Origin of the sequence: Rhodococcus wratislaviensis (genome assembly GCF_041228765.1) — a bacterium.
Lineage (GTDB): Bacteria > Actinomycetota > Actinomycetes > Mycobacteriales > Mycobacteriaceae > Rhodococcus_F > Rhodococcus_F wratislaviensis.
Genome location: NZ_CP150488.1, coordinates 806868 through 922210, shown reverse-complemented (window position 1 = coordinate 922210; position 115343 = coordinate 806868). Strand labels below are relative to the sequence as shown.

General features: G+C 67.6%; 104 protein-coding genes, 3 tRNA genes and 3 pseudogenes (1 of these 110 only partly in view). 63 read left to right on the top strand and 47 right to left on the bottom strand.

Annotation, left to right across the window (positions count from 1 at the left end):
• Positions 1-2000 carry the 5' portion of an acetate--CoA ligase family protein gene (locus WKC72_RS04210; RefSeq protein ID WP_370181826.1) on the bottom strand. It extends 73 nt beyond the left edge of the window, so the window shows 2000 of its 2073 coding nt (coding positions 1-2000); it begins with the start codon at positions 1998-2000; its stop codon lies off the left edge, out of view.
• On the bottom strand, positions 1997-2830 hold the full coding sequence (locus WKC72_RS04205; protein WP_370181825.1) for an SDR family NAD(P)-dependent oxidoreductase: 834 nt from the start codon (positions 2828-2830) through the stop codon (positions 1997-1999). Before WKC72_RS04205 ends, WKC72_RS04210 begins: the two co-directional genes overlap by 4 nt.
• Positions 2831-3084: 254 nt before the next feature.
• On the opposite strand from WKC72_RS04205, the gene WKC72_RS04200 reads away from it, so the two are divergent.
• Both WKC72_RS04200 and WKC72_RS04195 read left to right on the top strand, forming a co-directional pair.
• On the top strand, positions 3085-3714 hold the full coding sequence (locus WKC72_RS04200; protein WP_370181824.1) for a TetR/AcrR family transcriptional regulator: 630 nt from the start codon (positions 3085-3087) through the stop codon (positions 3712-3714).
• Positions 3715-3747: 33 nt separating this feature from the next.
• A complete protein-coding gene (locus tag WKC72_RS04195) occupies positions 3748-4683 on the top strand; it encodes a DMT family transporter (protein ID WP_128640534.1) in 936 nt (311 codons plus the stop codon).
• Between the two features lie 7 nt (positions 4684-4690).
• Here WKC72_RS04195 and WKC72_RS04190 read toward each other — a convergent pair whose 3' ends face one another.
• From WKC72_RS04190 to leuS, 4 genes are all read right to left on the bottom strand, one after another.
• On the bottom strand, positions 4691-5149 hold the full coding sequence (locus WKC72_RS04190) for a DUF5994 family protein (RefSeq protein ID WP_037234806.1): 459 nt from the start codon (positions 5147-5149) through the stop codon (positions 4691-4693).
• Entirely contained in the window at positions 5146-5655 is a 510-nt protein-coding gene (locus WKC72_RS04185; protein WP_128640533.1) for a DUF5994 family protein, read from the bottom strand. The genes WKC72_RS04190 and WKC72_RS04185 overlap by 4 nt, the downstream gene beginning before the upstream one ends.
• Before the next feature lie 126 nt (positions 5656-5781).
• Positions 5782-6231: a DUF5990 family protein gene (locus WKC72_RS04180; RefSeq protein ID WP_174233815.1), complete on the bottom strand. Its 450-nt coding sequence runs from the start codon at positions 6229-6231 to the stop codon at positions 5782-5784.
• Between the two features lie 65 nt (positions 6232-6296).
• Positions 6297-9134: a leucine--tRNA ligase gene (gene leuS, locus WKC72_RS04175; protein WP_112300282.1), complete on the bottom strand. Its 2838-nt coding sequence runs from the start codon at positions 9132-9134 to the stop codon at positions 6297-6299.
• Positions 9135-9249: 115 nt separating this feature from the next.
• Between leuS and WKC72_RS04170 the strand changes: the two genes are divergently transcribed.
• Both WKC72_RS04170 and WKC72_RS04165 read left to right on the top strand, forming a co-directional pair.
• Entirely contained in the window at positions 9250-9651 is a 402-nt protein-coding gene (locus tag WKC72_RS04170; protein ID WP_005249154.1) for an SdpI family protein, read from the top strand.
• A 22-nt stretch (positions 9652-9673) separates the two neighbouring features.
• Complete coding sequence (locus tag WKC72_RS04165; RefSeq protein ID WP_268788696.1) at positions 9674-10645, top strand: DUF1648 domain-containing protein; 972 nt, start codon at positions 9674-9676, stop codon at positions 10643-10645.
• Between the two features lie 32 nt (positions 10646-10677).
• On the opposite strand, the gene WKC72_RS04160 is transcribed toward WKC72_RS04165, so the two are convergent.
• Entirely contained in the window at positions 10678-11355 is a 678-nt protein-coding gene (locus tag WKC72_RS04160; RefSeq protein WP_268788695.1) for a FadR/GntR family transcriptional regulator, read from the bottom strand.
• A gap of 68 nt (positions 11356-11423) precedes the next feature.
• On the opposite strand from WKC72_RS04160, the gene WKC72_RS04155 reads away from it, so the two are divergent.
• From WKC72_RS04155 to WKC72_RS04145, 3 genes and pseudogenes are all read left to right on the top strand, one after another.
• Positions 11424-12707: an MFS transporter gene (locus tag WKC72_RS04155; RefSeq protein ID WP_370181822.1), complete on the top strand. Its 1284-nt coding sequence runs from the start codon at positions 11424-11426 to the stop codon at positions 12705-12707.
• A pseudogene (locus tag WKC72_RS04150) lies at positions 12704-12957 on the top strand (bile acid:sodium symporter); the annotation flags it as partial. The gene WKC72_RS04155 and the pseudogene WKC72_RS04150, both read left to right, overlap by 4 nt.
• An 83-nt stretch (positions 12958-13040) precedes the next feature.
• Positions 13041-13823 carry a Mut7-C RNAse domain-containing protein gene (locus WKC72_RS04145; protein ID WP_370181821.1) on the top strand — a complete coding sequence of 261 codons (783 nt, stop codon included), beginning with the start codon at positions 13041-13043 and terminating at the stop codon, positions 13821-13823.
• Here the strand turns inward: WKC72_RS04145 and WKC72_RS04140 are convergent.
• From WKC72_RS04140 to WKC72_RS04130, 3 genes are all read right to left on the bottom strand, one after another.
• On the bottom strand, positions 13811-13987 hold the full coding sequence (locus WKC72_RS04140; protein WP_174484697.1) for a hypothetical protein: 177 nt from the start codon (positions 13985-13987) through the stop codon (positions 13811-13813). The two genes, WKC72_RS04145 and WKC72_RS04140, sit on opposite strands and share 13 nt — an antisense overlap.
• Before the next feature lie 84 nt (positions 13988-14071).
• Entirely contained in the window at positions 14072-14677 is a 606-nt protein-coding gene (locus WKC72_RS04135) for a YqgE/AlgH family protein (RefSeq protein WP_037234829.1), read from the bottom strand.
• 67 nt (positions 14678-14744) lie between these two features.
• Complete coding sequence (locus WKC72_RS04130) at positions 14745-15440, bottom strand: TetR/AcrR family transcriptional regulator (RefSeq protein WP_268788691.1); 696 nt, start codon at positions 15438-15440, stop codon at positions 14745-14747.
• A 145-nt stretch (positions 15441-15585) separates the two neighbouring features.
• On the opposite strand from WKC72_RS04130, the gene WKC72_RS04125 reads away from it, so the two are divergent.
• Both WKC72_RS04125 and WKC72_RS04120 read left to right on the top strand, forming a co-directional pair.
• Positions 15586-16527 carry an NAD-dependent epimerase/dehydratase family protein gene (locus WKC72_RS04125; protein ID WP_370181818.1) on the top strand — a complete coding sequence of 314 codons (942 nt, stop codon included), beginning with the start codon at positions 15586-15588 and terminating at the stop codon, positions 16525-16527.
• 10 nt (positions 16528-16537) lie between these two features.
• Positions 16538-17836, top strand: coding sequence for an MFS transporter (locus WKC72_RS04120; RefSeq protein ID WP_037234836.1), 1299 nt, complete (start codon positions 16538-16540; stop codon positions 17834-17836).
• 23 nt (positions 17837-17859) lie between these two features.
• Here the strand turns inward: WKC72_RS04120 and WKC72_RS04115 are convergent, their stop codons facing one another.
• Entirely contained in the window at positions 17860-18270 is a 411-nt protein-coding gene (locus tag WKC72_RS04115; RefSeq protein ID WP_009476716.1) for a PaaI family thioesterase, read from the bottom strand.
• Between the two features lie 161 nt (positions 18271-18431).
• Positions 18432-18680, bottom strand: a pseudogene (locus WKC72_RS04110) (hypothetical protein); the annotation flags it as partial.
• A 798-nt stretch (positions 18681-19478) separates the two neighbouring features.
• On the opposite strand from WKC72_RS04110, the gene WKC72_RS04105 reads away from it, so the two are divergent.
• Together WKC72_RS04105 and WKC72_RS04100 are read left to right on the top strand one after the other, a co-directional pair.
• Positions 19479-20636, top strand: a complete 1158-nt coding sequence (locus WKC72_RS04105; protein WP_011596741.1) for an IS30 family transposase — start codon at positions 19479-19481, stop codon at positions 20634-20636.
• 11 nt (positions 20637-20647) lie between these two features.
• Positions 20648-21658: pseudogene (locus tag WKC72_RS04100) on the top strand (DUF4185 domain-containing protein); the annotation flags it as partial.
• Between the two features lie 21 nt (positions 21659-21679).
• On the opposite strand, the gene WKC72_RS04095 reads toward WKC72_RS04100, so the two are convergent.
• The 6 genes from WKC72_RS04095 to WKC72_RS04070 form a co-directional block, all read right to left on the bottom strand.
• The gene (locus WKC72_RS04095) at positions 21680-22756 is read right to left on the bottom strand and encodes a sulfate/molybdate ABC transporter ATP-binding protein (RefSeq protein ID WP_370181817.1); all 1077 of its coding nucleotides are present in this window, start codon (positions 22754-22756) and stop codon (positions 21680-21682) included.
• Complete coding sequence (locus WKC72_RS04090) at positions 22753-23559, bottom strand: ABC transporter permease (RefSeq protein WP_370181816.1); 807 nt, start codon at positions 23557-23559, stop codon at positions 22753-22755. Before WKC72_RS04090 ends, WKC72_RS04095 begins: the two co-directional genes overlap by 4 nt.
• Complete coding sequence (gene modA, locus WKC72_RS04085) at positions 23556-24365, bottom strand: molybdate ABC transporter substrate-binding protein (RefSeq protein ID WP_370181815.1); 810 nt, start codon at positions 24363-24365, stop codon at positions 23556-23558. The genes WKC72_RS04090 and modA overlap by 4 nt, the downstream gene beginning before the upstream one ends.
• Positions 24362-24766 carry a molybdopterin-binding protein gene (locus WKC72_RS04080; RefSeq protein WP_037234851.1) on the bottom strand — a complete coding sequence of 135 codons (405 nt, stop codon included), beginning with the start codon at positions 24764-24766 and terminating at the stop codon, positions 24362-24364. Before WKC72_RS04080 ends, modA begins: the two co-directional genes overlap by 4 nt.
• Before the next feature lie 86 nt (positions 24767-24852).
• Positions 24853-28992, bottom strand: coding sequence for a molybdopterin-dependent oxidoreductase (locus WKC72_RS04075; protein ID WP_370181814.1), 4140 nt, complete (start codon positions 28990-28992; stop codon positions 24853-24855).
• A gap of 257 nt (positions 28993-29249) precedes the next feature.
• Entirely contained in the window at positions 29250-30701 is a 1452-nt protein-coding gene (locus tag WKC72_RS04070; protein WP_370181813.1) for a CCA tRNA nucleotidyltransferase, read from the bottom strand.
• A 149-nt stretch (positions 30702-30850) separates the two neighbouring features.
• On the opposite strand from WKC72_RS04070, the gene WKC72_RS04065 reads away from it, so the two are divergent.
• From WKC72_RS04065 to WKC72_RS04045, 5 genes are all read left to right on the top strand, one after another.
• Positions 30851-31426, top strand: coding sequence for an NUDIX hydrolase (locus WKC72_RS04065; protein WP_063748242.1), 576 nt, complete (start codon positions 30851-30853; stop codon positions 31424-31426).
• Positions 31427-31428: 2 nt separating this feature from the next.
• The gene (locus tag WKC72_RS04060) at positions 31429-33819 is read left to right on the top strand and encodes a DUF6049 family protein (RefSeq protein ID WP_370181812.1); all 2391 of its coding nucleotides are present in this window, start codon (positions 31429-31431) and stop codon (positions 33817-33819) included.
• Positions 33820-33932: 113 nt separating this feature from the next.
• The gene (gene murJ / locus WKC72_RS04055; RefSeq protein WP_370184254.1) at positions 33933-37808 is read left to right on the top strand and encodes a murein biosynthesis integral membrane protein MurJ; all 3876 of its coding nucleotides are present in this window, start codon (positions 33933-33935) and stop codon (positions 37806-37808) included.
• 47 nt (positions 37809-37855) lie between these two features.
• Complete coding sequence (sigM, locus tag WKC72_RS04050) at positions 37856-38437, top strand: RNA polymerase sigma factor SigM (RefSeq protein ID WP_128640523.1); 582 nt, start codon at positions 37856-37858, stop codon at positions 38435-38437.
• A 78-nt stretch (positions 38438-38515) separates the two neighbouring features.
• On the top strand, positions 38516-39265 hold the full coding sequence (locus WKC72_RS04045) for a hypothetical protein (RefSeq protein ID WP_370181811.1): 750 nt from the start codon (positions 38516-38518) through the stop codon (positions 39263-39265).
• A 3-nt stretch (positions 39266-39268) separates the two neighbouring features.
• On the opposite strand, the gene WKC72_RS04040 is transcribed toward WKC72_RS04045, so the two are convergent.
• A complete protein-coding gene (locus tag WKC72_RS04040) occupies positions 39269-39847 on the bottom strand; it encodes a TetR/AcrR family transcriptional regulator (protein ID WP_037234900.1) in 579 nt (192 codons plus the stop codon).
• An 89-nt stretch (positions 39848-39936) separates the two neighbouring features.
• On the opposite strand from WKC72_RS04040, the gene WKC72_RS04035 reads away from it, so the two are divergent.
• The 5 genes from WKC72_RS04035 to WKC72_RS04015 all read left to right on the top strand — a co-directional run bounded on the left by WKC72_RS04035 (position 39937) and on the right by WKC72_RS04015 (position 44958).
• A complete protein-coding gene (locus WKC72_RS04035; RefSeq protein WP_370181810.1) occupies positions 39937-40908 on the top strand; it encodes an NAD-dependent epimerase/dehydratase family protein in 972 nt (323 codons plus the stop codon).
• A 36-nt stretch (positions 40909-40944) separates the two neighbouring features.
• Complete coding sequence (gene nox / locus WKC72_RS04030; RefSeq protein WP_370181809.1) at positions 40945-42129, top strand: 4,4'-dithiodibutanoate disulfide reductase; 1185 nt, start codon at positions 40945-40947, stop codon at positions 42127-42129.
• A 111-nt stretch (positions 42130-42240) separates the two neighbouring features.
• A complete protein-coding gene (trxB, locus tag WKC72_RS04025; protein ID WP_007301433.1) occupies positions 42241-43224 on the top strand; it encodes a thioredoxin-disulfide reductase in 984 nt (327 codons plus the stop codon).
• A 45-nt stretch (positions 43225-43269) separates the two neighbouring features.
• The gene (trxA, locus tag WKC72_RS04020; protein WP_005249122.1) at positions 43270-43593 is read left to right on the top strand and encodes a thioredoxin; all 324 of its coding nucleotides are present in this window, start codon (positions 43270-43272) and stop codon (positions 43591-43593) included.
• A 165-nt stretch (positions 43594-43758) separates the two neighbouring features.
• A complete protein-coding gene (locus tag WKC72_RS04015; RefSeq protein ID WP_009476734.1) occupies positions 43759-44958 on the top strand; it encodes an N-acetylmuramoyl-L-alanine amidase in 1200 nt (399 codons plus the stop codon).
• An 18-nt stretch (positions 44959-44976) separates the two neighbouring features.
• Here the strand turns inward: WKC72_RS04015 and WKC72_RS04010 are convergent, their stop codons facing one another.
• The 10 genes from WKC72_RS04010 to rpmH all read right to left on the bottom strand — a co-directional run bounded on the left by WKC72_RS04010 (position 44977) and on the right by rpmH (position 53116).
• A complete protein-coding gene (locus tag WKC72_RS04010; RefSeq protein WP_005560833.1) occupies positions 44977-45675 on the bottom strand; it encodes a hypothetical protein in 699 nt (232 codons plus the stop codon).
• A 157-nt stretch (positions 45676-45832) separates the two neighbouring features.
• A complete protein-coding gene (locus WKC72_RS04005; RefSeq protein ID WP_037234914.1) occupies positions 45833-46915 on the bottom strand; it encodes a ParB/RepB/Spo0J family partition protein in 1083 nt (360 codons plus the stop codon).
• Complete coding sequence (locus tag WKC72_RS04000; RefSeq protein WP_128640519.1) at positions 46912-47925, bottom strand: ParA family protein; 1014 nt, start codon at positions 47923-47925, stop codon at positions 46912-46914. The genes WKC72_RS04005 and WKC72_RS04000 overlap by 4 nt, the downstream gene beginning before the upstream one ends.
• 68 nt (positions 47926-47993) lie before the next feature.
• Positions 47994-48677, bottom strand: a complete 684-nt coding sequence (rsmG, locus tag WKC72_RS03995; RefSeq protein ID WP_005249117.1) for a 16S rRNA (guanine(527)-N(7))-methyltransferase RsmG — start codon at positions 48675-48677, stop codon at positions 47994-47996.
• Between the two features lie 698 nt (positions 48678-49375).
• On the bottom strand, positions 49376-49777 hold the full coding sequence (locus tag WKC72_RS03990) for an SgcJ/EcaC family oxidoreductase (RefSeq protein WP_112300298.1): 402 nt from the start codon (positions 49775-49777) through the stop codon (positions 49376-49378).
• A 737-nt stretch (positions 49778-50514) separates the two neighbouring features.
• The gene (locus tag WKC72_RS03985; RefSeq protein WP_037234922.1) at positions 50515-51069 is read right to left on the bottom strand and encodes a protein jag; all 555 of its coding nucleotides are present in this window, start codon (positions 51067-51069) and stop codon (positions 50515-50517) included.
• A 19-nt stretch (positions 51070-51088) separates the two neighbouring features.
• The gene (gene yidC, locus WKC72_RS03980; RefSeq protein ID WP_370184253.1) at positions 51089-52201 is read right to left on the bottom strand and encodes a membrane protein insertase YidC; all 1113 of its coding nucleotides are present in this window, start codon (positions 52199-52201) and stop codon (positions 51089-51091) included.
• A 4-nt stretch (positions 52202-52205) separates the two neighbouring features.
• Positions 52206-52571 (bottom strand): membrane protein insertion efficiency factor YidD, encoded by a 366-nt coding sequence (gene yidD / locus WKC72_RS03975; RefSeq protein ID WP_370181806.1) that lies wholly within the window; start codon positions 52569-52571, stop codon positions 52206-52208.
• Positions 52568-52945 (bottom strand): ribonuclease P protein component, encoded by a 378-nt coding sequence (rnpA, locus tag WKC72_RS03970; RefSeq protein WP_128640516.1) that lies wholly within the window; start codon positions 52943-52945, stop codon positions 52568-52570. Before rnpA ends, yidD begins: the two co-directional genes overlap by 4 nt.
• A 27-nt stretch (positions 52946-52972) precedes the next feature.
• Positions 52973-53116 (bottom strand): 50S ribosomal protein L34, encoded by a 144-nt coding sequence (gene rpmH, locus WKC72_RS03965; protein ID WP_005263481.1) that lies wholly within the window; start codon positions 53114-53116, stop codon positions 52973-52975.
• Between the two features lie 738 nt (positions 53117-53854).
• Between rpmH and dnaA the strand changes: the two genes are divergently transcribed.
• The 21 genes from dnaA to WKC72_RS03860 all read left to right on the top strand — a co-directional run bounded on the left by dnaA (position 53855) and on the right by WKC72_RS03860 (position 77896).
• Positions 53855-55441 (top strand): chromosomal replication initiator protein DnaA, encoded by a 1587-nt coding sequence (gene dnaA / locus WKC72_RS03960; RefSeq protein WP_037234935.1) that lies wholly within the window; start codon positions 53855-53857, stop codon positions 55439-55441.
• A gap of 649 nt (positions 55442-56090) precedes the next feature.
• Positions 56091-57275: a DNA polymerase III subunit beta gene (gene dnaN, locus WKC72_RS03955; protein WP_005249107.1), complete on the top strand. Its 1185-nt coding sequence runs from the start codon at positions 56091-56093 to the stop codon at positions 57273-57275.
• Between the two features lie 62 nt (positions 57276-57337).
• On the top strand, positions 57338-58249 hold the full coding sequence (gnd, locus tag WKC72_RS03950; protein ID WP_037234936.1) for a phosphogluconate dehydrogenase (NAD(+)-dependent, decarboxylating): 912 nt from the start codon (positions 57338-57340) through the stop codon (positions 58247-58249).
• A complete protein-coding gene (recF, locus tag WKC72_RS03945) occupies positions 58250-59482 on the top strand; it encodes a DNA replication/repair protein RecF (protein ID WP_037234942.1) in 1233 nt (410 codons plus the stop codon).
• Positions 59472-60035 carry a DUF721 family protein gene (locus WKC72_RS03940; RefSeq protein ID WP_037234944.1) on the top strand — a complete coding sequence of 188 codons (564 nt, stop codon included), beginning with the start codon at positions 59472-59474 and terminating at the stop codon, positions 60033-60035. Before recF ends, WKC72_RS03940 begins: the two co-directional genes overlap by 11 nt.
• A 125-nt stretch (positions 60036-60160) precedes the next feature.
• Positions 60161-61069, top strand: coding sequence for a metal-dependent hydrolase (locus WKC72_RS03935; RefSeq protein WP_370181805.1), 909 nt, complete (start codon positions 60161-60163; stop codon positions 61067-61069).
• On the top strand, positions 61066-62184 hold the full coding sequence (locus WKC72_RS03930; RefSeq protein WP_112300302.1) for a PDR/VanB family oxidoreductase: 1119 nt from the start codon (positions 61066-61068) through the stop codon (positions 62182-62184). Before WKC72_RS03935 ends, WKC72_RS03930 begins: the two co-directional genes overlap by 4 nt.
• A 49-nt stretch (positions 62185-62233) precedes the next feature.
• A complete protein-coding gene (locus WKC72_RS03925; protein WP_370181804.1) occupies positions 62234-63172 on the top strand; it encodes an alpha/beta fold hydrolase in 939 nt (312 codons plus the stop codon).
• A 197-nt stretch (positions 63173-63369) separates the two neighbouring features.
• Positions 63370-65412, top strand: coding sequence for a DNA topoisomerase (ATP-hydrolyzing) subunit B (gyrB, locus tag WKC72_RS03920; RefSeq protein WP_037234957.1), 2043 nt, complete (start codon positions 63370-63372; stop codon positions 65410-65412).
• Between the two features lie 425 nt (positions 65413-65837).
• Positions 65838-68672 (top strand): ATP-binding protein, encoded by a 2835-nt coding sequence (locus tag WKC72_RS03915; RefSeq protein ID WP_370181803.1) that lies wholly within the window; start codon positions 65838-65840, stop codon positions 68670-68672.
• Entirely contained in the window at positions 68669-69085 is a 417-nt protein-coding gene (locus WKC72_RS03910; RefSeq protein WP_005249096.1) for a roadblock/LC7 domain-containing protein, read from the top strand. Before WKC72_RS03915 ends, WKC72_RS03910 begins: the two co-directional genes overlap by 4 nt.
• A gap of 7 nt (positions 69086-69092) precedes the next feature.
• A complete protein-coding gene (locus WKC72_RS03905) occupies positions 69093-69467 on the top strand; it encodes a DUF742 domain-containing protein (protein WP_370181801.1) in 375 nt (124 codons plus the stop codon).
• A 13-nt stretch (positions 69468-69480) separates the two neighbouring features.
• Positions 69481-70032, top strand: a complete 552-nt coding sequence (locus WKC72_RS03900) for an ATP/GTP-binding protein (protein WP_005249094.1) — start codon at positions 69481-69483, stop codon at positions 70030-70032.
• 11 nt (positions 70033-70043) lie between these two features.
• Entirely contained in the window at positions 70044-70886 is an 843-nt protein-coding gene (locus WKC72_RS03895; protein ID WP_037234962.1) for an MHYT domain-containing protein, read from the top strand.
• Positions 70887-71037: 151 nt separating this feature from the next.
• Positions 71038-73560 carry a DNA gyrase subunit A gene (gyrA, locus tag WKC72_RS03890; protein WP_005249092.1) on the top strand — a complete coding sequence of 841 codons (2523 nt, stop codon included), beginning with the start codon at positions 71038-71040 and terminating at the stop codon, positions 73558-73560.
• Positions 73560-74939 carry a DUF3566 domain-containing protein gene (locus WKC72_RS03885; RefSeq protein ID WP_037234964.1) on the top strand — a complete coding sequence of 460 codons (1380 nt, stop codon included), beginning with the start codon at positions 73560-73562 and terminating at the stop codon, positions 74937-74939. Before gyrA ends, WKC72_RS03885 begins: the two co-directional genes overlap by 1 nt.
• Positions 74940-75070: 131 nt before the next feature.
• A tRNA-Ile gene (locus WKC72_RS03880) sits at positions 75071-75144 on the top strand.
• A 120-nt stretch (positions 75145-75264) separates the two neighbouring features.
• Positions 75265-75337: transfer RNA gene (locus WKC72_RS03875), tRNA-Ala, on the top strand.
• Between the two features lie 93 nt (positions 75338-75430).
• Positions 75431-76264 (top strand): siderophore-interacting protein, encoded by an 834-nt coding sequence (locus WKC72_RS03870; protein WP_037234966.1) that lies wholly within the window; start codon positions 75431-75433, stop codon positions 76262-76264.
• A gap of 19 nt (positions 76265-76283) precedes the next feature.
• On the top strand, positions 76284-76874 hold the full coding sequence (locus WKC72_RS03865) for a chorismate mutase (RefSeq protein ID WP_037234969.1): 591 nt from the start codon (positions 76284-76286) through the stop codon (positions 76872-76874).
• 50 nt (positions 76875-76924) lie between these two features.
• Complete coding sequence (locus WKC72_RS03860) at positions 76925-77896, top strand: helix-turn-helix domain-containing protein (protein WP_370181797.1); 972 nt, start codon at positions 76925-76927, stop codon at positions 77894-77896.
• Here the strand turns inward: WKC72_RS03860 and WKC72_RS03855 are convergent.
• Positions 77886-78350 carry a hypothetical protein gene (locus tag WKC72_RS03855; RefSeq protein ID WP_370181796.1) on the bottom strand — a complete coding sequence of 155 codons (465 nt, stop codon included), beginning with the start codon at positions 78348-78350 and terminating at the stop codon, positions 77886-77888. The genes WKC72_RS03860 and WKC72_RS03855 overlap by 11 nt on opposite strands.
• 116 nt (positions 78351-78466) lie before the next feature.
• Between WKC72_RS03855 and WKC72_RS03850 the strand changes: the two genes are divergently transcribed.
• On the top strand, positions 78467-80140 hold the full coding sequence (locus tag WKC72_RS03850) for an alpha/beta hydrolase (RefSeq protein ID WP_370181795.1): 1674 nt from the start codon (positions 78467-78469) through the stop codon (positions 80138-80140).
• Here the strand turns inward: WKC72_RS03850 and WKC72_RS03845 are convergent.
• Positions 80123-80683, bottom strand: a complete 561-nt coding sequence (locus WKC72_RS03845) for a hypothetical protein (RefSeq protein WP_370181794.1) — start codon at positions 80681-80683, stop codon at positions 80123-80125. The two genes, WKC72_RS03850 and WKC72_RS03845, sit on opposite strands and share 18 nt — an antisense overlap.
• 100 nt (positions 80684-80783) lie before the next feature.
• Between WKC72_RS03845 and WKC72_RS03840 the strand changes: the two genes are divergently transcribed.
• Positions 80784-81311, top strand: a complete 528-nt coding sequence (locus tag WKC72_RS03840) for a peptidylprolyl isomerase (RefSeq protein ID WP_025431550.1) — start codon at positions 80784-80786, stop codon at positions 81309-81311.
• Positions 81312-81324: 13 nt separating this feature from the next.
• Positions 81325-82242 (top strand): rhomboid family intramembrane serine protease, encoded by a 918-nt coding sequence (locus WKC72_RS03835; RefSeq protein WP_128640509.1) that lies wholly within the window; start codon positions 81325-81327, stop codon positions 82240-82242.
• On the opposite strand, the gene WKC72_RS03830 is transcribed toward WKC72_RS03835, so the two are convergent.
• Together WKC72_RS03830 and crgA are read right to left on the bottom strand one after the other, a co-directional pair.
• Positions 82236-82694, bottom strand: coding sequence for a PH domain-containing protein (locus WKC72_RS03830; RefSeq protein WP_081792442.1), 459 nt, complete (start codon positions 82692-82694; stop codon positions 82236-82238). The genes WKC72_RS03835 and WKC72_RS03830 overlap by 7 nt on opposite strands.
• Positions 82695-82761: 67 nt before the next feature.
• On the bottom strand, positions 82762-83025 hold the full coding sequence (gene crgA / locus WKC72_RS03825; protein ID WP_005249082.1) for a cell division protein CrgA: 264 nt from the start codon (positions 83023-83025) through the stop codon (positions 82762-82764).
• 119 nt (positions 83026-83144) lie between these two features.
• Here crgA and WKC72_RS03820 point away from each other — a divergent pair, with 119 nt between their 5' ends.
• Positions 83145-83846 (top strand): DUF881 domain-containing protein, encoded by a 702-nt coding sequence (locus WKC72_RS03820; protein WP_037234988.1) that lies wholly within the window; start codon positions 83145-83147, stop codon positions 83844-83846.
• A gap of 54 nt (positions 83847-83900) precedes the next feature.
• Positions 83901-84554, top strand: a complete 654-nt coding sequence (locus WKC72_RS03815; RefSeq protein ID WP_112300312.1) for an aminodeoxychorismate/anthranilate synthase component II — start codon at positions 83901-83903, stop codon at positions 84552-84554.
• A 60-nt stretch (positions 84555-84614) separates the two neighbouring features.
• Here the strand turns inward: WKC72_RS03815 and pknB are convergent, their stop codons facing one another.
• The 7 genes from pknB to WKC72_RS03780 all read right to left on the bottom strand — a co-directional run bounded on the left by pknB (position 84615) and on the right by WKC72_RS03780 (position 94348).
• The gene (pknB, locus tag WKC72_RS03810) at positions 84615-86534 is read right to left on the bottom strand and encodes a Stk1 family PASTA domain-containing Ser/Thr kinase (RefSeq protein ID WP_037234994.1); all 1920 of its coding nucleotides are present in this window, start codon (positions 86532-86534) and stop codon (positions 84615-84617) included.
• The gene (locus WKC72_RS03805; RefSeq protein ID WP_112300314.1) at positions 86531-87919 is read right to left on the bottom strand and encodes a protein kinase; all 1389 of its coding nucleotides are present in this window, start codon (positions 87917-87919) and stop codon (positions 86531-86533) included. The genes pknB and WKC72_RS03805 overlap by 4 nt, the downstream gene beginning before the upstream one ends.
• A 2-nt stretch (positions 87920-87921) precedes the next feature.
• Positions 87922-89409, bottom strand: a complete 1488-nt coding sequence (locus tag WKC72_RS03800) for a penicillin-binding transpeptidase domain-containing protein (protein ID WP_037235000.1) — start codon at positions 89407-89409, stop codon at positions 87922-87924.
• Positions 89406-90860, bottom strand: coding sequence for an FtsW/RodA/SpoVE family cell cycle protein (locus WKC72_RS03795; protein ID WP_037235003.1), 1455 nt, complete (start codon positions 90858-90860; stop codon positions 89406-89408). The genes WKC72_RS03800 and WKC72_RS03795 overlap by 4 nt, the downstream gene beginning before the upstream one ends.
• Complete coding sequence (locus WKC72_RS03790) at positions 90860-92329, bottom strand: PP2C family serine/threonine-protein phosphatase (protein WP_370181793.1); 1470 nt, start codon at positions 92327-92329, stop codon at positions 90860-90862. The genes WKC72_RS03795 and WKC72_RS03790 overlap by 1 nt, the downstream gene beginning before the upstream one ends.
• Positions 92326-92790, bottom strand: a complete 465-nt coding sequence (locus WKC72_RS03785) for an FHA domain-containing protein (RefSeq protein WP_005249074.1) — start codon at positions 92788-92790, stop codon at positions 92326-92328. The genes WKC72_RS03790 and WKC72_RS03785 overlap by 4 nt, the downstream gene beginning before the upstream one ends.
• 256 nt (positions 92791-93046) lie before the next feature.
• Entirely contained in the window at positions 93047-94348 is a 1302-nt protein-coding gene (locus WKC72_RS03780) for a DUF3662 and FHA domain-containing protein (RefSeq protein ID WP_037235008.1), read from the bottom strand.
• 255 nt (positions 94349-94603) lie between these two features.
• Between WKC72_RS03780 and WKC72_RS03775 the strand changes: the two genes are divergently transcribed.
• The 5 genes from WKC72_RS03775 to WKC72_RS03755 all read left to right on the top strand — a co-directional run bounded on the left by WKC72_RS03775 (position 94604) and on the right by WKC72_RS03755 (position 97254).
• Positions 94604-94689 (top strand) — tRNA-Leu (locus WKC72_RS03775).
• Positions 94690-94968: 279 nt separating this feature from the next.
• Positions 94969-95364: a DUF6292 family protein gene (locus tag WKC72_RS03770; protein WP_037235010.1), complete on the top strand. Its 396-nt coding sequence runs from the start codon at positions 94969-94971 to the stop codon at positions 95362-95364.
• A 54-nt stretch (positions 95365-95418) separates the two neighbouring features.
• On the top strand, positions 95419-96072 hold the full coding sequence (locus tag WKC72_RS03765) for a hypothetical protein (protein WP_370181792.1): 654 nt from the start codon (positions 95419-95421) through the stop codon (positions 96070-96072).
• On the top strand, positions 96069-96530 hold the full coding sequence (locus WKC72_RS03760) for an RDD family protein (RefSeq protein ID WP_370181791.1): 462 nt from the start codon (positions 96069-96071) through the stop codon (positions 96528-96530). Before WKC72_RS03765 ends, WKC72_RS03760 begins: the two co-directional genes overlap by 4 nt.
• Before the next feature lie 40 nt (positions 96531-96570).
• Positions 96571-97254, top strand: coding sequence for a helix-turn-helix domain-containing protein (locus WKC72_RS03755; protein WP_370181790.1), 684 nt, complete (start codon positions 96571-96573; stop codon positions 97252-97254).
• Here WKC72_RS03755 and WKC72_RS03750 read toward each other — a convergent pair.
• Entirely contained in the window at positions 97244-97639 is a 396-nt protein-coding gene (locus WKC72_RS03750) for a VOC family protein (RefSeq protein WP_037235018.1), read from the bottom strand. The genes WKC72_RS03755 and WKC72_RS03750 overlap by 11 nt on opposite strands.
• 111 nt (positions 97640-97750) lie before the next feature.
• Here WKC72_RS03750 and WKC72_RS03745 point away from each other — a divergent pair, with 111 nt between their 5' ends.
• Positions 97751-98146 (top strand): SRPBCC family protein, encoded by a 396-nt coding sequence (locus WKC72_RS03745; protein ID WP_037235046.1) that lies wholly within the window; start codon positions 97751-97753, stop codon positions 98144-98146.
• A gap of 290 nt (positions 98147-98436) precedes the next feature.
• Here WKC72_RS03745 and WKC72_RS03740 read toward each other — a convergent pair whose 3' ends face one another.
• The 4 genes from WKC72_RS03740 to WKC72_RS03725 form a co-directional block, all read right to left on the bottom strand.
• On the bottom strand, positions 98437-99213 hold the full coding sequence (locus WKC72_RS03740) for a hypothetical protein (RefSeq protein ID WP_370181789.1): 777 nt from the start codon (positions 99211-99213) through the stop codon (positions 98437-98439).
• Positions 99210-99878 (bottom strand): hypothetical protein, encoded by a 669-nt coding sequence (locus tag WKC72_RS03735; protein WP_370181788.1) that lies wholly within the window; start codon positions 99876-99878, stop codon positions 99210-99212. The genes WKC72_RS03740 and WKC72_RS03735 overlap by 4 nt, the downstream gene beginning before the upstream one ends.
• A 71-nt stretch (positions 99879-99949) precedes the next feature.
• Positions 99950-100522 carry a hypothetical protein gene (locus WKC72_RS03730; RefSeq protein WP_370181787.1) on the bottom strand — a complete coding sequence of 191 codons (573 nt, stop codon included), beginning with the start codon at positions 100520-100522 and terminating at the stop codon, positions 99950-99952.
• 571 nt (positions 100523-101093) lie between these two features.
• Positions 101094-102116: an FAD-dependent oxidoreductase gene (locus tag WKC72_RS03725; RefSeq protein WP_370181785.1), complete on the bottom strand. Its 1023-nt coding sequence runs from the start codon at positions 102114-102116 to the stop codon at positions 101094-101096.
• Between the two features lie 54 nt (positions 102117-102170).
• Between WKC72_RS03725 and WKC72_RS03720 the strand changes: the two genes are divergently transcribed.
• From WKC72_RS03720 to WKC72_RS03700, 5 genes are all read left to right on the top strand, one after another.
• Positions 102171-102719: a TetR/AcrR family transcriptional regulator gene (locus tag WKC72_RS03720; protein WP_037240392.1), complete on the top strand. Its 549-nt coding sequence runs from the start codon at positions 102171-102173 to the stop codon at positions 102717-102719.
• A 306-nt stretch (positions 102720-103025) separates the two neighbouring features.
• On the top strand, positions 103026-107624 hold the full coding sequence (gltB, locus tag WKC72_RS03715; protein ID WP_037240391.1) for a glutamate synthase large subunit: 4599 nt from the start codon (positions 103026-103028) through the stop codon (positions 107622-107624).
• Positions 107617-109068: a glutamate synthase subunit beta gene (locus tag WKC72_RS03710; protein ID WP_037240390.1), complete on the top strand. Its 1452-nt coding sequence runs from the start codon at positions 107617-107619 to the stop codon at positions 109066-109068. Before gltB ends, WKC72_RS03710 begins: the two co-directional genes overlap by 8 nt.
• Positions 109069-109249: 181 nt before the next feature.
• A complete protein-coding gene (locus tag WKC72_RS03705) occupies positions 109250-110164 on the top strand; it encodes a cutinase family protein (protein WP_128640496.1) in 915 nt (304 codons plus the stop codon).
• A 22-nt stretch (positions 110165-110186) separates the two neighbouring features.
• On the top strand, positions 110187-110636 hold the full coding sequence (locus WKC72_RS03700) for a thioesterase family protein (protein WP_128640495.1): 450 nt from the start codon (positions 110187-110189) through the stop codon (positions 110634-110636).
• 32 nt (positions 110637-110668) lie between these two features.
• Here WKC72_RS03700 and WKC72_RS03695 read toward each other — a convergent pair whose 3' ends face one another.
• Entirely contained in the window at positions 110669-111334 is a 666-nt protein-coding gene (locus tag WKC72_RS03695) for a TetR/AcrR family transcriptional regulator (protein WP_037240389.1), read from the bottom strand.
• Positions 111335-111450: 116 nt separating this feature from the next.
• Here WKC72_RS03695 and WKC72_RS03690 point away from each other — a divergent pair, with 116 nt between their 5' ends.
• The gene (locus WKC72_RS03690; protein WP_037240388.1) at positions 111451-111894 is read left to right on the top strand and encodes a hypothetical protein; all 444 of its coding nucleotides are present in this window, start codon (positions 111451-111453) and stop codon (positions 111892-111894) included.
• Position 111895: 1 nt separating this feature from the next.
• On the top strand, positions 111896-112735 hold the full coding sequence (locus WKC72_RS03685) for an SDR family oxidoreductase (RefSeq protein ID WP_112300332.1): 840 nt from the start codon (positions 111896-111898) through the stop codon (positions 112733-112735).
• A 9-nt stretch (positions 112736-112744) separates the two neighbouring features.
• On the opposite strand, the gene WKC72_RS03680 is transcribed toward WKC72_RS03685, so the two are convergent.
• Positions 112745-113653, bottom strand: a complete 909-nt coding sequence (locus WKC72_RS03680) for an SDR family NAD(P)-dependent oxidoreductase (RefSeq protein WP_370181784.1) — start codon at positions 113651-113653, stop codon at positions 112745-112747.
• 31 nt (positions 113654-113684) lie between these two features.
• Between WKC72_RS03680 and WKC72_RS03675 the strand changes: the two genes are divergently transcribed.
• The 3 genes from WKC72_RS03675 to WKC72_RS03665 all read left to right on the top strand — a co-directional run bounded on the left by WKC72_RS03675 (position 113685) and on the right by WKC72_RS03665 (position 115244).
• Positions 113685-114182: a hypothetical protein gene (locus WKC72_RS03675; RefSeq protein ID WP_037240385.1), complete on the top strand. Its 498-nt coding sequence runs from the start codon at positions 113685-113687 to the stop codon at positions 114180-114182.
• Between the two features lie 61 nt (positions 114183-114243).
• Positions 114244-114537: a putative quinol monooxygenase gene (locus tag WKC72_RS03670; RefSeq protein ID WP_005249047.1), complete on the top strand. Its 294-nt coding sequence runs from the start codon at positions 114244-114246 to the stop codon at positions 114535-114537.
• Between the two features lie 11 nt (positions 114538-114548).
• Positions 114549-115244: a dienelactone hydrolase family protein gene (locus tag WKC72_RS03665; protein WP_370181782.1), complete on the top strand. Its 696-nt coding sequence runs from the start codon at positions 114549-114551 to the stop codon at positions 115242-115244.
• Positions 115245-115343 lie beyond the last annotated feature (99 nt).

Below are 115343 nucleotides of genomic sequence, written 5' to 3'. Positions count from 1 at the left end.
GGGTTGATCTCGAGTTCCGCGATCTCGGGGTGCGCGGCGGCCACGGCCGTGACGGCGGCGATCGCGTCCGCGGCCGCGTCGAGGTTGATCGGCGGCCTGCCGCGAACCCCTCGGAGCAGAGCGGACGCCCGCAGGTTGTCGAGCAGGCCGCGTGCGGTCTCCGCATCGACGGGCGCCAGCGCGAAGGCGACATCGGCGAGGACCTCGGTGAAGATGCCGCCGAGACCCACCATCGCGACGGGACCGAATCGCGGGTCGGTCTGGACTCCCACGATGAGTTCGACCCCCTCGCTCAGGTCCGCCATGCCCTCCACGCAGTAGGCGGGCGCGGCGAGCGAGCCGTCCATCCGCGTGAACGCGTCGGCGAGTTGCTGCGCGGTGTCCAAGCCGAGGGCCACGCCGCCGGAGTCGGACTTGTGCAGCAGCCCCATCGCCTTCAGGACCACGGGGTACCCGACGGTGTCGGCCGCCGCCACCGCCTCGGCGCAGGTCTGCACCAGTCGCGCTTCGGGGAATTCGACTCCCGCACTGCGGAAGAGTTCCCGGGATTCCCAGTACGCGTCGCTGCCGACCGGCTCGGCCGGTTCGGTCTCCGGTCCCGCACGATGCTGCGGCGCAGTGGTTTCGGCGATGACTCCGAGCGCACCGGCGGCGTCCTCCACCGCCCGGAAGACCGGGACTCCGCTGTCGGCCAGGACCCGGGCTGCTGCACTGTCGGGGTGCATCGTGTGCACGACGACCGGCTTGCCGTGGGTGCGCGCCGTCTCCGCCATCGCACGGGCGGTGTCGATCTCCGCTCGCGCGAGGTTCTCGCCGTAACTTCCGTAGCCGCCGAAGTATCCGGTGAGCAGGACGGAGTCGATGGCCGGACTCTGCAGGATCGTGTCGAGGACGGAGACGAACGAGGTGATGTCCTGTTCCCCGGCGCCGGCCAGGTCGACCGGGTTGGTCACCCCGGCGGACGGCGGCAACAGGGCGCGCAGCGCGCTGCTGATGTCGGCGGTGAACTCCGGCACCGCGAGTCCGGCTGCCTCGACGACGTCGGACGCGACGCCTGCGTGCCCACCGCCGTCCGCGATGACGCCGACCCGGCGCACCTCCGCCGGTCCGTACCCGAGGAGTGTGGCCGCGACGTCCGCGAGTTGCCGTGGACTCGACACCCGGTACACCCCGGCGGCACGGCAGGCCGCGTCGATGACCGCGCTGTCGGACGTCAGTGATCCCGTGTGCGACTGCGCCCCGCGGATGGATGCCTCGCTGCCACCGACCGTCAGCAGCAGAACCGGCTTCCCGGCCCGGGACGCCTGGGCGGCGGCCTCGACGAACGCCCGCCCGTCACCGAAGTCCTCGCAGTACACGGCGATGAGATCGGTGTCGGCGTGCTCGACGCAGGAGCGGATGAGGTCGGCGGCGCCGAGGTCGGCCTGGTTCCCGAGCGAGGCGAACCGGGAGAACCCGTGCCCGCGGGCCTCGAGGAACTGGCTGAGTTCGAGTGCCATGTTGCCGCTCTGGGAGAGCAGCGCGACCCGGCCGGCGGGAAGCGGGTTCGAGGCCAGCGTCAGCCCGGTGCTCGAATCCAGCACACCCAGGCAGTTCGGCCCGAGGAGGACGGCTCCGGCTGCCCGCACCCGCTCCACGACCCGATCCTGCACAGCCTTTCCGGCAGCGCCGAGTTCGGCGAAACCGGCGGTGACGCCGACGATCGCGGTGGCGCCTGCGGCGAGGGCGTCGTCCACGGCCTCCTCGAAACCCTGTGCCGGAACGGTGATGACGACGAGGTCGACTCGTTCGTCGAGTTCCGACAGGCTCCGGAGCGCGGGGTGTCCCAGGATGCGCTCACCGCGCCGGTTGACGAGGTGGACCGACCGGTGGCCCTTCATGCGGAGGGCCTGGACGCTGATCCAGTTGCCGTATTTCGTCTCGTCGTTGCTGGCACCGAGGACGGCGACCGACCGGGGATCGAACAGTGCCGTGAGGTCGCGGTCGGTGGTCGCGCTCATCGCTTCTCCTCGACCTTCGGAGCGGGGTGACCCGTGCCCCAGGCGTCGGCGCCGCCGTCGACCACCAGCGTGGTCCCGGTGACGTAACTGCCTGCGGGCGAGGCGAGGAACGTGACGACCCCGGAAACGTCCTCGGCCGTACCCAGACGTCCGAGCGGCACCGCGGACGTCCATTGTGCGCGGGCCTCTTCGCTGTAGTTGCCCTCCATGCCCTCCGTCGCGATGGTGCCGGGGGCGATGCAGATCGACCGGATCCCGTACCGGCTCCACTCCAGCGACAGTCCGGATGCGAGGTTCTCGAGGGCGGCTCGGGCCGAGGTGGCGTGGACCATCGACGCGATTCCGCGACGCGGGGAGAACGCCATGAAGAAGATGCATCCCGACCGCTGCGGAATCATCGCGCGAACGGCGACCTCCCGGGTGACCGCCCACGTGGCGTCGACGGCGAGGCGGTGAACGGCGCGCCATCCCTTGCTCGTGATGTCCTCGGCCGGCGCCGCGAACTGACCGCCGGCGTTGTTGACCAGGATGTCGATCCGGCCGAACGTGTCGAGGGCGCGGTCGACCAGATCGGTCACCTGCTGTTCTTCGCGAATGTCCGCGGGCACTACGAGCGCCCGGGCGCCCAGCGCCTCGATCTCGGCGGCGGTCTTCCCGAGGGGCTCGGACCGCCGGCCGCTGATGACGACGTCGGCTCCACACCTCGCCATGTCCAGGGCAATCGCGCGTCCGATCCCGGTGCCTCCACCGGTGACCAGTGCCACCCGCCCGCGATGGACGTCGGGGCGCAACACCTGCCCGGCGCCTCCACCTGGGTTCTCACATTCCATCGAGCGTTCGCCTCTCGTCGCTACCGTTCCGACCGCAGGGGTCTGACTGATGCATCAGTTATACCGTGACGCAGCCCACAGATGTCAAGGGTTTCCCGGAAACTGACTCGGCGTCCGAATGTTCGACGTGTGTACAATAGCGCTGTGAACTGCGCTTATTCGCGCGAATGCGGGACGTCGATCATTTTGAGGTGGGTCGTTCGCCGTCTGACTGATGCGTCAGTTTGAAGCGTATGATTTGATGGATCAGTCAGATGACTTTCGAAGGAGGGACCGTGACCGCTCAACTCACCGAGGACGCGCGCCGCACGGCGATACTCGATGCCGCGGCTCAGCTGATCGCCGAGCGCGGATACCACTCGGTCCGCATCTCCGACATCGCTCAGGTCGTCGGCACCAGCACCGGCGCGGTGCACTACTACTTCCCCGGCAAGAGTGACGTCCTGACAGCGGCCCTCCGCCACGCCATCGACAACGCATTCGACCGGCAGAGTCGCGAACTCAAGGCGATCGACAACGCCCACGAGCGGCTGCTCCGCCTCATCGACATGCAGTTGCCCCGCGTCGGGCCGCTGCGCGACGAGTGGTCCATCTGGCTGCAGTTCTGGGCCGAGGCCACGCTGCGTCCCGAACTCCGCCCGTTCCACAACACGTACTACGCGCGCTGGCACGAAACCGTCGTCAAGATCGTCCGGCGCGGACAACGCCAGGAGATCTTCCGCACCGACATCGACCCGGAAACCATCGCGCAGCGGCTCACCGCGCTCACCGACGGCACCGCCATCCAGGTACTCACCGGCGCCCCGAACATGACCGTCGCCGCCATGAAAGAGGTTCTCGTGCAGTTCGTTCACGACGAACTCGTCGCGCCGCGGACATGGTGAACCGACCACTGCGGACCGCTCGCGTACGGGTCCATGGGCGATAGCACCACCCGCGGTGGCAGTGCCCTCGCCTGGGGATGCGGCGCGGCCTCCGCGATCGCGTACGGCCTCACCCCGACGTTCGCCGCGATCGGCTACGCCGGTGGCGTGTCCCCGGCCGTCCTCGTCTGCCTCCGCAGCCTCGTCGGTGCCGCTCTCCTGCTACTCCTGGCCTGGTCCACGGGAAGACTGACGGGCGTGACCTGGAAGTCCGCTGTCGGGCTGTGCTTCGTCTGCGGCCCGCTGTTCGGTATCCAGCTTCTGTGTTTCTTTGCGGCAGTGCGGGTTACCGGTGCCCAGATCGCGGTCGTGATCGTCCACATCTACCCGCTGTTCGTGATGGCGCTGGTATGGGTGCTGACCCGGAACAGGATCCACCGCGGTCAGTTGGTGCTGGCCCTCGCGATGTCCGGCGGCATCGCCCTCGTCGCAGGCGCGGGCACCTCCACCGTCGCCCTGAACGGGGCCGTCCTCGCCCTCCTCAGTGCGGCCGGGTACGCCCTGTATCTGGTGGTCGGGGAACGATGGGTACACCAGGTCAGCCCCGTCGCCGCCGGCGGGCTGGCGTCACTCGGCGCCGGAATCGCCACCGGCACGATCGCCGTCGTCGACGGACAGTCGTGGACGTTCGCACCCAGCGGGTGGGGATCCATCCTGTTCCAGGGGCTCCTGCTGATGCCCATCGGTATCGGCTGCTCCTTCATCGCGGTCCGAGCGCTCGGATCGGCCTCGGTCAGCCTCCTCGGACTGCTCGAACCGGTGGTCGGGGTGCTGGCCGCACAGATACTGCTGGGCGAGCAATTGTCGCCGGTGCAGTGGGCGGGAATGGCCGTCGTCCTCATCGCGTCCGCAGCGCTGCCGTGGATGCGGGAGCGGCGTCCCCGTCACGTCGACAGGCCCCCGGCCCTGCACGGGGCCGAGACCCGATAGCGGTTGTCTACTGGTCGGTGGCGAGGCCCACTGCCCTCTGCATCGCCTCGAACGCGTTGTCGGCATCGGTGTTGGGTCCGACGATCAGGATGTCGAGCCGACGTCCGTCGGTACCGAAGACGTACATGATGTCGGGCGGCTGGTCCGGATCCGGACCGGACACCTCGACACCGTCGCGACGGTCGATGCCGCGTTGCGAGATGCTCAGCGAATTCCAGTCGAAGGCGACCCGTTCGGTCGTTCCCACTCGATCCGTCAGAGCGCTGATCAGGTCGTGCAGTTCGGTGGTCAGGTTGGTGGTTCGGGGCCACCACGCACCGTCGACACCCTCCGACACCTCGCCGCGAGCGCGCAGAAGCAGTCTCGGGGTCCGGGTGGGAGCGTCGAAAGGCTGCCCACCGTCGGCCGTCGGCCGAGAGAGACCCAGCCCCCGGCCGGAGTGCGTGATGTTTTCGTCGTGCATCATCGTCCACGTCCCTTCGCGCTCGCAGTGCAGTCGAAGCCACCCCTGATGCCCGACATCAGCAGCTCGTCGGCGGTCAAGGCAGTGTTGGGGTTGGCCGCCGTGTGCATCGTCGAGTCGGCATAGCGGGCGTCGGCCTCCGGAGGCACCACCAGAAGCGTCAGCCTCGTCCGCTTCAGACCGCTCACGTACAGGGTGTTGAGCGGCTGGTACTCGTAGCCGTCGAGATGCACCGATCGCCCCTCGACCGTGATCCGGCGCGGCGCAGGAAGCCATGCCTTGATGTCGTACACGATCCGTTCGACGACACCCACCCGAATCGCCACCAATGCAACAAGATCCGGGATCTCCGCGGCCAGGTCGCGGGACCGGGGCCACCAGGCACCGTCCACGGTGCCGGCACTGGGCGCTTCCGGCTTCAACCGCAGTCGCGGCGACTGCGCCGGTCCGCCACGAGTGTGGGCACCGTGAAGGCGACCGGGAAAGTTGCGATCCTGTTGTAGCGTCATGACGACGCTCCCGCCTCGGCCGCAAGGCAGCCGATATCTCTGTCGGCGGCGACGCGATCTTGGGCGTTCGCATGCGAAGTGCCTCCGATACCCTCACCCTACGCGCAGAGGAGGTACGGCGATCGGCTACGCCGACCACTCGACCAACGGCGGACGCACCGCAGCGCACAGCGGATTTCCCCGGGCGTCGGTGAGCCCGAGCCGCGCCGTGATGCGACCGGCAGCCGACGCCGCGTCCGCAGTCGCCGGATCCACCGCGTCCCACATCAACTTCGCCCGGCGGAACATGTCGAACCCGCCGTCGGCGTCGACCGTCCCCCACGACAGGTAGACGAACCGCGCGCCCGGACGGCCCTGCACGTACGGTCCGGTGATGTCGAGACCCGTCGGCGTCGGGGTGGTCTTGCAGTCGAGAACCCAGCGCGCGGTGGTCGCGTCTCCCGGATGCAGACCGAGCAGGTCGCCGTGTGCACCGCGGCGTTGCACCGCCACGTGAATGTTGTCGTAACCGGGAAAATTGGCCCCCGGCGGGCACGATGATCCGGGAAGGTCGGTTGCCTCGATCACGAGTTGCACCCACGTATCAAACCACCCGTGAGTACTTGTTAACCACGGGCGGTTAATAAGTACTCACGGGTGCGTCAGCGCACTATGTTGACCATCTTGCCGGGGACGACGATCACCTTGCGGGGATCCTGGCCGTCGAGGAGCGCCACGATCTTGTCGTCGGCCAGCGCGATCTTCTCGATCTCCTCGCGCGGGGCATCGGCGGCGACCGTCACGCGGCTCCGGACCTTGCCGTTGACCTGGATCGGGTACTCGACGGTGTCCTCCACCAGCCACTTCTCCTCCGCCACCGGGAAGGGTCCGTGCGCCAGGGACTTCTCGTGCCCGAGCCGCGACCACAACTCCTCCGCGAGGTGCGGGGCCAGCGGTGCCAGCATCAGCACCAGCGGCTCCACCACCGAGCGGGGTGCACCGCCGGGGTAGGCCTTGGTGAGGTGGTTGGTGTATTCGATCAGCTTGGCCGCGGCCGTGTTGTCGCGCAGGGCCGTGTAGTCCTCGCTCACACCGGCGATCGCCTTGTTCAGCGCGCGCAGCGTGTCCTCCGTCGGGGCGTCGTCGGTGACCCGCAGTGCACCGGACTCCTCGTCGACCACCACACGCCAGGCGCGCTGCAGGAAGCGCTGCGCACCGACGACGTCCTTGGTCGCCCACGGACGCGACGTGTCCAGCGGACCCATCGACATCTCGTACACACGGAGCGTGTCGGCGCCGTACTCCTCGCAGATGTCGTCCGGCGACACGGAGTTCTTGAGGCTCTTGCCCATCTTCCCGTACTCGCGGTTGACCTCGGCGCCCTGGTAGAAGAACTTGCCGTCCTTCTCCTCCACCTCGTCGGCAGGCACGTACACGCCGCGCGCATCGGTGTATGCGTACGCCTGGATGTAGCCCTGGTTGTACAGGCGGCGGTACGGCTCGCTCGAGCTGACGTAGCCGAGGTCGAACAGCACCTTGTGCCAGAACCGCGAGTACAGCAGGTGCAGCACCGCGTGCTCGACGCCGCCGACGTACAGGTCGACACCGCCGGGATCGTTGGGTCCGTGGATCTCCGGACGCGGACCCGTCCAGTACCGCTCGTTCTCCTTGTCGCAGAACACGTCCGGGTTGGTGGGGTCGATGTACCGCAGCTGGTACCACGAGCTGCCGGCCCATTGCGGCATCACGTTGGTGTCGCGGCGGTACGTCTGCAGTCCGTCACCGAGATCGAGTTCGACGTCGACCCAGTCGACGGCCTTCGCCAGCGGGGGAGAGGGCTCCGAGGACGCGTCGTCGGGATCGAACGACACGGGTGCGTAGTCCTCGACCTCCGGGAGCTCCACGGGCAGAGAAGATTCCGGCAGAGCGTGGGCGTTGCCCTCGGCGTCGTACACGATCGGGAACGGCTCGCCCCAGTACCGCTGGCGCGCGAACAGCCAGTCGCGCAGCTTGTACTGGATGGTGCCCTTGCCGGTACCGTCCGCTTCCAGGCGCTCGGTGATCGCCTTCTTGGCGTCGGCGACGCTCATCCCGTTCAGGAAATCGGAGTTCACGATGGTGCCGTCGCCGGTGTACGCGTCCTTGGTGAGGTCGCCGCCGGAGATGACCTCGACGATGTCGAGGCCGAACTCGGTCGCGAACTCGTAGTCGCGGTGGTCGTGGCCGGGGACGGCCATGATGGCGCCCGTGCCGTACCCGGTGAGGACGTAGTCGGCGATGAACACCGGCAGCTCGAGCCCGTTCACCGGGTTCACGGCGTAGGTGCCGAGGAAGACACCCGTCTTCTCCTTGTATTCCTGCCGCTCCAGATCCGACTTGGCAGCGATCGACTTCCGGTACGCCGCAACCGCTTCGACGGGAGTCGCGGCGCCACCGGTCCAGCGCGAATCCACACCCTCGGGCCATTCGCCCGCGACGATGTCGTCCACGAGTTCGTGCTCCGGCGCCAGCGTCACGTACGTCGCGCCGAACAGCGTGTCCGGACGCGTCGTGAACACCTCGATCTCATGACCGTCCGCCTGGAACTTCACCTGGGCACCGTGCGAGCGCCCGATCCAGTTGCGCTGCATGGTCTTGACCTTCTCGGGCCAGTCCAGGTACTCCAGGTCGTCCACCAGCCGGTCCGAGTACGCGGTGATGCGCATCATCCACTGCTGCAGGTGCTTACGGAACACGGGGAAGTTGCCGCGGTCGCTGCGACCGTCGGCGGTCACTTCTTCGTTCGCCAGCACCGTGCCCAGACCCGGGCACCAGTTGACCATCGAATCGGAGTGGTAGACGAGGCGGTAGGAGTCGAGGACGGCCTCCTTCTCGGACACGGACAGCGACGACCAGTCCCGTCCGTCCTCCAGCGACCGCTCACCCGACACGAACTCGGCCTCGAGCTCCGAGATACGACGGGCCTTGCCGGCAGCCTTGTCGAACCACGCGTCGTGGATCTGCAGGAAGATCCACTGCGTCCAGTGGTAGAAGTCGGTGTCGGTGGTCGCGAACGTGCGACGTTCGTCGTGGCCGAGCCCCAGGCGGCGCAGCTGCCGCTTCATGTTGCCGATGTTGGCCTCGGTGGTGGTCCGCGGGTGCGTGCCCGTCTGCACCGCGTACTGCTCGGCAGGCAGACCGAACGCGTCGTAGCCGAGGGTGTGCAGCACGTTGTGGCCCTGCATGCGGTGATAGCGGGCGAACACGTCGGTGGCGATGTAGCCGAGCGGGTGGCCCACGTGCAGACCCGTGCCCGACGGGTACGGGAACATGTCCTGCACGAACAACTTGTCCGCGGGAACGTCGCCGGCGAGGGGACCGACCGGGTTGGGCGCGTTGAACGTGCCCTCCTCGCTCCACCGGTCCTGCCAGCGCTGCTCGATCTGGCCGGCGAGCTCCGCGGTGTAGCGGTGCTGCGGGGTCGCGTCGGACGGGTTGGCGGGCTGCACGTGCTCGGTCACTGTGGTCGCTATCTACTTGGCTGACATTCTGAATTAGGGGGATACCGTCAACCAGGGTAGAGCCTCACCCCACCCGGGCTCACCTGCGCGTCCGGGTCCGCCGTATCCTGGTCTCGTGTTGATTGCCTCCGTCGTGCTGTTCGTGCTCGCCGTCGCTGTCTCCGGTGTCGCCGTTGCAGGCCTCGCCGAGCGCCTCCCGCGCAACCGGTGGGCGGGTGTCCGCACCCCCGAGACGATGCGCGACGATCAGACGTTTGCGCTGGCCAACAAGGTCGCAGGGCCCACCCTGCTCGCCGCTGCCGGGCTCCTCGTGATCGGCGGAATCGCCGGAATCCTGATCGGCGGAGTCTTCGGAATCGGTGCCGTCCTCGTCAGCGTCGTGGCTGCCGCTCTCACCGCGGCGACGGGCGGATCGCTCGGTGCCCGTGCCGCCGCGGCGGTGCCCGCTGCCGACACCGGCGGGTGCGGCAGTTCCTGCGGTGCGTGCTCGCTGAAGGGTGCCTGCCAGCCGTCCTGACCGGCTGCCGACGGCCCGTCCGGTGAAGTCCTCGCGCGTCGTCGACCCCGCAGGCGCAGTGTTCGGTCTCCTGCTTCCGGTCCTCGCCGCTCTGTTCGGGGTCGTCCTCACGAAGGTCTGGGAACCGCGACTGCCCGCGGAGATCGCAACCCACTGGACCACCACCTCGCCCGACGGCTTCGCCACCCCGATGTCCAGCGCCTGGACCTTTGCCCTGGTGACGGTCCTGTTCGGTGGCGGATGTGCCGCGATCGCCGCACTGGCCCAGGCGATGCTGATGATGCGCCGCACGATGCTCGTCGTCGGACTGTCCGTGGTCGGTCTGATCCTGACGGTGCAGGTGGTGCTGCTCTACGTCCAACTCGACGTCACCGACGCCTCGAACACCGAACTTCCGTTCTGGTCCCTTGGCCTCGGCGTCGTGATCGGCGCCGTCGTCGGCCTGCTCGGCGCCGCCCTGCTGCGCGACTACCGGCCCCGGGTGTCCGCCACCAGTCCTCCCGACCCCCGGTTGCCGCGCGCCGACGACCCGGCGACGGTCGCGGACACGGTCGGTTTCGGCACCGTCGGCTCGCTGGTGTTGCTCCTGCTCCTCGGTGTCGCGCCCGCTGTCGCGGTCTGTCTGCTCGTCGACGGGTGGTGGCCGCTCGCGGTGTTCGTTCCGGTCGGACTGCTGATCGTCAGCCTGCTCCGCTTCCGGGTGATTGTCGATCGGTCCGGCATCCGGGTGGTGAACATGGGCATGACCGCCCTGCAGTACGACGTCGACGAGATCGAGGGCGCCCGCGTCGACGTGATCAAGCCGTTCGACGACTTCGGCGGCTGGGGACTCAAGGTGAAGGGCCGGCGGAACTACGGCGTCGTGACGAGGACCGGTCCCGCCGTGATCGTCACGACGGCGTGCGGCGACCGGCTGACCGTCACCAGCGCACGGGCCGAGGACATGGCCGGGGCGCTCAACACGTTCGCCGACCGGCGGCTCCGCCACCTGTGAGTGGCCCGGGAGTGAAGGGACTCGTCAACCGCTCACGGGCGGGAGGCCTGGTGCACCGCATCGAGCACGCGGTCGAGGTAACCCAGAGCGGCACGGACTGCGGCGTCCTCGTCGCGGGCGGCGATCGCGTCGACGACGGCGCGGTGGTTGTCGGTGGTCAGCGACGGAGGATGAACGCCCTCGGTGAAGTCGTACGTGGCGCGGGTGGGTTCGAGAATCCCGGCGAACAGGTCGGACAGCACCGGATTGTGCGCGGCCTCCACGACCCCGAGATGAAACGCGAGGTCGGCGTCCGCGAACCGGGACGGCGCCTCCGTCGTTCGCTGCCGCTCGTCGAGTAGCGCGGACAGGGACCGCAGGTCGTCGTCCGTGCGGCGACCACACGCCAGCCGGACGGCTTCCGTCTCGAGCGCCCGCCGGACTTCGAAGACGTTCAGCATCTCCGCGACCGCGACCTGCCGTCCGAGCAGCCCGCCGATGTCGGTGCGGGCCCGCACGAACGTCCCGGACCCCCGCCGGATCTCGAGGATGCCCGTCGACGTCAGGGTCTTGATGGCCTCGCGCACGGTGTTGCGCCCGACCCCGAGCAACGTCATCAGCTCCGGTTCCGTCGGGATCCGCTCGCCCACCGTCCAGTCGCCCTGGGCGATCCGGCCGCGCATCCAGTCCAGGGACTGCTGATACGCGGACTCCCGCCGAACCACTGTCATGTACTCATCCTCACACCTCGTCGGCTCGCGGCTCACGACCGGCCCGCCTAAACTACGTAGGACGTCCCATGTATTCGGACAGCCCGAGGAGGCGACCCCACACGTCCACGTCAACCGCTCACGCCGACACCGTCCCGACCGTCACCGCCCGCACCACCAGCCGCCACTTCCACGGCCTGAACTATCTCCTCGTCGTGCTGCTCCTCGGCGCCAACATCCCCACGGCGCTGTACTCGCTGTACCGCCACGAGTTCGGGTTCACCCCGCTGGTCCAGACGCTGATCTTCGCCGTCTACGTCGCCGGACTGCTCCCCTCGCTGCTGTTCTTCGGCCCACTCTCCGACGCACTGGGCCGCCGTTTCGTGCTGCTGGCCGCCATCTCCTTCAGCCTGCTGGGGGCCGTGGTCCTCGCGTTCGCCGACTCGACCATCTGGCTGTTCTTCGGCCGAATCGCCCAAGGCATCGCCGTCGGTGCGTGTTCGGCCGCCGGGTCCGCCGCCCTCATCGAGCACGAACCCGCCCGGAACCTCCGCCGCGCGGGCCTCGCCGCCACCCTCACCACCGCGCTCGGCGCGTCGCTTGGCCCGCTGTTCGGCGGGGCCGTCGCGCAGTACCTGCCGCACGCCCTGGTCCTGCCGTACGTGCTGTTCGCGCTGGCGCTCCTGCCCGCGCTGATCATGGTGCTGCTGCTCCCCGCGCCCGCCGGCGGGCAGTCACGACCCACCCAGCTGTTCCAGGTCCCGCACGTCCCCGCACCCATCCGTCAGGTGTTCTGGCTGTCCTCCCTCGGTGTCGCACTGGCGTGGGGCGCCGTCGGCCTGTTCCAGTCGGTGGTCCCGACGTGGATCATCGGCCTGCTCGGCGTGAGCAACCTCGTGGTCGCCGGCGGTGCCGCCGCACTCGTCATGATCTGCTCGGTGACAGCGCAGCTCGTGGCCAACCGGCTCGGAACCGTGCTCTGCCGGACCCTGGGCATCGGCGCCGTCGGTGCAGGCATGATCGGGTTGCTCGTCGTCGACTTCGTCCCGTCCCTCGTCCTGCTGTGCGTCGTGACCGTCGTCGTCGGTGTGGGACACGGACTTTCGTTCGCCGGTGCGATGCGGGCGGTGGGCGCCGCCGCCGCGGAGCACGCCCCCGACGCCCAGGGCGGGACTCTCGCCGCGTTCTTCACCGTCGGCTATATCGGTCTCGCGGTGCCGTCCATCTGCGCGGGCATCGCCATCACCGTCCAGGGCATGCACGTGGCCATCATCGAACTCGCGATCATCGGCGCCGTCCTGTGCGGCGTCCTCGCGGTGCTCAGCGTCCGCACGACGGGTCGTGACCACGCCGCTCTACCCTCGACGCAGTGAAATTTCTCGGCCGGTTCTACCTCGACGGGTTCATCCTCGGCATCGTCGCCGTGGCGATCCTGGGGAGCATCTTCCCGGTGTCGGGGACCGGTCAGACGGTGCTCGCCTGGTTCCGTCGACGGTCCAGTCGTCGATAGCGTTCACGTCCATCGCCAAGGGCAACGTGGCCGGGGCGATCGTGAGCGCGTCGTTCTCCAATCTCATCGGTGTCTTCGTGACACCGGCGCTGGTGATCTCCATCAGATCCAGCTGATCGTCTGCGCCGCACTCGCGCAGAAGTATTCGAGGCGCAGCCGCGAGGAGTCGGCCAGTACTGTGGCATGAGGACGTGAAATGCCGATGCCCGAGCCACTTCGTCACTGCGAGTTCCGCTTCTACGAGGAGCTGAACGACTTTCTGCCGCCGGTACGGCGGAAGCACACCTTCGAGCACGAGTTCGACGGCACACCGTCGGTGAAGGACCGGATCGAGGCGCTGGGCGTACCGCACACCGAGGTGGACCTGATCCTCGTCGACGAGGTGTCGGTCGATTTCGGGCACCTGCTGCGCGGCGGCGAACGCGTCGCGGTGTACCCGATGTTCGAGCGACTCGATCTGACCGGGGTCACGAAACTGCGTCCCCAACCGTTGCGGGACCCGACGTTCGTGCTCGACGTGCATCTCGGCCGTCTCGCCCGCTACCTTCGCCTGCTCGGCTTCGACACCCGCTACCGCAACGACTTCGCCGACCAGGAACTGGTGGACATCTCCCTGTCCGAGCATCGCATCGTCCTGACCCGGGACACGGGCCTACTCAAGCGGTCGGCACTCACTCACGGCGCGTTCCTGCACGAAACGGACCCCCGCCGGCAGTTGCGGGAAGTGCTGGACCGCTTCGACCTTCGGTCGCGGATCTCGCCGTTCACGCGGTGCGCGCGATGCAACGGGCTTCTCGCGCCGGTTCCCCGTGCCGAGGGGCTCGCCGAGGCACCACCGGGCGTCGCGGGCAACGAACACCAGTTCAGTCGGTGCCGGGACTGTGCGCAGCTGTACTGGCCGGGCAGCCATCTTCCGAAGCTGCGCCGACGCCTGTCGGAGGTCGGGGTGACGCTCGAGGTGGATTCTCAGGATGCGTGACGCAGCTGCTCGGCGAACTCCGCCGAGCACACGCAGTCGCCGAATTCGTCGCAGTCGATGATCAGTGCGTGCCGGACCTCGGACAACTCGACGCACGACTCGTCCGTGCACTCTGCTCCGTAGAGCGTGTGCACGATCAATGTTCCGTGACAGGTGTCGATCACGTGTGCTGTCCTCCTCACTTCTCGTTCCCCACCTCTGTTGATACCACCCGTCCCCGACAGTGCAGGGACGTGCGCGGGGTGTGTCTAGTTGCGCTCGACGTCGATCGGGTGAGTGGCGAGCAGGGCGAGGGGGAGTGGCTGCCGACGCAGCACCTGGGCCCACACGTCGACCCGGGCGGGAGCGACCACGTCCGACGCGAGCGCCGAGATGACGATCCAGTCGTCGCGCTGGAGTTCCGAGTCGAGCTGGCCGTACGTCCAGCCCGAGTAGCCGGCGAAGATGCGGACACCCTCCACCAGCGGGGCGATGACCTCGGGGTCGGAGTCGAGATCCACCATCACCACGCGGCCGTGGACCCGGCGCAGGCCCTCGACCCCGTCGGCCTGCGCGCCGGTGCGCAGCGTCGCCAGGCACAGTGCGGCGTCACGTTTGACGGGACCGCCGACGTACAGCGCGGACGGGCGCGCGGCTAGCGGTGCCCACTGTGGCAGCACGTCGTGCACCGCGGTTTCGCTGGGACGGTTGATGACCACGCCGAGGCTGCCGGCGTCGTTGTGCTCGATCACATAGATCACGGTGCGACGGAATGCGGGTTCGACGAGATCTGTGGACGAGACCAACAGGCTGCCGGGCCGGACCACCGGTTCCGTCGACGCCGTTCGATCTTCGGGTTCTTCTGCGTGCGCCACCTGAACATCATCCCACCGAGGCGGACGCGATGTGACGGAGGACGCGACCTGCGTCCGGTTCGCCGCTTTACGCCGCCGGCAGCCCCGCCGTCTCGGCCAGGACCGCGAGGTGGTGCTCGAACAGTGCGCCCGGTGTGGTGAACGTGTCGGCGCCGTACTGCCCGAACACCTCGAAGTTGACCGCCCCGAACAGCGCCGACCAGACCAGGACGCCGCGGGCGAGCAGATGGTCGGGTGTGGTGAGTCCGAGTTCGGCGCGGATGCGGTCGAGGTCTGCGGCGAGTGCGTCGTCGATGGGCGCGGCCGCGTCCGCCTCGAGCTCGCCCTTCTGGAACGCGTTGTCGAAGATCCCGACGAGGGCGTAGATGACCCGCGTCCCCGGAGTCGTGGTCTGCTCCCCGGGCGCGTGGTAGCCGGGAACCGGGCTGCCGAACAGCAATCCGTAGCGGGCGGGCTCGCGGAGCGCCCACTCGCGCACCGCGCGGCCGAGCGCCAGGAACTGTTCCCGCGGTTCGGCTGCGGACGCCACGGCCGCTTCCGCGGCGTCGCCGAGTTCGTTGTATCCGTCGACGACGAGCAAGGTCAGCAGCTCGTCGCGGCTCTTGACGTACCGGTAGACGGCGGACGACACCACGCCGAGGTCCCGCGCGACGGCCCTCAGCGACAGGGCGGCGGCACCGACCGCGGCCAGGTGTTCGCGTCCGATCCTCGTGATGTCCTGCAACGTCTGCTCGCGTGCGCGCTCTCGTGGTGTTCCTGGCATGGGACCCAGCGTGACGATTCCAGAGAGCGGTGTCAACAAACGAGAGCTCTGCTCTTGACAATGACGACAGGGGAGAGCATGCTCGAATCAGACAGAGAGCAGTGCTCTCGAATTACCGAAATCGACTCACACAGCAGGAGCGGACATGTCGAACATCGAGATCGTCACCGGAGCAGGACCCGTCGGCTGGACAGTCGCTCAGCAGCTCGCCGAACAGGGACGACAGGTGCGGGTCCTCACGCGATCGGGCAGCGGCCCGGACCATCCCCTGATCGAGCGGCGGAAGGTCGACGTCTCCGACGCCGACGCACTGCGTGAGGCATTCGACGGAGCGGTCGCCGTCTATCACTGCATCCACGCCGCCTACAGCGCCGACGCGTGGGAGCGCGAACTCCCCGCCGCCGAGCGCGTCGTCCTCGAGGCCGCCGGACACGTCGGCGCCGTCGTCGTGTTCCCCGAGAGCCTCTACTCCTACGACACGTCGCAGCAGCCGATGACCGAGCACACGCCCCGGTCGGCCGACTCGGGCAAGCGCGGCATCCGGACCCGCTTGCTGAAGGCCCGCGCCGAGTCCCCCACCCCCACCGTGAGCGTCGTCGCGTCCGACTTCTTCGGACCGCAGGTGCGCAACGCGCACGCCGGCGAACGCATGGTGCCCGTCGTCCTCGCGGGCAAGACGATGCGCGTCCTCGGTTCCGCCGACCTGCCCCACTCGTTCACGTACGTTCCCGACTTCGCGGCCGCGATGATCGCCGCCGCCCACGACCCCACGCTGTGGAACTCGGTGCTGCACGCACCGACAGCGCCGGCCGTCACCCAGCGGCAGATGGTCGAGGCCTACGCGAAGGCCGCCGGGGTTCCCGCGCCGAAGGTGGGCACACTGCCCGGCTGGGTGATCCGCGGCGGCGGGCTCGTGCACCAGGGGAGCCGCGAACTGGCGGAGATGCTGTACCAGTTCGAGGAGCCGTTCGTGATGGACTCGTCCGAGAGCGAGGCCCGGCTCGGACTGGCCCCGACGCCGCTGGACCGCGCCGCCGAGGAGACCGTCCGGTGGTGGCAGGACAGGTCGGTCGCGGCCGCCGGATAGGGTCCTGTGAATGGCGAAACAGCTCGGCGACCGGCGCGAGGCGTGGCGCAGAACGGCGTACACCCTCCGGCGGTCGCCCGGGCTGGCCCGCCTCGCGACGGTGCGATTCGCCAGTCAGCTGGGCGACGGCATGTTCCAGACGGCACTCGGCGGCGCGATTCTGTTCAACCCGGAGCGCGCAACGGATCCCGTCACGATCGCCGCCGGTTTCGCGGTACTGCTGCTCCCGTACTCGGTGATCGGACCGTACGCGGGCGCGCTCCTCGACCGCTGGGACCGCCGCGCCGTGCTGCTGTGGGCGAATGTTCTGCGCGGACTGCTGATACTGGTGACGGCCGTCTTGCTGGAGACCGGGACCGGTGAGTCCGCGCTCCTCCTCCTCGCCCTCGCCGCCATCGGCGTGAGCCGGTTCGTTCTCGCGGGAGTCTCGGCGGCGCTGCCGCGAGTGGTGCACCGGTCCTGGCTCGTGGCCACCAATTCGGTGCTCGCCACCGCCGGCTCCGTCGTCGCCGCACTCGGAGCCGCGACGGCGGTCGCGATCATCTCCCTCGTCGGCGCCGGCGACCGCGGCTCGGGAATCGCCGTCGCGACCGCCGCCTGCGGTTCCGCGGTGGCCGCGTTCGCGGCGTCGCGCTTCCACCATCGACTGCTGGGTCCGCACGCCGACGAGAAACCTGCATACGGGGCGGTCCGCGCCGTCGCCGCCGGACTGCGGAACGGGGCGGTCGCCGTGTGGCAGTCCCCGGGCGTCACGACCGCGATGATCGGAATAGGTACGCACCGGATCGTTTTCGGGGTCAACACGCTGATCATGGTTCTGGTGCTCCGCGACACCGCCACCGTCAGCGCCCTGCCGGGCGGCCTGGCCGGGTTCGGCGTCGCCGTCGGCGCCACCGCCGGGGGCATGCTGCTTGCGGCGATCTCGACACCGTTCCTGATTCCGCGCGTCGGACGGTCCCGCACCATCGTCGGCGGTCTGATCCTCGCCCTCGTCGTGCAGTGCACGCTCGTCGCGACGCTCACGCAGGCGTCGCTGCTGTGCGGCGCGCTCCTCCTCGGATTCGCCGGGCAGTCCATCAAACTCACCGGAGACGCGGCGATGCAGATCGAGATCGAGGACGACCGCCGGGGGCAGGTGTTCGCGCTGCAGGACACGGTGTTCAACGTGGCCTTCATCGCGTCGATCGCCGCGGCCTCCCTCGTGATCGCCCCCGACGGCCGGTCACTCGGATTGGTGCTTGCGGGCGGCGCGGTCTACGGACTCGGACTGCTCGGCGTCCTGTTCAACTCCCGACGCGAATCCGTCTGAGAGCGGACCTGTCTGAGGACCGGCTACTTCGACCCCGGCATGGGCACGTTCTGCAGTCGGACCTGACCGCGAGCCACCTCCTTGCCGGTGTCGGTCGCGGTGATCACCACCGACCACAACTGCTGCACCCGGCCCTGCTGGATGGGCACCGCGACCACGTCGACCCGCCCCTCGGTGCGGGCCCGCAGGAAGTCGGTGCCGTTGTGCACGCCCACCGCGAACTCACCACGGTCGGCGACGGCGGTACTCGCGCCGATGCTCGCGGCCGATTCGACCGCCGTCGTGTAGACGCCGCCGTGCACCACGCCCCACGGTGTGTGATGGTCGGCGGACAGATCGATGTGGCCGACGACCTTCGTTCCCGACACCTCGTCGAGTTCCAGGCCGGCAGCGGCCACGAAGGCGCTCGCCGCCTCCCGCGTCAGATCGGTCATGGTGGGTTCTCCTCGAACACTCGGTCAGTTTGAAATCCCAACCCACCTTGCCCGGCTTCGGCCCTGACGTCAATGGCTTCAGCAGTGCCGATCACCGGATCGGGGCGCCACGTATGCACCGCCGCGATCACCGGTGGCTCGGCCATCGTCATCTCGACATTCCACGTCCCGTTGCCGGACGGGTCGGTGAAGTAGCGGGCCTCGCCGTCGGCGTCGTAGTCGAGCACCGACCGATCGGCCACGCCGTCTCCGTCTGAATCCCACATCGCGTCGTCGAGGAGGCCGTCGCCATCGAAATCCAAGCGCACGGCGTCGACACCTCCGGACGGCCCCAGGTCGAGATCGGCGGGTGACGTCCACGCCGTCGGGGCCTCGGCGCCGGTTCCGAACGAATACTCGAGAGAATCCATATGAAGGTAAGACGCAGCGGAATCGGATCCGGTTCCATCTGCGCCCGATCAAATTCTCCACTGCGACAGTGAGACCGCACTGTGACCGGACGTGCCGGGCTCGTGCGCGGAGGATGCCGTCGCCCGGTGTTATCTTCAACCCGAACGTGCAGGTCGGTCCACCAATCACTCCGACCACCGATCTGGAGGGGTCCCGTGGTCGAGAAGTCATGGTCTGTGGCCGGAGTGCCGCTGTGCGTCGCCGCCGTCGTGGCCGCGACGATCGGCTTCACCGCCGCCCCTGCCGCGGCCGACACCCTTCCGTGGCTGCCGGTGAACGCCTGCGGCGAGACCGGGTTCAACCCGGCCAAGGAACCTCCGAGTCCGGGCGGCGGCCCACTGCTTCCGTCCATTCCCCCGAGCGTGAGCATCCCGATCCCGTACCCCGACTTCGTGCCGGTGCCGGTCCCCGGGCCGACCGCCGATCAGACGCGGGTCGCCCAGGACCTTCCCGCCGACCCGTGCGCGGATCCGTGCCCCGACCTCACCGATCCGGTCGACGAACCGGAGGCGGAGCCCGGGTCCTCGGGTTCTGCAGGCTCTTCCGGATCCGCGGGGTCCTCGGGTTCGTCCGGCTCCAGTGCGCTGACCATCCCGAAGATCTCGATCGATCCGCGTCCCGAAACCATTCCCATCCCCGTTCCCGGCGGCCCCGGCCCCGAACCGCAGCCGGCGCCTCCCGTCGAGATCAACCCGGCCGAACGGGGTTCCTTGGGTTCGTGCGGTGATCGCAACACCACTGATCAAAGGGTGTTGCACATGGCGAAATATTCTCATCGGATGGTTCCGGAGATCTTTCAGACGTTCTGGTCGGGGATGGCGGCGGGTGAGTTCATCACGGGCGCGGCCGAGGCGGCCGGCTCGTATCGCAAACAGGGTGCTCGGTGGCTTGCGGCCTGTGGTGGGGTGCGTCCCCGGCGTGGCCGCAACCTCAAGGGCCGGTGTTTGACGTTCGCGGAGCGGGAAGAGATCGCCATCGGCATCGCCGCAGGTCACACGCTTCGTGAGATCGCGAAAGCCTTGAACCGGAGTCCGTCGACGATCTCACGCGAGATCGCCCGCAATTGTGAGCCGTCCGGGCGGTACCGAGCCAGATCGGCTCACGCAGCCGCCTACCATCGGGCCTCGCGGCCCAAGCCGTCCAAGCTCGCCATCAATCCGTCGCTGCGCGAGACGGTCGAGAAATCCCTGACCGAGCGCCACTCACCCGAGCAGATCGCGGGCCGCCTCCGACTCGATTTCCCCGACGATCCACAGATGCGGGTGAGCACCGAGACCATCTACCAATCGCTCTACCAACCCTCCCGCGGCGGACTCGAACACACCCTCACTCGATCGTTGCGGACCGGACGTGGGCTGCGCCGACCCAGTCGGAAGGCCGGCCAGCGCAAGAATCGGATCCCCGATATGGCCAACATCGCGGACCGCCCCAAAGACGTGAAAGACCGTGCAGTACCGGGACATTGGGAGGGTGATCTCATTGTCGGCAAACGGAATCTGAGCGCGATCGGCACACTCGTCGAACGTTCGACCGGCACCGTCATGCTCGTTCATCTGCCCGACGGATACAAGCCCGAGCAGACCGCGCCCGCGTTGACCGAACAGCTCGAGACGCTGCCCACGAGCCTGCGCCGGACCCTGACGTGGGACCAGGGTTCGGAGATGCGGGACTGGAAGAGCGTCAGCGCGGCCACCGGGATCGACATCTACTTCTGTGATCCACACGCACCCTGGCAGCGCGGGACCAACGAGAATACGAACGGCATTCTCCGTCAGTACTTCCCCAAAGGTTCGGACCTGAGTGTGCACTCGAAAGCAGACCTGGAGTGGGTCTCACGGCAACTCAATGAGCGCCCCCGGAAACGGCTAGAATTTCGCACACCCATCGAAGAGATGGAACGACTGCTGTTGCGATGACCGCCAGAATCCGCCGTTCCCTCACCGCACCCGTGGCGAAGCCGGAGGTCGGCGACGTCCGGCTGGTGTCGCAGCTGACAGGCCGCGGTTCGGAGAACCGCACGGACAAGCGCTGGCAGGTCGACGGCACCGACCTCGGCATCACCTGGGAGACGAAGCCCGGTGAGGTCGCGGTCGCGTTCGGCGACACGTTCGGCAAGGACTGGGCTCCGCCCGGCGCGTTCGGCGAGGACTGGCGGAGCAACGTTCTCGGCCACAGCACCGACACCGACCTGTCCGACGGCATGACCATCGACAGCATGGTCCAGGACAGCCGGTGCCATGCCGCCGAGATCATCGACAGCAGGCACATCAACAACTTCGAGACCACCACCATCCCCACGTCGGGGTTCGCGATCGGCGACCGTCAGTACCTCAGCTACATGTCGGTGAAGCGCTGGAGCATGGTCCCCGGCATGTGGTACACGAACTACGGCGGCATCGCCTACTCCGACGACAACGGGCAGACCTGGACCAAGGACCAGCACGCCAAGTGGGACAACATCTTCGGCGCCCGATTCCAGGTGTCCGCGATGGTGCCGCAGGGCGACTACGTGTACATGTTCGGCACCCCCAACGGGCGGATCGGCACCATCGGCCTGGCCCGGGTGCCGGTCGATCAGGTCTTGAACACCACGTCGTACCAGTACTGGTCGGACGGCACGTGGACCCCGGTGTCCCAGCACCTCGCGACCCCCGTCGTCGGCGGGGTGGCCAGCGAACTGTCCGTCCGCTACGACGCGACCGCGGACACGTGGCTGATGAGCTACCTCGAGCCCGTCGGCGGCTCGATCATCCTGCGGCAGTCGTCGAGCCCGCAGGGTGCGTGGTCGGACGGCGCGACGCTCGTCGACACGGCCGACTACCCGATGGCGTACGGCGGCTTCATGCATCCGTGGTCGACGGACAGGGATCTGTATTTCACGATCTCGGAGTGGGACAGCTACAACGTCTACCTGATGCACGCGTCCCTGCACCCGTGAGTACTTGTCAACCGCCCGCGGTTAACAAGTACGCACGGCATGGAGGGCGACCTCGGTGGCCTTGACGACGAAGAACACGTCCAGCCCCGGCACCAGATCGAGTTCCGCGACGGACGCCGCCGTCACGTCGGCGCTGAGTTCGAACCGGCCTCCGGCTTCGGCGCGCACCCGGACCGTCGGCCCGCGGACCTCGATTTCCGAGATGGACACCCGGAAGACGTTGCGCGGACTGCCTTCCGGAGAGCGGCGGTGGACTGCCACCGAATGGGGAGCGAACACCGCGACCGCCGGCGCGCCCGGCACGAAATCGGCATCGGGCAGACCGTGCAGCCGAACACCGGTCTCGGTCTCGAAGCCGTCCTGCGCCCCGAACACGGGAACGAGGTTGAGCCCGGCGATCCGCGCGGCGAACGCACTGCGGGGACGCGTCAGCACGTCACGCACCGAACCGAATTCGACGACCTGACCGCCCTCGACGACGATCACGCGGTCGGCCAGCGCCAGCGCGTCCAGGATGTCGTGGGTGACCACGACCGCTGTCCGGTTCCCTTCCCGCAGCACCCGCCTGAGCAGTACGCGCAGGGCGGGCGCTGCGGCCACGTCGAGGGCCGCCATGGGTTCGTCGAGCAGGAGGGCCTGGGGCTCCGCCGCGAGGGCCCGGGCCACCGCGACCCGCTGCGCCTGCCCCCCGGACAGCTCGTGCGGACGGCGGTCGGCGAACTGCGTCGCATCCACTGCGTCCAGCCATTTCTCGGCGATCGCCCGCGCCTCACGACGTCCCCGGCCGGCACTGCGCGGGGCGAACGCCACATTGGTGGCCACCGTCAGATGCGGGAACAACAGCGCCTGCTGCGCGAGCAACGCGATACCGCGCCGGTGCGGCGGCACTGCCACACCCCGGGTGGTGTCGGTGAGCACCCGACCGTTCAGTTCGACCCGCCCGGCATCCGGCCGCACCAGGCCCGCGACCACCGAGAGTGCCGTCGATTTGCCGGCACCGTTCGGACCGAGCACCGCCAGCACCTCGCCCTCGCCGAGGTCGAACCCCACGTCGACGCCACGCGCATCCACCCGCGCCTCGACGCTCAGGCCGGTCATACTGCGGCCCTCGACGTCCAGCCCCGCGAACCCACCACGATGAGCACCGCGACCACGACCAGCACCAGCGACAACGCCACCGCTGCATCGGCGTCGGTTTCGCGCTGCAGGTAGATCTCGAGCGGCAGAGTTCGCGTGACGCCCTGCAGACTTCCCGCGAACGTCAGCGTGGCCCCGAACTCGCCGAGCGCCCGCGCGAACGACAACACCGCCCCGGATACCAGGCCGGGCAGCACCAGCGGAAGCGTCACCCGCCGGAAGACGGTGGTGGGGCTCGCACCGAGCGTCGCGGCCGCGTGCTCGTACCGGCTGCCTGCGGTCCGGAGCGACCCTTCGAGGCTCACCACCAGGAAGGGCAGCGCGACGAACGTCTGCGCGAGCACCACGGCCGTGGTGGTGAACGCGATGTGGATACCCGCGACCTCGAGGTGCTGCCCGATCAGGCCCTTTCGGCCGAACGTGTACAGGAGGGCGATACCCCCGACCACCGGTGGAAGCACCAGCGGCAGGAGCACCAGCGACCGCAGCACGTGCAGTCCACGAAAACTGCTGCGCGACAGCACAGCCGCCATCGGGACACCCAGCAGGACGCACAGCACGGTACTGAGGGCGGCGGTGCGCAGGCTCAGTTCCAGTGCGGCGAGCGAGGATTCCGATGTGACCAGCTGAAAGAACCGCGACCAGTCGACGCTCGCCAGCATCGCGAACAGCGGCAGGACGACGAACAGTCCGCCCAGTGCCGCCGGGACGAAGATCCAGCCCGGAAGTCCGGACGGGACTCTGACGCGCGCCGCCCGGATCACGGCTGGGCGAATCCTGCCTTCGCCAGCACTGCCTGACCGTCGGGTCCCGTGACGAGGTCGACGAAGCCCCGCGCCGCGTCCGGTGCCTTCGACGCGGACAGCGTCGCAATCGGATAGGTGTTCACTGCCTGCGCGGCCTCGGGGAAGGCCACGGCTGTCACCTTGTCGCCCGCGCTCGCCGCGTCCGTGACGTACACGAGCCCGGCGTCGGCCTGTCCGGCCGTCACCTTGTTCAGCACGTCGGTGACCGACGACTCCTCGCTGACCGGGGTGAGGTCGACGCCCGACGCGGTCTCGACCTTCTGCGTCGCGGAACCGCACGGAACCTGCGGGGCGCACGTGACCACCAGCGTCCCCTCGCGGTTCAGATCCGCGAAGGAGGTGATGCCCTTGGGGTTTCCGGGTGCCGTCACGATGGTCAGCGTGTTGGTGGCGAAGTCGACGGGACTGCCCTCGACGAGCCCGGCGTCGACCACCTTCGTCATGTTGTTGGTGTCGGCGGACGCGAACACGTCGGCCGAGGCGCCCTGGTCGAGTTGTGCGGCGAGGTCGGAGGATCCCGCGAAGCTGAACTCCACGTGGGATCCGGGGTTCGCGGTCTCGTACATCTGGCCGAGTTCCGTGAACGTGCCCTTCAGCGACGCCGCGGCGAACACCGTGATGTCGGTACCCGACGCGGCCGCCGACGTCGACTCGGCCGAACCCGGGGCACTGCTGTCCTCGTTCGACCCGCAGCCGGTGAGAAGACCGAGACCGAGTGCGGCCGCAGCAGCCCCCGTCGTGGCCCTGCGCCAGGACATCTTCATGAAACTCCTCCAGGTGTTTCGACGATCACCGTGGTCGACTTGACGACGGCTACCGCGACCTTGCCGGGCTCGAGCCCGAGGTCGCGGACGGCTTCACTGCTCATCAGGGAGACGACGCGGAAAGGCCCGCATTGCATCTCGACCTGGGCCATCACCTTGTCCATCACCACCGAGGTCACGATGCCGGTGAATCGGTTGCGCGCCGAGGACTCCGATCCGAGCAGATCGGGCGACTTCGACGCGTTGGCGCGCGCGAACTCGGCGAGCGCGGGGCCGTCGACGACCTTGCGCCCCGACTCGTCCTTCTCCGCCGCGAGACTGCCGTTGTCGATCCACCGCCGGACGGTGTCGTCGCTGACGCCGAGCAGTTCTGCGGCCTGTCGTATCCGGATACCCGTCATCCGAGAATTGTCCGCGCATGCGTCATGACCGACATCCTATGTCGGCAAATACGGACCGATCAAGTGCAGTACTCCGCAGATGCGGATCAGTACACGTCCCGCACGTAGCGCTTGTCAGTCGCGAGCTGCTTCATGTACAGCTCGGCATCCTCCTCGTCCAGGCGCCCGTGGGTGCGGACGACCTCACGGACCGTCTCGTCCACGTCCTTCGCCATGCGGCTGGCGTCGCCGCAGACGTACAGGGACGCGCCCTCCTGCATCCAGCCCCACAGCTTGGCGCCGTGCTCGCGAATGCGGTCCTGCACATAGATCTTCTGCCGCTGGTCCCGGGAGAACGCCGCATCGAGGTGGGTGAGAAATCCGTCGCGGTGCATAGCTTCCATCTCCTCGCGGTAGTAGAAGTCGGTAGCCTCGTGCTGCTCACCGAAGAACATCCAGTTCTTGCCCGTGTGACCCAATTCCCGTCGTTCGTGCAGGAATCCGCGGAACGGAGCGATACCGGTGCCGGGACCGACCATGATCATCGGCGCATCGGCGACCTGCGGGGGCCGGAAGTGCGCCGACTTCTGCACGAAGATCGGCACGTCGGCCTCGTCGCAGTGATCGGCGAGGAACGTCGAACAGACCCCGGAGCGGTTCTTGCCCTCATGGTTGTAGCGCACCGCGGAGACGGTCAGCTGCACCTCACCCGGGTCCACCTTGGGACTCGACGAGATCGAATACAACCGCGGCTGCAGGCGCTTGAGGACACTCAGCCACTCGTCGGCGTCGGCGTCCACCCCGTACTCCGCCAGCACGTCCATCGACTGCCGCCCCCACAACCACTGCTGGAGCGCGATCTTGTTCTGCGGGCGCAGCAGCCGCGCCAGCTCGGTGTCCTGGGTGCGGCTCTGCACGAACCGCAGCAGCTCGGGAGTCACCTTCGTGATCTCGAGCTTCGTGCGCAACGCCTCGCGCAGCGTCATCTCCGGCAGGTCCGGCAACGTGACGGGGGTGTCCGGGATCGATCGGGTGACCTTCAGCCACTCGTCGACGACGGCGTCGCTGTTGGTCGGCCAGACACCGAGAGCGTCGCCCGCCTCGTAGGAGAACTCCGCATCGCTCACCTCGAAACCGAACTGCCGCACGTCCTTCGACGATCCCGCCGCGCTGAGCGGAATGTTCTTCGTCAACCGCGTGATCAACGGCGACTTCCGTGTGAACGTCGCCGCCTTCTTCGCCGCGGGCCTGGCCGGCGCGGGTGCGGCCACGGCGGCACCGTCGGCGGCCGCGCGCTCCCGGACCAGATTCTGGACCTGCGTCAGCCACTGACGTGCCTGCTCCTCGTAATCCGGTTCGCAATCGACACGCTCGGTGAGGCGCTTCGCCTCCAGCTGCTCCAGCCGGGCGTCGATCCGCTTGCCGTGCCCGCAGAAGTCGTCGTAGTTGGAATCGCCGAAAGCCAGTACCGCGTACCGGGTCTGCGACAGCTTCGGGGCCTCGTCGCTGCTGAGCGCCGACCAGAAGCTGCTGCCGTTGTCGGGGGCGTCGCCGTCCCCGAACGTGCTGGTGATGATCAGGAGGTCGCGGACGTCGGCGAGGCCCGCGACGTCGTAGTCGTCCATGCTCATCAGGCGGGTGCCGTGCCCGGCCGCCTCGAGTTGTTCGGCGCATTCGGCGGCGAACTCCTCGGCGTTGCCGGTCTGCGACGCCCACACCACCACCACCGGGTGCTGGACCGATTCAGTGTTCGCGGAGTTCGCGTCCGGCACCACGGCACTCTGCGGAACGTCGGACCGGGAGAACAGCCCCGCCATCAGACCGTCCAGCCACACCCGTTTGGACCCGGAGATCGGCGCGCTCCGCGGTAGGACCGGAACGCCCTGGATCTCGGTGGACTGCAGCCCCGACAGCAGGCCGGCGAGGTACATGCGTTCGTGTTCGTCGAAGGTGGGCGAAGCCGAGTCGTCCAGGCCCAGGATGCGACTCATCTCGGCGGCGGGCGAACTATGCGCGAGGGTGAGCGCTCCGCCGGTCTCCGGGACCTCCGGCGCCGACACCGGGGCCACCCGGGTCAGGGAGACGGCGCACGCCTTGAACTCCGGCTGGAAGGACGTGGGATCGACGGCGTCGTTGGTGACGGCGTTGATGCTGAGGTACTCACCGAACGAGTCGTTCCAGTGGAACGGGGCGAAACACCCTCCGGCGAGGACGCGGTCGCTCACGACGGCGGGAAGCACCGCGCGGCCGCGCCGGGACGCCACCTCCACCTTGTCGCCGTCGGCGATCGAAAGTTTCTGCGCATCAGCCGGATTGATCTCGACGAACGGGCCGGAGTTCAGCTTGTTGAGCTTGGCCACCTTGCCGGTCTTCGTCATCGTGTGCCACTGGTGCTGCAGGCGACCGGTGTTGAGGACGAAGGGATAGTCGTCGTCGGGCATCTCCGCGGGCAGCATGTGCGGGCGCGGGAAGAATGCGGCCTTGCCGCTGGCGGTGGCGAACGCGAGCCGGGGGAGTGAACCGTCGGGAGCCGACAGCAGGTTCTGGCTCACACCGTCGTTGAGGTAGCGGAGGGGATTGCGATCGGTGCGGTTGCCGGGCGGGCTCGGCCACTGCACCGGCGTCTCCCGCAGCCGGTCGTAGGAAATGCCGCGAAGGTCGTAGCCGGTCTTGGGATTCCAGGTGCGCTTGATCTCCTCGAACACGTCCTCCGAGGAGTCGTAGGTGAACGCGTCCGCATACCCCATCTCGCAGGCGACACGGGCGATGATCTGCCAGTCGGGCAGCGCCTGGCCGACCGGATCGACGGCCTGCTGCAACAGGGTGAGGTTGCGCTCGGAGTTGATCATCACCGAATCCGACTCCGCCCACAGCGCCCCCGGCAGCAGGATGTCGGCGTAACCGTTGGTCTCGGTATCGAGGAAGACGTCCTGCGTGATCACCAGCTCGGCGGCCTCGAGGCCCTCGATCACGGTCCGCCGGTTCGCCACGGTGGCAACGGGATTGGTGCAGATGATCCAGCAGGCCTTGATGTCACCCGCGACCATCCGCTCGAACATGTCGACGGTCCCGGTGCCGACCTCCGTGCGGATGCTGCCCTCCGGCAGTTCCCACAGATCCTCGATGAATGCCCGGTCGTCGGCGGCGAGTACCGACCGCTGCCCCGGCAGGCCGGGACCCATGTACCCCATCTCGCGGCCACCCATCGCATTGGGCTGGCCGGTGAGGGAGAACGGGCCGCTGCCCGGACGGCAGATCGCACCGGTGGCCAGGTGCAGGTTGCAGATCGCGTTGGTGTTCCACGTGCCGTGGGTGCTCTGGTTGAGGCCCATCGTCCAGCAGCTCATCCAGTTCCCGGCCTCACCGATCCACTGGGCGGCCTGACGGATGTCGGATTCGGGGATGCCGGTGATGTCCGCGACCTTCTCGGGGGTGTACTCCTCGAGGAATTCCGGCATCACCTCCCAGCCCTCGGTGAACTCGGCGATGAACTCGGGGTCGGTGTGCCCGTTCTGCACGAGGAGGTGCAGCAGGCCGTTGAGCAGCGCGAGGTCGGTGCCGGGCGTGATCTGCATGAACAGGTTCGACTTGTCGGCGGTCGCGTTGCGGCGCGGGTCGACCACGATCAGCTTGGCCCCGGCCTTGACGCGGTCCATCATCCGGAGGAACAGGATCGGGTGACAGTCCGCCATGTTGGCGCCGATCACGAAGAACACGTCGGCCTTGTCGAAGTCCTGATACGAGCCGGGCGGGCCGTCCGCGCCCAGCGACTGCTTGTAGCCGGTGCCCGCACTGGCCATGCACAGCCGCGAGTTCGACTCGATCTGGTTGGTGCCGACAAAGCCCTTCGCGAGCTTGGTGATGAGGTATTGCGCCTCGATGGACATCTGACCGGAGACGTAGAAGGACAGGGCGTCCGGTCCGTGCTCGTCGAGTTGTTCCTTCAGCCGGCGGGCGGTCTCGCTGATGGCGGCGCCCACGTCGATCGAGGTGGGCGCCTCCCCCCGCTCGTCGCGGACGTACCCGGATTCCATTCGGCCACCGGCCACCAGCATCTCGGCGCTCGTCGCACCCTTGGTGCACAGCCGCCCGAAGTTGGTGGGATGGTCCTTGTCGCCGGACGCCTTGAGCACGCGGCGCGCACCGGTCTCGGGATCGACCCCGACCTCGAGCACCATGCCGCAGCCGACACCGCAGTACGAGCAGGCGGTCTTCACTGTGGAAGTCCCGGCTTTCTGCTGCTGCATCGACTAGCTCCTCACCTGCACGGTCGCAGCCTGTCCACCCGGCTCACGACCTGTATCAATGCTGCCGTGAACCGTGTTTCGTCGGGATTAACCCCCGTGAGCGTTCGGTGACGTCTCTCGCACCCGGCCCCGGGCACGGTGGTGATGTCGGCAGGCAGAAACGACCAGATCGTGTGACCGTCGTCACTTCAGGTGAGTGGCCGCCCGAAAGCGGAGTAAGCAGATGACGACGTCGACCCGCGCGGATCGACGATCGATCAGCCCTGCTGCGTGGCCCACCACGACAGCAGTTCGGCCTCGGCGTCGTCACGACTGAGGGGACCGCGATCGAGCCGGAGCTCCTTGAGGTACTTCCACGCCCTCCCGACGTCGGGGCCCGCGGGAATGCCGAGCAGCTCCATGATCGCGTTACCGTCGAGGTCGGGGCGCACCCGTGCGAGGTCTTCCTGCTCGGCGAGCCGAGCGATCCGCTCCTCGATGTCGTCGTACGTCGCCTGCAGGGCGGCCGCCCGCCGCTTGTTGCGGGTGGTGCAATCGGCGCGGACCAATTTGTGCAGCCGCGGCAGCAGGGGCCCGGCATCCGTCACGTACCGGCGCACGGCGGAATCGGTCCACTGACCCTTGCCGTAGCCGTGGAACCGCAGGTGGAGGAACACCAGCTGCGAGACGTCGTCGACCATCTGCTTCGAATACTTCAGAGCCCGCATCCGCTTGCGGACCATCTTCGCGCCGACCACCTCGTGGTGGTGGAAGCTCACGCCGCCGCCCGGCTCGTTGCGCTTCGTGTCCGGTTTACCGATGTCGTGCAGCAGCGCCGCCCACCGCAGCACCAGGTCGGGGTCGCCGTCCTCGAGGTCGACCGCCTGCTTCAGCACGGTCAGCGAGTGCCAGTACACGTCCTTGTGCTGGTGGTGCTCGTCGATCTCGAGCTTCATCTGCGGCACCTCGGGCAGGACGAAGTCGGCGAGACCCGTCTCGCACATCACGTTCATGCCGTCGATGGGGAACTCGCCGAGAATCAGCTTGTCGAGTTCGGCCCGCACACGTTCGGCCGTGATCCGCTCGATCTGCGGTGCCATGTCGACAATGGCTTGATGCACACGCTCGTGCAGGATGAATCCCAGCTGGGACACGAACCGCGCGGCCCGCAACATGCGCAGCGGATCGTCGTTGAAGGAGTTCTCCGGCGCCGACGGCGTGTCCAGCACCCCGGCCAGCAGCGCGTCCATGCCGCTCAGCGGGTCGACGAACTCCTGCGAGCCGTCCGCACCGATGCGCACGGCCATCGCGTTGACCGTGAAATCGCGCCGCACCAGGTCGTCCTCGAGCTTCGTCCCGAACTGGACGACGGGATTGCGCGACACCCGGTCGTAGGTGTCGGCCCGATACGTCGTGATCTCGATCTGCTGGCCCGCCTTGGCGGCACTGATCGTCCCGAACTCGATGCCCGTGTCCCACTGGTTGTCGGCCCAGCCGGACAGCAGTTTCTGCACCTGCTCCGGGTGGGCGTCGGTGGTGAAGTCGAGGTCGGTGCCGAGGCGGCCCAGGATCGCGTCCCGGACACTGCCCCCCACCAGGTACAACTCGTGACCGGCGGCAGCGAACCTCTCACCGAGCGGCGTCAGGACTTCGGACAGCTCGCGCAGCGTCACGGCGGCGCCGGCAAGCAGTCGCGTACGGCGCTCGTCGTCGAGAGAAGGGGCAGTCACGTCCAGGAAGCTTACCGAGGTGCGCAAATAGCGGGATACGCATACACGCTGTCACCTCCCCGTTCGGTTCACCACAGGTGTGTCACGAAGCGTCTCGGTTCGGGTGCGGCGTTCCGGTGGAGACGGCAAAGCCAACTACTATCGATGGGGTGTCTGCTGCCGAACGTGCGAACAGGAGTCGCCGCAACTCGCGGCGGCGCGGCGCCGTCGGCAAACCCGCGAAACCCCACATGAGGACGGTTCGCGAAACCTCGGCGGGCGGACTGGTCGTCAACGGTCTCGGCGGACCGCGGGAGAATCTGTACGCCGCGCTGATCGGACGCACCGACCGCCGCGGGCGGCTGCTGTGGTCGCTGCCCAAGGGACACATCGAGCAGGGTGAGACCGCCGAACAGACCGCGATGCGTGAGGTCGAGGAAGAGACCGGCATCCAGGGCACCGTCCTCGCGTCGCTCGGCAGCATCGACTACTGGTTCGTCACCGAAGGCCGGCGGGTCCACAAGACCGTCCACCACTATCTGCTGAGATTCCTCGGTGGGGAACTGTCGGACGAAGACGTGGAAGTCACCGAGGTAGCGTGGGTGCCGCTCGCCGAGCTGGGATCACGCCTGGCCTACGCAGACGAACGGAAACTCGCAGAAATCGCCGGTGACTTGATCTCCAAGATGACTACCACCCCGACCGCGCCCGACCTGAAGCTCCAGAAGGGGCCAGACGCCGGATGAGGATGGCTTTGCGTCGGGTCGGTGCCGTGACGTTGACCGCACTCGCGGTCGTTCTCGCTCCCACCAGCACCGTGGTGGCGGCGGCCCAGGACCCGGTGCCCCCCGAGAGCGCCGGGACACAGACGGTCGACGAGGACCCCGAGTTTCTCGAACTGCACATCGACAACGTCACCCCGTCCACGGTCACCACCACCAGCGACCCCTTCGTCACCGTCACAGGCTCGGTGAAGAACATCGGCGACCGCACGGTCCGCGACGTCAGCGTGCGCTTGCAGCGCGCTCCCGCCGTCGCGAGCAGCGAAGGCCTCCGCACGTCCCTCACCCTCGATCAGTCCCGGTACGACACGGTCGGCATGTTCGACACGGTCGCGAGCCGCCTCGACGAAGGGCAGAGCAAGCAGTTCACGCTGTCGCTGCCATTGCGGTCCGACACCGACATCTCCCTCGACATCACCGAACCCGGCGTGTATCCGCTGATGGTGAACGTGAACGGCACCCCCGAGTACGGCGGGGCCGCGCGCCTCGACGACGCCCGTTTCCTGCTCCCCGTGTTCGGGGTCCCCGGCAGTCCGGCCGTGCCCCCGGACATCTCCAGTCCTGTCGCCGTCACCATGCTGTGGCCGCTCGCCGACCGGCCCCGGCTCGCGGCGGGGGTGCCCGGCTCCGTCACCGAACCGGTCCGTCTCGTCGACGACGACCTCGCGACCTCGCTCGCGGACGGCGGCCGGCTCGACGAACTGCTGGGCGCTGCGGAGTTCGCCACCCGGGAGAGCGTCGACCGCGACCACACGCTCCGCGACAGTCTGTGCCTGGCCGTCGACCCGGACCTGCTGATCACCGTCGAAAACATGACCCGCGGATATCTGGTGGTGGACGACCCGTCCGATCCCACCGGTTCCGCGCACGAGGGCGCCGGTAAGGATGCCGCGTCGGCGTGGCTCGACCGCGCCCGGTCGCTGGCCGCGTCCATGTGCACCACATCGGTGCCGTTCGCGCAGGCCGACCTGTCCGCGATCACCGAGGTCGCGAACCCGGACCTCACCGCGACCGCCGTCGAAGCCCCCGCGGACATCGTCGACAACGTTCTGGGTGTCACGTCGCTGCGCAATTTCGTGTGGAGCGACGCCGGCGTGCTCGACGACGCGACGGCGCAGATGCTCCGCGGAGACGAGGCGACCACCACGCTCGTGGCCGCGAATTCCATCGACACGACCACACCCCGCGACAGCGCCCACGTCATCGAGGCGACACCGCCGCCCGCTCCCGTTCCCGCGAACGGGGAGACGACCCCGGCGGCCACCGAGACGCCCACGGCCACCGGAAGCGTCGACGCGCTGCTGTTCGATCCGTCCGTCGGCACGGCACTCGCCGCCATGGGGACGACACCGCAAACTCCCTCCTACACCCCCGAACGCGCGCGGTACGACCTCTCGGACGATTCCCAGACCGCACGACTGCAGGACGCACTCGGTGCGGTGTCGTGGTCTGCCCTCGAACCCGGGGCCGCACGGGCCGCAGGCACGCCCCGATCGCTGATGGTGGTGCCGCCGCAGCTGTGGACGGCCGGCGCCGAGGACGCGAAGACGCTGCTGTCCACGGTGTCCTCGCTGATGCGCTCGGGGCTGGCGACGCCCAGACCGCTGTCCGCGATGCTGGGCCGTCAGCCCGGATCACCGGAGCTCGCGAGCTTGGAGTACCCGGATCAGGCCGCCGAGGACGGCGTCCCCGCCCATATCCGCGACGCCGCCGCCACGCAGACGCCGCGGATCGAGGCACTGAACGCTGCTCTGGTCGACGACCCGCAGGCCCCGCTCACCCCGGAGCGATTCACGGCACCGCTGCGCGAGGACCTCCTGCGCTCCATGAGCCTCGCGCATCGCCGCGACGACGAACGGCGGTCCGCGGAAGAGGCGTCCGACGTGCGCGCCGACGAGGTGGCCGAAACCATGGACGACCTGTTCGGGGCCGTCACCGTCGTGTCGCCGGGCGGCGTCTACACGCTGGCGTCGGAACAGAGCCCGTTGCTGCTGGTGGCCAGGAACGACCTGCCGGTCGGAATCACCGTCCGTCTCCAGGTGGATGCGCCTACGGGGATGACCATCACCGACATCGGCCCCACCACGCTGCCTCCGCGCGGCAGTCGCACCCTCACCGTTCCCACCGAGGCCAACGACTCCCGCAAGCTCGTCGTCAAATTCTCTCTGACCACCGCCGATGGACAGCAACTGGGAGAGCCGACCAGCGTGACGGTACGGTCCAACGCGTACGGGCAGGCGTTGGCGATACTGACAGCATGCGCGGGTGCTCTGCTGCTGTTCCTCGCCGGCCGCCGGCTGTGGCATCGATTCCGCGGCCAGCCGGATCCAGCTGACGAAGGGTACGAACGTTCATGACCGGGAACTTGCCCAGTAGGGGCCAGAGGCTTCCCGATCGCTCCCATCCCCGGGTCGCACCGTGGGAACGGGACCACTGGGCTCGGGAGATCCGGCCGGACGAGGCGCCGACGGTGCAGTTCGCGGCCATCCGCGTCGACCCCCCGCCGCCTCCGGTCCGGGACTCCGGGCCCTCGACGGCGCCGCAGAAGCAGAGCAACTCCCGACTGCTGGCGTCCACCGGTTCGATCGCGGTGGCGACGCTCGTCAGCCGCATCACCGGATTCGCCAAGCAGCTCCTCGTCCTGACGCTGCTGGGTGGGTCGGTGGCCAGCTCGTTCACCGTCGCCAGCCAGATCCCGAACATGATCTCCGAGCTCGTGCTGGGAGCGGTGCTCACCGCGATCGTGGTGCCCGTCCTGGTGCGCGCCGAACGCGAGGACCCGGACCAGGGTGCCGCGTTCGTGCGACGCCTGTTCACCGCCACGTGCGTGCTGCTCGGCACGGCGGCGCTGCTGGCGACCGCCGCGGCACCCGTGCTCACCACGCATGTGTTCCTGTCGGCCGACGGCAAGGTGAACACCTCTCTCACCACAGCTCTGTCCTATCTCCTCCTGCCCGCGATCCTGTTCTACGGACTGTCGGCGCTGCTCACGGCCATTCTCAACACCCGGCAGGTGTTCAAACCCGGTGCCTGGGCGCCGGTGCTGAACAACGTCGTGATGCTCACCGTGCTGGTGATCTACTACGCGACACCGGGGGAGATCACCCTCGACCCGGTGCGGATGAGCGACCCGAAACTGCTGGTCCTCGGTGTGGGCGTCACGCTCGGTGTCGTGGTGCAGGCGATGAGCCTGGTGCCTGCGATCCGGCGCGAGGGCATCTCGCTGAAACCGCTGTGGGGCCTCGACGACCGGCTCAAGCAGTTCGGCGGCATGGCCGTCGCGATCGTCCTGTACGTGCTGATCAGCCAGGCGGGCATGATCGTCGCCACCCGCATCTCCTCACACGCGGACGCGTCGGGTCCCGCGATCTACAACAACGCGTGGCTCCTGCTGCAGCTGCCGTACGGCGTGCTCGGTGTGACGGTGCTGACGGCGATCATGCCGCGACTCAGCCGCAACGCCGCCGCCGACGACACCCCCGCCGTGGTCGACGACCTGTCCGTCGCCACCCGGCTGACGATGATCTCCCTCATCCCGATCATCACGTTCCTCACCTTCGCCGGCCCCGAGATCGGCCAGGCGCTCTACGGGTACGGCAATTTCGGGACCGGTGACGCCGAACGCCTCGGCCAGGCCGTCAGCTGGTCTGCCTTCACGCTCATTCCCTATTCCCTGGTGCTGATCCAGCTCCGTGTGTTCTACGCCCGCGAGCAGGCGTGGACCCCCACGTGGATCGTCCTGGGCATCACCGCGGTGAAGATCGCGCTGTCGGCGCTCACCCCGATGATCGCCTCCAGCGACGACCAGGTGGTCATCCTGCTCGGCGTGGCCAACGGCCTCGGCTACATCACCGGCGCGCTCGTCGGGGGCTGGCTGCTGCACCGCAGTCTCGGCAACCTTCAGATGGCGAACGTCGGCAAGACCGTGTGGGTGGTGGTGCTCGCGTCGATGGCGGGTGCGCTCGTCATGCTCGGCGCCGACCGCCTCCTCGGGCTCGACCGTCTCACCAGTCTGTTCGGCGGTCCGGGCTCGATGGTCCGGGTCATGATCAGCGGCGTCCTCATGCTCGTCGTCACCTTCGTGATCCTCTGGTTCGCGAAGGTCCCCGAAATCGTGTCCATCACCGTCGCCGTCGCCCGCAAGGTTCGCGCCCTGCGCGGTCGCGGCGCCGCACCGGAACCGGAGGCCGACCCGCTCGCAGAGGCCGAAACAGAACTGATTCCCGTGGTCCGCGCCACACCGCACGACTTCGGGGCACAGCCGCGTGGTATCGAACGACCCGGTGGACTCCCGTACCCTGGACACGAGCGGGTCGGATCGCCGCCCGGTACTGGTCGGAGTTGGGCATTCGAGAATGAAGGAGTGAGGGTGAGCGACGACGACGTGGCCGGCAGCAAGAGAGCCGGAGGTTCTACGGTGCAAGCGTCCGAACGCGATTCGGCCGCCGCCCCCAACGGCATCGACGCCCCGACCACCCGGATCTCGTCCGAGTCGGCCTCCACCGACTCCGCGACGCCCGACAAGCAAGCCGGCGCCGACGCACCGCAGAAGAAGGACGCAGGCACGTCCGCGGGCTCCGCAGACACTCCGAAACCGGCGCAGAGCAAGGAGACCGGCGATCGGGCGGATGCGCAGACGAAGGCTGCGCCGAAGACTCCCGCGGACGATGCAGGCGAATCGCGCGGAGACACACGTCACATCGGCGCGGCACCCGCACGGGATCTCAGTTACGACACCGGCGTGATCCCGATCACACCGGCACCCGGACGTGAACCCGGCGCAGGCCCGCGTCGTACTCCCCGTGGCCCCAAGCTCATTCCCGGCGCGTCCGTCGCCGGCGGTCGGTACCGCCTGCTGACACCGCACGGCGGTTCGCGGGGACTGCAGTTCTGGCAGGCACTGGACGTCAAGCTCGACCGCGAGGTGGCGCTGACGTTCGTGGACGCCGAACAGCGCTCCACCTCGGCCGGTCCCGAAGGCCCGCAAGCCATTCTGTCGCGCACCCTGCGACTGGGCCGGATCAACTCGCCCGGACTCGCCCGCGTGCTCGACGTGGTCCGCGGCAGCTCCGGCGGCATCGTCGTCGCCGAGTGGACCCCGGGCCGCTCGCTGCGGGAGATGGCCGACACCAAGCCGTCTCCGATCGGCGCCGCCAGTGCGATCCGCGCGCTCGCCGCGGCCGCCGAGACCGCGCACCGGGCCGGTGGGGCACTGTCCATCGACCACCCCGACCGCGTCCGTATCAGCATCAACGGCGATGCCGTGCTGGCGTTCCCGGCCACGCTCGCCGACTCCGACTCGAGTTCCGACGTGCGTGGACTGGGCGCCATGCTCTACGCCCTCATCACCGCGCGCTGGCCGCTGGGCGACCCGTCCGCTCCCGCGGGTGACCCGTCGGGTTCGCGTCCGGGCAGCGTCGGCGGTATGCGACTGGCCGACCGCGACTCGAGCGGGCAGCCCATCGGACCGCGGGTGATCCGCCCGGAGGTCCCGTTCGAGATCTCCGCGGTGGCCCTGCGCTCGCTCGAGCCGAACGGTGGCATCCGCACGGCGGCCACCGTGCAGCACATTCTCGATCAGGCGTCCGTCGTCAACGACAAGACCGAATTCATCCCCGCGCTGCGGCTCGGGCAGCGGGGCCCCGGCACGCCCGGCCACGCTCTCGCAGACCCGGAAGCACTGGAGGCGGAGAAGAAGAAGTCCAACCGGATGATCGCGGCGCTCGTGGGCCTCGCGGTCGTCACGATCATCGTGCTGGCGCTCCTGGGCTTCTGGCTCGCGACGTTCCTCACGGGCAGCAGTTCCGACGCGCCGCTCACCGAACAGGACTTCGGACTCACCACTTCGGCCGAGGCTCCGCCCAACCCCGAGTCGCCCGCACCCGCGCCCGCCCCGGCGGCGAACGTCGCACCGGTCGCGCCCGCGGGGGCAACGGTGTTCTCGCCGCAGGGCACACCCGACTCCGCCGCGAACGCCCGGCTGGCCGTCGACGGCAACACGTCCACCGTGTGGAGCACCGACTCGTACTTCCAGCCCTTCCCCGCGCTGAAGAACGGTGTGGGCCTGATGGTCACGCTGGACGAGCCGGCGACCCTGTCGAGCGTGTGGATCAACTCGCCGACACCGGGCACCAACGTCGAGATCCGCAGCGCGCCGTCGGAGAACCCGACCCTCGACCAGACTCAGGTGCTCGGCTCGAAGGTCCTCGGGAACGGTGTCACCGAGATCCCGGTGAAGTCGGAGGGACCCACCAAGAACGTCCTGGTGTGGATCACCGGCCTGAGCAATTCCGGTGGCAAGAACCAATCGTCCATCGCCGACATCGGTTTCAACTCCGCGACGTAGTCGGCACCCAGTGCTCGCGGACCGGCGAACTGAGCTAACATCCGCCGGTGCGAATCTTCCGGGGGGATTCCGAGGGTGAGCCCTCGGACGTCGACCTTTTGGCTGCGCACGTCGCCGGAGATCGGCACGCCTTCGAGACGCTGCTCGGACGGCACTACGACCATCTGTGGCACGTCGCCAAACGCACCAGCTACACCACCGAGGATGCGGCGGACGCCCTGCAGGAGGCGCTGCTGTCGGCGCACCGCAACGCGGGCTCGTTCCGCCGGGACGCCGCGGTCCGGAGCTGGCTGCACACGATCGTGGTCAACGCCTGCCTCGACCGCATCCGCCGGAACAAGGCCCGTCCGGCGGTGTCCCTGTCCGCCGACGAGGACGACGAACCGCGCGACGCGCGCGATTACGTCTCCGAGGTGGAGCTCAGCCTGGTGGTCGAGCGCGCACTGGCGCAACTCCCGCCGGATCAGCGGACCGCGATCGTCGCCGTCGACCTGGAGGGTCGTTCGACCAGCGAGGCGGCCACCCTGCTGGGGGTTCCGGAAGGCACCGTGAAGAGCCGCTGCGCCCGCGGCCGGAAGAAGCTGGCCGCCTCTCTCGAATATTTTCGGATGGAGGGGAACCGATCATGACTCCGGGGCGTCAAAACGTAGTAGGAGCGGGGAAGTGTCCCGACGTCCCGGACCACGATGAATCGGTGAGGAGGTGCCATGGCCGACCGTGAATCCCACCCGTCCGATGCCGCGCTGCCTGCACCGCCGTACTCCGAGGACCTGTTGGCCAATCTGCACGCCGGAGTGCTCCCGGAGTCGGTCAGCGACCGCCTGTGGCCGCTCGTCCGGAACGACCCGCAGGCCATGGCCGTCATCGACGCACTCGACCGGGTCACCGATCAGCTCGGTGCGCTCGGACGCGATCATTCCGTCTCGACCCCGATTCCCGCCGACGTCGCCGACCGCATCAACCGCGCTCTCGCCGCGGAACGGGACACACCTGCCGAGGACACCGTCGTACCGCTCGCCCGGCGACGGAAGTGGGCTGCCGCGGCCGCGGGAACGTTCGCGGCGGCGGCCGCGGTCGTGGTGGCCGTCGCGGTCGTCACGCCGGACAGTCGGGAACCCGAGACACCGGCCGTTGCCCTGCCCAGTTCCGAAACGTCGCCGACACCAGCCGTTCTCGATCTGGGCAGCGATCTCGACTCCGGACGTCTCCTCACCGTGATCGGTTCGAGGCAGCTCGGACCGCTCGCGGATCCCGCACAATTGGCGGAATGCCTGCGCGCCAACGGTATCGAGGAGTCCCGCCCGCTTCTCGGTTCCGGTGAGGTTCGCCTCGACGGAGTTCCGGGGGTGCTGCTGCTGGTGGCCGCGCCGCGTCCGCCGCAGATCACGGCCCTGGTGGTGGGCAGCGAGTGCGGCCCGGGCGGCCCGGCGACGATCGCTGTCACCGATATCGGTTGATTCTCAGGATCTTTCCTGCTCCGAACGGGCGACCGGCATGAGCAGCTCGAGGATCTTCGCACGCAGTTCCGGAGTGTCGTCCTCGACGGCGATCAAGCTCGTGAACAGTGCGGCGCCGGCTGCGAGCACCAGCACGGCCGTCGCGGTGCTCGACCCACCACCGTCCTCGGATTCCTCGCTCCCGAACAGCTGAGTGCTCGGCCCGCTGAATCCCCGCCAGAGCGCGGTGCGGAGATCGTCGTGGTCCCGGATTGCGGCCAGCAGACCCGGCGTGGCTGCTCGCACCTCCGGTCGTGAGAACAATTCGGCGCTGCCGGTCACCACCCAGCGGATCCAGCCTTCGCGATCGGTGCCCTCGAACGGTGTCAGGTCGGGTGTCGCACCGAGGATGGCGTCGAGAACCAGGTGGGCCTTCGAGGGCCACCGTCTGGTGATGGACGCCCTGCTCACCCCGGAGCGCGTCGCAATGGCGCGCATGCTCAGTTGTTCCCAGCCCGACTCCACGAGCATGGCCCGGGTGACCGCGAGGACGTCGGTGTCGATCCGCGGGTCGCGGGGGCGGCCGGTTCCAGTTGCATTCATTGGTTCGAATTGTGGGACAGAAGTGCCTTCCGCGCTATATCGTACCTATTACGAGTCCAGTGGCATCGTAATTCGAACAGGGCGGGCACATGAAGATCGCGGTCACCGGCGGCACCGGATACGTCGGCGCCCACACCACGCTGGCGCTCCTCGCTGCCGGCCACACGGTTCGACTGCTGGTGCTACCCGCCGAATCCTCCGATCACCTGCTCACCGCAGCCGGGGACGACGCCGCGGGGATCGAGCGGGTGGTCGGCGACATCCGTGACACCGCGGCAGTCGCACGCCTCCTCGACGGATGCGACGCCCTGCTTCACGCTGCCGGGGTAGTGGGCACCGACGACCGTCGCGAGCAGCTGATGTGGGAGATCAACACGCAGGCCACCGCCGCGATTCTCACCCGGGCGGCCTTCCTCGGACTCGACCCGATCATCCACGTCGCGAGTTTCAGTGCCCTGTTTCCGTCGCGCGACGCCGTCATCGGACCGGACAGTCCGACGGCGTCGGGCCGCAGCGCGTACGGCCGGACCAAAGCCGCCGCCGATCGCATCGCCCGCGCGCTCCAGGACGCGGGCGCCCCCGTGGTAATCACCTACCCGACGAGCGTCGTCGGTCCCGGGCTCGGATCCACGCAGGGCGTCACCGAACAGGGCTGGGGCGCGATCGTCAGCGGCAGGGTGGCGCCCCGGTTCGACGGCGGAATGCAGATGATCGACGTGCGCGACGTCGCGGCGGTCCACGCTGCGGCGATGCATCCAGGTCGCGGTCCCCGGCGCTACGTCTGCGGCGGCGAACTCGTCGAGTTCAACAAGCTCATCGACGTACTCGAACACTCCTCGGGCCGTCGACTCCGGCGTATCACACTGTCGGGCAGTACCTTTCGCACGATCGGCCGAATCGCCGACGTGATCGGCAAGTTCACACCCCTCAGCGCGGGGCTCAGTTACGAGGCCGCCTGGCTGCTCACCTCGGCGACGCCGACCGACGACTCGCGAACCCGCGACGAACTCGGGCTCACCTGGCGGCCTGCCCGCGCGGCGCTTGCCGCGACCTTCGCCTGAAAACCCTCACACCACCACCCTCGAAGGCAGACCACCATGACCGTTCCACCGCACCCCGGTATCTGGGAGCCCGCCCGCCTGGGTCCCCTGACGCTGCGCAACCGCATCGTGAAGGCAGCCACGTTCGAGGGCGTCATGCCGCGCGGCCGGGTCACCGACCGACTCGTCGACTTCCACGCCGAGGTCGCTCGCGGCGGCGCCGCACTGACGACCGTCGCGTACTGCGCCGTCTCACCCGGCGGACGCGTCCACGCGAACACCCTCGTGCTCGACCGCGCCCGCATCCCCGACCTGCGCCGGCTCACCGACGCCGTTCACGCCGAAGGGGGATTGGTCGCGGCGCAGATCGGTCATGCCGGTCTGGTCGCGAACACCCTGTCCAACCGCACCAAGACCCTCGCGCCGTCCACGCGCCTCAGCCCGCCCGCCATGGGTCTGGTGAAGGGTGCCACCCGGGAAGAACTCGACCAGGTCACCCGCGACTTCGAGGACTCGGCGCGCAACGCCGTCGACGCCGGATTCGACGCGATCGAGGTCCACCTCGGCCACAACTACCTCCTCAGCTCGTTCATGAGCCCCAACCTCAACAAGCGGACCGACGAGTACGGGGGCAGCCTGGAGCGGCGGGCGGCCTTCCCCCGGCGAGTGGTCGAGAGAGTGCGCCACGCCGTCGGCGACTCCATGGCCGTCACGGCCAAATTCAACATGACGGACGGTGTTCCGAAAGGGCTGTGGCTCGACGACAGTCTCCGCATCGCGCAGCTCCTCGAAGCCGACGGGCACCTCGACGCACTGCAACTCACCGGCGGCAGCTCGTTGCTCAACGGGATGTATTTCTTCCGCGGCGAGGTCCCGATGGCGGAATTCGTTGCCTCACAGCCCAAGTTGGTGGGCTGGGGCCTGAAGGTGTACGGACCGCGCATCTTTCCCACCTACCCGTTCGAGGAAGCGTTCTTCCTCCCGATGGCCCGGCAGTTCCGTGAGGCCCTGTCGATGCCCCTCATCCTGCTCGGCGGCGTCAACAGGCTCGACACCATCGAGAACGCGCTCGGCGAAGGGTTCGAGTTCGTCGCGATGGCGCGCGCCCTGCTCCGCGACCCGGACCTCGTCAACAAATTCCGCGACCTGCACGTGCCCGAGGGTCTGTGCATCCACTGCAACAAATGCATGCCCACCATCTACACGGGCACGCGCTGCGTCATCCGGGAGACTCTGCGCTGATCAGGGCGCCTGCGAGGGGAGCGACCGGTATCACCTGCAGTCGGGGAACAACACCCTTTAGTCTTGTGTTGATCCATACGACTGAGCACCCCTCACTACTGGAAGGCCCGCATGACCACTCCATCGACGGTTCATGAACTCATCATCGTTGGTTCGGGACCTGCCGGATACACCGCAGCCGTCTACGCGGCGCGCGCGGAACTCGAACCGCTGCAGTTCGAGGGGACCCAGTTCGGTGGCGCCCTCATGACCACCACCGAGGTCGAGAACTTCCCCGGATTCCGTGAGGGAATCATGGGACCCGACCTGATGGACCAGATGCGCGAGCAGGCCAAGCGCTTCGGCACCGATATCCGCACCGAGGACGTCGAGGAACTCGACCTCACCGGCCCGATCAAGAAGGTCGTCGTGAACGGCGAGACCTACCAGGCGCACGCAGTCGTGCTGGCAATGGGCGCCGCAGCCCGTTACCTGGGAATTCCGGGGGAGGAGAAGTTGCTCGGCCGCGGCGTCAGCGCCTGCGCCACCTGCGACGGATTCTTCTTCAAGGATCAGGACATCGTCGTGGTCGGCGGCGGCGACTCCGCCATGGAGGAGGCCACCTTCCTCACCCGCTTCGCCCGCAGCGTCACCGTGGTGCACCGCCGCGAGGAGTTCCGCGCGTCCCGCATCATGCTCGAGCGCGCCAAGGCGAACGCGAAGATCCGGTTCGTGACCAACGCCGCGCCCGTCGAGGTCCTGGGCGAGAACAGCGTCACCGGACTCGTGATCCGCGACACCGTCACCGGTGAGACCTCCACGCTGGACGTCACCGGCATGTTCGTCGCCATCGGTCACGACCCGCGTAGCGAACTCGTCAAGGGACAGGTCGACCTCGACGACGCCGGATACGTCATCGTCAAGACGCCGACCACCGCCACCTCCGTGGACGGAGTCTTCGCCGCAGGCGACCTGGTCGATCACATCTACCAGCAGGCGATCACCGCGGCCGGCACCGGATGTTCCGCGGCGATGGATGCCGAGCGCTGGCTGGCAGAGCGCGGCGACATCACCGCCAACACCGTCGCCGCCGCCGGCTCACCGGTCGACGCCTAGCACTCCACAAATACCCACCGACCACCTCGAGTAAGGGAAATCCCCGTGTCGAATACCGTCACCATCACCGATGATTCGTTCCAGCAGGACGTCATTTCCAGCGACAAGCCTGTCCTCGTCGACTTCTGGGCCACCTGGTGCGGCCCGTGCAAGATGATCGCCCCCGTCCTGGAGGAGATCGCCGGTGAGCACAGCGACAAGCTGACCATCGCGAAGCTCGACATCGACGCCAACCCGGGCGCTGCCCGCGACTTCCAGGTCATGTCGATCCCCACGCTGATCCTGTTCAAGGACGGCAAGCCGATCAACACGATCGTCGGCACCAAGGGCAAGGCTGCGCTGCTGAAAGAGCTCGCCGACGTTCTCTGATCGACACCCGAACACCCCGCGCGATTCCCGATTTTGTGGGAATCTCTGAGACAATCGATCGATGTGCTCCAGTCGCATCAGCTAGACCGACCGGAACACATCGATCGTTTTGTTTGTACCGAGACTCGTAAGTACTCGTTGATTCGGACTGAGAGGCCCTGAAACATGCACCGACTCCGTCACGGCGACCATGGTCCGGCCGTCGCTGAGATTCGGGGCACTCTGGCCGGTCTCGGTTTCCTGCACAACGGCGTCGCCGACACCCGGCGCGAGGGCACCAACGGTTCGCACTGGATCGCTCCCGACGCCGTGTTCGATCACCACCTGGACAGCGCCGTACGGGCCTTCCAGCAGCAGCGTGGGCTTCTCGTCGACGGAATCGTGGGTCCTGCCACGTACCGGTCCATGAAAGAGGCGTCGTACCGCCTGGGCGCGCGCACGCTGATCTACCAGCTGTCCGCACCGCTCTACGGCGACGACGTCGCCACCCTGCAGACCCGCCTGCAGGATCTCGGGTTCTACGTCGGTCGCGTCGACGGGTTCTTCGGCCCGCAGACCCACGATTCGCTGTCCTCGTTCCAGCGGGAGATCGGGATCGCCGCCGACGGCATCTGCGGTCCGGCAACCCTGCGGTCGCTCGAGTTGCTCGGCACCCGCGTCACCGGTGGGTCACCGCATGCGATGAGCGAAGAAGAAATGGTTCGTAGCTCCGGACCCCAGCTGAGCGGCAAGCGGATCGTCATCGATCCGGGCCTCGGCGGCGACACCTACGGCACCATCGTGCGGTCCGCGTACGGCACGATCTCCGAGTCCGACATCCTGTGGGACCTCGCCAGCCGCCTCGAGGGCCGCATGGCCGCGACGGGCATGGAGACGTTCCTGTCCCGCCCGCACCACGCCAATCCCACGGACATCGAACGCGCCTCCACGTCGAACGCCTTCGATGCCGACCTGATGATCTCGTTGCGCTGCGATGGAAACACCAGCCCGTCCGCCAACGGTGTCGCGAGCTTCCACTTCGGCAACTCGCACGGTTCGACGTCGATGATCGGTCAGGTTCTCACCGGATTCATTCAGCGGGAAATCGTGGCGCGCACGCCGCTGCAGGACTGCCGGACCCACGGCCGCACCTGGGACCTGCTGCGCCTGACGAACATGCCGACCGTGCAGATCGACCTCGGTTACCTCACCAACGACCTCGACGCCGCGGTGCTCTCCAACCCGCGGGCGCGCGACGCCATCGCCGAAGCGATCCTCATCTCCGTCAAGCGTCTGTACCTGCTCGGTCAGGACGATCAGCCGACCGGAACGTTCACGTTCGCCGAGTTGCTCGCCGAAGAGCTGTCTTCCTCCGAACGTTCCTGACTTCTCGTTCCCGAACGCTCAGTGCGCACCGACAGGTGTGCGCTCCCCGATGTCGACCATGCTCACCGTCGCGGTGTGGATCAGACGCTCCAAGGCAGCCTCGACGTCTTCCTTCCACCCGTGATCCCGGTTCAGCTCGAGCCGTAGGCGCGGGAACCGATGATGGGGCGCGACGATCTCGAAGCCGTTGTCCTCGAGGAAATCGGCCGGGATCATGCACTCCTCCGGGGAGCACTCGCGCGCCGCTGTGGCTGACGCCATCCCATGGGTGTCGATGGGCCCGGTTCCGTCGGTGTTGCGGATACCGAACGCCTCGAGCGCGCGAACACCGCGGCGCACCAGATCGGCCACCACGGCTTGGATCAACGTGGTTCCCAGATTCTGTTCTTCCCCGGCAGGCTCGAGCCGAAGGCTGGTGAGCAGGACGGCGTCGGCACCGACCGGAGCGGTCGGGAGAAGCTGCGCGCGCGGCACGGTCCGTGGGGGAGCGTAGAGGGCGCTGCCGACCGGCTTCCCGTCCATGACGGCAACCTGGCCGCACGAACCCCATTCGAGCATGACCATGGAGAGCCAGGCTTCCTTCTCGAACTCCTGGTCGCAGAATCCGCGCGAACTGTGGATGGCCGCGGGATCCATTTCCCAGAAGACACAGCGACGAGCGTGGGCGGAGAGCTTGTCCAAGCCGTCGAGAGTGAGCGATGTGACGTGAGTCGACACTGGCTAGCTCAGCCTCCATATGTCACTACCGCAGATCATTCGACATCCTCTGGTATTCAACGTTATTCGCCCCCGATAGTTCTGCTGGAGTCGGTCCGTCAGCGGCCACTGTCACAGTGACGGATCACCCGCGGGTACTTCTACCTCTCTCAGGCGCTCATGAATCGGCCTTCTGTGCCTCCATCATCCCAACGATCCTCTGAAGATCGTCCACCGAACCGAACTCGACCACAATCTTGCCCTTGCGCTTGCCGAGGCTGACCGTGACCCTCGTGTCGAACGAATCCGACAGCCGCTCCGCGACGTCCTGCAGGCCCGGCATCTGGATCGGCTTGCGACGCTGGGCGGGCTGCGCCGCCTGGTCGTCGCTGCGGTTGGCGAGCGTCACCGCCTCCTCCGTCGCGCGAACGGACATGCCCTCCGCGACGATGCGTGCCGCCATCACCTCTTGCGCGTCGGCTCCGGCCTCGAGCGACAGCAGGGCGCGAGCGTGACCGGCGGACAGCACACCCGCCGCGACGCGTCGTTGCACGGGAATCGGCAACTTCAGCAGTCGGATCATGTTCGTCACGACGGGACGCGAGCGGCCGATCTTCGCCGCCAGTTCCTCGTGGGTCACCTCGAACTCTTCGAGCAACTGCTGATACGCCGCCGCCTCTTCGAGAGGGTTCAGCTGGACGCGGTGGATGTTCTCCAGGAGCGCGTCGCGGAGCATGGCGTCATCGCCGGTCTCGCGGACGATCGCCGGGATCGTCTCCAGCTCGGCTTCCTGGCTGGCACGCCACCGACGCTCGCCCATGACGAGCTGGAACTTGCCGTCGTCGAGCGGCCGCACCACGATCGGCTGCATCAGCCCGAACTCGCGGATCGAGTGGACGAGCTCGGCGAGAGCGTCGTCGTCGAACACCTGACGCGGCTGCTTGGGGTTCCGCTCGATCAGGTCGGGAGCGATCTCCCGGTACACCGCTCCGGTGGGGGAGGGGAGGGGTTGAGCACCGTTCCCGGATGCGCCGTCGGCGCCGTTGCTCCCTCCGTTGTTTCCCGTGGACGCGGGAGCGGTCTTCTTCTCGGTCGCAGAGTCCGAAGAGTCGGGTGCGGGAGCGGTCAGTACGTTGCGCCGGTCCGCACCGATCACAACGTCGGCGGCGGCGTTGCCCAGCCCCGGTCCCGTCGTGGTCGGTCCCGTAGGAATGAGCGCAGCCAGTCCACGGCCAAGTCCACCCTTACGCGTCTGACTCATCGCTGCTCCTGCTTCGTGAGGTGTGCGGTGCGTGCTGCGAGTTCACGTCCCGCGTCGAGGTAACTCATGGCTCCCCGCGAACCGGGGTCGTAGTCGAGCACGGTCATCCCGTACCCGGGAGCTTCGGACACCTTGACGCTGCGGGGAATGACAGCGCGGAGCACGGCGTCACCGAAGTGGGTGCGAACCTCTTCGGCCACCTGGTCGGCCAACTTGGTGCGACCGTCGTACATCGTGAGAAGGACCGTCGACACGTGGAGGTCCGGGTTGAGGTGCGCCTGCACCAGTTCGATATTCCGCAGCAGCTGTCCCACACCCTCGAGGGCGTAGTACTCGCACTGGATCGGAATCAGCACTTCCTTGGCCGCGACCATCGCGTTCACCGTGAGCAGTCCGAGTGAGGGCGGGCAGTCGATCAGGATGAAGTCGGCATCGACCTCGCCGAGAGCCTTCTCCGAGAGCGCGCCCTTCAGCCGCCCCTCGCGGGCGACCATGGAGACCAATTCGATCTCGGCGCCGGCGAGGTCGATCGTGGCCGGAATGCAGAACAGCCGGTCGTTGTGCGGGCTCTTCTGGATTGCTTCCGCAGCGGTCACCTCACCGAGGAGAAGCTCATAGCTGGATGGCACACCGGAGTGGTGGGCGACGCCCAACGCGGTGCTGGCATTGCCCTGCGGGTCGAGGTCGATCACCAGAACGGTGAGCCCCTGTACCGCGAGGGCGGATGCAAGGTTGACCGCGCTCGTCGTCTTGCCGACGCCACCCTTCTGATTGGCGATCGTGAGGATTCGCCGTTCGGGTGGCTTCGGCAGGCTCACCGAGTGGGGGTGCAGCACCTGACTTGCGCGGTGCGCGGCCGCACCGATCGGAGTCTCCTCGACGGAGATTCCGTTGTAGGGGGCCGTGAATCCGTCGTCTCCGTTCCCGGAGCTCGTCGCCTGGTCGGATTGATGGTCGGTTTCACGTGAAGCTGTTTCACGTGAAACGGCGGATTCAGGCCCACCCGACATTGACTACTCCTTCGATTGGGAATCGCTCGTTACTCGACATACTCACTCCCTGGTCACCGTGCACATCGTCATCGACGCTGACGGCGTTTCGGTACACGTTCTGCCCGAACGACAACGGTGGGGACAGGAAGCAGGCCCACTCCGCATTCCACGATATCCAGCTTGCCAGCACCCAACCGAGTCAGGGAAGCGCGATCACGGGAAATCTCTTCGGCGGCGCTCGAACCTTTCAATGCGAGCATTCTCCCATGCTCGTGGATCAGCGGCAGCGACCACTTGGCTAATTTCTCCAGCGGTGCCACCGCGCGGGAAGTGACGACGTCGGCACCTCCCGCTTCCTTCACCACACCCGACTCCTCGGCGCGGCCCCGCACCACGAGCACGTCCAGACCGTTCGACTCGACGAACTCGGCGAGGTACACCGAGCGTCGCAGCAGCGGCTCCACCAACGTGATCCGGAGATCGGGACGGGCGATAGCGAGAGGGATACCGGGCAACCCGGCACCGCTTCCGACGTCGACGACCGACTCGCCCTCGGCGATCAACTCACCGACGACGGCACAGTTGAGGAGGTGACGTTCCCAGAGTCGCGGAACCTCTCGCGGTCCGATCAACCCCCGCTCGACACCGTCGGTCGCCAACGACTTGTAGTAGCGCTCCGCGATATCGAATCGTTCACCGAACACCTGGCGTGCCGCCGCTTGTTCGTCCCATTCGGCCGGCTCTCCACCATTCGGTTCCACGTGAAACATCCTCCCGCGAATAACGCGAAATCAACAAACACAGTTTCTTTATTATCCGCCCTCGCTCGCGACTATGTCCCTTAACTCGAACGCGCAACGCCGGAACAGTGTCGAGCCGCACCCCCTTCCGGTGGGGGAGGGGAGGGGTTGGGTCGTTCGCCGTCGCTGATGATCGACAGCGGGGAGATCCCTCCGCGGATGTTTCACGTGGAACAGGCGAACTCGTGCAGGAGCAGAACTCGAGAGTGCCGATAGACCCGGCCGGTTAAATCCTTGGCCCCGGCATGCCCGCATTGATCACGGCGCGCGCGGGGCCCACTCGGTGCGGTCGGCGCGAGTGTGGCACGCGAGACTTGTCCGAACTTCATCGCGTTTGTCGCGGGCAGTTTCACGTGGAACAACCGTCGTGGTTTCACGTGGAACAGACCGAGGTCGCTGCAACCGCGTCCGCGCATCAGCGGCAGTCTTCCCGAGCGCGCGGGCGCAAGCCTCCAGCGAATGACATCGCGTCGAACCTCCCTAAGGGGAAGCAGCCGTCCACGCCTGCCCGACGCTACCTTCTCGGCAGCTCCACTCGACTCAACCCTGATTTCTCAATCATCACAGTGACGAAACTCCCGGGTGTGGTTGGGTGGGTGAAACTACAACCTAAATTGCTTCGAAAACGCTCGAGAACGACGGTCCGGGAACTCCGAATCCGCCATGCGTCAGACAGTAGTGTCCGGGAAAGAGTGGTGCTCGTGAGCGACGAGCCACCGACCATCTTCCTTCCGCAACCCCACTGTGAGGCGGAGTCGATTCTCTGGATTGTCGGCGAGTTCCGCTTCCATTCCACAGCGGAGGAGGGCATGGGCAAACGCAACGTCTTCGCCGGCCGTCACATCCAACGACACCATCTCGAATCGGGCACCCATCGATTGCCATTCGAAGAACGGCGGCCATGTCTCGCGATACGCATCGATTCCGCGAGCACCCTCGAATGGCGGTGGCACGTCGAACATCACGATGTCATCGGAGTGGTTCGCCAGAACCCCTGCCATGTCGCCATCGTGCACGGCCTGCGCCCAGCGTTCGATCAGGTTCCGTATCGTCTGTTCGTCTTCGCTCATCGTTCACTCCATCCAGTCGACGGCACCGGTTCGGTCCCCTCGATGATGTGGACTTCGAGCGGGATCCAAACTCATCGCGTCGACGCAGCCTCGCGTGAATCGTATGTCTCAGGACATCGCGAACACTCACAGATCGTTCGGTGACTGTCGCCGGATCGGCGGCGCCGAGGGCGTAGGTGGATCCAGCACTCGCCTTCACGACTTCAGCAGTGGGCCGCGCCAAGAGTACGGGAGGATCAACTCATCGCTTCACCCACAATGCACCGACGGATTCACGTGTAAGCGGCCACTGAAAACTGAGATCTCCGCTTCCGAAGTATGGGTCCGGGACGACGAGGGCGCGATCGGACGATAGCGCCACCGCCAGGCCGAGACCCACCACTGCCACGGCAGCGTCGGGGCGAATGTCCTGAACTGCAAGCCCGCCGACCCCGAGCCAAATGGATCGTCGACGCGCACCCCGGGGAAACCAGGAGACACGCATGCGCCTGCCGACCGGATCGATGCCGAGGTGCAGATCCAGTCCTCGCGCGACTACGAATCCGGACCGGGATCGACAAACTACGGCGGCGTCGTGATCGGCCGACACTCGATCTCTCGGTGGGGGAGGGGAGGGGTTGGTGTTTCACGTGAAACGAAACGAAGTCAAAGTGACGAATCACGGCATACGGATAGACAAAAAGACGGGGCTCCCGGAGGTGAATCCGGGAGCCCCGCCTAGGTGATGCTTGTGTGGATCAGTCCTTGATGACGACCACGCGACGTGAAGGCTCGGCGCCTTCGCTCTCGCTCGAAACGCCATCGACCTTGGCGACTGCGTCGTGAACGATCTTGCGCTCGAACGGTGTCATCGGAGCGAGCTCCTCGCGTTCGCCGCTCTCGAGTACGCGGCGCGCAGCCGAGGAACCCAGCTCGGTCAGCTCGGCACGACGGCCGGCACGCCATCCGGCGATGTCGAGCATCAGGCGACTACGTTCACCCGTCGCCTGCTGCACGGCGAGGCGAGTCAGTTCCTGAAGTGCATCCAGAACCTCACCCTTGCGCCCGACCAACTTGGTGAGATCGTCTCCACCGTCGATGCTGACAACAGCACGGTCGCCCTCGACGTCCAGGTCGATATCGCCGTCGAAGTCGAGTACGTCGAGCAGCTGCTCCAGGTAGTCGCCGGCGATTTCCCCTTCCTCGATCAGGTAGTCGTCAGAATCGGAATCCACCTCGGTGTCCGGGTTCTGCGTCGGTGCAGTCACGTCTGTCTCATCTCCGTCCACTGCGATGTCAGGCTCACTAGCCATGCTCGTTCTCTTTTCTGAATCAGCGCCGCTTGCGCTTGGGGGACTTTCCGCGGTTGGACTGGGGGCGGGCACCGGGCTTCGGCTTCGACGTACCTGCGGCCGAACCGTCACCACTCACCTGATCGGAGGCGCTGTCTTCGACGACGCCCTCGACGATCTCCGGCTCGTCCGCCGAGGAAGAACCGTCCGTTGCGGGCGCGGACTTCTTCTTTTTCTTGGTGAGATCGGGACGTGCACCGGGCTTCGGAGCGTTGTCCGCCCGGCGTGCGATGGCAGCCTGCTTCTTCTCTTCCTCTTCTTGGTCGATGCGACGGAAGACGATGTGCTGCTGCCCGTAGGTCCAGATGTTGTTACTCACCCAGTACAGAAGGATCGCGATGGGGAGGAACGGACCACCGACGAGCACACCGAGCGGGAAGACCCAGAGCGCGAGCTTGTTCATGATCGCGGACTGCGGGTTGGCGGCGGCCTCGGGGCTCTGCCGCGCAACGGACGCACGCGAGTTGAAGTGGGTCGCGATGCTGGCGATGATCATCAGAGGAACCGCGACGACCGCGATATTCAGCACGGTGGGAATCGGACCGTACGCAGCGAACGCGTCGAGCTGCGCCTTCGGCATCGTGATCCAGGCCGAGATGGGTGCACCGAACAGTCGGGCACTCAGGAAGGACTGAACGTCCTCCACGCTGAAGAAGTAGTTCGGCGTGTTCGCGTTGGCCTCGACCGACATGCCGAGCTGACCGATACCCGTGCCGGTGCGGTTGAACGAGCGAAGCACGTGGAACAGGCCGATGAAGACCGGCGCCTGCGCGAGAACAGGGAGACAGCCCATGATGGGGTTGAACCCGTGCTCCTTCTGGAGCTTCTGCATCTCGACGGCCTGACGCTGGCGGTCGCCGGAATACTTCTTCTGCAGCGCCTTGATCTGCGGCTGAAGTTCCTGCATCTGACGCGTCGTACGAACCTGCTTGACGAACGGCTTGTACAGCACGGCACGCAGCGTGAACACGAGGAACACGACGGAGAGCGCCCACGTGATACCGCTGTCCGGACCCAGGAAGGGAATGGCACCGAAAACCTTGTGCCAGACCCACAGGATCCCGGACACCGGATAGTAAATGAAGTCGAGCACGGCTCTATGTACTCCTCTGTTCGTCCACGTTCGCCGGACAGCAACGTCGGCCACCCGCATGACGGTCGTGACGGGCAGGGACCGGGTCCCACCCACCAGGGTGCCAGGGGGCACACTTCGCCAACCGAACCACCGTCAAAAAAAGGCCTTTGATCACCCCGTGGGTACGCAGGGACTCCACCGCGTACTCGCTACAGGTCGGCATGAACCGGCAGGTCGGCATCCTCAGGGGCGACACATACGTCCGGTAGAGCTCGATAAAGAAGATGAGAGTGCGCGCCGGTAACGCACGGACCGACTTCCACGCGAAAGAGGCCGAGGAGGTGGCCTCGGCCGTGTCGGCGCGCGACTCGTGGAGTGCGCTTTTCATGCGGAGTTACTCACGGGCGCAAGAAGGTCCAATCGAAGGAGACCTGCACGAAGTTGCTTCTCCAGGTCCCGGCTACTTGCAGTCGCAGCTCCCGGAAGAGCACGAATCACCACATCGGTTCCCGGTGGAACCACGTCCACGAGGTCGATGCAGATATGACGAAGCCGGCGTGCGACTCGATGTCGAATCACCGCCGGCCCGACAGCCTTACTCACAACCAGTCCGAATCGCGGACCGCCGCTACTCACCAGCTCATCTGCCTGTGCACGGTCGAATGCGTGCACAACCAGGTCGCGTCTTCCCATCCGACGACCACGTCGCACAGTCAGCGAAAAATCTGAATGACGACGCAATCGGTGCGGCTCAGGCAACACCCCGAGCTCCCGAACCCAGTGTCGGGATCAGGCGGTGAGGGATTCGCGGCCCTTACGGCGACGCGCCGAAACGATTGCACGACCCGCACGGGTCCGCATACGAAGACGGAAGCCGTGAACGCGCGCGCGGCGTCGGTTGTTCGGCTGGAACGTCCGCTTGCCCTTGGCCACGGTCAACACTCCTCGAAGTTCATCGACGCCTCCCGGCGTCATGGATCTAACATTGGCGAAAACTCAGGTGTTCATCACAGGGTGGGGATGAAACGACTTCGAAACTGGACTCGAGCCAGCACGAAACCGCCACCTCACCACAGGGTGACTGTTCGAGAGTACTTACCACTCACGGTCAGGTCAAACTCGCTCACCTGCGATTCCCCCGCGAATCGGTTGACCGACACGCCGAGGATCGACAAATGCTTGCACCCCAACTTCCAATGTGCCAAACCGCTGTGAGCTTGCCGACACTGTTGCTAGCGTCTATGCATGGTCTCGCCGATGAACCCTGATCGAGTGCCCAGCTCTCGACTTCACCGTTCTCATCTGCATATTCACCACAATTCATCCACAGGGCACAGATGGTGTGCCGCTTCGGATCGCCACGAGGGTTGTTGACACCCTTCCCTTCCCGGGTCCTCGAACCCACTCATCCAGGTTTCGCATGCATAAGCGCAGGTCAGCGCGCTCGATCTGGACTCCTCGCCACGCAACGGCGTCTCGACAGGAGGCGTCTGCACTTTGTCCACATCTGTGGATAATTGTGTGGAAACACAGTTCAGATGGCATATTCGTAGGTCCGTACGGGGTCCATCCTCAGGTCGGGGAAGCTCCCAATTCCACCTCGACGACGGCACCGACACTCGACTCGGCACGGCTGGCGCCGAGTCCGCGAACACACTGGGGAGGAACCACGTGAACGACGATCCGAATGCGCTCGCACGGATCTGGATCGACGTCGTCGCAGACCTCACATCCGATTCGCCCGGCGGCGATCTGCCGCCGCTGACGAGGGGACAGAAGGCGTGGTTGGCGCTCGTCAAACCGCTGACGCTCGCACAGGGCTTCGCGCTCCTGTCCGTTCCGTCGCCCTTCGCGCAGGAGGCGATCGAGCGGGATCTCCGTGAGCCGATTCTCCACGCCCTCGGCCGGCATCTCGGTGAGCAGGTCGAAGGCCTCGGTGTGCGTATCGCGGCCCCGGTCGACGACGAACCCGAATCCGAGCCACCGAGCCGGGACCACCGGCCCGAGCCGGAACCCATCCACACTCCTCGCCACCTCGAGCCTTCCGTCACCAGTTCCGGGTCGTTCCGCAGGCGCCGCTTCGGCTCCGGTGAGGATCAGCCCTACTCCGACACGACGGACTTCGAGGAAGTCGACGACGACCGCGAGGCCCTCGCCAGCGTCCACGAATCCTGGCCGTCGTACTTCACGAAGCCGCCGTCGGGCCCTCCACCGTCGGCGACCGGGGGGAACAGCCTCAACGCGAAGTACACGTTCGACACGTTCGTGATCGGCTCGTCCAACCGGTTCGCCCACGCCGCGGCCGTCGCCATCGCCGAGGCTCCGGCGCGCGCGTACAACCCGTTGTTCGTGTGGGGTGCGTCCGGCCTCGGCAAGACGCACCTCTTGCACGCCGCCGGCCACTACGCCCAGCGACTGTTCCCGGGGATGCGGGTGAAATACGTCTCCACCGAGGAATTCACCAACGACTTCATCAACAGCCTCCGCGACGACCGCAAGGTGGCGTTCAAGCGCCGCTACCGCGAGACCGACGTGCTGCTGGTCGACGACATCCAGTTCATCGAGGGCAAGGAAGGTATCCAGGAGGAGTTCTTCCACACCTTCAACACCCTGCACAACGCGAACAAGCAGATCGTCGTCTCGTCCGACCGGCCGCCGAAGCAGTTGGCGACACTCGAGGAACGACTGCGGACCAGGTTCGAATGGGGCCTGATCACCGACGTTCAGCCACCCGAACTCGAGACCCGCATCGCGATCCTCAGCAAGAAGGCCCGAATGGACCGGCTCGAGGTGCCCGACGACGTCCTCGAGTTGATCGCCTCCCGGATCGAACGCAACATCCGGGAACTCGAGGGTGCCCTCATCCGCGTGACGGCGTTCGCGTCCCTGAACAGGCAACCCCTGGACCTCACGCTCGCCGAGGTGGTGCTACGTGACCTGATGCCGGACTCGTCGAGTCTCGAGATCAATGCGGCGACGATCATGGCGGTCACCGCGGAGTACTTCAACATGTCCATCGACGACCTCTGCGGCCCCGGCAAGGCACGTCCGCTGGCGTCCGCGCGCCAGATCTCGATGTACCTGTGCCGCGAGCTCACCGATCTGTCCCTGCCGAAGATCGGGCAGACGTTCGGCCGCGACCACACCACCGTCATGTACGCGGACAAGAAGATTCGCAAGGAGATGACGGAGCGGCGGAAGGTCTACGACCAGGTCCAGGAGCTCACTGCCCGGATCAAGCAGCGTTCCAAGAGGTAGTCGCCGACCCCTGCCTCTCCTGTGCCCCTGGTAGCTCGCCTACCGGGGGCACAGGTCGTTTCGGGGGGACCGCAGTCCCGCGGGCAACTCGAGGGGCTCCTCGAGCCGGTCCTCGAGGGTTGGCTCGAGCGGGTCCTCGAGGTACCGCTCGAGGGCCTACTCGAGGCTCGCGCGACCCCCCGCTAACACGACACGCCGGTGCAACACGCCGACGCCAGGACCTGGGATAAAGCATGCACACCTGTGGATAAGTGTGGGGATGAGGTGGAATCTCTGTGGACAGAACGTGCAGAACTTTGAACAACCTCGAGTAGTCCACATGGGTGCCGGATCGGTCCTCGAGTTTGTCCTCGAGAATTCCCCATACGACGACGCGGAAGGACCTGCGTCTACACGCCTTCGTCCACAGATTCCACAGGACCTAATAGTACTTCTCATTAATTCTTATAAAAACCTCTTTGAAAACAGGGTTGGGGACAGCGTCGGTTCACAGGCCTCGGTCGGCGACTCGAGGACGCGACGGTTCCGCTTTCAACTTCGTCCTCGAGGGCATACGGTTATGCATCGCCGCTCTGTGAAAGACTGCAGTGCTGTGGTCACGGCCCGACCGTGGCGAACAACCGTGCCTACCGAGAGGAACAACCCGGCGATGGAGCTTGGAAGCCTGAAGTTTCGTGTCTCCCGGGAAGAATTCGCCGATTCAGTGGCATGGGTCGCTCGCAGTCTGCCGTCGCGGCCTCCTGTCCCCGTTCTCGGCGGTGTTCTCCTGGACGCGACCGAGCAAGGGTTGACGGTTTCCGGATTCGACTACGAGGTATCGGCCCAGGTCCGGGTCGCAGCCGAGGTCGGTAGCGCCGGTCAGGTCCTCGTCTCCGGCAAGCTTCTCGCCGACATCACGAAGTCGCTTCCCAACAAGCCGGTCGACGTGACTCTCGAAGGCACCCGCGTGCTGATCACGTGCGGAAGCGCCAAGTTCTCCCTGCCCACCATGCCGGTCGAGGACTATCCCCAGCTTCCGCAGTTGCCGCAGCAGACCGGCTCCATTCCCGCCGACGTCTTCTCCGAAGCGATCAGTCAGGTGGCTGTCGCAGCGGGCAAGGACGACACCCTGCCGATGCTCACCGGCATCCGTGTCGAGATCGAACGCAACGCGATCGTGCTCGCCGCCACCGACCGGTTCCGTCTCGCGGTCCGTGAACTCGAGTGGTCGCCGGCGAACCCCGACACCACCGCGGCCGTCCTCATCCCCGCGAAGACGCTCTCCGAATCGGCGAAAACGCTTGCAGGAGATGCCACTTCGCCGGTCGAGCTGGCACTCGGTTCGGGTTCGGCGGTCGGAAACGACGGCCTCCTCGGCATCGTCAACGACGGTCGCCGCACCACCACCCGACTGCTGGACGCGGAGTTCCCGAAGTTCCGGCAGCTGCTGCCGTCCGAGCACACGGCACTTGCCACCGTGGAGATCGCTCCGCTCGTCGAGGCCATCAAGCGTGTGGCCCTCGTCGCCGAGCGTGGCGCGCAGGTTCGCCTGCAGTTCTCCACCGAGGGGCTTCTCCTCTCCGCGGGCGGCGACGATGCAGGTCGCGCCGAGGAAGGGTTGAACGCGGTCTTCCAGGGTGAGCCGCTCACCATCGCCTTCAACCCCGGCTACCTGATCGACGGGCTGTCTTCGCTGCACAGCGAGCAGGTGCTGTTCGGCTTCACGACCCCCAGCCGCCCCGCGGTGCTGCGTCCGGCCACCGAGGACGAGATCGAGCCCGACGATTCGGGTAACTTCGCGGCGCCGGAGAGCGCGTATACCTACCTGCTGATGCCGGTGCGTCTCCCGGGCTGACGGTTTCGCGGAAGCGAAATCAGTACTGCCGAACGAAATCTCACGAGTGGACGGAGATCACGATGCAGATCGGGTTGGTCGGGCTCGGAAAGATGGGATTCAACATGCGCGAGCGGTTGCGCGCGCACGGGCACGAGGTGGTCGGTTACGACCCACGCCCCGAGGTCACGGATGTGGCGTCGCTGGCGGAACTCGCTCAGCGACTCGAGTCTCCGCGAGTCGTGTGGGTGATGGTTCCGGCGGGAAGGATCACCCAGGACACGGTGACCGAGCTGTCGTCGGTGCTCGAGACCGGTGACCTGGTGATCGACGGCGGCAACTCGAGATACACCGACGACAAAATCCACGGCGAACTGCTGGGTTCCCACGGGATCGGCTACCTCGACTGCGGCGTGTCCGGCGGGGTGTGGGGACTCGAGAACGGCTACGGGCTGATGGTCGGCGGATCGGACGCGGACGTCGAGCGGGCGCTGCCGATCTTCGACGCCCTGCGCCCAGAGGGTGAGCGTGCGGACGGCTTCGTTCACGCCGGCCCGATCGGTGCCGGGCACTACGCGAAGATGATCCACAACGGCATCGAGTACGGACTGATGCAGGCGTACGCCGAGGGTTACGAACTGCTCGAGGCGGAAGACCTCGTCACGGACGTCCACGGAGTGCTGCGCGCATGGACCAAGGGCACGGTCGTCCGGTCGTGGCTGCTGGAGCTGCTCGTCAAGGCATTGGGTGAGGATCCCGATTTCGCCGAGATCTCCGGCTACACAGATGATTCGGGTGAGGGCCGCTGGACTGTGCTCGAGGCGATCGACCACGCCGTGCCCGCACCGGTGATCTCGGCCGCGTTGTTCGCGCGGTTCGCGTCCCGTCAGGACGATTCCCCCGCGATGAAGGCCGTCTCGGCGCTGCGCAACCAGTTCGGTGGTCACGCCGTGAAGAAGGCGGCAGGCGAGGCAGAAGCCGGTTCTGGAACGTAGGTGTTCGTTCGCGCACTCTCGCTCAGAGACTTCCGTTCCTGGGACGCCCTCGGCCTCACCCTGCGTCCGGGCTGCACCGTCTTCGTCGGACCCAACGGTCACGGCAAGACGAACGTTCTCGAGGCGCTCGGCTACCTGTCCACCCTGTCGTCTCATCGGGTCAGCTCGGACGCCCCGCTGATCCGGACGGGTACCGGTCAGGCATTCGCGGGGGCGACCGTCGTCAACACCGGCCGGGAACTGACCGTCGATCTCGAGTTGAACGAGGGCAAGTCCAACCGGGCGCGGATCAACCAGTCACCCACCCGGCGGCCGCGGGAGATTCTCGGAATTCTGCAGACGGTGCTGTTCGCGCCGGAGGATCTGTCTCTGGTCCGCGGGGATCCGGGGGATCGGCGGCGCTACCTCGACGAGCTCCTCACCTCCCGTATCCCGCGGATGGCGGCGGTGCGCGCCGATTACGACCGGGTGCTGCGGCAGCGGTCAGCGCTGCTCAAGACGGCAGGCGGCGCATTGCGACGGGTGTCGCGCGGCAGCGGCCAGACGAGCGAGGACGGCGCGAGTGCCCTTGCCACGCTGGAGGTCTGGGACGGACATCTCGCCGCACACGGCTCGCAGCTGCTCGCCGGGCGGCTTCACCTCGTCCACGATCTCGCTCCGCACCTGGCCGAGTCGTACCAATCGCTGGCGCCGGAGTCGAGGCCCGCGAGCATCCGCTACCGCTCGAGTCTGGGCTCCTCCCTGCCGCCGGAGTTCACCGAACCGGCTCGAGTGCCCGAGGCGGGCGATATCGCGTTTCTCGAGGAGCGGTTCCTCCAGGAGCTGTCCGTGATGCGCTCCAAGGAGATCGAGCGGGGTGTGTGTCTCGTCGGACCTCATCGTGACGATCTCGAACTACAGCTCGGCGACACCCCGGCGAAGGGATTCGCGAGTCACGGTGAGTCGTGGTCGTTCGCGCTGTCGTTGCGGCTGGCCGGATTTGCACTGCTGCGTTCGGACGGCAGCGATCCCGTCCTCATGCTCGACGACGTGTTCGCCGAACTCGACCGTCGTCGACGGCGGGCACTCGCCAAGGTCGCGTCGGACGCGGAACAGGTGCTGATCACGGCGGCGGTGCCGGAAGATGTTCCGGAGGAACTCGACGCCGTCCGATTCGGTGTGGAGGCCCGCGACACCGATCGAGGACGGATCTCGCACATCGTGGAAGAGACGGAGGACCGCCGTGACGGATGAGCCCGAACCCACCGCACCTGCTGCGGCCCCCGAACCGGAGGTGAAGGGAATCGATCTCGCCCGCCGCGCCCTCGAGGAGGCGCGTGCCGCGGCGAAGGCGAGCGGAAAATCCGTCGGGCAGGGCCGCCGATCCGGAACCGGTGTCCGGGCCCTGCGCGCCCGGCGTCGACGCGGATGGTCGGGTCCCGGGCCGGACGACCGCGACCCGCAGCCGTTCGGTGCGCTGACCAACGCGATCGCGAAACAACGCGGCTGGTCGCCCAAGGTGTCGGAGGGAACGGTCCTCGGTCGGTGGGTACAGGTGGTCGGTGAGGACATCGCCGCGCACGCCGAACCGACCGGGCTGCGGGACGGGATTCTCAGCGTCTCCGCGGAGTCGACGGCCTGGGCGACGCAGCTGCGGATGATGCAGTCGCAAATTCTCGCGAAGATCGCCGCGGCCGTCGGCGACGGTGTCGTGAAGTCGTTGCGGATCACCGGTCCGACCGCTCCGAGCTGGCGAAAAGGGGAACGGCACATCCGGGGGCGCGGCCCCCGGGACACCTACGGATAGGCCGGAGCGGACGTTCGGTTCCTGGTTTTGTCTATTACCCGGTGTTACAGTTACTCCAAGTTTTCGAGTGAACTGTGCCACAGGCCTTCGTCGTGGCGCAGCCGCCGGCACGAAGGAGTAATGAGATGTCCGCCCCGACTGCACCCCGGAACGCGATCCTCGAACCGGACCACATCCTGTTGCAGGCCAGGAACGTGGAGTTCGACTGGTCGAACCTCCCCATGCACTGGATCCCGGGCGACCCGTTCAGCACGCACGTCCTCAACGTCCTGCACCTACTCCTGCCCGCCGGCGAGGAATGGTTCGTCGAGACGTTCAAAGAGGCACTGCCGCTGATCGAGGACGAGCAGCTCCGCGACGACGTCGTCGGGTTCATCGGCCAGGAGGCGATGCACGCCAACGCCCACACCGGCGTGCTGGGGCACCTGAAGGAGAAGGGCCTCGACCCGACGCCCTTCACCGAGCAGATGGAATGGACGTTCTCCAAGATCCTCGGACCGCGACCGCTCACCGGTCTGCGCGAGAAGAACTACCTGATCGAGCGGCTGGCGGTCATCGCCGCCATCGAGCACATCACCGCGTTCCTCGGCGACTGGGTGCTCAACGCCGAGGGGCTCGACCGCGCCGGGATGCATCCGACGATGCTCGACCTGCTGCGCTGGCACGGCGCCGAGGAGGTGGAGCATCGCTCCGTGGCGTACGACGTCATGCGGTACTTCGACAAGCGTGAGTCCCGGCGGATCCGCACCCAGGTGATCGTCACCCCGGTCATCGTGTGGCTGTGGGTGCGCGGCACCCGATTCCTCATGCGGAACGATCCGGAGCTCGCCCAGTGGTCGGCGCACCGGCGTAAGCCGCACCTGACGGATTTCTTCGCGGCAGGCAAGCGCGGCACCCTCCCGACGGCCCGGGAACTCGGCAAGCGGATGTCGACGTACTTCACGCGTTCGTACCACCCGAGCAACGAGGGTTCGACGGCACAGGCCGTGAAGTACCTGGCGTCCTCGCCCGCGGCTCAGGCGGCCGAGCGATGAAGCTGTCGCAGGTGCGGGAGGTGCTCACCGGGCAGGGCCTGCCCCGCCACGACGCTCCCCCGGACATCAAGGGGCGACCGCGCCCCGACCGCGCCATGCGCATCACCGAGGCCGTTGCTGCCAAGTATCTCCGTGTTCTCACCGCGTACGAATACGACCCGGGCGTCGCCGGTCACAACCCGGACGTGGCGATGAAAATGGTTGTTTCCCAACGGGATGTCGTCGCGCTGGACGAGAACGTCGTGCAATTGCGGTTCGAGGCCGAGGACGGTGCGGAACTCCCTGCGTGGCAGCCGGGTTCGCACCTCGACTTCCATCTGCCGTCCGGGCTGCGACGTCAGTACTCGCTGTGCGGCGACCCGTCCGATCGCACGGGCTACAGTATCGCCGTCCGCCGGATCCCCGACGGTGGTGGTGGATCCCTCGAGATGCACGCGCTCGAACCGGGTGCTCCGGTGACGGTTCGCGGCCCCCGCAACGGGTTTCCGTTCGTCGGCGAGGGGAGTGCGCTCTTCGTCGCCGGCGGCATCGGTATCACGCCGATCCTCGCGATGGTCCGGGCGGCGCGCGATCTCGGCATGGACTGGCAGTTCGTGTACTCCGGCCGCTCACGGGAATCGATGCCGTTCCTCGACGAGATCGAAACGTTCGATCGGTCACGGGTTTTCATCCGTCCCGACGACGAGTTCGGGCTGCCGACCGCCGAAGAGTTGCTGGAGCGCGCCGCACCGGGCGGTGCCGTCTACTGCTGCGGTCCGACGCCGATGCTGGAGTCGGTACGCCGTGCATTCCCCGGAAGCCCGGCCACCGCATTGCATTTCGAACGATTCGGGGCACCGCCGGTGCTCGACGGCACCGAGTTCGAAGTGCAGCTCCTCAGCACGGGTGAGGTGCTCACCGTGCCCGCCGACGAATCCGCGCTGACCGTGATCAAGAAGACGATGCCCGGAGTGGGGTATTCGTGCCAGCAGGGATTCTGCGGCACCTGCCGGGTGAAGGTGCTGTCCGGCACCCCGGATCACCGCGAGACGCGGCTCACCGACGCCGAGCAGGAGAACGAGATGCTGATCTGCGTGTCCCGCGCCGACAGCGGCCGTCTCGTCCTCGATCTGTAGTTCCCACCGTCGATCCCATACCCGATCCCGCACGACCAGAGGACCCACCATGACTCCATCCGCATCCGGTACCGCCCGGCGGATCACCAACGGTTCCGTCCAACTCGCTGTGTTCGAGGAGGGCAACCCCGACGGCGAGACGATCGTGCTGGTGCACGGCTGGCCCGACACCCACGACCTGTGGAGCCGGGTGGTGCCGTTCCTGACGGAGCGGTTCCATGTGGTCAGTTACGACAGCCGCGGCGCAGGCCGGAGCACCGTGCCCACCAGGGTCGAGGACTACCGGCTGCCGGCCCTGGCCGGCGACCTGTTCGCGGTGATCGACGCCGTGAGCCCGGGCCGGCCCGTGCACGTCCTGGCGCACGACTGGGGATCGGTGGAGGCATGGGAGGCGGTGTGCGAACCGGGAGCCCGCGCGCGGATCGCGTCGTTCACCTCGGTCTCGGGACCCAACCTCGATCACCTCGGCAAGTGGATGCGCCGTCGCCTCTCGGACCGCAGCTTCGGGGGGCCGCTCGCGCAGGCCGTCGCGTCCGGGTACACCGTCCTGTTCCAGATTCCGGGCCTGGCGACGCTGCCGCTGCGGCTGTGGTTCTCCCGGCACTGGCCTGCGTTCCTGAAGTTCTTCGACCGCCTCGACCCCACGCTGGTGCGTCCGGCGCCGACGCTGGCGAACGACATGATGAACGGTCTCAAGCTGTACCGCGCCAACATCCGGACGAGTCTGCTGAGGCCGCGCGAGCGGTACACCGACGTCCCCGTCCAGCTGATCCTGAACAAGAACGACAAGGCGGTGCGGCCCGTCGGCTACGAGGACACCGAGAAATGGGCGCCCGACCTGCGCCGTCGAGAGGTGGATGCCGGGCACTGGTCGCCGATCTCCCACGCCGAGGACGTCGCGCAACTCGCCGCGGAATTCGTGCTGGACGTCGAGGACCGGCAGCGGGCCGAACTCTCGGACGGCCCGTCCGAAAGCGCTTCGGCGTAGGTTTTCACTCCCGAGACGCCCTGAAAATTCGTCTACGGGGCGCTCAGGGGTGTCATAGCCCGCTCCTGGGCCAGACGTACCAGTAAGATGGCCGAGGTAACTAGCGGCAAGATTCCCGATTCTCGTCTCCCGCGTGCCCGACCAGGGCGGTGGGCGCCTGCGTCGGGCATTGGACGGAGAAGGAGAGCTACCCACCCGTGGCTGCCCAGAAGTCAGACAAAAGCACCTCCAGCAAGGACTACGGCGCTTCTTCCATCACCGTCCTCGAGGGACTCGAAGCCGTTCGTAAGCGACCGGGTATGTACATCGGTTCCACCGGTGAACGCGGTCTCCACCATTTGATCTGGGAAGTCGTCGACAACTCCGTCGACGAGGCCATGGCCGGCCACGCCAGCAAGGTCGAGATCACCCTTCTCGAAGACGGTGGCGTCAAGGTCGTCGACGACGGTCGAGGCATCCCCGTCGGGATGCACGCCTCCGGTGTCCCCACCGTCGAGGTCGTCCTCACCCAGCTCCACGCCGGTGGCAAGTTCGACTCCGACTCCTACGCCGTGTCCGGCGGTCTGCACGGTGTCGGTATCTCCGTCGTCAACGCGCTGTCCACCAGGCTCGACGTCGACATCAAGCGCGACGGCTTCCAGTGGAACCAGACGTACACCGACTCGAAGCCGGGTGAACTCGTCAAGGGTGAGGCCACCAAGGAGACGGGCACCACGGTCACGTTCTGGGCCGACCCGAACATCTTCGAGACCACGGTCTACAGCTTCGAGACGGTCGCGCGCCGCCTCCAGGAGATGGCCTTCCTCAACAAGGGCCTGACCATCACCCTCACCGACGAGCGCGTCAGCGACGCCGAGGTCACCGAAGAGGTCGTCAGCCAGGTCGCCGACGCGCCGAAGACCGCCGAGGACGAGTCGGCCGAGGCGGATGCGCCTGCCGTGCACAAGGTGAAGACCCGCGTCTACCACTACCCGGGTGGCCTCGAGGACTACGTGCGGCACATCAACCGCACGAAGCAGCCGATCCACAATTCCGTCGTCGGTTTCACCGCGAAGGGCACCGGCCACGAACTCGAGATCGCGATGCAGTGGAACTCCGGCTACTCGGAGTCGGTCCACACGTTCGCGAACACCATCAACACCCACGAGGGCGGTACCCACGAAGAGGGATTCCGGTCCGCTCTGACGGCGACGGTCAACAAGTACGCGCTCGACAAGAAGCTCCTCAAGGAGAAGGACCCGAAGCTCACCGGAGACGACATCCGAGAGGGCCTCGCGGCGATCATCTCCGTGAAGGTTGGTGAACCGCAGTTCGAGGGTCAGACGAAGACGAAGCTCGGCAACACCGAGGTCCGGTCGTTCGTCCAGAAGGCGAGCAACGAGCACCTGTCGCACTGGTTCGAAGCGAATCCGGCCGACGCGAAGACCATCGTGAACAAGGCGGTGTCGTCGGCACAGGCCCGCGTCGCCGCCCGCAAGGCCCGCGAACTGGTGCGCCGCAAGAGCGCCACCGACCTCGGCGGTCTGCCTGGCAAGCTCGCCGACTGCCGATCCAACGATCCGAGCAAGTCCGAGATCTACATCGTGGAGGGCGACTCCGCAGGCGGCTCGGCCAAGTCCGGCCGCGACTCGATGTACCAGGCGATCCTGCCGCTGCGCGGAAAGATCATCAACGTCGAGAAGGCACGCATCGACCGTGTGCTGAAGAACACGGAAGTCCAGTCGATCATCACCGCGTTCGGCACGGGCATCCACGACGAGTTCGACATCGCGAAGCTGCGGTACCACAAGATCGTGCTGATGGCCGACGCCGACGTCGACGGCCAGCACATCGCAACGCTGCTGCTCACGCTGCTGTTCCGCTTCATGCGGCCGCTCGTCGAGCACGGTCACGTCTATCTGGCGCAGCCCCCGCTGTACAAGCTGAAGTGGCAGCGCAGCGACCCGGAGTTCGCGTACTCCGACCGCGAGCGCGACGTCCTGGTCAAGGCGGGCCTCGAGTCCGGCAAGAAGATCAATAAGGACGACGGCATCCAGCGTTACAAAGGTCTCGGCGAGATGAACGCCAAGGAACTGTGGGAGACCACGATGGATCCGACGGTGCGCGTCCTGCGTCTGGTGACGCTGGACGACGCGGCCGCAGCCGACGAGCTGTTCAGCGTTCTCATGGGTGAGGACGTCGAGGCCCGGCGTAGCTTCATCACCCGCAACGCCAAGGACGTCCGCTTCCTCGACGTCTAGGTATCCGGCACAAGAGATTACGGATGTCATGCAGCCACCGGCGGTCGGAAGACCCCGGTGGCTGCACCCGTCTGGGCCGGTTGCGGGACCGGGTCACGCAGAAATCCGTCCTCGACTGTGAACCGCGATTCTGTGTAGCCTGGTCCGCTGATCCACCCCGCGACGGCAACGTCTGGGATCGGTGGTGCGCATGTTACTTAGAAGTAAGGATCGGGGAATTTCTGTGGTAAGAACGTTCCCCATGGGGATGTGATGAACTCGTTACATTCGGAAATCGGTGCGTCGGGCAGCGCTGCGCACAGCGCAACTGATCGATCACTTTCCTCTGTCGACGCGTGTCGTCCGGGCCGGTACGACTGTCCCGCCGCAGACGCGGTCACGAGCACAGAGCGACAAGCTATGAGTGGTTGGAAAGGAAGCGTGGGATGAGCGACGATTCGCCGCCCCGGGCAAAGTTCTGGGATATCGAGGGCTGGGGCCTGCGGTGGAAGGTCACCGCGGTTCTCGCAGTTCCCGTCACCGTCGCCATGGTGCTCGGCGGGCTCCGTGTGCAGGGCGAGCTGAGTAACGCCGTCCACTTCACCGAGGCGGCCGACCAGATCGTCGTCGTCCCGGACATCGTGGCCCTCGAAGCCTCGATGGGTACCGTGACCAGTGGTTACGCCTCGGGCACCCTCACCAAGCAGGACCGCGAGGACGCGGAAGCCCTGATGAACGACGTGTCCGAGCAGGCCCGGAACCCCGAACTGGATCCCGCCGTCGCGAGTTCCATCAACCAGACCGTCTCGGACGGCCGCGCCCTCCTGAATCTGATGGATTCCCCGGGTGTCGCCACCGACCTGCTCGCGGAACGCCAGCGCGCGTTCGCCGCGGACTTCATCCGCGAAGTGGACGACATCGTCCGTCCCATCGAAGACAGCGAAGTCGTCGACAAGGGTTACCAGCTGACCAACGCGTGGCAGGCGCAGCGGCGTCTGTTCGAACAGGCCATGGGCCTCGTGATCGTGAAGGACGTCTACGCCGGTCCCGACGGACGGGAGAAGGCCCGCACGGGCGACATTCCCACCTCGGCCGTCGTCGCGGCCGCCGGCGCCGAATCGAGCCTCCTCGACGTCCTCGACCGGTACTACCCCAAGGGGGATGCCCGTCTCGAGACGCTGCGAAACAACATCAACGACCGCAACGCCCTCATCGACCAGGGCCTGGCGGACGCGGCGCGCGGCGGGATGCTGCCCATCCTGCAGTTGCGCTCCTCGCTCATCGCGAGCCGTGACGTCTACCAGGAGCTGACCAGCGAAGCGGCGAAGGACATCGCGTCCACCGTGCAGGTCCGCGCAGCCGAGACCCGGTCCGCGGCGCTGCGTGACACGGCGATCGTCCTCGGAACCCTGCTCGCCGCCCTCGTCCTCGCGCTCCTCGTGTCGCGGTCGCTGATCGGTCCGATCCGCCGCCTGCGGTACGGCGCGCTGAAGGCTGCTCGCCGCGACCTCCCGGAGGCGATCGAGCAGATCAAGGCCAGTGACGATCCGCGGGCACTGTCGTTCGAGCCGGTGGCCGTGCACTCCTCCGAGGAGATCGGCCAGCTCGCCCGCGCCGTGGACGACATCCACGGACAGGCACTCAAGCTCGCCGGCGAGCAGGCGCAACTGCGCCTGCAGATCAACGACATGTTCGAAACGCTCGCGCGCCGAAGCAAGTCCCTCGTCGACCAGCAGCTCGGCCTGATCGAGAATCTCGAGTTCGAGGAGAAGGACCCGAAGCGGCTCGAGAGCCTGTTCCGGCTCGACCACCTGGCCGCGCGTATGCGGCGGAACGGTGAGAACCTGCTGATTCTCGCCGGCACCCGGGTGCGTCGTTCGCAGGCAGCGCCGATCCCGCTGGGTGACGTGCTGCGTGCCGCGATCTCCGAGGTCGAGGACTACCAGCGTGTCCAGATGGGCGCGACCCCCGAAGGCGCGCTCAGCGGCACCGTCGTCACGGACGTCGTGCACCTGCTCGCCGAACTCGTCGACAACTCGCTGCGCGCTTCGCCGCCCGACACGGTGGTGACGTTCAGCTTCGCTCGCGCCGTCGACGGCGGGGTGCTCCTCGAGATCGCGGACCGCGGCATCGGTATCCCGTCCGACGACATGCGCGCCGTCAACGAACGCCTGGCGTCGGGTGGTGAGGTCGGTCCGGAGACGGCCCGCCACATGGGTCTGTTCGTCGTGAGCCGGCTCGCGAAGCGTCACGGTCTGACCGTTCGCCTGCGGTCGACGTTCGACACCGCCCGGAACCCGGGTGTGACCGTGAGCATCCACATCCCGAATGCGCTGATCGTGTCGCAGGCCGCCCGGCAGGACACGGGACCGCAGCGGAAGATCCCCGCGGCACCGGTCCGGACCGCCATCCCCGCACCCGCGGCCCCGGCACAGCGCAAGGACAACGGACAGCAGCAGCCGGCGACCCGCAACGGACTGCCGACCCGCACCCCGTCCACGCCTCCGCCCGCACCGAGCCCGGCACCTGCGGGCGCGGTGACGACGGCGTCGGGCACGAGCCTGCCCCGTCGTCAGCCCGGTGCCAGTGGCATCGCGGCCGGCGCGGGATCGCCGGCCGGTGCTCCGGCCGCGCAGTCCCAGGACACTGTCAACGTCCGGGGATCCGGGGCGATGCCGAAGCTGCCCGTGCGGCGGCCGCAGGCGGCGACCTCGGAGACCGCACCGGCGGAATCGCAGCCGCAGCACGCACCGCACGCACCCCGCAGCGAGAACCGCAGCGAGAACCGGACCGCGGAACAGCCGGCGCCCCCGTCGTCGAACGGCGACGACCAGGCACCGGTCCGGCACCGCTACCGCACCAACCCGGCGAAGACCGCGTCGTTCTTCCAGTCGCGGATCGATCCGCCACCGGCCGAGGCCACACCCCGGCCCGGCGGCACCCCGATCTTCTCCGACATGGTGTCCGACTGGCTGACCGATCCGACCGGCGCCGAAGGCGCACCCGGCGTCTGGCATTCCGCCGGCGACGCCGGATGGTCCGCCGCGGAACGGGTCAGCGAGACTCCCGTCGAGGTCGACCCGGAGATCGGACTGCCCAAGCGGCGTCCCGGCGACCGACTGGTTCCCGGCACGGTCGAAGGCGCGCACAATACGGGGACACTGCGCCGGGTGCGTGACCCTGAGACAATTCGCGCCAATCTCAGTCGTCACCAGCAGGGCGTCCGAAACGGCAGGGCCACGAGGCTCGCGGAACGTAACAGCATTGAAGGAGACCGATGAACACCGCTCATGGATCCGACGTCACGCGACCGCTCGACTGGTTGGTGTCGAACTTCGCCAGTGACGTGCCCGGTGTCTCCCACGCCGTGCTCGTGTCCGCGGACGGTCTCCTGATGGCAGCCAGCGCCCATCTCCCGATCGACCGGGCCGAGCAGCTGGCCGCGGTCACGTCGGGGCTGGCCAGCCTGTCGGCCGGTGTGTCCCGGTTGTTCGAGGGCGGCGGGGTGCTGCAGTCGGTGGTCGAGATGCAGCACGGGTACCTGCTGCTCATGAGCGTCGGCGACGGCTCGCATCTGGCGACCCTCACGGACGCCGAGTGCGACATCGGACAGGTCGGCTACGAGATGGCGATCCTGGTCGACCGCGTCGGCGCATCGGTGCAGGCCACGGCCCGCACTCCGCAGGGTCTCTGACCAGCCCATGCCCATGAACGACCACCACTCGGAGCAGCCGGGCCCGAACATCGTGCGCCCGTACTCGCTGACGTCGGGCCGGACCCGGCCTGCGGTCGAGCTCGCGCTCGAAGCACTGATTCAGGCACTGCCGCAGTCGGTGGACCGGCAGTGGGAACTCGACGACGTCAACGCGGCGATCGTCGCGTTGTGCAAGCAGTCGCCTTCGGTCGCCGAGATCGCCGCCCGGGTGGGCGTACCCCTCGGAGTGGCACGCGTCCTGGTCGCCGACCTGGTCGAGGCCGGTCATCTCCAGATCCTGGCCACCCTGAAGGAAGACTCGACCGACTCCGAACGTCGTGAACTCATCGAAAGGGTCCTCAGTGGACTTCGCGAAATCTGATCCCCGCAATCGGGTGACCTCGACCAAGATCGTGATCGCCGGCGGGTTCGGCGTCGGCAAGACCACGCTGGTGGGGGCTGTCTCCGAGATCGTCCCGCTGCGCACCGAGGCGCTCGTGACCAACGCCAGCGACGGCGTCGACAACCTGGCTGCGACACCGCAGAAGGGCACGACCACCGTCGCCATGGACTTCGGTCGCATCAGCCTGGCCGACGACCTGGTGCTGTACCTGTTCGGTACCCCCGGTCAGCACAGGTTCTGGTTCATGTGGGACGACCTGATCCGCGGTGCGATCGGCGCGATCGTCCTGATCGACACCCGCCGGTTGGACGAGAGCTTCGCGGCCGTCGACTTCTTCGAGGCCCGGCAACTGCCGTTCCTCGTCGCGATCAACGAATTCGACGACGCCCCGCGCTACCCCATCGAGGACATCCGCGCGGCCCTCGCGATCTCCGAGGACGTGCCGATCATCCCGATCGACGCGCGTGACCGGGAATCGGCGAAACGCGCCCTGGTCGCGATCACCGAATACGCACTGACCAAGCTCCACACGGCCGCGTACTGAGGATTCGAAACATGTCGGACGAGTTGCAGCACTTCTCCATGGGGACGTGGATCGTCGCCCTCGCCGCGGTCACGTCGTTCATCGGCGTGTTCGTCGGTATCGCCAGCGCCCGCAAGGCGGTGACCGCGCCGAACCCGAGGCAGCGGTACCTCTGGCTGGCCTGGGGCGCGTTGTCCATCGGCGGCATCGGCGCCTGGCTGCCGCACTACATCGCGATGGTCGGGTTCGAGGTCTACGGCAGCGTGGTGCGCTACGACGTCCTGTGGATCGCGGTCTCGTTCGTGGTGCCCGTGGCGGCCGCCGCGGTGGCGTTGCTGATCATCAGCCCGCCGCCGACGAAACACCGGCTGCCGAGCGCGTCGGTGGAGATCGGCCGCCTCGCCGGCGGTGCGGTGCTCCTCGGCGTCGGCTTCACCGGAATGGACCTCGCCATCGTCTCGTCCCTCGAGATCCAGGGTTCGGTGGACACCGACATCCTGCTGACGGCGGCGTCGGCTGTGATCGGCCTGGTCGTCGGCGCCGGAATCATGTGGTCGATCTCCGCCCTCGAGTCCCGCACGCTGCGACTCGTGGCGTCGGTGGTCGTTGCGGCCGGACTGGTGGCCATGCACTACACCGGCGTGTTCGGGCTGAGCGTCACCGTCGACCCCGCCGTGGCGCGCCCGGACGGGCTCGAGGTGTTCTCGATCCTGTTCCCCGTCTTCGTGCTGGGCATGCTCGTGGTCACGATCCCGATCACCGCCCTGCTGATGGCGCCCGACCGCGTGGCCGCCGAGCTGGAACTCGAGGCCGACATGCTCGCCGCCGAATCCCTCGCCGCCGAAACCCAGGGCAGGGAGCTCGAACTCCAGTAGATCGGACGACTCCTGCGGCACCGATTCATGAGCGCACCCGAGTCCTTCACCCTCACAGCTGACCTGCACCTATAGACTCGGGTGGTTGCGCGACGTCGTGCAGGACCGCGAGTCCGCGAGGAGACGTCAAGCCGAGTAGAAGAAGGAGCTCATGACTGACACAACGTTGCCGCCGGAGGGACCGGGGCACGACCGCATCGAGCCCGTCGACATTCAGCAGGAGATGCAGAGCAGCTACATCGATTACGCGATGAGCGTGATCGTGGGTCGTGCGCTGCCCGACGTGCGCGACGGCCTCAAGCCGGTGCACCGCCGCGTTCTGTACGCGATGTACGACAACGGTTACCGGCCCGATCGCGGTTATGTGAAGTCTGCGCGACCGGTCGCCGAGACGATGGGCAACTACCACCCCCACGGTGACGCCTCGATCTACGACACGCTCGTCCGCATGGCCCAGCCGTGGTCGCTGCGGTACCCGCTCGTCGACGGCCAGGGCAACTTCGGTTCCCGCGGCAACGACGGCGCCGCCGCCATGCGATACACCGAGTGCCGGCTCACTCCGCTGGCAATGGAAATGCTGCGTGAGATCGACCACGAGACGGTCGATTTCACGCCGAACTACGACGGTCGTACACAGGAACCGTCAGTTCTCCCCAGCCGTATCCCCAACCTGTTGATCAATGGTTCCGGCGGCATCGCCGTCGGTATGGCCACCAACATCCCGCCGCACAACCTGCGCGAGGTCGCCGAGGCCATCTACTGGGCGCTGGAGAACTGGGAAGCCGACGAGGAGTCCACCCTCACCGCGGTCATGGAACGTGTGAAGGGACCCGACTTTCCGACGCACGGCCTGATCGTCGGAGGCCAGGGCATCCACGACGCCTACACCACCGGACGCGGTTCGGTCCGCATGCGCGGTGTGGTGGAGATCGAGGAGGACGCCAAGGGGCGCACCACGATCGTCATCACCGAACTGCCGTACCAGGTGAACCCGGACAACCTGATCACGTCGATCGCCGAGCAGGTGCGCGACGCGAAGATCGCCGGCATCTCCGACATCCACGACGAGTCCTCGGACCGCGCGGGTATGCGCATCGTCGTCACCGTCAAGCGTGACGCGGTCGCGAAGGTCGTGCTCAACAACCTGTACAAGCACACCCAGCTGCAGACCAGTTTCGGCTGCAACATGCTGTCCATCGTCGACGGCGTGCCGCGCACCCTGCGTCTCGACCAGATGATCCGGCTCTACGTCGCCCACCAGGTCGAGGTCATCCGCAGGCGCACCGAGTACCTGCTCCGCAAGGCCGAGGAACGCGCTCACATCCTGCGCGGACTGGTCAAGGCCCTCGACGCCCTCGACGAGGTCATCGCGCTGATCCGGGCGTCGCAGACCGTCGACATCGCGCGGGCCGGCCTGATCGAGCTCCTCACTGTCGACGAGATCCAGGCCGACGCGATCCTCGCGATGCAGCTGCGCCGCCTCGCCGCCCTCGAGCGTCAGAAGATCATCGACGAACTCGCCGAGATCGAGCGGGAGATCGCCGACCTCAAGGACATCCTCGAGAAGCCCGAGCGTCAGCGCCGGATCGTCCGCGACGAGCTCAAGGAGATCGTCGACAAGCACGGCGACGACCGCCGCACCCGCATCATCGCGGCCGACGGCGACGTGGCCGACGAGGATCTGATCGCCCGCGAGGACGTCGTCGTCACGATCACCGAGACCGGCTACGCCAAGCGCACCAAGACCGACCTGTACCGCTCGCAGAAGCGCGGCGGCAAGGGCGTGCAGGGTGCCGGGCTGAAGCAGGACGACATCGTCTCCCACTTCTTCGTCAGCTCCACGCACGACTGGCTGCTGTTCTTCACCACGAAGGGCCGCGTGTACCGGGCCAAGGCGTACGAGCTGCCGGAGGCGAGCCGCACGGCCCGCGGCCAGCACGTGGCGAACCTGCTCGCGTTCCAGCCCGACGAGCGCATCCAGAGCGTCATCCAGATCAAGACGTACGAGGACGCGCCCTACCTGGTTCTCGCCACCCGCAACGGTCTGGTGAAGAAGTCCAAGCTCACCGACTTCGACTCGAACCGCAGCGGCGGCATCGTCGCCATCAACCTGCGCGGCGAGGACGAACTGGTCGGGGCGGTGCTCTGCTCCTCCGACGACGACCTGCTGCTCGTCTCCGCGCAGGGACAGTCGATCCGCTTCTCCGCCACCGACGAGGCGCTGCGTCCGATGGGCCGCGCCACGTCCGGTGTCCAGGGCATGCGGTTCAACGGCGACGACGAACTGCTGTCGCTGAACGTCGTGCGCGAAGGCACCTATCTGCTGGTGGCGACGTCGGGTGGCTACTCGAAGCGCACCGGCATGGAGGACTACCCGGTCCAGGGTCGCGGCGGAAAGGGTGTACTCACGATTCAATACGACAGGAAACGTGGCACCCTGGTCGGAGCGCTCATCGTGAACGACGACGACGAGCTCTACGCGATCACGTCGGGCGGTGGCGTCATCCGCACCGCCGCCAAGCAGGTCCGCAAGGCCGGTCGGCAGACCAAGGGCGTTCGTTTGATGAACCTCGGGGAAGGCGACACCCTGCTCGCGATCGCGCGCAATGCCGACGAACCCGATGAACCCGACGACAACGCCGAGAGCAGCGGCAAAGGAGCTAAGGAGTCCTAGTGAGCACTCCCAACCAGCCAGGCAGTGACCGGCAGAACCCGGGTTCCGCCAATCAGGCGAAATCCGAGCAGCAGGCCTCCCGCACTCCCGAGAACGGGTCGGCGCGACCGAACCCGCAGCCGGGTTCCGCGCCGCAGGGGCCGCAGGCGTCCGCCGGTCGTGGTCCCGCTCAGGCGGGGCCGGCTGCCCGGCCGGGCGGTGCTCCCGACGCGAGACCGGATCGGCAGGCTCCGGCCGATCCGGCCCGGTCGCCGTCGACGCCCCAGCATCAGGGTCCGCGCACGCAGACCCCGCAGGGGCGGTCCGTGCCGCCGCAGCAGGGTCACGCTCCGAATCAGCAGGCTCCCGGGCATCAGGGCCCGCCTCAGCAGGCGCCCGGCAACCGGGCTCCCGCGGGCGGTGCTCCCACCGAGTCCATCCGGGGAAATCAGGCTCCGCCGTGGCAGCGGGGAATGCAGCGTGAGCCGCAGACCAACCTGAAGCGTCCCGTGCAGGGCGGGGCCGGTGCCAAGCAGGCTCCGCGCCCGGAGGGCCAGCCGAGCGCGGCCAACGGCTCGGGTGCCGCGGCAGCGAAGGCTCCTGGAAGCCAGGACGTCCAGAAGCCGCAGACCGCTCCGACGCAGAAGACGCAGGCGCCGGGTCAGCGACCCCAGGGCGCGCAGAACTCGGGTGCTCCCACCCAGGCGGTGCCCACACAGAAGGCGCCCGCGCAGAACCCGTCGTCGCCGGCGAAGGGTCAGCCCGCACCCAAGCAGGGGTCCGATCGCACACCGTCCTCGACTGCGGCCACGGCAGCGGTCGGCGCGGTGTCCGGTGCAGCCGCGGCCGGTGCCGTGGGTCAGCGGGAGGCCGCGAAGGCGAAGGCGTCCGCGATCGACGGACCCACCCGGCACATCAACCGGGACGTGCTCCCCAAGGACATGCCGGACCTGTCCGAGGCCAAGCACCCCTTGCCCGGGGCGGCAACGGCCACGGGCCAGCAGCCGAAGATCGCCGTGGCTCCGCAGCGGGTCGAGGAGGGTGAGGCTCTCCGGGCGACGGTGCAGGTCCGCAAGATCGATCCGTGGTCGACGCTGAAGATCTCGTCCGTCATCTCGGTGTCGCTGTTCTTCGTGTGGATGGTGGCCGTCGGTCTGCTGTACGTCGTCCTGGACGGGATGGGCGTGTGGGACCGGCTGAACAACGCATTCACCGATATCGTCGCCGAGTCGAGCTCTGACGGGCTCGTGACGGCCGGGCAGGTCTTCGGATACGCCGCCGTCATCGGTCTCGCGAACATGGTGTTGTTCACCGCACTGGCGACGATCGGCGCGTTCATCTACAACCTGTGTTCCGACCTCGTCGGGGGCGTCGAAGTGACGCTCGCCGACCGGGACTGAACGCGGAAAACGACGGGGGCTGAGCTGGGAAAAGAGCGTCTCGCCGGACCGGTTTTGGTAGTTGCCGGTCCGGTGGGGTAATCTTCCGACTCGGTTCAGGGAACTGCGCGAGATGAGTTTCCAGACTTCAGGGGCCTATAGCTCAGGCGGTTAGAGCGCTTCGCTGATAACGAAGAGGTCGGAGGTTCAAGTCCTCCTAGGCCCACTCCTGGTGCCGGTGAAAGGTCATTCGCATGAAGGTCCTCCTGTTCGTGGGAGCCGGAGTGCTGGTGGCAATCGGACTGACCAAGTTGCTTCGCGGCAACGAGGTGTGGCACGAGGTAACGGGGCCTTAGCTCAGTTGGTAGAGCGCTGCCTTTGCAAGGCAGATGTCAGGAGTTCGAATCTCCTAGGCTCCACAAGTACGAATACAGAACAGTGTGCCCCGGATTCGGAAGAGTCCGGGGCACACTGCTGTGCGGGGCTGGAACGGGTGAGGTTACCCTTACTTCATGACCGCACTCGATCCCGGAGCCCGTGAACGCCTCGACCCGCGCAGCCGCGTCGCTTCCCACCACCGGACCGGCGAGGGAACCGCACGCATCGGCTACCCGATCGGAGTCCGCACGGTCACGGTCCGTGCACGCGAGTACGTCACACCCCGCATGCTGCGTCTGACGATCGGGGGCCCCGGCCTCGACGGGTTCCACACCTATCAGGCCGACGATCACGTCAAGATCGTGTTCCCCGATCCGGACGGGACCCGCCGCGTGCCGGTGGTGAACGACGCGATGATGCTCGACTGGCCGCGACCGCTCCCGACCACGCGGAAATACACCGTCCGCCGCTACGACGCCGACACCCGCGAACTCGACCTGGACTTCGTGCTGCACGACGGCGGTCTCGCATCGTCCTGGGCGACGACGGTCGCGATCGGCGACGACGTGACCATCGCCGGACCGCCCGGTGCGAAGGCATTCGCCCACAATTTCGACCACTACGTCTTCGCGGTCGATTCCACTGCGCTTCCGGCGGTCGCGCGGTGGCTCGACGAGTCCCCCGCGGACGTCTCGGCGCACGTCGTCATCGAGACCGACGACGACGTCGAGCACGGCTACCCGCTGGCCGTGCGCGAGAACCTGGACGTCACGTGGCTCGTCCGCGACGGCAGCGAGTCCGCCCTGGCGTCGACGGTGCAGTCGCTCGCGCTGCCCGACGGCCGCTCGTTCCTGTTCGCGGCAGGAGAGGCGAATGACATCAAGCCTCTGCGCGCGTGGAGCCGGGACCGGATGGATTCGCTGTTCACCGGATACTGGAAACGCGGAGTCGCGGGGCTGGACGACTGACCGGCCCTACACTCGCACCATGACCACGGTCCGGCCCGCACTCGCCCGCCGCGTGGCCGCCGCCGCGGTGATGCTCGGAATGCTGATCGCCGGCGGTGCCGCGCCCGCGAGTGCGCAGACCCGTCCACTCCAACCGATCGCCCTGGCGGTCTCCCTGCGCCTCGCGACGGCGGACGCGGTGGCGGCGGCCAAGTGGGGCACGCCGTCACCGATCGACGATCCCGCGCGCGAGGCGCAGGTCCTGGGTGCGGTCGCGGCGCAGGCCGCCGACGAGGGCCTGAGCGCGGTGCGGGTGCAGCAGATCTTCCGGGATCAGATCGAGGCCAACAAAGAGGTGCAGCGCGCTCTCTTCGGCTGGTGGAGCGTCGCACCCGGCGCTGCGCCGACCGTCCGGCCGGACCTGACGCAGGTCCGTCCGGTGATCGACCGCCAGAACACGGACATCCTGCTGCAGCTGCGCGACCAAGAGGCCGTGCTCGCCGGCCCGGATTGCGTGCCCGCTCTCGTCGACGCCGCGGTCGCGGTGGCGGCCGAACAGCGTCTCGACCCACTGCATCAGGCCACGCTGGCGCGTGCGCTCGTGTCGATCTGCGGGCCGGTCCGCGACTGACTGGCCGTTTCGACATGGTCCGACAAGATGTCGCCAACTAGACTGGGGGCATGATCTCCAAGGTCGCGACGCTCCTCCTCGATCGTGTCTCGATGTTCGAGTTCGGGGTGGTCTGTGAAGTGTTCGGAATCGAACGCACCGAACACGGGGTTCCCCCGTTCGACTTCCGCATCTGCGGGATCCGTCCCGGCGAACCGCTCGCGTCGATCACGCCGGGGCTGACGCTGTCTGCCGACTATGGGCTGGATTCCCTGCGCGACGCCGATCTCGTCGTGGTCCCGCCGCCGGGTGCGCAGTCCGACTTCCCGGTGGAGGCGCTCGACGCGGTGCGCGCCGCGGCGGATGCCGGTGCCATCGTCCTCAGCCTGTGCTCGGGTGCCTTCCTGCTCGGCGAGGCCGGACTGCTGGACGGGCGCAAATGCACCACCCACTGGGAGTACGTCGACGAACTGGCCACCCGGTTCCCGACTGCGGTCGTCGACCCCGACGTCCTGTTCGTCGACGAGGGCAACCTCGTCACCAGTGCGGGTACCGCGGCAGGCATCGACGCGTGCCTGCACGTGGTCCGCCGCGAGCTCGGTTCCACCGTCGCCAACACGATCGCCCGCAGGATGGTCGTTCCGCCGCAACGCGACGGGGGACAGCGCCAGTTCATCGAGCAGCCGGTGGTCGCGTGCACGTCGGACAGCCTCAGCGAGACGATGGCGTGGATGAGCGAAAATCTCGAGTTGCCACACACGGTCGACGAGCTCGCGACCCGCTCGTCCATGTCGACGCGCACGTTCGCCCGCAAATTCGCGGCCGAGACGGGCACCACCCCCGTCAAGTGGCTGACGACACAGCGGGTCCTCTACGCGCAGCAGCTACTCGAGGGCACCGACCTCGGTCTCGAGGCGATCTCGAGACGCAGCGGTTTCGGGTCCGGTGCCCTGCTGCGGCACCACTTCAACCGGGTGGTCGGCGTCGCGCCCGCCGACTATCGACGCCGGTTCGGCTGCAACACGGCCGAACTCACGCAATGAACGTGCCGATGGCCGGGTTCGCCTGGCAGATCGGGCTGCTTCCGAAGTTGATCGATCCGAACGCCGTCGCCACCACGTTCCCGACGCCGGTGTTCACCGTCGCGGACAGGAAGGGGTAGACGCCGCCGAGGTTCACGATCCCCGAACGTCCGCTGTCGGTGTTGACCCAGGCCACGGTGACCTGCGCGGCTGCCGGGATCGGTGGCGCGGCGGGGCGTGACTCGAAGCGGATGTCGCCGTCGGCGATGGGCGGTGACGCCTCCGGCCCGGACTGTCCGGTGAGCGCCGTCAACGACATCAGGCTGCCCTGGTTCGGACAGCCGATGGTCAGGGCCGGCCCGCCCAACGGGTGGGGTGGGTCGGCGCCGGCGGGGCCGGCCGTCAGCACAGCCGCGGCGGCGGCGATCGGAAAGGTGACGGCGGCGATGCGATGGACGATACGTCTGGCGGTCATGTCTGCTCCTCGGAACGGATCCTCGCGCTGGTGCGCATCTGCCTGCGGGATACCCCTGGTACAAGCCGTGAAACGAAGACAGGACACCAGGACGGTTGTCCACCTAGGATTCGCAGATGCCGGAGACAGCGCCTTCCGTTCCCTCCCGACTGCGGGACGGGTCCGTGCGCTACGCACGGTCGCTCCACCCCGTCGGCCTCGCGTTCGCGTTGCTGTTCTTCGTGTGGTCGATGACGCCGTCGCTGCTGCCCCGGCCGTGGTATCTGCAGGCGGTGGCGACGGGCATCAGCCTGGCCACCGGCTACGCCGTCGGCTGCTTCGTCGCCTGGGTGGTGCGTAAGTGCGGGGTCGAACCGCACTACTCACCGAAGGCCCGTCGGATCGGGTGGTGGGTTCTGCTGGGGGCCGCCGTGATCCTCGTTCCCACCTTCCTGGTGCTGGGGTCGTGGTGGCAGCAGATCGTCCGCGATCTGGTCGGCACCGATCGCGCGAACCGCACCTACTACCTGCTGATCCTCGTGATCTCGTTCGCCGTCGCGGCACTGCTGCTGGCCGCCGGGAGGGGACTCCGCAGTGCCGCACGGCGATTGACCGCCGTCGGATTGCGCTACGTACCCGCGCCGGTCGCGAAGATCGCGAGCGTCGTCGTACTGGTCGCCGTCCTCTTCTTCGTCGTCAACGGCGCCCTCTACGCGGGCCTGCTCGCCCTCGCCAACGGCAGCCTCGCCGCCGCCGACCACGACACGGCCGCCGGCGTCACCCAGCCCACCGCGCCGGAACGGTCGGGCTCACCGGACTCGGCGGAACCCTGGGATTCACTGGGCAAGGAGGGGCGCACCTTCGTCGCCGGTGGTCCGTCGGCGGAAGACATCACCGCCCTCACCGGGCGCCCGGCGCTCACACCGATCCGCGCGTACGCGGGTCGCCACTCCGCGGACACCGTCGAGGAGGTCGCGCACCACGTGGTGGCCGAACTGAAACGCACCGGCGCCTACGACCGCGCGGTCCTGGCCGTCGCCACGACGACCGGTCGCGGCTGGGTCAACCAGGACGTCGCGTCCTCGCTCGAGTACCTGAACGACGGCGACACCGCGATCGCGTCGATGCAGTACTCGTTCCTCCCCAGCCCACTCGCGTTCATCGCCGACCGGGAGACACCGATGGTGGCAGGCAGGGCGCTGTTCGAGGCCGTCTACGCCGAATGGGCTGCGTTGCCGCAGGAGTCGCGGCCGAAGCTGGTGGTGTTCGGCGAGAGCCTCGGCTCGTACGGGGGACAGGCCGCGTTCGTCGCGGGCCAGGACATGCTGGCCCGCGTCGACGGCGCACTGTGGGTGGGAACGCCCAACTTCACCGAACAGTGGACCCGGATAACCGAGAACCGCGACCCCGGGTCGTTCCAGCGGGTCCCGGTGATCGAGGACGGCGCCGGAATACGCTTCGCCGGAAATCCCGCCGACCTCGAACTCGACGGTCCGTGGGGCGACAGTCGGGTGGTCTACTGGCAGCACGCCGGCGACCCCATCACCTGGTGGTCGCTCGACCTCCTGCTGAACCGCCCCGACTGGCTACGCGAGCCCCACGGTCCGGACGTGGACCCCGGAATGCGGTGGATCCCGTTCGTGACGTTCTGGCAGGTCACCCTCGACATGGTGTTCTCGGCGGACGTTCCCCCCGGGCACGGGCACAACTACGGGGAGGACGCCGTCGACATGTGGGCCGCGATCCTGCAACCGCCCGGCTGGACGCCGGGCGACACCGAGCGAGCGCGCGCCCTACTGGCCGGGGAGTGACGGGTCAGTAGGGGTGAGGGGCTTCGTCGCCGTGGGCGGCGTGGGCTCCTGCGTGTCCGCGCTGTCGAGGTCGCGCAGGTTCGGGGGAGCGGACGCGACGCGCGGCTGCTCGCGGCGGCGGCTCTTGACGAACACCGCGCCACCGGCGACGGCGGCACCCACGAGGACGACGATCGCGACGCGACGGCCCTTCCGCGACTTCTTCTCCTCGACCGGTGCTACGGCCGAGGTCAGGGGACGAACGACATCCTGGGCGACCTTCTTCACCGGTACGGTCCGGGCGCGTTCGTAGCCCTTCTTGGCCAGCGAAGCCCCTTGACGGCCGAGGAACAGACTGAGCTGGCCGGCACCGCGGGCCGTCGCGAGTGCCGCCGCGCGTGCGTAGCGCCGCGCCTGATCGACAGCCTCGGATTCCTTGACGCGGGAAGCCGAATCCTCGACGTGGGCCAGAGCGGTCTCGACTCGTTCGGAGACCTGCTCCTGCAGGGTCTCGGCGCGTTCGGTCGGAAGCAGATTCGTGAGGGACTCCGTCGCTCGTGTCATGTCCCCACTTTGTCACAAGAACCGCGAGCACGAACCGATCCGAAGTACTCGAGTCACCGCGGCGGAACCACACGGAACCCCACAATGGCAACATGGTGGTGTGACTTCACCTCATCAGACCGCAACCGCAACGCTGCACACCAACCGCGGCGACATCAAGATCGCGCTGTTCGGCAACCACGCGCCCAAGACCGTCGAGAACTTCGTCGGCCTGGCCGACGGTTCGAAGGACTACAGCACCGCCAACGCCGGTGGCACCGACTCCGGACCGTTCTACGACGGCGCCGTCTTCCACCGCGTCATCGACGGATTCATGATCCAGGGCGGCGACCCCACGGGCACCGGCGCCGGTGGCCCGGGCTACAAGTTCGGCGACGAGTTCCACCCGGAACTGCAGTTCGACCGCGCATACATCCTGGCCATGGCGAACGCAGGCCCGGGAACCAACGGTTCGCAGTTCTTCATCACCACCGGCCCGACGCCGCACCTCAACCGTCGCCACACCATCTTCGGTGAGGTCGTCGACGAGGAGTCGAAGAAGGTCGTCGACGCCATCTCCACCACCGCCACCGATCGCGCGGACCGTCCGCTCGAGCCGGTCGTGATCAACAGCGTCACCATCGCGTAGGGAACAGCAGCACATGACCAACCCCGGCTGGGGCGGTGCCGCGAACGAGGGCACTCCGCCCCAGCCGCGGTGCGTCCGCCACCCCGATCGCCCCACTGCACTGTCGTGCAATCGGTGCGGTCGTCCCGCCTGCCCCGAATGCCTGCGCGAAGCGGCCGTCGGCTACCAGTGTGTCGACTGCGTCGCCGCCGGGCAGCGTGATGTCCGGCCGGTCCGCAACGTCGCCGGCGCCGTGACCACGCAGCGTGCGACACCGCTGGTGACGTACATCCTGATGGCCGCGAACGTCGGCATCTTCCTGATCACCGCGGCGCAATCCCGCAGCATCATGCAGAACCAGGCCGGATCGAAGCTCTTCGCGGACTGGGCTCTGTTCCCACCCGCCGTCGTGGACGGGCAGATCGTCCGCGTGCTCGGCAGCGGATTCCTCCACTTCGGCATCATTCACCTGGCCGTCAACATGTTCGCGCTGTGGGTGATCGGCCGCGACACCGAACTGGTCCTCGGGCGTGCCCGCTACGCCTGCGTGTACTTCGCGTCGCTGCTCGGCGGTTCCGCCGCGGTGATGCTGTTCCAACTCGGCGCGGTCACCGCAGGTGCGTCGGGCGCCGTCTTCGGCCTGATGGGCGCTCAGGCCGTCATCCTGCTGCGTCTGCGACGAAGCCCCGCACCGGTGATCTCGGTGATCGCTATCAACGTGATCATCAGCATCACGATCCCGGGCATCTCACTGTGGGGGCATCTCGGCGGCCTGGTCGCCGGAGCCGCGGCCACCGCAGGAATCCTCTACGGGCCCCAACTGCTGGGCGTCGGGAACAACCGGGAGAAGGCCGTCATCGTCGGCTGGGTCTGCCTCGGCGTCGTGGTGCTGGTGCCACTGGCCGTCATCGCCGTCCGCACCCTGCAGTTGCGCGTGAGCTTCGGCTACTGACCCCGGCCCACCAGACGATGCACCGCGAGGGCATCGAACACGTCCTCCGGATTGGTGCCGAGATCCCAGCGGCCGAAGATCAGGAGGCGTTCGGTGCCGTCCTCGGTGCGCACGTCGATCTCGAGCATCGGTACCCGGCGGCCCAGCCGGGGATAGCGCACGAGCCGCGCGCGGTCGATCTCCGAGCGGGCATACCCGTGGCGGCCGGTCAGCCGGTTCACCACGATCCCCCCGCCCTCCTTGTCGACGGCGAGGCGCGGGCGTTGCCGAAGCGCCGACGCGGCGGTCAGCAGCAGTCCGAGGGCGGCGACGCACACGAGGACACGGCCCGCCGGCTCGGTCGACACGGCGAGTCCCGCGACCCCCAGCGCGAGTCCGCCCGCAGCGAGCGCGATCACCGCGCCGAGGGGCGTCGACCACTCCAACGGTGCCTCGTCAGCAGACATCAGCACTCGACCTGCGGCTATCCACAGGGGTTGTCCACATTGGGGATGAATGACATGGGTGTAATTGTGACCGTCAACGCCAGCGCATCGTCATGATCAGACCGACCACCATGAAGCCGAATCCGATGAGGAAGTTGTAGGCACCGAGGTTGTTCATCCACTCGAGCTGGTCGGCGGCCAGGTAGTAGACGAGCAGCCACACCAGGCCGACCAGCATGAACCCGAGCATCACCGAGACGTACAGGGTGCTCGAGGGGCCGGCCTTCACCTTCACCGGGGTGCGGCTCGCAGGGTTGATCGTGTAATCGGTCTTCTTTCGGACCTTCGACTTCGGCATGACGTCCTCGTTCGTGCGGCTCTACGGGAATGTGGGCAGGTAGATTCGGAAATACCTGCGTGTGTACACGCTAACGTAGCCGCGATTCGCGCGGCGAGGACGAGGGGACGGAAACACCGGTGACCAGGTCGATCTTCTGGCGGATCGCGGTGCTGGTGGTGTGTCTCGTGGCCGGTCTGCTGGTGGCCACCACCCGTCAGGTGTCGCACGGCAACGAGATTCGTGCCGGCGATTCCACCCGGCTGTCCGACCTCGTGCGGAACGCGCAATCCGAGACCGACCAGGTGGCCGAGACCCGTGATCGGCTGGCGGCGCAGGTCGAGTCGCTGCAGCAGGACGCTGCGGCGTCCGACAGCGGTGTCGCGCAGGCGCTCGCCGACTCCAAGGCGCTCGCCACGGATGCCGGACTCACACCGATGACCGGTCCCGGAGTCACCGTCACGCTCACCGACGCCCCCCGCGACGCGGACGGCAAATACCCCGTCGACGCGTCGCCGGACGATCTCGTCGTCCATCAGCAGGACGTCCAGAGTGTGCTGAACGCGCTGTGGGTGGGCGGTGCCGAGGCGATCAGCATGCAGGACCAGCGAATCGTGAACACGTCGGCGCCGCGCTGCATCGGCAACACCCTGCTGCTGCACGGCCGCACCTACAGCCCGCCGTACGTGATGTCGGCGATCGGGGATCCCGCGCGGCTGGAGGCGGCGCTCGCCAACGAACCCGGAATCCGGGTGTTCAAGCAGTACGCGTCGCGGTTCGGTCTCGGCTACTCGGAGGCGGCGTCCGGCCAGTTGACCGTGCCCGGATACGCGGGGCACTGACCTGAACGGTCCCCGGCCGTGCAGAGCGGGAAGCGGGCAGAATACCCTGCTTCCATGAGGATTCTCGTCGTCGACAACTACGACAGCTTCGTGTTCAACCTGGTCCAGTACCTCGGACAGCTGGGAACCCGGGCCGTGGTCTGGCGCAACGACGATCCGAACCTCACGGGACCCGACGCCGTCGCGGCGGCAGCGGCCGAATTCGACGGCATTCTGCTGAGCCCCGGCCCCGGCACACCGCAGCGCGCCGGTGCGACGATGGACCTGGTCACGGCGTGCGCCGCCGCCAAGACACCGCTACTCGGGGTGTGTCTCGGTCATCAGGCGATCGGGGCCGCCTTCGGCGCCACCGTCGACCGGGCACCCGAACTCCTGCACGGCAAGACCAGCGTCGTCCACCACACCGGCCAGGGTGTTCTCGCGGGTCTGCCCGACCCGTTCACCGCCACCCGCTACCACTCGCTGACCGTTTTGGAAGACACCATCCCGGACGAACTCGAGGTCACCGCCCACACCGACAGCGGCATCGTCATGGCGATGCGGCACCGGGAACTCCCGATCCACGGCGTTCAGTTCCACCCGGAGTCCGTACTCACCGAGGGTGGGCACCGCATGCTCGCCAACTGGCTCACCGTCTGCGGCGAGGCCCCGAAGGAATCCCTCGTCGCCACCCTCGAGGCCGAGGTCGCGCAGGCATTGGGCGCGTAGCACCCGTGAGTGGTTGACGAGTCCAGAGACTCCTCGACCACTCACAGGCGGCGGAGCCGCCTACCGCGGGATGCCCAGCGCGCCGACACCGACCGAGACGACACCGTTCTTGGTGATCTCCGATCCCGGCGGCTGTTCCTGGCTGATGATCTTGCCGACCATCTCCGGGTCCAGGGTGGACGTCTGCGTCTGATTCAGCGAGGCCGACGACCCGCTCCAGCCGGCGCTGCGCAGCTCGGCGAGCGCCTGCGACACCGTCTTGCCCGTCAGGTCCGGCATCTCGATGTTGTTGCCGTTCGACACCCGGATCTGGATCGTGTCGCCCTTGGCGGCGGAGGAGCCGCCGACGGGGTCGGTGGAGACGACCTGACCCTTCGGCACACCGGAATCGATGTTCTGGATCTGCACCTTGAAGCCGGCACCCTCGATGTTCGCCTGCGCGACCTCGACCTTCTGGCCGGTCACGTCCGGGATGCGAATCTGCTCCGGCCCGGTGCCCAGCGTGACGGCGACCTCGGAATCGAGGGAGATGCTCGCCCCGGAGGACGGGTTCTGCTCGATCACCTTGTCGACGTCGGACACGTCGGACGGCGCGCGGGCGACGGCGGTGTCGAGCCGTAGTCCGACCGCGTTCAGCTCCTGCTGCGCTTCCTGCTGGGTGAGGCCGGCGAGCCGCGGGACCTTCACCTGTTCGGGGCCCGACGACACCTCGAGGGTGATCGTGCTGCCCTCGTCCACCTGCACCCCGCCGACGGGCCGGGTGGTGATGACGTTGCCGGTCGCCACGACGGCGTCCGGTTTCTGCTGCCGGGCGACGCGGAAACCCAGGTTCTGCAGTGTCGTCTCGGCGTCGTCCGCGGCCTGGTTCGTGACGTCCGGCATGGTCACCTGATCGGCCTTCGAGCCCGGTCCCACGGACCACAGGAACGCGCCGACGATGCCGACGACGATGAGCGCGCCCAGCGCCATCAGCGCCACCCGCATCGGGTTCTTCTTCTTGTCGGGCTCACCGCCGTCCGTCTTCGACGCGGTGGCCGGGGTGGGTGACTGCGGGCGCCGGTAGTTTCCCGCGCCGGAGTCGACGGCACCGAGGATCGTGGTGCGGTCCTCGTCGCTCATGACCATCGGCGCGCTGGGGCGCTGCCCGCCGAGCACCCGGACCAGGTCGCTGCGCATGTCCGCGGCGGTCTGGTAGCGGTTGGCGGGGTTCTTGCTCATCGCCTTGAGGATCACCGAGTCGAGCTCGCGCGGAATGTCCGGGTTGACCGCGGACGGTGTCTGCGGGTCCTCCCGCACGTGCTGATATGCGACCGCGACGGGGGAGTCACCCTTGAACGGGGGTTCGCCGGTGAGGATCTCGAACAGCACGCACCCGAGCGAGTAAACGTCGGAGCGGGCGTCGACCTGCTCACCGCGGGCCTGCTCGGGCGACAGGTACTGGGCGGTGCCGATCACGGCGGCTGTCTGCGTCATGGGGCTGGACGCGTCGGAGATCGCTCGCGCGATGCCGAAGTCCATCACCTTGACCGCGCCCGCACGGTTGATCATCACGTTGGCGGGCTTCACGTCGCGGTGCACGATGCCGTTGCGGTGGCTGAAGTCGAGCGCCGCGCACACGTCCGAGATGACTTCCATCGCGCGGCGCGGTGCCATCGGGCCCTCGCTGCGCACGATGTCCCGCAACGTGTCACCGTCGACGTACTCCATCACGATGTACGGCAGCGGTCCCGCGTCGGTCTCCGCCTCGCCGGTGTCGTAGACGGCCACGATCGCCGGATGGTTCAGCGCCGCCGCGTTCTGCGCCTCGCGGCGGAACCGCAGGTAGAACGTGGGGTCGCGGGCCAGGTCGGCGCGCAGGACCTTGATCGCGACATCACGGCTGAGCCGGACGTCACGGGCGAGGTGGACCTCGGACATGCCACCGAAGCCGAGAATCTCACCCAGCTCGTAGCGTGAGGAGAGGTTGCGCGGTGTCGTCATGGCAGTCCTTGTGGGGTCGGAGTAGCTGACTCCTCCGACGTGGTCGTCGTGGTCGTCGTCGTGGTGGTCGGGGCGGTCGTGGTGGTGGTAGTCGTCGTCGGCTCTGTCGTCGTCGTGGTGGTCGGGGCGGTCGTCGTCGTGGTCGGCGGCTCGGTGGTGGTGGTCGTATATGTCGGCGGCTCGGTGGTGGTCGTCTGTTCCTCGGTCGTCGTGGTCGTCGTCGGCCGCGGTGTCGTCGTGATCGTCCGCAGCGACGAGGTCACCGCCGGCGACGTCGGTTCCTTCGTGTCACCCCCGTCGAACAGGACGAGCGCGAGCGCGATGATCGCCGCCAGCAGGAGCAGGCCACCCGCACCCCAGGCCACGGCCTTCTGGCCGCTGGTCAGCCCGCCCTTCTTGCCGTCACCGTTCGAGTCGTCCGGCGGCACCTGCCCCGTGACCGGTCCCGCGTACGCGGTCTGGGAAGGCGGCATCATCTGGGTTGCCCCGGTCATCGGCGGGGGCAGAACCCGGGCGGCCCCGGTGCCCGACACGCCGGGCGGCGGGGGACGCCTGCCCGCCCGGACCGCCGCGACCGCGTCGGCGAACTCTCCGCCACTGGCGTAGCGGGTGCTCGGATCCTTCGCGATGGTGATGTCGATGAGTTCGCGGATGTTCGGCGGCAGGTCGCTCGGCAACGGTGCCGGCGCCTCCTGCACGTGCTTCATCGCGACCGTGATCGCGCCGTCGCCGACGAACGGACGCCGTCCCGACAGCGCCTCGTAGCCGACGATGCCGAGGGAGTACACGTCGCTCGCCGCGGTCGCGTCCTGTCCGAGCGCCTGCTCGGGGGCGATGTACTGCGCGGTGCCCATCACCATGCCGGTGCGCGTGATGGGCGAGTTCTCCACGGCCTTCGCGATGCCGAAGTCGGTGATCTTCACCTGACCGGTGGGGGTGATCAGGATGTTGCCCGGCTTCACGTCGCGGTGCACGACTCCGGCGTCGTGCGCCACCTGCAGCGCCCGGCCGGTCTGCTCGAGCATGTCCAGGGCGTGCGGCACCGCGAGACGGCCCACCCGCGCGAGGACGGCGTTGAGCGGCTCACCGTTGACGAGTTCCATCACCAGGTAGGCGGTGGAATCGCCGGTGGCGTCGCGGACCTCGCCGTAGTCGTAGATTCCGGCGATGCCGGAATGGTTCAGCTGCGCGGTGGTGCGCGCCTCGAAGCGGAAACGTTCGACGAACTCCGGGTCGGACGAGAACTCGGACTTCAGCACCTTCACCGCGACACGACGGTTGAGCCGGTTGTCCGTCGCTTCCCAGACCTGTCCCATTCCGCCCGTGGCGATGAGCCGGATCAGGCGGTATCGATTGGCGATCAGCGCGCCGTTGTTCAGTGCCACAATCAGCCCCCTTGTAGTCCGGCTGCGATGACGGCACGGCCGATAGGTGCAGCCACCGAGCCGCCGGTTGCGGCCAGTGCACGATCTCCGCCGTCCTCGACGATGACCGCGATGGCCACGGTCGGGTTCTGGGCGGGTGCGAATCCGATGTACCAGGCGTGGGGCGGGGTGTTCCGAGGGTCGGTCCCGTGCTCGGCGGTGCCCGTCTTGGACGCGATCTGGACGCCCGGGATCTTGCCTTCGCCGCTGGTGTTGTTCTCGGAACCGATCATCAGGTCGGTCAGGGTGGCCGCCACCTGGGACGACATCGCCTGGCCTTCGGACACCGGGTTGGTGGTCGCGAGGTTGGACAGGTCCGGCCCCTGCAGTTCGGACACCAGTTGCGGTTGCATCCGTACGCCACCGTTGGCGACGGTAGCCGCGATCATCGCGTTCTGCAGCGGAGTGAGCGCGACGTCACGCTGGCCGATGCTGCTCTGGCCGAGTGCGGCGTCGTCGGGGATCGACCCGATCGTGCTGTCCGCGACGGGGAACGGGACGCCGGGCATCTGCCCGCCGATGCCGAGCGCACTGGACTGGTCGCTGACGGCGTCCGTGCCGGTCTTCACACCGAGTTCGACGAACGCCGTGTTGCAGGACCGCGCGAACGCTTCACGCAGCGACGCGGTGGGTGCGCCGCCGCACGTGGAGCCGTTGTAGTTCTCGAGCGTCGTCGACGTGCCGGGAAGGGTGATCTGCGGGGCCGCGGTCAGCTGGGTGTCGGGGGTGGTTCCGGCGGCGAGCGCGGCAGCGGTGACCACCACCTTGAACGTGGAGCCGGGTGGGTACGTCTGCGACACCGCGCGGTTGATCAGCGGCTTCTCCGGGTCGGCGTTGAGGGCCTCCCACGCCTGGGTGGTCTCGGTGCCGTCGTGGCTGGCGAGCGAATTGGGGTCGTAGCTCGGGGTGCTGACCATCGTGAGGATGCGTCCGGTGCTCGGCTCGATCGCCACGACCGAACCGGTGTAGCCCTTCGCCGTCAGCTCGTCGTACGCCACCTGCTGCATGACCGGGTTGATGGTGGTCACCACGTTGCCGCCGCGCGGGTCGCGGCCGGACACGAGGTCGAAGAAGCGACGTCCGAACAGCCGGTTGTCGGAACCGTTGAGGACCGGGTCCTCGGTCCGCTCGAGACCGGTGCTGCCGTACTGCATCGAGTAGAAACCGGTGACCGGTGCGTTGGCCAACGGGCTGGACGGCGCCGCCGGGTTCGGCGGGTAGGTGCGCAGGTACTTGTAGCGGTCGTCGGTCGGGACGGACGCCGCGAGCACCTGGCCTGCCGCCGAGATCTGGCCGCGCTGACGCGAGTACTCGTCGAGCAGCACGCGCGAGTTCCGCGGATCGGCCCGCAGGTTGTCCGCCTTGATGACCTGGACGTAGGTGGCGTTGGCGAGGAGGGCGACCACCATCACCATGACGGCGATCGCGACGCGACGCAGCGGTGTGTTCATGAGCGCGGCACCATCTCGGTCGGGGCGTCGGCGATGGGTGCGGGGCCCTTCTTCTTCGGGACCGCCGGCTCACGCGCTGCGTCGGAGATCTTGATCAGGATCGCGAGGAGGAGATAGTTGGCGAGCAGCGACGACCCACCGTACGACATGAACGGCGTCGTCAGACCGGTGAGCGGGATCAGCTTGGTGACGCCGCCGACCACCACGAACACCTGCACCGCGATCGTGAACGACAGACCGGCCGCGAGGAGCTTGCCGAAGCTGTCCCGGACGGCCAGCGCGGTGCGCAGACCGCGGATGACGAGGATCAGGAACAGCATCAGGACGGCGGCGAGTCCGATGAGACCGAGCTCCTCGCCGATGGTGGCGACGATGAAGTCGGTCTTCGCGAACGGCACCTGAGCGGGTCGTCCGCTGCCGAGTCCCGTACCGGCGACACCACCGGTCGCGAGCCCGAACAGCGACTGCGAGATCTGGTAACCGGTGTTGTTGTAGTCGGCCAGCGGGTCGAGCCAGGTGCTGACCCGGACCCGGACGTGGCCGAACAGCTGGTAGGCGAAGAAGAAGCCGATTCCGAGCAGTCCGGCACCGATCAGCAGCCACCCGACGCGTTCGGTGGCGATGTAGAGCATCACCAGCACGGTGCTGAACAGCAGCAGCGACGTGCCGAGGTCCTTCTCCAGCACGAGCACACCTACCGACACCATCCACGCGACGAGGATGGGCCCGAGGTCGCGGGCGCGCGGGAGGTCGATGCCGAACACGTGCTTGCCTGCGGTCGTGAACAGGTCGCGCTTCGCGACCAGCACCGACGCGAAGAAGATGATCAGGAGGATCTTCGCGAACTCGCCGGGCTGAATGCTGAAGCCGGGGAGGCGGATCCAGATCTTCGCGCCGTTCACCTCGGAGAAGCTGGACGGCAGGATCGCCGGGATGGCGAGGAACACCAGTCCGGCGAGGCCCAGCGTGTAGCTGTAGCGGGCCAGGAGGCGGTAGTCCTTGAGCAGCACCAGCACGCCCACGAAACCGGCGATGGCCAGCGTCGTCCACAGCACCTGCTGGTTGGCGTCCGGCGACGGGACGGGCAGCCCGAAGTAGGCGGCGGACTGTGCGTCGGCGAGGTCGAGTCGGTGGATCAACACCAGTCCGAGGCCGTTGAGCAGCGCGACGATCGGCAGGATCAGCGGGTCGGCGTACGGCGCGAACCGGCGCACCGCGAGATGCGCGATCAGAAACAGCGCCGAGTAGGCGGCGGCGTACTTGGCGAGGTCCCAGGTGATGCTCTGTTCCTGGCTGGCCTCGACCAGGACCAGCGAGATCGTCGTGATCAGGATCGCGAAACCGATCAGGATCAGCTCGGTGCCCCGGCGCGTCGACTGGACGGGGGCTGGCGCGAACCCGCCGGGGGGACTGGGAAACTGCGCCCCCGGTGATGCACTTGCGACCGACATCAGCTAGCCGTCCTGCAGTTCTGACCGGGAACCTGGGTCACGGTCGGCGCCGGGGTGGCGGTCGGAGTCGGGGGTGTGGTCGGCGCCGGAACCGGCGGTACCTCGGCCGGGGGCACAGGTGCAGGCGCGGGCGGCGGCGTGGTCTCCGGGACGGGGGCCGGGGTCGGAGCCGGGGTGGTCGTCGTGGTGGTGGACGACTCCGACTCGCAGACCGGAAGCAGATCGTTCTGGGCGAGGCGCGTCATCTGGTTGCGGACGTCGTCGAGCTTGCCCGAGGGGAGCCCGGCACGCACCTGCTCGCGGGCCGACGGCTGGAGGTCGTCGACCTCGAGTATGGTGCACCCGTTCGGTGACTCGGTCGGCGACATCAACGTCAGGTCGCCGGCATCGCTGACACAGCCGACGAGATTCGCTTCCTGCAGGGAGTAACCCAGCACCGAACCGGGAACTCCGCGCAGCACGGTGACGCGTTCGCCGTCGGCGCCGACGTAGTAGTTGTTCCGGACCAGAGCCCGCCCCACGAAGGCAGCGACGGCGACCACGACGATCAGACCGAGCGCGAGCGCCGCCCACCACATGCGGTGACGCTTCTTCTTGGTCGGCGGTTCCTCGACCTGCGGGACGACCCGCTTCGGGGTGGCCCGCGGCGGACGCATCGCGGCGGCGCGCCCCGCAGCCGTGTTGGGCGGCGGTGTGTCCTCTTCGTCAACGGCGGAGGCGGCACCGGCGACGATGGGGTGGCTCTGCCCGTAGTCGAGGTCGATGACGTCCGCGACGACGACCGTCACGTTGTCCGGGCCGCCGCTGCGCAGGGCGAGTTCGATCAACCGGTCGGCGCACTCGTCCTGCGAGCCCTCACGCATCGTGTTCTCGATGGTCTCGTCGCTGACCACGTCCGACAGTCCGTCGGAGCACAGCAGGTAGCGGTCGCCTGCGCGCGCCTCGCGGACCGTCAGCGTCGGCTCGATCTCGTTGCCGGTGAGGGCGCGCATGATGAGCGACCGCTGCGGGTGGGTGTGCGCCTGCTCGGCGGTGATTCGCCCCTCGTCGACGAGGGACTGCACGAACGTGTCGTCCCGGGTGATCTGTGCGAGGGAATCGTCGCGGAGCAGGTAGGCGCGGGAGTCACCGATGTGGACCAAGCCGAGCTTGTTGCCGGAGAACAGGATTGCGGTGAGCGTGGTGCCCATGCCGTCGAGTTCGGGGTCCTCCTCGACGTGGTCGGCGATGGAGTCGTTGCCCTCCCGGGTGGCGGCCTCGAGCTTGCCGAGCAGATCTTCGCCGGGCTCGTCGTCGTCGAGATGCGCGAGGGCCGCGATCATCAACTGCGACGCGACCTCACCGGCCGCGTGACCGCCCATGCCGTCCGCGAGCGCCAGCAGGCGGGCACCGGCATACACGGAATCTTCGTTGTTGGAACGGACAAGGCCACGGTCGCTGCGGGCGGCATAGCGGAGTACGAGGGTCACGGGCGCAACTCGATTACCGTTTTGCCGACCCGTACGGGGGTACCGAGCGGCACGCGGACAGATGTGGTGACCTTGGCGCGATCCAGGTACGTGCCGTTGGTCGAGCCGAGGTCTTCGACGTACCAGTCGGCGCCTCGCGGGGAGAGCCGAGCGTGGCGGGTGGAGGCGTAGTCGTCGGTGAGAACGAGGGTGGAGTCGTCGGCCCGTCCGATGAGGACGGGCTGGGTGCCGAGAGTGATGCGCGTGCCGGCGAGGCCGCCCTGCGTCACCACCAGATACTTGGCCGTCTTGGTCTTCCCCAGCGACGGCAGCACGTTGCCGCTGCGCGAATACCGGGGCGGCACACGGACGCCGGATCCCGCGTAGATGTCGCCGCGCAACGCCCGCAGAACGGTCCACACGAAAAGCCACAGCAGAAGCAGGAAACCTGCTCGTGTGAGTTGCAGAATCAAACCTTGCACGGCAGTCCACCTCCTTCTGTGGCGGGAACGTTCGAGGTTCCAGCGTCTTTTTCTGGCAGCATCATATGGGCAACCCGCACCCTGGGATCAGGATACGGACAGCCCACAACGATACGGAGTCCCCACCGTGTTACGTCCGACACGGGCTCCGACGCGATGTCGGTCGAGTATCGAAGCCGTCTCGGTTGGGTCTCGGTGAGGCAGTTCGGGGTCGGGTATCGGCGGAACCTACTCGGAGTCCTAACTCGGTGGTGCCTCAGAGGATTCGGACCAGGATCTCCGAATGACCCGCCCGGATGATGTCTCCGTCGGCCAGCTGCCAGTCCTGCACGGGGGCACCGTTGACGGTGGTTCCGTTGGTGGAGCCGAGGTCGGACAGCATCGCGACCTGTCCGTCCCAGCGAATGTCGATGTGGCGGCGCGACACACCGGTGTCGGGCAGGCGGAACTGTGCCTCCTGGCCGCGGCCGATGATGTTGTTGCCCTCACGCAACTGGAAGTGGCGTCCGCTGCCGTCTTCGAGCTGCAGCGTCGCCGTGAACGTGTGACCGTCGGGTGCGTAGGCCTGCTGCCCGTAACCGCCCTGGTCGTAGTCGGCGTAGCCCTGCTGGTCGTATGCCTGCTGGTCGTAACCGCCCTGCTGGTAACCGCCGCGGTCGTAACCCTGGTCGTAGCCCTGCGGCTGCTGGTATCCCGCGTCGGCGTAGGAACCGTCCGGGTAACGCGCGGGAGCCGCCTGCTGGTCGTAACCGCCCTGGTAGTCCTGCTGGTAGCCGCCCTGCTGGTAGTCGTAGCCGGCGTCCGCGGGCTGCTCGTAGCCGGGAGCCTGCGCGCCCTGGTCGTAAGCCTGGCCGTACGCGGCATCCTGGGGGTAGCCGCCGCGCTGGTCGTCGGGGTACTGCTGCTGGTCGTAGCCGCCCTGCTGGTAGCCGCCGCGGTCGTAACCGTTCTGGTAGCCCTGCGGGTACCGCTGGTCCTGACCCGCATGGGCATGACCGTTGCGCGCGTACTGCGGGTCGGGATTGCGGTTGCCCGCTGGTTCGCGGCTGGGGTCGTAGCCTGAGTTCTGCGTCATGGGGCCAGCTCCTGGGTTCGACGTGACGGGTACAAACGGTGCCTGTGGTCGCGGTGCGGGACCGCGTGGCGGTTCGGGTCGCCCCGGCGTGGCCGCACCTGGGCGGCCGGCATCCGGATCCACCGAACCCCGGGTGCGGAACTGCCCGGTGTGCAGTGAAGGCGACGGTTCGAACGCGACATGAATGGGACCATACGTCTGCCAGCCCTGGTCGCGAATGAAGTCTTCGAGGTGTCGGGCGAAGGCCTTGACCGTCAAGTCTCTGTCGGCGGCAAGTTCTTCGTGGTCCGAGTTGTTGATGGCGATGACATAGCTGTTCGGCGCGAGCACGTGCCCACCGTCCAACTGCTGGATTCGGTCGGAGGCTTCCTGTTGAAGCGCGGCCTCCACCTCCTGTGGCACGACGCCGCCGCCGAAGACCCGGGCGAACGCGTCACCCACGGCTCCCTGGAGCTTCCGCTCGAAACGTTGAACTATCCCCATCGGAACCTCCTCACGGTGCCTGGCTGTCGGGTCTTCTGTCCTCGGTGCGCGGTGGCTGTGACGAGACATGTCCGTGTCGCGCCACTGCCGTGCGTGTATCCCACGGTACTGTCATTGCCTCGAGCCACGACGCGGGTCTACGCCATTGCATGATATCGGTCTTTGCCTGGACGGGTGTTTTTGTGGCCTTTTCGGGTCCTGACCTGTACGAATCGTAATTTCTGGCGACCTCGTGTTAATGTTTCCGGGTCGCTCGGGCGAGTGGCGGAATGGCAGACGCGCTGGCTTCAGGTGCCAGTGTCCTTCGGGACGTGGGGGTTCAAGTCCCCCTTCGCCCACCACCAGCGATTCTCCGGAATCGCGACATCGAGGCCACGAACTCCACGAGTTCGTGGCCTTTGTGTTTCCCCCGCAAGAGCGGGGGTGATGCATCCCCACCCCAGGGTGGCTACCGGGCGCCCCGCCTCGGCCCGACGATGGAGTAGAAGCCTCGTCGCGAACCTCCAGCCCTTCCGGACCCGAACCCGTCCTCCCGGCGGTCCGTGACGAATGACTCGAGTGTGAACCTGCCGTCCGGCTTCTTCCGCTGGGTTTCTGCGAACGTCGAGAGTGGGTTGTGTATGAGCATCAGCCAGGTCCGGGCCACCAGCTCGGCGAATGTCGGTGAGTATGTCGGTTCCGTCGCGACGACGGTGGGCGCCCTGTCGGTCGACTGGTGGTGCACCCCCGCGTTCGACGCGGTCGTGACACTGTCCAGCGAGATTCCCTACTACCGCGGACGGAAGGCCGTTCTGGCCTGGAACCGCCACTTCGGGTGGTCGCTCGGAGTCCACGGACTCACCCAGGGGAACGTGCTGGTGGTCGAGGGACTCGGATTGGGACCGGCACCGGACCCCGCGCACTGCTCGGATCGGGTCGCCGAGTTGCTCACCGAACTTGCCGACTGGGCGCCTCGTCCGGCGTCCGGACAGCCCGCCCCACGAATCGTGCACGGCCCCGGCGCACCCCGCGGGTGACCCAGATATCGGGAACCCCTGCGTCCCCGCCGTCGACCGGCTTGGATATCGAGTATGGACGGCAGGAGAGCCCCTGATCCGCTGCGTCTCGCGGCCGGCGTCGCCGCGACAGCCGGCGGTGCATTGCAGCGTGTGATCGGATTCGGCGTCGACACGGCGCGACTCCTCCCCGGAGTCGACCCGCTGCTGGTCACCCTCGAGGAACGCGGCACCCAGACACTCCGCAGCGCCGACGAACTCGCGGACCGGGTGCTGCACGCGGTGCTGCGGAGGGTCGTGCAGGTCGCTCTTCAGGAGGTGGACCTCACCGCGATCGTGCGGGATCACGTCGACCTGGACGAGGTCGCCGAGGGCATCGACATCCAGCGCATCATCGACCGGGTGGACGTGGACGCGATCGCCGCCCGGGTGAACATCCCGCTGATTCTCGATCGTGTGGATATCGACGCCGTCGCCGCCCGGGTCGACGTGGACGCGATCGTCGACCGCGTCGACGTGGATTCCGTCATCGGGCGTGTCGACCTGGTGGTGCTCGCCGACACCGTGATCGAGGGCGTCGACCTGCCGCGCATCATCCGCGAGTCGACCGACTCGATGTCGAACGAGGCGGTCCGCGGGGTGCGGACCCAGGGCATGCAGGCCGACGACGCCGTCGCCGGATTCGTGGGCAAGTTTTTCGGGCGCGGGCACGAACCGGGCGATGCATGAGCACGCCGGCGCATCGTGCAGCCGGGATCGTCACCCGGGGTCTGGCCACCGGCATCGACCTGGCGGTCGTCCTGGCCGTGATGGGCGGCATCTACGTGGGCGTGCTGTTCGTGCGGTTGCTGTTCTCACCACAGGAGTTCTCGTTCCCCGACGCCAATGCCGTGCTGTCGGTGACCATGTTCATCGTCCTGTCGGTGCTGTACCTGACGGTGTGCTGGGCGGTGAGCGGCCGCACCGTCGGCGCCGTGACGATGGGACTGCGGGTGGTCAGCCGCAACGGTGAACTGATCGGCTGGCTGCGCGCCCTTCTCCGGGCGGTGCTGTGCGTGATGTTCGGGTTCGGACTGCTCTGGGCGGCTGTCGACAGCCGGCGCCGGTCCCTTCAGGACATTCTGCTGCGGACCGCCGTCGTCTACGACTGGGAGCCGGATCTGCATGCCGGCGAGCCGGAGATCTGACGCCGCGCCGAGTGTCGTAGCAGCTGCCTAGCATGGGGTCATGTACACGGAGCGGCGGTCGGTGTTCCCCGGCGCTGTGGTGTGGCAGAAGACCGCGCCCGCGGGTGCGGCCGCCATCCTGCCCGACGGCTGCATGGACCTCATCTGGATGAACGGTGACGTCGTCGTGGCCGGCCCCGACTCGCGGCCGTATCTCACCCGCAGCCGCGAGGGCGACCGCTACGTCGGATTGCGTTGTTCCCCAGGAACTCTTCCGGATCTCCTGGGTACGCCGGCAGAGGAGCTGACCAATCTTCGGGTGCCACTCGCCGAGGTCCTGAGCGACCGCGCCACCACAAAGTTCCTCGGCAGGATCGCCGACGACGCCGACCCCGGCAGGGCACTCGAGGAGTTCGCGCGGTCTCGGCGGCTCCTCGGGCCGCCACCGGACCGCCGGATCCCCGTGATCGTCCGACTTCTGGAGCAGCAGGCGTCCGTCCGTGAGGTCGCGGACCGGATCGGTGTCGGCGAACGGCAACTGCACCGCCTGTGCCGACGGCAATTCGGTTACGGGCCGAAGATGCTGGCCCGGATCCTTCGGTTGCAGTCGGCGCTGGGGCTGGCGGGTTCGTCCATTCCCGCAGCTCAGGCGGCCGGCATGGCCGGGTTCGCCGATCAGGCCCATCTGATCCGTGAGGCGCACGAGTTGACCGGCCGCACGTTCGGTCAGCTGGTTACGGCGTGAGCGCGGCGAACAGGTCGACGGGGTTGCCGTCGGGATCGTCGACGGTGGCGTAGCGCTGCCCCCACGGTGCGTCCCACGGCTTCTTCCGACCGTTGTAGCCGTCGCCCGTGATCTCGTCGAAGAGCGTGTCGACGTCGGCGGCGGTTCCGCAATCGAAGGCGAGTGCGGTGCGATGCCCGCCTGTGGGTTCGGCCCAGTCGGGTGTGAACGAGCGGATGGTTTCGACCGTGTCCCACAGCAGGCGGATCCCACCGGGAAACTCGAATTCGACGTGCGGCGCCTGATCGGCGTCGGCGGGAATGTCGAGTCCGAGCCGCCGGTAGAACGCGAGCGACGTGGGCAGGTCGTGGACGACCAGTTCGATGGCACTGAATGTTGCGGTCATACCGAGAACGCTAACGACCTCAGACCGACCCGCATTGAAGGTTTCGGACATCGAGCACCGGAGTCCGATTTCTTCAATCATCCGGGCGCTGCGGCAGGGATGCTGGGAGTCATGACCACCGAATCAACCCATGTCAGTGTGTTCATCGCTCGGACCGCCGCCGATGTCTACTCCTACGCGAGCGACCCCGCCAACCTCCCGGCCTGGGCGGCGGGCCTGAGCACCAACATCACCCGGGACGGCGACCGCTGGCTCGCAGACTCCCCGATGGGGCAGGTCGCCGTGGCCTTCGCACCCGCCAACGACTACGGCGTCCTCGACCACGACGTCACCCTCCCCAGCGGCGACACCGTCTACAACCCCGTCCGCGTCATCCCCGACGGCGACCACAGCGAAGTCATCTTCACCATCCGGCGACGCGACGGCGTCACCGCCGAAGAATTCGCGCAGGACGCGGCAGCCGTCAACGCCGACCTGCAGCGGTTGAAGGGGTTGCTGGAGGGGTGAGGGCTGTTCGCGAGTCCGTCGCGTTTGCACACCGATTGGTCAAACGCGCATGCAATTGCGTGTGAAGCTGACCAAAATGTGTGCGGATGTGGTGACTGCGCTCAGCTACTGCCGCTCGACGTCAGGGACGGCCTCCTGCCGCACATCTGCACACCGAGTAACTAAAACTTGCGCGAATGTGAGTGGCCTTGATGTGCCCCTCCGGTTGGAACGGTATTCCGCTATTCGTACCGAAGTGCGGCAGTGAGAATAGTGGCGATAAAACCGGAAGGGTACTGGACGTGCCCCGCTCAGACCCGTTCCGGACGACCTTCGGCCACGGCTGACGCCGCCGCGGACACCCGCTCGTACGCGGCCCGGGTGTCCGGTGCCAGCCGGCTGTGATCGATGACGATCCCCATGCCCAGATGTTCGTCGTAGGGGATGGTCTCGATGCCCCACACCTGTCCGCCCAGGTACTCGCGGAGGAGGTCGACGTCCACCTGCCAGCCGGTGGCGTCCTGATTCGACACGGTGACGACGGTGCGGGCGAGCCCGGGTGCGCCGAGCGTGTCACCGATCGACTGCAACGCGGAGCGTAGGCGGTTGAACGCGTCCGCCCGGCACGGCACGACGAGGACGATGGGCGACGGAGTGGCCAGCAGCGGCGCGAGGTATGCGGCTCGCAACCGGTGACCGAGGTCGTGGACGGCACTCACCCCCCGGGCGCGGAGTGACCCTGTGACAGTGTGGAATTCACGTTCCGATGCGGTCTGATTCCCGATGCGGTTCAGGATGCGGGTCCCGGCGCTCGTGCGGGAGCAGTACCCGTCGAAGACGTCGTCGGCGACGGGGCCGGCGGCCGCGGATGCCACCAGTTGCTCGAGGCCGCTCACGGAGAGCACGGCGTCGGCGCCGCGCTCGGCGACGTCGCCGCCGGCGGGTGTTGCGTCGAGGGCCACGACCGCGCCGCCGCGAGCGGCCGCGGTGTTGGCGAGCCCGAGCGTCGTCGTGGTGGCGCCTGCTCCTCCGCATGCCCCGAGGACGAGGGTCGACACCGGAAGTGCTTGCAGTAGTGGGTCGGTCACTTGGCGTCTCCAATGGATGTGATGTACGTGCGGCCGTCGCGGTCCGCGGTGGTTACGACCTGCTCGTACTTCTTCGTCGACCGGTCCGGTCGCAGTTCCGACAGCGTCACCGCGTAGCGGCCGGGTTCGGTTTCGGTGATGGCGAGGCAGTGCTCGGTGCCCTCGGGCACGGAGTCGATGCCGCCCTGGATCGTCTCGGCGGACCCCAGCGGCGCATCGGGGGCGACCACCTCGCGGGCCTTCGCGCCGCTCCGTGCGACGTAATAGGCGTGGTCGAATGCCAGGATCGCGGTGACGCCGTCGGAGGTGCCGCCGGGACCGTTGCCGACAACCGTCGAGCCGTCGCGGGATTCGACGCACCAGCCCGAATCGGCAGCGGCGACGGGGGTTCCGCTCGCATCGCCGGACGTCGAGGCGAACACGGCGACCACACCGGCGATGACGGCGGTCACCGCAGCGGCGGCGCCGGCGACGACGAGTCTCTGATTACCGCGAACAGGTGGTGCAGGATCGGGCTCATCGTCCGCGGTCAGCCACGTCGGAGCCGGGGGTTGCTGTTCGGGTTCCGCGGCGGGAACCGTCGACCCCGGTACCGCGGCCGATGCGAAGGGCGGGAACCAGTGCGAGAAGCGGTCGAGGGGTGCCCTGTTCGGCGGTTCTGTCACAGTTGAATCCTCCACACCTCATTCCCTCGCGCGGAGCCGACCCCTGGCGGGCTCCGCGCGAGGAAATCGGATCACACGTGCAGCGTCGCCTGGCTGCGCACGTTCACGCCGCCGATCGTGGTGGCCGCCGGACCGCTGTCGGTGGACTGCAGCTGCGGCAGTTGCGGTGCGGGCAGAGACGCGATCGTCCGAACCAGTTCCCCGAAGGCCGGGTACCGGTCGGCCGCATCCGTGATCGCGGCGGCGACGGGTGTGACGTCGACGGGCGCAGACCAATTGGTCGGGTGCTCGGCGTTGGAGTCGGCCGAGAACGCGGAGACGGTGGCCGCCGTCGGCGAGGACGGGTCCACGGCGATGCCCGCGGTTCCGGTGGCGTCACCGACGCGCCAGCCGATGGTGCCGACGTAGCCCTCGGGGTTGCCGTACTGGCGTCCGTTGACGGCCACCGGCACCGCACCGACCAGCGTGTCGACGGCCGCATTGACCTCGACGACCGGCTTCGGCACCGGAAGTACGGGGGCGACGGGTGCCTGATGTGCCTTCGGCATGTCGTCGGGGTCGATCCACACGGTCGCCGGCTGGGCCGCCGGTGCCTCGACGACTCCCTCGGCGGCGGGCGCTGCCAGGTCGGGAGCAGCAGGCACGACCGTCTCGGCACCCGGCACCGCCAGCGGAGCCTGCGGGGGAGCGGGCGTCGTCGCGGCCGGAACGGCCGGGTCGGTGACGCACGGCTGGGACGTGGTGGGCGGCGTCGTCGGGACCGGTCACGCCGGGCTGCGACGTGGTGGGCGCAGCCGAGGGGTCGGTGACGCCCGGCTGCGACGTGGACGGCGGGGCGGTCGGAGCGGCGTGTGCCGTCGCGGCGCCGAGCAGTGCGGCGGCGGATACCGAAATCGCGGCTGCCAGAGCGTGCATGCGGATTCTCAAGTCTGTGACTCCTGAAGTCGAACGGGCATGGTGATCGAACGGACTGGTGCTGACGAAGCAAACGCAAGAGTGGTGCAGATCAGAGGCACCGGAAGAGGGAAGCGAGCACAGCAGAATGCGTCCACCGACCAGGTGGATGTGTTGTTTCCCCGATGAGATACGTCCGTGCTGCCGGCGCACTGCCGCAGCCGTCGTCCACCGCCCCCATGACCGCCCCCGGTTCTTTCTCGTCCCCCTACCGCGGCAAAGTACCAGACGGGCAAGCGTTCCCGCGCCCCCGCAGTCCGGTCAGGCCAGGCTCGCGGCCAGCTTCACCGACAGATCGCGCAGCGGATGGAGACGGCCGGTCATCGCGACGGAGGACATGGCTCGGGATCCACGCACCAGTCGCCGCGTCGCGGGCCGCCGTGCGCGGTCGTACCGGTGCAGCGCGGTGTGAATGTCGGTGTCGGCGGTGAGGAATCGGCCGAGCGCGACGGCGTCGACGAGGGCCTCGCAGGCGCCCCGACCGAGGTTCGGCGCCATTGCGTGGGCCGCATCACCGAGCAGGGCCGCGTTGCCCGACACGTACGACGGCAGCGGGGGCGACTCGTACAGGTCGTGGTGGAGCATCGCGTCGGGGGTGGCGGCATCCAGTACTGCCCGGACGTCGGCGTGCCAGTTCCCGAACCGCGACCGGAGGTAGTCGAGGCCGCCGGGGTGTCCGGCGTCGGTGCGGACGCACGCGAACCAGTTGACGAGATCGCCATCGCGCGGGGTGATGCCGAAAAGTGCGTCCGTGTCCCAGGTTTCGCTGACGGTGTCCCGATGTCCGGGCACCCACCCGCGCCAGGCGGTCGCGCCTACGTACCGCGGCTCGAACTTCTCGCCGAACAGTTGACGGCGGGTCGGGCTGCGCAGGCCGTCCGCGCCGATCACGACGTCGTGGTCCGTCAGCGCGTCGAGGGCGGGTGCCGGTGTGCCGAACGAGATCGTGCCGTCCGGCAGGGCCTCGGCCAGTGTGGCCAGCAGGGCGGGCCGCGACAGCAGGTAGGCGGTTCGGTTGCGGTTGTCGATGGTGCCGATCACGGATCCGTCGGGCCGCAGGAGCGAACCGCGGTGCTGGGGTGATCCCAGCGCGCGCACCCGATCACCTGCGCCGATCGCGTCCAGCGCCTCGAGGGCCTGCGGCCACATGCCGAGCGCGGTGCCCGACGTGGGCAGGGTCTCGGCACGCTCGAAGACCTCGACGTGCCAGCCGGCGCGGGACAGGTAGCGGGCGACGGCGAGTCCACCGATGCCGCCGCCGAGGACTGCTGCGGAGTGCGTCATGCTCGCCACCCTACTACGGATGTAGTGAATTTACTACCGTTGTAGTGTCGGGGCATGGCAGACAAACGGGAGCAGGTGCTCGACGCGGCCATCGCCCTGCTCGGCACGAGAGGGGTCCGGGCTCTCACGCATCGCGGCGTCGACGAACTGGTCGGAATGCCGCAAGGGTCCACGTCCAACTACTTCCGCAGCCGGGGCGCGCTGCTCGAGGGGATCGTCACACGGCTCGTCGAACGTGACCGCGAGGACTGGCAGAAGTTCGCGCACCTCCGGCCCGCCGGCACGGATGCGCTGGTCGAGGCGCTGGTGGCCTTCGTGACTTTCTCCACTGGTCCGGACCGCGTGCGCACGAGTGCCCGCTACGCGCTCTTCGTCGAGGCGTCCGTGACACCGGGCTTGGACGCGAAGATCGGGTCGGCGCGCCGAGCGCTCGTAGAATGGGGCGCGGACATGCTGGCCCTCGTGGGTTCGAGGAATCCGGCTTCCGACGCAGTGGTGATCACCGACTACCTGGACGGTGTAATCCTTCATCAACTCACCGTCCCGGATCCCGATTTCGATCCGACTGCGGGAATTACAGCGGTGCTCGGCGCTCTCACTTAACATGTACTCAGTGCAGTCGGACGAGGTCCGCCCTCGACAATGCCCAGTTCAGAGGGTAAATAGGCCAACCTAAGTTGTGTTTCGTCGGGGGTTCTGAATTATCGTTTTCGTTACACGTTGGACCCACGAAAGTCCGACCCGACCGAAAAGCCACGTCGCCCGGTGCGAGGACCACACCCAGCGTGCTGCAAAAGGGCGATAGCCGATCGGTGGTGCCGATCACGTCGTGACGGCACCTGCTTTGCAAGTTGATGGCCATCAGCGCTGCTGGTCGTCGGTGCATCTTTTGGCATACGAAGGCTAGGTATGAAGCAACTTCCAGGCCCCCAGGGGCTGTATCACCCGTCGAACGAGCACGATTCCTGTGGTGTCGCGTTCGTCGTGGACATGAAGGGCCGCCGCAGCAGGGACATCGTCGAGAAGGCGATCACCGCGCTGGTGAACCTCGAGCACCGTGGTGCCGCAGGCTCCGAACCCAACACGGGTGACGGCGCCGGCATCCTCCTCCAGGTCCCGGACAAGTTCTTCCGCGCCGTGGTCGACTTCCCGCTGCCCGCGGAAGGCACGTACGCCACCGGCATCGCGTTCCTGCCGCAGAGCAAGGCCGACGCGCAGCGCGCAGCCGACGCCGTCGAGAAGATCGTCGAGAGCGAGGGCCTGAAGGTCCTCGGCTGGCGTGAGGTCGCGACCGACGACTCGTCGCTCGGCGCCCTGGCCCGCGACGCCATGCCGACGTTCCGGCAGATCTTCATCGGCAGCGAGAACGACGCCCTCACCGGACTCGACCTCGAGCGTCGCGCCTACGTGGTCCGTAAGCGCACCGAGCACGAGCTGGGCAGCGAAGGCGCCGGCAAGGACGGCCCCGGCCGCGAGACCGTGTACTTCCCGAGCCTGTCGAGCCAGACGTTCGTCTACAAGGGCATGCTGACCACCCCGCAGCTCAAGGGTTTCTACCTGGACCTGCAGGACGAGCGCGTCGAGTCGGCCCTCGGCCTCGTGCACTCGCGCTTCTCCACCAACACGTTCCCGTCGTGGCCGCTGGCCCACCCGTTCCGGCGGGTTGCCCACAACGGTGAGATCAACACCGTCACCGGCAACGAGAACTGGATGCGTGCCCGTGAGGCGCTCATCGACAGCGACATCTTCGGCGGCCGCGAGCAGCTCGAGAAGATCTTCCCGGTCTGTACGAACGGCGCGAGCGACACCGCGCGGTTCGACGAGGTGCTCGAGATGCTGCACCTCGGTGGCCGCAGCCTGCCGCACGCCGTGCTGATGATGATCCCGGAAGCCTGGGAGCGTCACGAGAGCATGGACCCCGCACGCCGGGCGTTCTACCAGTACCACTCGTCGCTCATGGAGCCGTGGGACGGACCGGCGTCGGTGTGCTTCACCGACGGCACCGTCATCGGCGCCGTCCTGGACCGCAACGGGCTGCGTCCCTCGCGTCTCTGGGTGACCGACGACGGCCTCGTCGTCATGGCCTCCGAGGTCGGCGTCCTGCCGATCGACCCCGCCACCGTCGTGAAGAAGATCCGGCTGCAGCCCGGCCGCATGTTCCTCGTCGACACCGCCGAGGGTCGCATCATCAGCGACGACGAGATCAAGTCGGAACTGGCCGCCGAGCACCCCTACCAGGAGTGGCTCGATCAGGGTCTGACCCACATGGACGACCTGCCGGACCGCCCGTACACCTACATGTCGCACGAGCGTGTCGTTCTGCGTCAGCAGATGTTCGGGTACACCAACGAAGAGGTCAACCTCCTCGTCAAGCCGATGGCGCTCTCCGGCGCCGAGGCCCTCGGCTCCATGGGTACGGACACCCCGATCGCCGTGCTGTCCTCCCGGTCGCGGATGCTGTTCGACTACTTCTCGCAGCTGTTCGCGCAGGTCACGAACCCGCCGCTCGACGCCATCCGCGAGGAGGTCGTCACCAGCCTCGGCGGCACCATCGGCCCCGAGCACGACCTGCTGCACCCCACCGCAGAGTCCTGCCGGCAGATCTTCCTGCCGCAGCCGATCCTGCACAACGACGACCTGTCGAAGCTCATTCACGTCAACGACGACGGTGAATTCCCGAACTTCCGCAGCGTCATCGTCCGCGGTCTGTACCCGGTGGCCGAGGGCGGAGCGGGTCTGCGCAAGGCCCTCGACGACGTCCGCTACCAGGTGTCGGAGGCCATCGCCGGCGGTGCGCGCCTCGTCGTCCTGTCCGACCGCGAGTCGAACGAGACGTACGCGCCCATCCCGTCGCTGCTGCTGACGTCGGCCGTGCACCACCACCTGGTGCGGGAGAAGACCCGCACCAAGGTCGGCCTCATCGTCGAGGCCGGCGACGCCCGCGAGGTGCACCACATGGCGCTCCTCATCGGGTTCGGTGCGGCAGCGGTCAACCCGTACATGGCATTCGAGACCGTCGACGAGGCGGTGCAGAACAACGAACTGCAGGGCGTCACCCTCGACAAGGCCATCCAGAACTACATCAAGGCCGCGGGCAAGGGTGTGCTCAAGGTGATGTCCAAGATGGGCATCTCCACCCTCGCGTCCTACACCGGCGCCCAGCTGTTCCAGGTCATCGGCCTGTCGCAGGAACTGGTCGACGAATACTTCACCGGCTTGCAGTCGAGCCTCGGCGGCATCGGTCTCGACGAGATCGCCGCCGACGTCGCGGTCCGCCACTCCAACGCGTACCTGGACCGCCCCGAGGAGCGCGCGCACCGCGAGCTCGAGGTGGGCGGCGAGTACCAGTGGCGTCGTGAGGGCGAGTACCACCTGTTCAACCCGGACACCGTGTTCAAGCTGCAGCACTCCACGCGCACCGGGCAGTACGAGGTGTTCAAGGAGTACACGAAGCTGGTCGACGACCAGTCCGAGCGCCTCGCAGCGTTGCGCGGCCTCTTCGAGTTCAAGAAGGGCGTCCGCGAGCCCGTCCCGCTGGACGAGGTCGAGCCCGCCACCGAGATCGTCAAGCGCTTCTCGACGGGTGCGATGAGCTACGGCTCCATCTCCGCCGAGGCGCACGAGACCCTCGCCATCGCCATGAACCGCCTCGGCGGTCGGTCCAACTCCGGTGAGGGCGGCGAGAGCCCGGCCCGCTTCACCCCGGACGAGAACGGCGACTGGCGGCGGTCCGCGATCAAGCAGGTCGCGTCGGGACGCTTCGGTGTCACGTCGCACTACCTGACCAACTGCACCGACATCCAGATCAAGATGGCGCAGGGAGCGAAGCCCGGTGAGGGCGGCCAGCTGCCGGCGCACAAGGTGTACCCGTGGGTGGCCGAGGTCCGGCACTCCACGCCCGGCGTCGGGCTGATCTCGCCGCCGCCGCACCACGACATCTACTCGATCGAGGATCTCGCGCAGCTGATCCACGACCTGAAGAACGCCAACCCGCAGGCCCGGATCCACGTGAAGCTGGTGTCCGAGGTCGGTGTCGGCACCGTCGCCGCCGGTGTGTCCAAGGCACACGCGGACGTCGTGCTGATCTCCGGTCACGACGGTGGCACCGGCGCCACCCCGCTGACGTCGATGAAGCACGCGGGCGCCCCGTGGGAGCTCGGCCTCGCCGAGACCCAGCAGACGCTGCTGCTCAACGGTCTGCGCGACCGCATCGTCGTGCAGGTCGACGGCCAGCTCAAGACGGGCCGCGACGTCATGGTCGCCGCGCTGCTCGGTGGCGAGGAGTTCGGTTTCGCGACCGCTCCGCTGGTGGTGTCGGGCTGCATCATGATGCGGGTCTGCCACCTCGACACCTGCCCCGTGGGTGTCGCCACGCAGAACCCGGTTCTGCGCAAGCGATTCAACGGTAAGCCGGAGTTCGTGGAGAACTTCTTCCTCTTCATCGCCGAAGAGGTGCGCGAACTCCTCGCCGAGCTGGGCTTCCGCACCCTCGACGAGGCCGTCGGACAGGTCGACGTCCTCGACACCACGAAGGCGCTCGAGCACTGGAAGGGCAGCAAGGCCGGCAATCTCGACCTGTCGCCGATCCTGCACGAGACCGAGTCGGCGTTCATGGACCAGGACCTGTACTGCACGGGCACCCAGGACCACGGCCTCGACAAGGCGCTCGACCAGCAGCTGATCGTCCAGAGCCGCAACGCTCTCGACAAGGGCCAGAAGGTCACGTTCGAGTCGCCGATCACCAACGTCAACCGCACGGTCGGCACCATGCTCGGCCATGAGGTGACGAAGGCGTACGGCGGCGAGGGCCTGCCGGACAACACGATCGACATCACGTTCACCGGTTCGGCCGGTAACAGCTTCGGTGCGTTCGTCCCCAAGGGCATGACCCTGCGCCTGCACGGCGATGCCAACGACTTCGTCGGCAAGGGTCTGTCCGGTGGACGCCTCGTGGTGCGCCCGCCGCTGGAGACCGCGCCCGGCTTCGTCGCCGAGGACAACATCATCGGCGGCAACGTGATCCTGTTCGGTGCCACGAGCGGTGAGGCTTTGCTCCGCGGTGTCGTGGGCGAGCGATTCGCGGTCCGTAACTCCGGCGCCACCGCGGTGGTCGAGGGAGTCGGCGACCACGGTTGCGAGTACATGACCGGCGGAAAGGTCGTCATCCTCGGTGCGACGGGACGCAACTTCGGTGCCGGCATGTCCGGTGGCGTCGCGTACGTCTACAACCCGGACAAGGTGTTCGAGGACAACCTCAACACGGAACTGGTGGATCTCGAGGACCTGACGGGTGACGACTTCACCTGGCTGAAGGCCGCCATCGAGCGTCACCGCGACGAGACGGGCTCCGAGGTTGCCGCGCGCATCCTGTCCGACTGGTCGCAGCAGGTCAATCATTTCGCGAAGGTGATGCCCCGCGATTACAAGAAGGTGCTCTTGGCCATCGAGGCCGCGAAGAAGGATGGAAAGAACGTGGACGAGGCAGTGATGGAGGCAGCTCGTGGGTGATCCAAGCGGCTTCCTGAAGCACACGTCACGCGAACTTCCGGTTCGCCGGCCGGTGCCGTTGCGCCTGCTCGACTGGAACGAGGTCTACGAGGAGTTCTCGTCGGACACCCTGAAGACTCAGGCCAGCCGGTGCATGGATTGCGGTATCCCGTTCTGCCACAACGGCTGTCCGCTGGGGAACCTGATTCCCGAGTGGAACGACCTGGTGTACCGGGACCGGTGGCACGACGGCATCGAGCGTCTGCACGCGACCAACAACTTCCCGGAGTTCACCGGGCGGCTGTGCCCCGCACCCTGTGAGGCGTCGTGCGTCCTGGGCATCAACCAGGACCCCGTCACCATCAAGCAGGTCGAGGTCGAGCTCATCGACCGCGCCTTCGACGAGGGCTGGGTCAAGCCGGTCCACCCGACCCGTTCGACGGGCAAGAAGGTCGCCGTCGTCGGTTCCGGTCCCGCGGGTCTCGCTGCAGCGCAGCAGCTGACGCGTGCCGGGCACATGGTCACGGTGTTCGAGCGGGCCGACCGCATCGGCGGGCTGCTGCGGTACGGCATCCCCGAGTTCAAGATGGAGAAGCGGCACATCGACCGCCGTCTGGACCAGATGAACTCCGAGGGCACCGTCTTCAAGACGGGTGTCAACGTGGGTGTCGACATCACCGCGGACGCACTGCGCGCGCAGTTCGACGCCGTGGTCCTGGCCGGCGGTGCCACCGAGGCCCGCGACCTGCCGATCCCCGGCCGCGAGCTGGACGGCATCCACCAGGCGATGGAGTTCCTGCCGATCGCCAACCGCGTGCAGCTCGGCGACCTGGAGGAGCCGACCATCACCGCGGAGGGCAAGAAGGTCGTCATCATCGGTGGCGGCGACACCGGCGCGGACTGCCTGGGCACCTCGCACCGTCAGGGTGCCGAGAGCGTTCACCAGTTCGAGATCATGCCGAGACCTCCCGAGACCCGCGCCGAGCACACCCCGTGGCCGACGTACCCGCTGATGTACCGGGTCGCGTCCGCACACGAGGAGGGCGGCGAACGTCTCTTCTCCGTGAACACGGAACGGTTCGTCGGTGCCGACGGCAAGGTGACCGCACTGAAGGCCCACGAGGTCGAGATGAAGTCGGGTCGTTTCGAGAAGGTGGAGGGTTCGGACTTCGAGCTCGAGGCCGACCTCGTCCTGCTGGCGATGGGCTTCGTGGGACCCGAGAAGCCGGGCCTGCTCACCGATCTCGGCGTCGACCTCAACGAGCGCGGCAACGTCGCCCGCTCCGCGAAGTGGGCCACCAACGTCGACGGCGTCTTCGTGGCCGGCGACATGGGACGTGGACAGTCGCTGATCGTGTGGGCCATCGCCGAGGGTCGCTCCGCGGCCGCCGCGGTCGATGCGTACCTCGAGGGCGAGTCGGCGCTGCCGTCTCCGATCGAGACCACCACCGCCCCGCAGCGGTAGCTGTAACTGCTCGTACAATCCGCACCCCGGTAGGTTTTCCTACCGGGGTGTCGGTTTATCGTGCGGGGGTCACGTTCGGTCGGTAACGTTCATTTACCGATCGTGCATCTTTAGGTCACGTCGCCCTGGCAGCATCCCGTCTGCAGGACGGCGAAGGGGAGAACAGGTTGAGGCCATGGCAATGAAACGGGTTGTCGCATTTCTGACCGCAGTGGCTGCTGCGGCAGCCATCCCGGTGGTATCGGGAGTAGCGGGCACGAGCGCAGTGGCGAACGCTGACCCCTGCCCGAGTCTGTACGTGGTCGCGATTCCGGGGACGTGGGAAACGTCCACCAAGGACAACGTCAGGCCCACGCCGGGTCTGCTGTCCGCGGTGACGAACGGTCTGCCGTCGTCGATCCGCACCGACTACGTCACGTACGCCGCCACGGCCTTCCCGTGGGAGTCCGAGGTGTACGGGCGCTCGAAGGCGCAGGCGGTCAGTAATGCCAAGGGCATGCTGTCGTCGATGTCGCAGCAGTGCCCCGACACGAAGCTGTCGATCATCGGGTACAGCCAGGGCGCCGACGCCGCAGGTGATCTCGCTGCGGAGATCGGCACCGGCCTCGGTGTCGTCCCCGCCGACAAGATCGCGGCCGTCGGACTCGTCTCCGATCCGCGGCGGTCGCCGACCGATGCCCTCGTCGGCCCTGCCGTCGCCGGTAGCGGTGCCGGCGGTCCCCGCATCGGCGGGTTCGGCTGGGTCAGCCAGAACACCCGCACGTTCTGCGCATACGGTGACCTGTACTGCTCCACGCCGAAGGAAGACTTCGTGACCCGGCTCGCGGGATTCCTCGCGCAGACGTCGGATCCGACGCCGACACTGTTCGGCCGCTACCAGCAGGAAGCGCTCGCGATCTGGAACGACATCCTCGCTGTCGGCGGTGTTCCGGCCCTGATGGCTCAGCTGGACGAGCAGTCCAACGAGAAGCGCATCGACGAACTGGAGCAGTTCTACAAGTCGCAGGCTCACCAGGACTACACCAGCTACGCGGTCGACGGATCGGGTACGGCCGCCACGACGTGGCTGAGGAACTGGTTGCGCGACATCGCGTGAGTTCGGCTGACGGCGGCAGGGGATGATGTCCGACGTGACTGACATCCCTGCCGCTGTCGTCGGCTACGACGCCTTCGTGACCGTTCGGTGGTCCGACATGGACGCCTTCCAGCACATCAACCATGCGCGGATGGTGACGTTGCTCGAGGAGGCCCGGATCGACTGGCTGCTCAGCGAGGGCAGCGAGAACTCGTCGCTCATCACGAGCGCATTCATCGCCGACATCCACGTGAAGTACCGGGGACAGTTGCGCCACTCCGACAGTCCCCTGCGGATCACGATGTGGATCGCCAAGCACCGGGCGGTCGACTTCACGATCGGCTACGAGGTCCGGGGTGCGCGTACCCCGATCACCGATCCGCCCGCCGTCACCGCCACCACTCAGATGGCCGTCGCGGATGTCGATGCCCAGCGGCTACGCCGCATCACCGCCACCGAGCGCGAGTACCTGAGCCGCTGGTCCCGGACGTGAGTGCGAAAGTGTGTTCCCGCACGCTTTCCCACTCACGTGCGGAGGTCGTCGGGGGCCGGTAGGGGGCTGTCGGGGTCGAGGACCGCGCCGCGGCTGCGCATCGTGGTGTCGACCAGCGCCCACGCCCACGCGGCCAGCTGTTCGGTCAGCGCGCCGACGTCGGTGCCGCCCGGACGTTCGATCCACTCCGCGGACACCGACTCGACCATCCCGATCAGCGCATTGGCCAGCGGTGTCGCGGTGGCGGGGGCGCCGAGGGCGTCCAGGTACGGGTGGAGCATGTCGGAGACCGCGGTGCTGATGGCCCGCCGCACCTCTCCGGCCGCGGGGGAGAACGACATCAGGTAGCGGTACAGGTTGGCGTGTTCGGTGACCCAGTCGAGGTGGGTGCGGGCGGCGCGGGTGAGGATCGCGTGCGGTGCGCCGTCGACGGTGATCACGGGCGCGTATTCGAGGAGCATCATCGCCGCGACCCGCCGGGCGACGGCGTTCTTGAGGTCGGTGCTGTCGTCGAAATGCCGGTAGATGCGGGTTCGCGCGACCTTGCCGTAGACGGCCATCGTCGCGACCGACACGTCGGGACCTTCTGCGTCGATGGCGACGAGTGCCCGTTCGACGAACTCCGAGCGCCGCTTCTCGCGTTGGCCGCGCCAACGGGCAGCACGCCCGTCACCGGCGTCTTGCTGGGGTTTCGTCATCGGATTGAATCGTAGTCTTCCCTGTCGGTGGGTTTCCGTATACCGTCGGCAGTATGCGGTACATCGATGTACCACACACTCTCCGCCTCGGACGTCGACACGTTGGGATATCCGTCTTGTCCATTCAGCTCTGCCTGTCCGAGCCCCGCAGTTCCGGGCGTTCGATGATCGGCTTACGAAGCACCACGGTGATCGTCGTTCCGCCCGCGATGGCCCTCGAGTACCTCGGTGATCCGGAGACCGTGCTCGATGCGATCGCGCTGCCGTCCCGTGCCCGGGTCGTCGCATCGGCCCCGGGTCGCCGGCTCGTCGTCGAGGCCGATCACGGCGTGCACGCATCGGTCTGGACGTTCGACGCGCTCAGCCCGGACGAAACGGAGCTCACCGTCGACTTCCGCTACCACTCTCCCGGCAGACCGGCCGGACAACTGCTCGGCGGTGTGGCCGCACCGGTGGTGTGGCAGGCGCTGCGACGCGCACAGGTGACGTTGAAGGACCGGATCGAAACCCTCTACCACGAGCCCGCCGATCCGGCCGGTCTCGACCGAAGGAGAGCATGACGTGGGATTCTCGGCAGCGGGCAAGACGGTCCTGATCACCGGGGCGGCAATGGGGATGGGACGTCTGTTCGCTCGGCTCGCCGCCGCCGAGCACGCGGGCGCGGTGGTGTTGTGGGACATCGACGCCGACGCGCTCGAACGCACGGCGCAGGAACTGCGCGAATCGGGGTGCATCGTCAGCGCACAGGTCGTCGACGTCGCCGACCTCGAATCCGTCCGCACGGCGGCCGCCGAGGTGCGGGGTGCGTTCGGCCGCCCCGACGTGCTCGTCAACAACGCCGGTGTGGTGCGCGGCAAGTACTTCTGGGACCACGACCACGAGTCGGACACGAAATTCGTGATGGACGTCAACACACTCGCCCCGATGTACGTCACCAACGAGTTCCTGCCCGCCATGATCGAGGACCGGGGCCGGGAGTGCCGCATCGTGAACATCGCGTCCGCAGCCGGGACCGTGGCGACGCCGAGGATGGCCGTGTATGCCGCGTCGAAGTGGGCTGCCCTGGGGTGGAGCGATTCGCTGCGACTCGAACTGGTCCAGGCCGGCCACGGGCACGTCAAGGTCACCACCGTGTGCCCGAGCTACATCTCCACCGGCATGTTCGACGGTGTGAAGAACCCCATGTTCGCCCCGATCCTCAGCCCGGAGGACGTCACGGCCCGGTCCTGGCGGGCGATGAAGCAGGGGAGGCCGCTGCTGATGCTGCCGCGGTCGCTGTATCTGTCGCGGGTGGCGAAAGCCGTCCTGCCCGTGCGTGCCTGGGACCGTCTGGCCGACCGGCTCGGTGTGTACCACAGCATGGACGCCTACACCGGCCGGGTGCAGGCCCCGACCCCCTGATGCTTCGGATCAGCCGAGGTCGAAGCGGGCGCCGAGCCGCATGCTGCCGGGGGCCAGGCGACTCAGCGCCCGCCCGAACTTGGCTTCGGGCGTGACGGGGACGACGGCCTTGTTGTGCTTGACGGCCCTCACGATCTGCGTCGCCACCCGGTCCGGGGTGAAACCGCGTCTGCGGTAGAGCTTGTCGGTCCGGTCCCGCTTCTTCGCCTGCTCCTCCGGTGTGGCGCCCGCGAAGTCGGTGGCCTTGACGATGTTGGTGTGGACGAGTCCGGGACAGATGGCGCTGACGCCGATGCCGTGGTTCACCAATTCCGCTCGGAGACAGTCCGACAGCATGAACACCGCCGCCTTGCTCGTCGCGTACGCGGTGAGTTGCTTCTGCGGCGTGAAAGCCGCGGCGGACGACAGGTTGACGATGTGCCCACCGGTTCCGCGGTCGATCATCTGCTGGGAGAAGGCGCGAGAGCCGTAGACGACACCCCAGAAATTCACGTCCATCACCCGCTCGAAATCCTTCTGCGGAGTCTTCGTGAACGTGCCCGAATATCCGATTCCGGCGTTGTTGACCACGATGTCGGGGGTGCCGTGCTCAGCCTGCACTTTCTCCGCGAAGCGCTGCACCTCCTCCTCCACCGCGACGTCCACCTGGTACGCGTGGGAGCCGCCACCGAAGATGGCCACCGCACCGCCGCCCTTCATCTGGGCGGAATTGATGAGATCGGAGGTCTGCTGCGCGGATTCGACGTCGCGGTCGGCGACCACCACGACAGCGCCTTCGGACGCGAACGCCAGCGCGGTCTCGCGGCCGATCCCGCTGCCGCCGCCGGTGACGACGACGAGGGTGCCGTCGAGGTCCCGCAGGCGGTGATGCTTCCGAGAACCGCTGCGCCAGCCCCTGACTTCGCCGAGAAGACTCATGTGACCATCTTGTCCGAGTACGGTCGTTTGTGTGCTGATCTGGTACGTCAGCTATGGATCGAACATGGCGACGACGCGTCTGACCTGCTACCTGCGTGGTGGTTGTCCGGCCGGGGGCAACCTCGTGCACGCGGGCGCCCGCGACGCGAGCGCCCCGCGCGAGTCGATTCCGGTGGTGATACCCGGCTCGGTGTTCTTCGCGGGAGAGTCGCGGATCTGGGGCGGCGGCCGCGCGTTCTACGACCCCGACGCGCCCGGCTCCGTCGCGGCCCGCGCATTCCTGGTGACGCAGGAGCAGTTCGAGGACATCCACGCGCAGGAACCCGCCTGCTACGACCGTCTGGTCACGCTCGGATACCGCAACGGTGTCCCCATGTGCACGTTCACCACCCGGGCCCGCGGTGACGTCGTCGCCCGGAACGCACCGGCGCCCGCCTATCTCGCGACCATCGCGGACGGCCTCCGTGAAGCGCACGGCTGGGACGAACCGCAGGTCGCCGATTATTTGACGCGACTTCGGGTTTCCTAGCCGACCCAACTGTGCTTACGTGAGACGGGCCACACGAGGTGGCGTCCACGAAAGGGAGTCGATGTCCGATCTGCATGTCGTAGCGACCATTCCTGCCAAGCCCGGTTCCGAGGACACCGTCCGCGACGGACTGTCCGCGCTGGCCGCGGAGAGCCGCAAGGAAGAGGGCTGCATCTCGTACGAGGTGTTCGAATCAGCCGCCGTCGCGGGAACCTTCGTCACCGTCGAGGTGTGGACCGGTCAGGAGGCGGTCGACGCGCACATGAAGTCGCCGCACTTCCAGGCCGCGCTCGGGACGTTCGGTGAGCACCTCGCCGGGGCACCGGCGATCCACCCGCTGAAGCCGGTTTCCTAGAGTCGTAGTTCGTGACCACTCCACTCACCAGCATCACCCCCGAAGGTCCCGTCCGCGGCGGTGTCGTCGTCATCCAGGAGGCGTTCGGCGTCACCGGGCACATCGTCGACGTCTGCCGTCGTTTCGCCGCCGCCGGGTACCACGCGGTCGCGCCGCACCTGTTCCACCGGAGCGGCGATCCGGTGCTGGAGTACGACGACATGAAGTCGGCGATGTCGTTGATCGGTGAGCTCACCGCCGCGCACATCGGCGAGGACGTCGACGGGGCCGTCGCGGCCCTGTCGGCGGCCTCGATCGACCGGCGGAACACCGCGATCGTCGGATTCTGCATGGGCGGGACGGTCGCGTTACACACGGCGACGCGACTCGACCTCGGGGCGGCGGTGAGTTTCTACGGCGGCGGCGTCGCGAAGGGGCGCTTCGGTTATCCATCTCAACTCGACGTCGCCGGGCAGCTCGGAACGCCGTGGCTCGGCCTGTTCGGAGACCGCGACAAGGGGATCCCGACCGCGGAGGTCGAGGAGTTGCGCGCCGCGGTCGCCCACGCCCCGGTCGACACCGAGATCGTCCGCTACGCCGAGGCCGAACACGGCTTCCACTGTGACGACCGTCCGGCCGTGTACAACGAGGCGGCCGCCCGGGACGGTTGGGCACGAACGCTGCAGTGGTTCGGCACCCACGTCGACGTTGCCGCCGGAACCGACTGACGGCGCTCCGGCCGCACCCCGGTGTACGCCGACGCCGTGTTTGTCGACCACTAGGACACGTAACGGCGTGTCGCGGATTCGGTTGGAAACCCGATGTGC

Coding starts and splice junctions, on each gene's coding strand:
- WKC72_RS04205 (WP_370181825.1), bottom strand. CDS start 2,830: ATGGAATGTGAGAACCCAGGTGGAGGCGCCGGGCAGGTGTTGCGCCCC.
- WKC72_RS04200 (WP_370181824.1), top strand. CDS start 3,085: ATGACTTTCGAAGGAGGGACCGTGACCGCTCAACTCACCGAGGACGCG.
- WKC72_RS04195 (WP_128640534.1), top strand. CDS start 3,748: ATGGGCGATAGCACCACCCGCGGTGGCAGTGCCCTCGCCTGGGGATGC.
- WKC72_RS04190 (WP_037234806.1), bottom strand. CDS start 5,149: ATGATGCACGACGAAAACATCACGCACTCCGGCCGGGGGCTGGGTCTC.
- WKC72_RS04185 (WP_128640533.1), bottom strand. CDS start 5,655: ATGACGCTACAACAGGATCGCAACTTTCCCGGTCGCCTTCACGGTGCC.
- WKC72_RS04160 (WP_268788695.1), bottom strand. CDS start 11,355: ATGACAGTGGTTCGGCGGGAGTCCGCGTATCAGCAGTCCCTGGACTGG.
- WKC72_RS04155 (WP_370181822.1), top strand. CDS start 11,424: ATGTATTCGGACAGCCCGAGGAGGCGACCCCACACGTCCACGTCAACC.
- WKC72_RS04145 (WP_370181821.1), top strand. CDS start 13,041: ATGCCGATGCCCGAGCCACTTCGTCACTGCGAGTTCCGCTTCTACGAG.
- WKC72_RS04130 (WP_268788691.1), bottom strand. CDS start 15,440: ATGCCAGGAACACCACGAGAGCGCGCACGCGAGCAGACGTTGCAGGAC.
- WKC72_RS04125 (WP_370181818.1), top strand. CDS start 15,586: ATGTCGAACATCGAGATCGTCACCGGAGCAGGACCCGTCGGCTGGACA.
- WKC72_RS04120 (WP_037234836.1), top strand. CDS start 16,538: ATGGCGAAACAGCTCGGCGACCGGCGCGAGGCGTGGCGCAGAACGGCG.
- WKC72_RS04115 (WP_009476716.1), bottom strand. CDS start 18,270: ATGACCGATCTGACGCGGGAGGCGGCGAGCGCCTTCGTGGCCGCTGCC.
- WKC72_RS04105 (WP_011596741.1), top strand. CDS start 19,479: ATGGCGAAATATTCTCATCGGATGGTTCCGGAGATCTTTCAGACGTTC.
- WKC72_RS04095 (WP_370181817.1), bottom strand. CDS start 22,756: ATGACCGGCCTGAGCGTCGAGGCGCGGGTGGATGCGCGTGGCGTCGAC.
- modA (WP_370181815.1), bottom strand. CDS start 24,365: ATGAAGATGTCCTGGCGCAGGGCCACGACGGGGGCTGCTGCGGCCGCA.
- WKC72_RS04080 (WP_037234851.1), bottom strand. CDS start 24,766: ATGACGGGTATCCGGATACGACAGGCCGCAGAACTGCTCGGCGTCAGC.
- WKC72_RS04075 (WP_370181814.1), bottom strand. CDS start 28,992: ATGCAGCAGCAGAAAGCCGGGACTTCCACAGTGAAGACCGCCTGCTCG.
- WKC72_RS04060 (WP_370181812.1), top strand. CDS start 31,429: ATGGCTTTGCGTCGGGTCGGTGCCGTGACGTTGACCGCACTCGCGGTC.
- WKC72_RS04045 (WP_370181811.1), top strand. CDS start 38,516: ATGGCCGACCGTGAATCCCACCCGTCCGATGCCGCGCTGCCTGCACCG.
- WKC72_RS04040 (WP_037234900.1), bottom strand. CDS start 39,847: ATGAATGCAACTGGAACCGGCCGCCCCCGCGACCCGCGGATCGACACC.
- WKC72_RS04035 (WP_370181810.1), top strand. CDS start 39,937: ATGAAGATCGCGGTCACCGGCGGCACCGGATACGTCGGCGCCCACACC.
- nox (WP_370181809.1), top strand. CDS start 40,945: ATGACCGTTCCACCGCACCCCGGTATCTGGGAGCCCGCCCGCCTGGGT.
- trxB (WP_007301433.1), top strand. CDS start 42,241: ATGACCACTCCATCGACGGTTCATGAACTCATCATCGTTGGTTCGGGA.
- WKC72_RS04015 (WP_009476734.1), top strand. CDS start 43,759: ATGCACCGACTCCGTCACGGCGACCATGGTCCGGCCGTCGCTGAGATT.
- WKC72_RS04005 (WP_037234914.1), bottom strand. CDS start 46,915: ATGAGTCAGACGCGTAAGGGTGGACTTGGCCGTGGACTGGCTGCGCTC.
- WKC72_RS04000 (WP_128640519.1), bottom strand. CDS start 47,925: ATGTCGGGTGGGCCTGAATCCGCCGTTTCACGTGAAACAGCTTCACGT.
- rsmG (WP_005249117.1), bottom strand. CDS start 48,677: ATGTTTCACGTGGAACCGAATGGTGGAGAGCCGGCCGAATGGGACGAA.
- WKC72_RS03990 (WP_112300298.1), bottom strand. CDS start 49,777: ATGAGCGAAGACGAACAGACGATACGGAACCTGATCGAACGCTGGGCG.
- WKC72_RS03985 (WP_037234922.1), bottom strand. CDS start 51,069: ATGGCTAGTGAGCCTGACATCGCAGTGGACGGAGATGAGACAGACGTG.
- yidD (WP_370181806.1), bottom strand. CDS start 52,571: ATGAAAAGCGCACTCCACGAGTCGCGCGCCGACACGGCCGAGGCCACC.
- dnaN (WP_005249107.1), top strand. CDS start 56,091: ATGGAGCTTGGAAGCCTGAAGTTTCGTGTCTCCCGGGAAGAATTCGCC.
- gnd (WP_037234936.1), top strand. CDS start 57,338: ATGCAGATCGGGTTGGTCGGGCTCGGAAAGATGGGATTCAACATGCGC.
- WKC72_RS03935 (WP_370181805.1), top strand. CDS start 60,161: ATGTCCGCCCCGACTGCACCCCGGAACGCGATCCTCGAACCGGACCAC.
- WKC72_RS03930 (WP_112300302.1), top strand. CDS start 61,066: ATGAAGCTGTCGCAGGTGCGGGAGGTGCTCACCGGGCAGGGCCTGCCC.
- WKC72_RS03925 (WP_370181804.1), top strand. CDS start 62,234: ATGACTCCATCCGCATCCGGTACCGCCCGGCGGATCACCAACGGTTCC.
- WKC72_RS03915 (WP_370181803.1), top strand. CDS start 65,838: ATGAGCGACGATTCGCCGCCCCGGGCAAAGTTCTGGGATATCGAGGGC.
- WKC72_RS03910 (WP_005249096.1), top strand. CDS start 68,669: ATGAACACCGCTCATGGATCCGACGTCACGCGACCGCTCGACTGGTTG.
- WKC72_RS03905 (WP_370181801.1), top strand. CDS start 69,093: ATGCCCATGAACGACCACCACTCGGAGCAGCCGGGCCCGAACATCGTG.
- WKC72_RS03895 (WP_037234962.1), top strand. CDS start 70,044: ATGTCGGACGAGTTGCAGCACTTCTCCATGGGGACGTGGATCGTCGCC.
- gyrA (WP_005249092.1), top strand. CDS start 71,038: ATGACTGACACAACGTTGCCGCCGGAGGGACCGGGGCACGACCGCATC.
- WKC72_RS03870 (WP_037234966.1), top strand. CDS start 75,431: ATGACCGCACTCGATCCCGGAGCCCGTGAACGCCTCGACCCGCGCAGC.
- WKC72_RS03865 (WP_037234969.1), top strand. CDS start 76,284: ATGACCACGGTCCGGCCCGCACTCGCCCGCCGCGTGGCCGCCGCCGCG.
- WKC72_RS03860 (WP_370181797.1), top strand. CDS start 76,925: ATGATCTCCAAGGTCGCGACGCTCCTCCTCGATCGTGTCTCGATGTTC.
- WKC72_RS03855 (WP_370181796.1), bottom strand. CDS start 78,350: ATGACCGCCAGACGTATCGTCCATCGCATCGCCGCCGTCACCTTTCCG.
- WKC72_RS03850 (WP_370181795.1), top strand. CDS start 78,467: ATGCCGGAGACAGCGCCTTCCGTTCCCTCCCGACTGCGGGACGGGTCC.
- WKC72_RS03845 (WP_370181794.1), bottom strand. CDS start 80,683: ATGACACGAGCGACGGAGTCCCTCACGAATCTGCTTCCGACCGAACGC.
- WKC72_RS03835 (WP_128640509.1), top strand. CDS start 81,325: ATGACCAACCCCGGCTGGGGCGGTGCCGCGAACGAGGGCACTCCGCCC.
- crgA (WP_005249082.1), bottom strand. CDS start 83,025: ATGCCGAAGTCGAAGGTCCGAAAGAAGACCGATTACACGATCAACCCT.
- WKC72_RS03815 (WP_112300312.1), top strand. CDS start 83,901: ATGAGGATTCTCGTCGTCGACAACTACGACAGCTTCGTGTTCAACCTG.
- pknB (WP_037234994.1), bottom strand. CDS start 86,534: ATGACGACACCGCGCAACCTCTCCTCACGCTACGAGCTGGGTGAGATT.
- WKC72_RS03800 (WP_037235000.1), bottom strand. CDS start 89,409: ATGAACACACCGCTGCGTCGCGTCGCGATCGCCGTCATGGTGATGGTG.
- WKC72_RS03795 (WP_037235003.1), bottom strand. CDS start 90,860: ATGTCGGTCGCAAGTGCATCACCGGGGGCGCAGTTTCCCAGTCCCCCC.
- WKC72_RS03780 (WP_037235008.1), bottom strand. CDS start 94,348: ATGGGGATAGTTCAACGTTTCGAGCGGAAGCTCCAGGGAGCCGTGGGT.
- WKC72_RS03770 (WP_037235010.1), top strand. CDS start 94,969: ATGAGCATCAGCCAGGTCCGGGCCACCAGCTCGGCGAATGTCGGTGAG.
- WKC72_RS03765 (WP_370181792.1), top strand. CDS start 95,419: ATGGACGGCAGGAGAGCCCCTGATCCGCTGCGTCTCGCGGCCGGCGTC.
- WKC72_RS03760 (WP_370181791.1), top strand. CDS start 96,069: ATGAGCACGCCGGCGCATCGTGCAGCCGGGATCGTCACCCGGGGTCTG.
- WKC72_RS03755 (WP_370181790.1), top strand. CDS start 96,571: ATGTACACGGAGCGGCGGTCGGTGTTCCCCGGCGCTGTGGTGTGGCAG.
- WKC72_RS03750 (WP_037235018.1), bottom strand. CDS start 97,639: ATGACCGCAACATTCAGTGCCATCGAACTGGTCGTCCACGACCTGCCC.
- WKC72_RS03745 (WP_037235046.1), top strand. CDS start 97,751: ATGACCACCGAATCAACCCATGTCAGTGTGTTCATCGCTCGGACCGCC.
- WKC72_RS03725 (WP_370181785.1), bottom strand. CDS start 102,116: ATGACGCACTCCGCAGCAGTCCTCGGCGGCGGCATCGGTGGACTCGCC.
- WKC72_RS03720 (WP_037240392.1), top strand. CDS start 102,171: ATGGCAGACAAACGGGAGCAGGTGCTCGACGCGGCCATCGCCCTGCTC.
- gltB (WP_037240391.1), top strand. CDS start 103,026: ATGAAGCAACTTCCAGGCCCCCAGGGGCTGTATCACCCGTCGAACGAG.
- WKC72_RS03705 (WP_128640496.1), top strand. CDS start 109,250: ATGAAACGGGTTGTCGCATTTCTGACCGCAGTGGCTGCTGCGGCAGCC.
- WKC72_RS03700 (WP_128640495.1), top strand. CDS start 110,187: ATGATGTCCGACGTGACTGACATCCCTGCCGCTGTCGTCGGCTACGAC.
- WKC72_RS03695 (WP_037240389.1), bottom strand. CDS start 111,334: ATGACGAAACCCCAGCAAGACGCCGGTGACGGGCGTGCTGCCCGTTGG.
- WKC72_RS03680 (WP_370181784.1), bottom strand. CDS start 113,653: ATGAGTCTTCTCGGCGAAGTCAGGGGCTGGCGCAGCGGTTCTCGGAAG.
- WKC72_RS03670 (WP_005249047.1), top strand. CDS start 114,244: ATGTCCGATCTGCATGTCGTAGCGACCATTCCTGCCAAGCCCGGTTCC.